This window comes from Phenylobacterium composti DSM 19425 (genome assembly GCF_059568645.1).
Genome location: NZ_JCANTT010000002.1, coordinates 1 through 112189, shown reverse-complemented (window position 1 = coordinate 112189; position 112189 = coordinate 1). Strand labels below are relative to the sequence as shown.

At 69.4% G+C, this 112189-nt stretch carries 101 protein-coding genes and 1 pseudogene (1 of these 102 cut by a window edge); 53 read left to right on the top strand and 49 right to left on the bottom strand.

Annotation, left to right across the window (positions count from 1 at the left end; all coding sequences use genetic code 11):
- Window positions 1–1548, top strand: the 3' portion of a protein-coding gene (locus BO64_RS01075) for a DUF885 domain-containing protein (protein ID WP_496401422.1). The gene continues 288 nt to the left of window position 1, outside the view; 1548 of the gene's 1836 nt are visible here — the last part of the coding sequence; its start codon lies beyond the left edge, outside the window; it ends in the stop codon at window positions 1546–1548.
- Here BO64_RS01075 and mtnN read toward each other — a convergent pair.
- Window positions 1545–2258 (bottom strand): annotated as a pseudogene (gene mtnN, locus BO64_RS01070) (5'-methylthioadenosine/S-adenosylhomocysteine nucleosidase). The gene BO64_RS01075 and the pseudogene mtnN sit on opposite strands and share 4 nt — an antisense overlap.
- Before the next feature lie 272 nt (window positions 2259–2530).
- Here mtnN and BO64_RS01065 point away from each other — a divergent pair.
- Entirely contained in the window at window positions 2531–3238 is a 708-nt protein-coding gene (locus tag BO64_RS01065) for a M23 family metallopeptidase (protein ID WP_496401421.1), read from the top strand.
- Window positions 3239–3585: 347 nt separating this feature from the next.
- Entirely contained in the window at window positions 3586–3882 is a 297-nt protein-coding gene (gene rpmB, locus BO64_RS01060) for a 50S ribosomal protein L28 (RefSeq protein ID WP_496401420.1), read from the top strand.
- 66 nt (window positions 3883–3948) lie between these two features.
- Here rpmB and BO64_RS01055 read toward each other — a convergent pair whose 3' ends face one another.
- The gene (locus BO64_RS01055; RefSeq protein ID WP_496401419.1) at window positions 3949–4944 is read right to left on the bottom strand and encodes an esterase-like activity of phytase family protein; all 996 of its coding nucleotides are present in this window, start codon (window positions 4942–4944) and stop codon (window positions 3949–3951) included.
- A complete protein-coding gene (gene cobT, locus BO64_RS01050; protein WP_496401418.1) occupies window positions 4941–6890 on the bottom strand; it encodes a cobaltochelatase subunit CobT in 1950 nt (649 codons plus the stop codon). Before cobT ends, BO64_RS01055 begins: the two co-directional genes overlap by 4 nt.
- Before the next feature lie 125 nt (window positions 6891–7015).
- On the opposite strand from cobT, the gene BO64_RS01045 reads away from it, so the two are divergent.
- Window positions 7016–7192, top strand: a complete 177-nt coding sequence (locus tag BO64_RS01045; protein ID WP_496401417.1) for a DUF1328 family protein — start codon at window positions 7016–7018, stop codon at window positions 7190–7192.
- Between the two features lie 58 nt (window positions 7193–7250).
- Here the strand turns inward: BO64_RS01045 and BO64_RS01040 are convergent, their stop codons facing one another.
- Window positions 7251–8438: a DUF3089 domain-containing protein gene (locus BO64_RS01040; RefSeq protein WP_496401416.1), complete on the bottom strand. Its 1188-nt coding sequence runs from the start codon at window positions 8436–8438 to the stop codon at window positions 7251–7253.
- 166 nt (window positions 8439–8604) lie between these two features.
- Entirely contained in the window at window positions 8605–9606 is a 1002-nt protein-coding gene (cobS, locus tag BO64_RS01035; RefSeq protein WP_496401415.1) for a cobaltochelatase subunit CobS, read from the bottom strand.
- Window positions 9607–9698: 92 nt separating this feature from the next.
- On the opposite strand from cobS, the gene BO64_RS01030 reads away from it, so the two are divergent.
- The gene (locus tag BO64_RS01030; protein ID WP_496401414.1) at window positions 9699–10571 is read left to right on the top strand and encodes a TauD/TfdA dioxygenase family protein; all 873 of its coding nucleotides are present in this window, start codon (window positions 9699–9701) and stop codon (window positions 10569–10571) included.
- Between the two features lie 44 nt (window positions 10572–10615).
- Here the strand turns inward: BO64_RS01030 and BO64_RS01025 are convergent, their stop codons facing one another.
- A complete protein-coding gene (locus BO64_RS01025) occupies window positions 10616–11878 on the bottom strand; it encodes an MFS transporter (protein ID WP_496401413.1) in 1263 nt (420 codons plus the stop codon).
- A 94-nt stretch (window positions 11879–11972) separates the two neighbouring features.
- Between BO64_RS01025 and BO64_RS01020 the strand changes: the two genes are divergently transcribed.
- Together BO64_RS01020 and BO64_RS01015 are read left to right on the top strand one after the other, a co-directional pair.
- Window positions 11973–13115, top strand: coding sequence for a pyridoxal phosphate-dependent aminotransferase (locus BO64_RS01020; RefSeq protein WP_496401412.1), 1143 nt, complete (start codon window positions 11973–11975; stop codon window positions 13113–13115).
- Between the two features lie 118 nt (window positions 13116–13233).
- On the top strand, window positions 13234–14730 hold the full coding sequence (locus BO64_RS01015) for a globin-coupled sensor protein (protein ID WP_496401411.1): 1497 nt from the start codon (window positions 13234–13236) through the stop codon (window positions 14728–14730).
- On the opposite strand, the gene BO64_RS01010 is transcribed toward BO64_RS01015, so the two are convergent.
- Window positions 14727–15383, bottom strand: coding sequence for a J domain-containing protein (locus BO64_RS01010; protein ID WP_496401410.1), 657 nt, complete (start codon window positions 15381–15383; stop codon window positions 14727–14729). The two genes, BO64_RS01015 and BO64_RS01010, sit on opposite strands and share 4 nt — an antisense overlap.
- Before the next feature lie 52 nt (window positions 15384–15435).
- Here BO64_RS01010 and BO64_RS01005 point away from each other — a divergent pair, with 52 nt between their 5' ends.
- Window positions 15436–15708, top strand: coding sequence for a BolA family protein (locus BO64_RS01005; RefSeq protein WP_496401409.1), 273 nt, complete (start codon window positions 15436–15438; stop codon window positions 15706–15708).
- Between the two features lie 209 nt (window positions 15709–15917).
- Here BO64_RS01005 and BO64_RS01000 read toward each other — a convergent pair whose 3' ends face one another.
- From BO64_RS01000 to BO64_RS00985, 4 genes are all read right to left on the bottom strand, one after another.
- Window positions 15918–16301: a response regulator gene (locus BO64_RS01000; protein WP_496401408.1), complete on the bottom strand. Its 384-nt coding sequence runs from the start codon at window positions 16299–16301 to the stop codon at window positions 15918–15920.
- Between the two features lie 170 nt (window positions 16302–16471).
- Window positions 16472–17761, bottom strand: coding sequence for an HlyC/CorC family transporter (locus tag BO64_RS00995; protein WP_496401407.1), 1290 nt, complete (start codon window positions 17759–17761; stop codon window positions 16472–16474).
- Complete coding sequence (aroB, locus tag BO64_RS00990; protein WP_496401406.1) at window positions 17758–18882, bottom strand: 3-dehydroquinate synthase; 1125 nt, start codon at window positions 18880–18882, stop codon at window positions 17758–17760. Before aroB ends, BO64_RS00995 begins: the two co-directional genes overlap by 4 nt.
- Entirely contained in the window at window positions 18879–19442 is a 564-nt protein-coding gene (locus BO64_RS00985; protein ID WP_496401405.1) for a shikimate kinase, read from the bottom strand. Before BO64_RS00985 ends, aroB begins: the two co-directional genes overlap by 4 nt.
- A gap of 51 nt (window positions 19443–19493) precedes the next feature.
- Between BO64_RS00985 and BO64_RS00980 the strand changes: the two genes are divergently transcribed.
- Both BO64_RS00980 and BO64_RS00975 read left to right on the top strand, forming a co-directional pair.
- Window positions 19494–20684 (top strand): hypothetical protein, encoded by a 1191-nt coding sequence (locus BO64_RS00980; protein ID WP_496401404.1) that lies wholly within the window; start codon window positions 19494–19496, stop codon window positions 20682–20684.
- Window positions 20681–21604, top strand: a complete 924-nt coding sequence (locus BO64_RS00975; RefSeq protein ID WP_496401403.1) for a site-specific tyrosine recombinase XerD — start codon at window positions 20681–20683, stop codon at window positions 21602–21604. Before BO64_RS00980 ends, BO64_RS00975 begins: the two co-directional genes overlap by 4 nt.
- A gap of 42 nt (window positions 21605–21646) precedes the next feature.
- On the opposite strand, the gene BO64_RS00970 is transcribed toward BO64_RS00975, so the two are convergent.
- Window positions 21647–22390 carry a glycine zipper 2TM domain-containing protein gene (locus BO64_RS00970; protein ID WP_496401402.1) on the bottom strand — a complete coding sequence of 248 codons (744 nt, stop codon included), beginning with the start codon at window positions 22388–22390 and terminating at the stop codon, window positions 21647–21649.
- A gap of 171 nt (window positions 22391–22561) precedes the next feature.
- A complete protein-coding gene (locus BO64_RS00965) occupies window positions 22562–23212 on the bottom strand; it encodes a DUF6766 family protein (protein WP_496401401.1) in 651 nt (216 codons plus the stop codon).
- Between the two features lie 120 nt (window positions 23213–23332).
- Here BO64_RS00965 and BO64_RS00960 point away from each other — a divergent pair, with 120 nt between their 5' ends.
- Window positions 23333–24295: an acetyl-CoA carboxylase carboxyltransferase subunit alpha gene (locus BO64_RS00960; RefSeq protein ID WP_496401400.1), complete on the top strand. Its 963-nt coding sequence runs from the start codon at window positions 23333–23335 to the stop codon at window positions 24293–24295.
- A 71-nt stretch (window positions 24296–24366) separates the two neighbouring features.
- On the top strand, window positions 24367–25365 hold the full coding sequence (locus tag BO64_RS00955; RefSeq protein ID WP_496401399.1) for an NAD(P)H-dependent flavin oxidoreductase: 999 nt from the start codon (window positions 24367–24369) through the stop codon (window positions 25363–25365).
- Window positions 25366–25479: 114 nt separating this feature from the next.
- Here the strand turns inward: BO64_RS00955 and BO64_RS00950 are convergent, their stop codons facing one another.
- On the bottom strand, window positions 25480–28566 hold the full coding sequence (locus tag BO64_RS00950; protein ID WP_496401398.1) for a TonB-dependent receptor domain-containing protein: 3087 nt from the start codon (window positions 28564–28566) through the stop codon (window positions 25480–25482).
- Between the two features lie 661 nt (window positions 28567–29227).
- On the opposite strand from BO64_RS00950, the gene BO64_RS00945 reads away from it, so the two are divergent.
- Window positions 29228–32239 carry a TonB-dependent receptor plug domain-containing protein gene (locus BO64_RS00945; protein ID WP_496401397.1) on the top strand — a complete coding sequence of 1004 codons (3012 nt, stop codon included), beginning with the start codon at window positions 29228–29230 and terminating at the stop codon, window positions 32237–32239.
- 82 nt (window positions 32240–32321) lie between these two features.
- On the opposite strand, the gene BO64_RS00940 is transcribed toward BO64_RS00945, so the two are convergent.
- Window positions 32322–33329 carry a beta-eliminating lyase-related protein gene (locus BO64_RS00940; protein WP_496401396.1) on the bottom strand — a complete coding sequence of 336 codons (1008 nt, stop codon included), beginning with the start codon at window positions 33327–33329 and terminating at the stop codon, window positions 32322–32324.
- 113 nt (window positions 33330–33442) lie between these two features.
- On the opposite strand from BO64_RS00940, the gene BO64_RS00935 reads away from it, so the two are divergent.
- Window positions 33443–33916, top strand: a complete 474-nt coding sequence (locus tag BO64_RS00935) for a YbjN domain-containing protein (RefSeq protein WP_496401395.1) — start codon at window positions 33443–33445, stop codon at window positions 33914–33916.
- Between the two features lie 7 nt (window positions 33917–33923).
- On the opposite strand, the gene BO64_RS00930 is transcribed toward BO64_RS00935, so the two are convergent.
- Window positions 33924–35075 (bottom strand): epoxide hydrolase family protein, encoded by a 1152-nt coding sequence (locus BO64_RS00930; RefSeq protein WP_496401394.1) that lies wholly within the window; start codon window positions 35073–35075, stop codon window positions 33924–33926.
- Between the two features lie 80 nt (window positions 35076–35155).
- Here BO64_RS00930 and BO64_RS00925 point away from each other — a divergent pair, with 80 nt between their 5' ends.
- Window positions 35156–35914, top strand: a complete 759-nt coding sequence (locus tag BO64_RS00925; protein ID WP_496401393.1) for an RDD family protein — start codon at window positions 35156–35158, stop codon at window positions 35912–35914.
- Between the two features lie 9 nt (window positions 35915–35923).
- Here the strand turns inward: BO64_RS00925 and BO64_RS00920 are convergent, their stop codons facing one another.
- Window positions 35924–36529, bottom strand: coding sequence for a TetR/AcrR family transcriptional regulator (locus tag BO64_RS00920; protein WP_496401392.1), 606 nt, complete (start codon window positions 36527–36529; stop codon window positions 35924–35926).
- 93 nt (window positions 36530–36622) lie between these two features.
- On the opposite strand from BO64_RS00920, the gene BO64_RS00915 reads away from it, so the two are divergent.
- Complete coding sequence (locus BO64_RS00915; RefSeq protein ID WP_496401391.1) at window positions 36623–38014, top strand: carotenoid oxygenase family protein; 1392 nt, start codon at window positions 36623–36625, stop codon at window positions 38012–38014.
- Between the two features lie 7 nt (window positions 38015–38021).
- Here the strand turns inward: BO64_RS00915 and BO64_RS00910 are convergent, their stop codons facing one another.
- Complete coding sequence (locus BO64_RS00910; protein ID WP_496401390.1) at window positions 38022–39530, bottom strand: serine hydrolase domain-containing protein; 1509 nt, start codon at window positions 39528–39530, stop codon at window positions 38022–38024.
- A 122-nt stretch (window positions 39531–39652) separates the two neighbouring features.
- Between BO64_RS00910 and BO64_RS00905 the strand changes: the two genes are divergently transcribed.
- Window positions 39653–41512: an alkyl/aryl-sulfatase gene (locus BO64_RS00905; RefSeq protein ID WP_496401389.1), complete on the top strand. Its 1860-nt coding sequence runs from the start codon at window positions 39653–39655 to the stop codon at window positions 41510–41512.
- Window positions 41513–41522: 10 nt separating this feature from the next.
- Here BO64_RS00905 and BO64_RS00900 read toward each other — a convergent pair whose 3' ends face one another.
- Entirely contained in the window at window positions 41523–42911 is a 1389-nt protein-coding gene (locus BO64_RS00900; RefSeq protein ID WP_496401388.1) for a flavin-containing monooxygenase, read from the bottom strand.
- Between the two features lie 114 nt (window positions 42912–43025).
- Between BO64_RS00900 and BO64_RS00895 the strand changes: the two genes are divergently transcribed.
- Window positions 43026–44651 carry a GMC family oxidoreductase gene (locus BO64_RS00895; protein WP_496401387.1) on the top strand — a complete coding sequence of 542 codons (1626 nt, stop codon included), beginning with the start codon at window positions 43026–43028 and terminating at the stop codon, window positions 44649–44651.
- Window positions 44652–44709: 58 nt separating this feature from the next.
- Here BO64_RS00895 and secA read toward each other — a convergent pair whose 3' ends face one another.
- Window positions 44710–47469: a preprotein translocase subunit SecA gene (gene secA, locus BO64_RS00890; protein ID WP_496401386.1), complete on the bottom strand. Its 2760-nt coding sequence runs from the start codon at window positions 47467–47469 to the stop codon at window positions 44710–44712.
- Between the two features lie 215 nt (window positions 47470–47684).
- Window positions 47685–48857, bottom strand: a complete 1173-nt coding sequence (locus BO64_RS00885; protein WP_496401385.1) for an acetyl-CoA C-acyltransferase — start codon at window positions 48855–48857, stop codon at window positions 47685–47687.
- A 148-nt stretch (window positions 48858–49005) separates the two neighbouring features.
- Here BO64_RS00885 and BO64_RS00880 point away from each other — a divergent pair, with 148 nt between their 5' ends.
- Entirely contained in the window at window positions 49006–49935 is a 930-nt protein-coding gene (locus BO64_RS00880; protein WP_496401384.1) for a peptidylprolyl isomerase, read from the top strand.
- Window positions 49932–51374 (top strand): bifunctional glutamate N-acetyltransferase/amino-acid acetyltransferase ArgJ, encoded by a 1443-nt coding sequence (argJ, locus tag BO64_RS00875; RefSeq protein WP_496401383.1) that lies wholly within the window; start codon window positions 49932–49934, stop codon window positions 51372–51374. Before BO64_RS00880 ends, argJ begins: the two co-directional genes overlap by 4 nt.
- 94 nt (window positions 51375–51468) lie before the next feature.
- Here argJ and BO64_RS00870 read toward each other — a convergent pair whose 3' ends face one another.
- Window positions 51469–52875 (bottom strand): DEAD/DEAH box helicase, encoded by a 1407-nt coding sequence (locus BO64_RS00870; protein WP_496401382.1) that lies wholly within the window; start codon window positions 52873–52875, stop codon window positions 51469–51471.
- 308 nt (window positions 52876–53183) lie between these two features.
- Between BO64_RS00870 and mutT the strand changes: the two genes are divergently transcribed.
- Both mutT and BO64_RS00860 read left to right on the top strand, forming a co-directional pair.
- The gene (gene mutT, locus BO64_RS00865) at window positions 53184–53588 is read left to right on the top strand and encodes an 8-oxo-dGTP diphosphatase MutT (RefSeq protein WP_496401381.1); all 405 of its coding nucleotides are present in this window, start codon (window positions 53184–53186) and stop codon (window positions 53586–53588) included.
- Entirely contained in the window at window positions 53588–54004 is a 417-nt protein-coding gene (locus BO64_RS00860) for a secondary thiamine-phosphate synthase enzyme YjbQ (protein ID WP_496401380.1), read from the top strand. Before mutT ends, BO64_RS00860 begins: the two co-directional genes overlap by 1 nt.
- A 20-nt stretch (window positions 54005–54024) precedes the next feature.
- On the opposite strand, the gene BO64_RS00855 is transcribed toward BO64_RS00860, so the two are convergent.
- Complete coding sequence (locus BO64_RS00855; RefSeq protein ID WP_496401379.1) at window positions 54025–54933, bottom strand: hypothetical protein; 909 nt, start codon at window positions 54931–54933, stop codon at window positions 54025–54027.
- 107 nt (window positions 54934–55040) lie between these two features.
- Window positions 55041–55874 carry a methyltransferase domain-containing protein gene (locus BO64_RS00850; RefSeq protein WP_496401378.1) on the bottom strand — a complete coding sequence of 278 codons (834 nt, stop codon included), beginning with the start codon at window positions 55872–55874 and terminating at the stop codon, window positions 55041–55043.
- On the opposite strand from BO64_RS00850, the gene BO64_RS00845 reads away from it, so the two are divergent.
- The 4 genes from BO64_RS00845 to BO64_RS00830 are packed head-to-tail and all read left to right on the top strand — an operon-like array spanning window position 55873 to window position 58264.
- Entirely contained in the window at window positions 55873–56652 is a 780-nt protein-coding gene (locus BO64_RS00845) for a ComF family protein (protein ID WP_496401377.1), read from the top strand. The genes BO64_RS00850 and BO64_RS00845 overlap by 2 nt on opposite strands.
- 45 nt (window positions 56653–56697) lie before the next feature.
- Complete coding sequence (gene grxC, locus BO64_RS00840; protein WP_496401376.1) at window positions 56698–56958, top strand: glutaredoxin 3; 261 nt, start codon at window positions 56698–56700, stop codon at window positions 56956–56958.
- Between the two features lie 47 nt (window positions 56959–57005).
- Window positions 57006–57821 carry a carbon-nitrogen hydrolase family protein gene (locus BO64_RS00835; protein WP_496401375.1) on the top strand — a complete coding sequence of 272 codons (816 nt, stop codon included), beginning with the start codon at window positions 57006–57008 and terminating at the stop codon, window positions 57819–57821.
- An 11-nt stretch (window positions 57822–57832) separates the two neighbouring features.
- Window positions 57833–58264, top strand: a complete 432-nt coding sequence (locus tag BO64_RS00830) for a DUF1178 family protein (RefSeq protein ID WP_496401374.1) — start codon at window positions 57833–57835, stop codon at window positions 58262–58264.
- A gap of 7 nt (window positions 58265–58271) precedes the next feature.
- Here the strand turns inward: BO64_RS00830 and BO64_RS00825 are convergent, their stop codons facing one another.
- Window positions 58272–59564, bottom strand: a complete 1293-nt coding sequence (locus tag BO64_RS00825; protein ID WP_496401373.1) for an OmpP1/FadL family transporter — start codon at window positions 59562–59564, stop codon at window positions 58272–58274.
- A 191-nt stretch (window positions 59565–59755) separates the two neighbouring features.
- Between BO64_RS00825 and clpB the strand changes: the two genes are divergently transcribed.
- Window positions 59756–62335 (top strand): ATP-dependent chaperone ClpB, encoded by a 2580-nt coding sequence (clpB, locus tag BO64_RS00820; RefSeq protein WP_496401372.1) that lies wholly within the window; start codon window positions 59756–59758, stop codon window positions 62333–62335.
- 54 nt (window positions 62336–62389) lie between these two features.
- On the opposite strand, the gene BO64_RS00815 is transcribed toward clpB, so the two are convergent.
- Window positions 62390–62932: a hypothetical protein gene (locus BO64_RS00815; RefSeq protein WP_496401371.1), complete on the bottom strand. Its 543-nt coding sequence runs from the start codon at window positions 62930–62932 to the stop codon at window positions 62390–62392.
- Between the two features lie 136 nt (window positions 62933–63068).
- Here BO64_RS00815 and BO64_RS00810 point away from each other — a divergent pair, with 136 nt between their 5' ends.
- Complete coding sequence (locus tag BO64_RS00810) at window positions 63069–63245, top strand: YegP family protein (RefSeq protein WP_496401370.1); 177 nt, start codon at window positions 63069–63071, stop codon at window positions 63243–63245.
- Here the strand turns inward: BO64_RS00810 and arfB (BO64_RS00805) are convergent.
- Window positions 63242–63631 carry an alternative ribosome rescue aminoacyl-tRNA hydrolase ArfB gene (arfB, locus tag BO64_RS00805; RefSeq protein WP_496401369.1) on the bottom strand — a complete coding sequence of 130 codons (390 nt, stop codon included), beginning with the start codon at window positions 63629–63631 and terminating at the stop codon, window positions 63242–63244. The genes BO64_RS00810 and arfB (BO64_RS00805) overlap by 4 nt on opposite strands.
- Window positions 63632–63731: 100 nt before the next feature.
- Between arfB (BO64_RS00805) and BO64_RS00800 the strand changes: the two genes are divergently transcribed.
- Together BO64_RS00800 and BO64_RS00795 are read left to right on the top strand one after the other, a co-directional pair.
- Window positions 63732–64163 (top strand): very short patch repair endonuclease, encoded by a 432-nt coding sequence (locus BO64_RS00800; protein ID WP_496401368.1) that lies wholly within the window; start codon window positions 63732–63734, stop codon window positions 64161–64163.
- Entirely contained in the window at window positions 64160–65635 is a 1476-nt protein-coding gene (locus BO64_RS00795; protein WP_496401367.1) for a DNA cytosine methyltransferase, read from the top strand. The genes BO64_RS00800 and BO64_RS00795 overlap by 4 nt, the downstream gene beginning before the upstream one ends.
- Here BO64_RS00795 and BO64_RS00790 read toward each other — a convergent pair.
- Together BO64_RS00790 and arfB (BO64_RS00785) are read right to left on the bottom strand one after the other, a co-directional pair.
- The gene (locus tag BO64_RS00790; protein WP_496401366.1) at window positions 65632–66756 is read right to left on the bottom strand and encodes a protein NO VEIN domain-containing protein; all 1125 of its coding nucleotides are present in this window, start codon (window positions 66754–66756) and stop codon (window positions 65632–65634) included. The genes BO64_RS00795 and BO64_RS00790 overlap by 4 nt on opposite strands.
- 104 nt (window positions 66757–66860) lie before the next feature.
- Window positions 66861–67277, bottom strand: coding sequence for an alternative ribosome rescue aminoacyl-tRNA hydrolase ArfB (gene arfB / locus BO64_RS00785; RefSeq protein WP_496401365.1), 417 nt, complete (start codon window positions 67275–67277; stop codon window positions 66861–66863).
- A 279-nt stretch (window positions 67278–67556) separates the two neighbouring features.
- On the opposite strand from arfB (BO64_RS00785), the gene ilvC reads away from it, so the two are divergent.
- Complete coding sequence (gene ilvC / locus BO64_RS00780; RefSeq protein ID WP_496401364.1) at window positions 67557–68576, top strand: ketol-acid reductoisomerase; 1020 nt, start codon at window positions 67557–67559, stop codon at window positions 68574–68576.
- Window positions 68577–68668: 92 nt separating this feature from the next.
- On the opposite strand, the gene rsgA is transcribed toward ilvC, so the two are convergent.
- The gene (rsgA, locus tag BO64_RS00775; protein ID WP_496401363.1) at window positions 68669–69745 is read right to left on the bottom strand and encodes a ribosome small subunit-dependent GTPase A; all 1077 of its coding nucleotides are present in this window, start codon (window positions 69743–69745) and stop codon (window positions 68669–68671) included.
- Between the two features lie 104 nt (window positions 69746–69849).
- On the opposite strand from rsgA, the gene BO64_RS00770 reads away from it, so the two are divergent.
- A complete protein-coding gene (locus BO64_RS00770; RefSeq protein WP_496401362.1) occupies window positions 69850–70161 on the top strand; it encodes a GNAT family N-acetyltransferase in 312 nt (103 codons plus the stop codon).
- Window positions 70162–70246: 85 nt separating this feature from the next.
- Here BO64_RS00770 and BO64_RS00765 read toward each other — a convergent pair whose 3' ends face one another.
- On the bottom strand, window positions 70247–71476 hold the full coding sequence (locus tag BO64_RS00765; RefSeq protein ID WP_496401361.1) for a hypothetical protein: 1230 nt from the start codon (window positions 71474–71476) through the stop codon (window positions 70247–70249).
- A 205-nt stretch (window positions 71477–71681) separates the two neighbouring features.
- Window positions 71682–72434: a tRNA1(Val) (adenine(37)-N6)-methyltransferase gene (locus BO64_RS00760; RefSeq protein WP_496401360.1), complete on the bottom strand. Its 753-nt coding sequence runs from the start codon at window positions 72432–72434 to the stop codon at window positions 71682–71684.
- A 137-nt stretch (window positions 72435–72571) separates the two neighbouring features.
- Between BO64_RS00760 and BO64_RS00755 the strand changes: the two genes are divergently transcribed.
- Complete coding sequence (locus BO64_RS00755; RefSeq protein WP_496401359.1) at window positions 72572–73579, top strand: polyprenyl synthetase family protein; 1008 nt, start codon at window positions 72572–72574, stop codon at window positions 73577–73579.
- 99 nt (window positions 73580–73678) lie between these two features.
- Window positions 73679–74611, top strand: coding sequence for an iron-containing redox enzyme family protein (locus BO64_RS00750; RefSeq protein WP_496401358.1), 933 nt, complete (start codon window positions 73679–73681; stop codon window positions 74609–74611).
- A gap of 7 nt (window positions 74612–74618) precedes the next feature.
- Here the strand turns inward: BO64_RS00750 and BO64_RS00745 are convergent, their stop codons facing one another.
- Both BO64_RS00745 and fumC read right to left on the bottom strand, forming a co-directional pair.
- Window positions 74619–75317 carry a VIT1/CCC1 transporter family protein gene (locus tag BO64_RS00745; protein WP_496401357.1) on the bottom strand — a complete coding sequence of 233 codons (699 nt, stop codon included), beginning with the start codon at window positions 75315–75317 and terminating at the stop codon, window positions 74619–74621.
- Between the two features lie 4 nt (window positions 75318–75321).
- Window positions 75322–76713 (bottom strand): class II fumarate hydratase, encoded by a 1392-nt coding sequence (gene fumC, locus BO64_RS00740; RefSeq protein WP_496401356.1) that lies wholly within the window; start codon window positions 76711–76713, stop codon window positions 75322–75324.
- An 82-nt stretch (window positions 76714–76795) separates the two neighbouring features.
- On the opposite strand from fumC, the gene BO64_RS00735 reads away from it, so the two are divergent.
- Entirely contained in the window at window positions 76796–77152 is a 357-nt protein-coding gene (locus tag BO64_RS00735) for a RusA family crossover junction endodeoxyribonuclease (RefSeq protein ID WP_496401355.1), read from the top strand.
- Between the two features lie 44 nt (window positions 77153–77196).
- Here BO64_RS00735 and BO64_RS00730 read toward each other — a convergent pair whose 3' ends face one another.
- The 5 genes from BO64_RS00730 to BO64_RS00710 form a co-directional block, all read right to left on the bottom strand.
- A complete protein-coding gene (locus tag BO64_RS00730; RefSeq protein WP_496401354.1) occupies window positions 77197–77610 on the bottom strand; it encodes a four-helix bundle copper-binding protein in 414 nt (137 codons plus the stop codon).
- A 151-nt stretch (window positions 77611–77761) separates the two neighbouring features.
- Window positions 77762–78052: a CtrA inhibitor SciP gene (gene sciP / locus BO64_RS00725; protein ID WP_496401353.1), complete on the bottom strand. Its 291-nt coding sequence runs from the start codon at window positions 78050–78052 to the stop codon at window positions 77762–77764.
- 167 nt (window positions 78053–78219) lie between these two features.
- On the bottom strand, window positions 78220–79608 hold the full coding sequence (locus BO64_RS00720) for a flagellar hook protein FlgE (protein WP_496401352.1): 1389 nt from the start codon (window positions 79606–79608) through the stop codon (window positions 78220–78222).
- Between the two features lie 96 nt (window positions 79609–79704).
- Window positions 79705–80382 carry a flagellar hook assembly protein FlgD gene (locus BO64_RS00715; protein WP_496401351.1) on the bottom strand — a complete coding sequence of 226 codons (678 nt, stop codon included), beginning with the start codon at window positions 80380–80382 and terminating at the stop codon, window positions 79705–79707.
- A 1-nt stretch (window position 80383) separates the two neighbouring features.
- A complete protein-coding gene (locus BO64_RS00710) occupies window positions 80384–81901 on the bottom strand; it encodes a flagellar hook-length control protein FliK (protein ID WP_496401350.1) in 1518 nt (505 codons plus the stop codon).
- Between the two features lie 377 nt (window positions 81902–82278).
- On the opposite strand from BO64_RS00710, the gene flgK reads away from it, so the two are divergent.
- The 10 genes from flgK to BO64_RS00660 all read left to right on the top strand — a co-directional run bounded on the left by flgK (window position 82279) and on the right by BO64_RS00660 (window position 96270).
- On the top strand, window positions 82279–84378 hold the full coding sequence (gene flgK, locus BO64_RS00705; RefSeq protein WP_496401349.1) for a flagellar hook-associated protein FlgK: 2100 nt from the start codon (window positions 82279–82281) through the stop codon (window positions 84376–84378).
- Window positions 84379–84391: 13 nt separating this feature from the next.
- On the top strand, window positions 84392–85321 hold the full coding sequence (locus BO64_RS00700) for a flagellin (RefSeq protein WP_496401348.1): 930 nt from the start codon (window positions 84392–84394) through the stop codon (window positions 85319–85321).
- A gap of 55 nt (window positions 85322–85376) precedes the next feature.
- Window positions 85377–86570, top strand: a complete 1194-nt coding sequence (gene mnmA / locus BO64_RS00695) for a tRNA 2-thiouridine(34) synthase MnmA (protein WP_496401347.1) — start codon at window positions 85377–85379, stop codon at window positions 86568–86570.
- Between the two features lie 106 nt (window positions 86571–86676).
- The gene (locus tag BO64_RS00690; RefSeq protein ID WP_496401346.1) at window positions 86677–87867 is read left to right on the top strand and encodes an acetyl-CoA C-acyltransferase; all 1191 of its coding nucleotides are present in this window, start codon (window positions 86677–86679) and stop codon (window positions 87865–87867) included.
- A gap of 72 nt (window positions 87868–87939) precedes the next feature.
- On the top strand, window positions 87940–88869 hold the full coding sequence (locus tag BO64_RS00685; RefSeq protein ID WP_496401345.1) for a 2-hydroxyacid dehydrogenase: 930 nt from the start codon (window positions 87940–87942) through the stop codon (window positions 88867–88869).
- Window positions 88870–88924: 55 nt separating this feature from the next.
- Window positions 88925–89896: an ArsR/SmtB family transcription factor gene (locus BO64_RS00680; protein WP_496401344.1), complete on the top strand. Its 972-nt coding sequence runs from the start codon at window positions 88925–88927 to the stop codon at window positions 89894–89896.
- Window positions 89893–90813, top strand: coding sequence for a methylenetetrahydrofolate reductase [NAD(P)H] (metF, locus tag BO64_RS00675; protein WP_496401343.1), 921 nt, complete (start codon window positions 89893–89895; stop codon window positions 90811–90813). The genes BO64_RS00680 and metF overlap by 4 nt, the downstream gene beginning before the upstream one ends.
- Complete coding sequence (locus BO64_RS00670; protein WP_496401342.1) at window positions 90810–91871, top strand: homocysteine S-methyltransferase family protein; 1062 nt, start codon at window positions 90810–90812, stop codon at window positions 91869–91871. Before metF ends, BO64_RS00670 begins: the two co-directional genes overlap by 4 nt.
- Before the next feature lie 165 nt (window positions 91872–92036).
- On the top strand, window positions 92037–94685 hold the full coding sequence (gene metH, locus BO64_RS00665) for a methionine synthase (protein ID WP_496401341.1): 2649 nt from the start codon (window positions 92037–92039) through the stop codon (window positions 94683–94685).
- A gap of 127 nt (window positions 94686–94812) precedes the next feature.
- Window positions 94813–96270 carry an amidohydrolase gene (locus BO64_RS00660; protein WP_496401340.1) on the top strand — a complete coding sequence of 486 codons (1458 nt, stop codon included), beginning with the start codon at window positions 94813–94815 and terminating at the stop codon, window positions 96268–96270.
- Between the two features lie 86 nt (window positions 96271–96356).
- Here the strand turns inward: BO64_RS00660 and BO64_RS00655 are convergent, their stop codons facing one another.
- Both BO64_RS00655 and BO64_RS00650 read right to left on the bottom strand, forming a co-directional pair.
- A complete protein-coding gene (locus BO64_RS00655; protein WP_496401339.1) occupies window positions 96357–97178 on the bottom strand; it encodes a hypothetical protein in 822 nt (273 codons plus the stop codon).
- Between the two features lie 165 nt (window positions 97179–97343).
- Entirely contained in the window at window positions 97344–98549 is a 1206-nt protein-coding gene (locus BO64_RS00650; RefSeq protein WP_496401338.1) for a GAF domain-containing sensor histidine kinase, read from the bottom strand.
- Between the two features lie 73 nt (window positions 98550–98622).
- Here BO64_RS00650 and BO64_RS00645 point away from each other — a divergent pair, with 73 nt between their 5' ends.
- A complete protein-coding gene (locus BO64_RS00645; RefSeq protein ID WP_496401337.1) occupies window positions 98623–98904 on the top strand; it encodes an Hpt domain-containing protein in 282 nt (93 codons plus the stop codon).
- Between the two features lie 136 nt (window positions 98905–99040).
- Complete coding sequence (locus BO64_RS00640; RefSeq protein ID WP_496401336.1) at window positions 99041–100252, top strand: cation:proton antiporter domain-containing protein; 1212 nt, start codon at window positions 99041–99043, stop codon at window positions 100250–100252.
- 68 nt (window positions 100253–100320) lie between these two features.
- On the opposite strand, the gene BO64_RS00635 is transcribed toward BO64_RS00640, so the two are convergent.
- A complete protein-coding gene (locus BO64_RS00635; protein ID WP_496401335.1) occupies window positions 100321–100836 on the bottom strand; it encodes an RcnB family protein in 516 nt (171 codons plus the stop codon).
- A 159-nt stretch (window positions 100837–100995) separates the two neighbouring features.
- Between BO64_RS00635 and BO64_RS00630 the strand changes: the two genes are divergently transcribed.
- The gene (locus BO64_RS00630) at window positions 100996–101775 is read left to right on the top strand and encodes a class I SAM-dependent methyltransferase (protein ID WP_496401334.1); all 780 of its coding nucleotides are present in this window, start codon (window positions 100996–100998) and stop codon (window positions 101773–101775) included.
- A gap of 21 nt (window positions 101776–101796) precedes the next feature.
- Here BO64_RS00630 and BO64_RS00625 read toward each other — a convergent pair whose 3' ends face one another.
- On the bottom strand, window positions 101797–104001 hold the full coding sequence (locus BO64_RS00625; protein ID WP_496401333.1) for a S9 family peptidase: 2205 nt from the start codon (window positions 103999–104001) through the stop codon (window positions 101797–101799).
- A 238-nt stretch (window positions 104002–104239) separates the two neighbouring features.
- Here BO64_RS00625 and BO64_RS00620 point away from each other — a divergent pair, with 238 nt between their 5' ends.
- Complete coding sequence (locus tag BO64_RS00620) at window positions 104240–104761, top strand: hypothetical protein (protein ID WP_496401332.1); 522 nt, start codon at window positions 104240–104242, stop codon at window positions 104759–104761.
- Window positions 104762–104784: 23 nt separating this feature from the next.
- Here BO64_RS00620 and BO64_RS00615 read toward each other — a convergent pair whose 3' ends face one another.
- Window positions 104785–105471 carry a DJ-1/PfpI family protein gene (locus tag BO64_RS00615; RefSeq protein WP_496401331.1) on the bottom strand — a complete coding sequence of 229 codons (687 nt, stop codon included), beginning with the start codon at window positions 105469–105471 and terminating at the stop codon, window positions 104785–104787.
- 92 nt (window positions 105472–105563) lie between these two features.
- Here BO64_RS00615 and BO64_RS00610 point away from each other — a divergent pair, with 92 nt between their 5' ends.
- Window positions 105564–106505 carry a GlxA family transcriptional regulator gene (locus BO64_RS00610; RefSeq protein WP_496401330.1) on the top strand — a complete coding sequence of 314 codons (942 nt, stop codon included), beginning with the start codon at window positions 105564–105566 and terminating at the stop codon, window positions 106503–106505.
- On the opposite strand, the gene BO64_RS00605 is transcribed toward BO64_RS00610, so the two are convergent.
- Together BO64_RS00605 and BO64_RS00600 are read right to left on the bottom strand one after the other, a co-directional pair.
- Complete coding sequence (locus tag BO64_RS00605) at window positions 106502–107059, bottom strand: DUF1003 domain-containing protein (protein WP_496401329.1); 558 nt, start codon at window positions 107057–107059, stop codon at window positions 106502–106504. The genes BO64_RS00610 and BO64_RS00605 overlap by 4 nt on opposite strands.
- A gap of 80 nt (window positions 107060–107139) precedes the next feature.
- A complete protein-coding gene (locus BO64_RS00600; RefSeq protein WP_496401328.1) occupies window positions 107140–108108 on the bottom strand; it encodes a cell wall hydrolase in 969 nt (322 codons plus the stop codon).
- A 475-nt stretch (window positions 108109–108583) separates the two neighbouring features.
- Here BO64_RS00600 and BO64_RS00595 point away from each other — a divergent pair, with 475 nt between their 5' ends.
- Window positions 108584–108769, top strand: a complete 186-nt coding sequence (locus BO64_RS00595; RefSeq protein WP_496401327.1) for a hypothetical protein — start codon at window positions 108584–108586, stop codon at window positions 108767–108769.
- Between the two features lie 77 nt (window positions 108770–108846).
- On the top strand, window positions 108847–109761 hold the full coding sequence (locus BO64_RS00590) for an alpha/beta fold hydrolase (RefSeq protein ID WP_496401326.1): 915 nt from the start codon (window positions 108847–108849) through the stop codon (window positions 109759–109761).
- Window positions 109762–109824: 63 nt separating this feature from the next.
- On the opposite strand, the gene BO64_RS00585 is transcribed toward BO64_RS00590, so the two are convergent.
- Window positions 109825–110460 (bottom strand): beta/gamma crystallin-related protein, encoded by a 636-nt coding sequence (locus BO64_RS00585; protein ID WP_496401325.1) that lies wholly within the window; start codon window positions 110458–110460, stop codon window positions 109825–109827.
- A gap of 211 nt (window positions 110461–110671) precedes the next feature.
- Here BO64_RS00585 and BO64_RS00580 point away from each other — a divergent pair, with 211 nt between their 5' ends.
- Window positions 110672–111370 carry a pirin family protein gene (locus BO64_RS00580; protein ID WP_496401324.1) on the top strand — a complete coding sequence of 233 codons (699 nt, stop codon included), beginning with the start codon at window positions 110672–110674 and terminating at the stop codon, window positions 111368–111370.
- A gap of 66 nt (window positions 111371–111436) precedes the next feature.
- Here BO64_RS00580 and BO64_RS00575 read toward each other — a convergent pair whose 3' ends face one another.
- Together BO64_RS00575 and BO64_RS00570 are read right to left on the bottom strand one after the other, a co-directional pair.
- Complete coding sequence (locus BO64_RS00575) at window positions 111437–111640, bottom strand: hypothetical protein (protein WP_496401323.1); 204 nt, start codon at window positions 111638–111640, stop codon at window positions 111437–111439.
- 259 nt (window positions 111641–111899) lie between these two features.
- A partial coding sequence (locus tag BO64_RS00570; RefSeq protein ID WP_496401322.1) for a transposase occupies window positions 111900–112189 on the bottom strand: 290 nt, incomplete at its 5' end.

The window sequence follows — 112189 nt, the reverse complement described above, 5'->3', positions numbered from 1 at the left end:
CGCCTGCGGGCCATCCCGCGGAGCAGCCTCAAGGGCCGCGACCTGACGCTCTATGACACGGTGCTCTACGCCATGGACCTGGGCGCCGAGGGCGGCCGGTTCGTCTATGGGCAGGACTACGCCAACCCCTATGTCGTCAGCCAGCAGGACGGCTCGGTGGCCAATGTCCCCGAGTTCCTGAACTCGCAACACCCGGTGGAGACCCGCGAGGACGCCGAGGCCTATCTGGCGCGCCTCGACCAACTGGGCGCGGCCATCGACGCCGAGACCGAACGCACCCGCGACGCCGCGGCCCGGGGCGTCGTTCCGCCGGCCTTCATCCTGGCCACGGTGGTCAAGCAGCTCACCGACGCCCGCGCCGTCGACCCGGCCGCCTCGCGCATGGCCACGTCCGTCGCCGAGCGCGCCAGGGCCAAGGGCATCGCCGGCGACTGGCAGGCCCGCGCCGCGGCCATCGTGGCGGAGAAGGTCTATCCGGCCATCGGCCGCCAGCTTGAGGCCATCCAGGCCCTGCAGGCGAGCGCCACCAACGACGCCGGCGTCTGGAAGTTCAAGGACGGCGCCGACTATTACCGCTGGTCCCTGAAGTACAACACGACCACCGATCTCTCGCCCGACGAGATCCACCGGATCGGCCTCGAGCAGGGCCGCGAGATCGACGGGATCATGGATGCGATCCTGAAGTCCCAGGGGATCACCCAGGGCACGGTCGGCGAGCGCATGAGCGCCCTGACCCACGATCCGCGCTTCCTCTATCCCAACACGGACGAAGGCAAGCGGCAGGTCCTGGCCGAGATCGAGAAGGCCGTGGACGGCATCCGGCCGTACATCTCGCAGTTTTCGAAACTGGGCCTGAAGGCGCCGGTGGAGGTGCGGGCTGTGCCGAAGGAGATCGAGGCGGGCGCCGCCCTCGGCTACATGAACTTCGCTTCCCTCGATGGCTCGCGGCCGGCGATCTACTATGTGAACCTGTCCGACACGGCGAACTGGCCGAAATACACCCTGGCCAGCCTCTCCATGCACGAGGCGCTGCCCGGCCACGCCTGGCAGGGGGCGTACCTTGCCGAGCGTAGCAACGAGATCCACACCATCTCCTCGCTGATCGGCTTCGGGGCCTTCGTCGAGGGCTGGGCGCTCTACGCCGAACAGCTGGCCGACGAGGTGGGCTTCTACAAGGACGATCCGTTCGGCCGCCTGGGCTACCTGCAGGCCCTCCGCTTCCGCTGCGCCCGCTTGGTGGTGGACACCGGCCTGCACGAGAAGCGCTGGACCCGGGAAAAGGCGATCCAGGAGCTGGCCGGCGCCACCGGCCGCTCGATCGTCGCGGCCACCAGCGAGGTCGACCGCTACTGCGCCAGCCCCGGCCAGGCCTGCGCCTACAAGGTCGGCCACAACGAGATCGTCCGCCTGCGCGAGAAGGCCAAGACGGCGCTCGGCCCGAAGTTCGACCTGCGCGACTACAACGACCTCGTGGTCACCACGGGCGGCGCGCCCCTGGCGGTCCTGGAGACGGTGGTCGACCGCCACATCGCGGCGGTGAAGGGCTAGGCCAGAAGCTCCAGCAGCGCCTTCACGCAGGCGGCGGAGTTGGCCGCGGCCATGGCCTCCATCTCGGTGAAGGTCACGTGGCTCTCCTCGCCGGCGAGGTCCGAGAGGGTGCGGATGACATAGAGCGGCGCGCCCCAGGCCTCGGCGACCTGGGCCACCGCGCCGCTTTCCATGTCTATGGCGTCGGCGCCGAGGCGGGCGCGCAGCGCGTCGCGGGTGACGCTGCAGTTCAGGAAATAGTCCGCGGTGGTGATCCCGCCGAGGCGGATGGGATGGCCAAGGCTCGGCCCGACCCGGGCCAGCAGCCGCTCGAAGGTCGCCCGGACCTCGGGCGCCACAGGCTCCAGCGCGGCCAGCTCCGGCGCGCCGAACGGGATCTCCCCCGAGCGGGTGGCGGTGAAGCGCCCGGCGGTGACGATGCCGTAGTCGTGGATCCCCAGGGCCCCGGCCAGCAGCACCGAGCCCACCGGCAGTTATGGGTGCAGGCCGCCGGCCACGCCCGAGAAGACCAGGGTGCGTGCCCCGAATCGGTCCAGCAGCAGGGTGGCGGCGGCCGCGGCGTTGACCTTGCCCAGGCCGCTGCGGGCGAGGGCGAGGCCGTGGGCCGTCGAGACCTGCAGCCCGCCGTAGGTTTCAGGAGGCGTGTCGATGCCCAGCGTCGCGCGAAGGGCGGCCAGTTCTTCCGGTGTGGCGCAGAGAATGCCGATCATCCGCGCCTTCTGGCCCATCCCAGGGCGTCCGTCCAAGGCCGTTCCACATGTCGCAAGGCGAGGCGCCGTCTCGGCGTTCGGTGAACCATGGCCGACCGGGGCGGCGTGATGACGCATGCCAATTGCCCACCCGGCGCCCATATTCCGCCCCGGTGAGACGCGAAACGGTGGGAACCATCGCCGTGGAGTGGCGGCGTCTCTAAGCAGAAAGCATCGTCCTGAAGCCCGGCGGCAGTCCGGGCAGGGCGCCATCGGTGAAAAGGGTACAAGGCATGATGGACGGCTGGCGCGCGCGCCTTTCCGAACTGGCGAAGGATCGCCCGCTGCAGGCTGTTACGCTCATCGCCGCCGTAGTGGCTACCGCAGCAGCGGCCGCCCCGGTGCCCACGCCCGCCGGCCCGCGCCCGGCGATCATGACCGCCATGCAGCGCGCCGAGGCGCCGGTCGTCCGGACGGTGCAGATGGAGCTGATCTGGCAGGGCGCGGACCTCGATGGCGACGGCCAGGCCGACTTCGCCAATCCCACCGGCCAGGCGCCGCGGGAACATGACGCCTACGGCTCGGGCAAGTTCGGCGCCTCCCGCGACGGCGGCGTGCGCCGCCACGAAGGAGTCGACTTCGTCGCCGAGGGCGGCCAGGCGGTAGCGGCTCCGATCTCGGGCTATGTCACCAAGATCGGCTACGCCTATGCGGGTGACGCCAATCTGCGGTTCGTGGAGATCAGCAACCCGGCCCTGCAGCTGGAGGCCCGGGCCTTCTACGTCGATCCCGACGTGGAGGTTGGCGATGCGGTGCGGGTCGGCCAGCCGATCGGCAAGGTCCACTCGCTGCAGCGGAAGTATCCGGGGGGCATGACCGACCACGTCCATCTGGAGCTGATCGACAAGCGCGGCCGCCGGATGGACGCCACGCGGATGATCACCGCCCAGTATGTGGCGCGGCCCCTGGCGGCTGGCGCCGGAATCATCGCCGCCGACTGATCGCGGGCGGTTTTCTGAATACGGCGTGGCTGCCGCGCGTGAGGGCGCACGCGCCCGGAGGCCGGCGCCTGACGCAAGGTCAGGCTGTTCTGGAACGGCCGCGGAACGCAGCGTGTCCGAATCGCTGACTCGCCGCGATTCGGCTTTCGTTCCCTACGAGATATGGTGTCCGCAGGCTGGGGCGCCTACAAGGCGCGTCGGCTGAAGGCGACGTAAAGGCCCGCTCCGCACGCTTTCCGGCCGCCTCGCCTTGACGCGCGCAGGCGCCTTCCTCTATATCGCCCGCTCCCCGCGCGGACGGCCGCCGCCCGCGTGTCCTGAAGTTTTTCCGCGAAGGTCCTTTCGCCATGTCGCGTCGCTGCGAACTCACCGGTGTCGGCCCGATGGTCGGCCATAACGTGAGCCACTCGAACATCAAGACCAAGCGTCGGTTCATGCCGAACCTGACCAAGGCGACCGTCGTGTCGGAAGCCCTGGGCCAGAGCGTGACCCTGCGCATCACCAATGCGGCGCTCCGTACGGTGGACAACAAGGGTGGCCTGGACGCCGTCCTGCTCAAGGCCCGTGACGAGGTGCTCTCGCCGCGCGCCCTGAAGATCAAGCGCCAGATCAAGGCCAAGCTCGCCGAGCAGTCGGCGGCCTAAGGCCAGACACAAGCTGTCGTTCCGGAAAGGCCGTCCTTCGGGGCGGCCTTTTCTTTTTGCTTTCGCTCAGGGCCGCCAGTCGAAGGCCAGCAGCAGCGTGCGCTGGCCGGTGGGCAGGCCGTTGTAGAAGCCGAAGTTGTCGTCCGAGACGAGATAGAAGCGCACGCCGCCGTCCGGCGAGGGCGTGGCGGCCAGCCCCTCGAAATTGTCCACTGTCAGCGGGCGGCGGATCTCGAGCGAATCGACAACGCGCCCCTGGCGATCCACGATGCGCAGGCGCACGATATTGCCGGTCAGGGGTGAGAAGCTGCGGAACAGATAGGCGCGGCCGCCGTCGGGCAGGGCGTCCATGGCCACCAGCTCGGAGCCCTCCAGGTCGACCCGGCCGTCGGGCGCGCAAGGGGCGGACAGCCGGCAGAGGAACAGCTCGCCGGTGGCCTCGATCCCCACCCGATAGGCGTCGGGGCCGGCCTCGGGGGCGGCCATGGCCGCCTCCATGCCCTTGTTGCTCACGTAGCGGATGTTCGGGGCGGGCGCCGGCCGGGGCAGGGCGCCGTCCGGCGGATAGGCCAGGATGCGGTCGTGCTGTTCGAAGGCCGCCACCAGGGTTCCGTCGGCGAGCACGGCGAACCCCTCGACGTCGTATTCACTAGGGCCGCCGGCGTGGAGGTCCGCGCCCGTCACGTCCTTGAGGGCCGAGATGCGGGCGTCCGCGAGGCCTGCGAGGCGGCCGGCCGCGTCGAGGACGATCTGCGCCTCGAGGACGTCGGCCTGGTCGCCGATGGAGATCAGCCGCCCGTCCGCCGTGACCTTCAGGTCCGAGAGGCCGCCGAGCCGCGAGGTCTGGGACGAGCTGAGCGCCAGGCCCCCGGCATAGATGAAATTGCCGATCTGCGTGCGGGCGGGGTCCGTGGGATCGAGCGGGACGGGCGCGCCGTCCACGACGATGGCCGCGCCATAGGCGACCGGTTCGGTGGGCAGCCGCGCCGCCGGTCCGTCCAGGCAGCCCGCCAGCAGCAAGGCGGCGGCGAGCGCGCCCAGGCCGCGGCGAGCCGCCGTCAAGCCGTGGCCCTCCGGACTTCCTTGAAGGTGGAGCGGCGGGGGGCGGCCTGCGGGCCTTGGGTGGTGGGCGGCGGCGCAAGCAGGCCCGCCGTCCGGCGGTTCACCGCCCGGGGCTCCTCCTCGAACAGCTCGGCCAGCTGCTCCACCATGGCGCCCGCCAGTTGCTCCACATCGACGATGGTCACGGCGCGGCGATAGTAGCGGGTCACGTCGTGGCCGATGCCGATAGCGATGAGCTGCACCGGGCTCTTGGTCTCGATTTCGGTGATCACCTCGCGCAGGTGGCGCTCCAGGTAATGGCCCGAGTTCACCGAAAGGGTGGAATCGTCCACGGGCGCCCCGTCCGAGATCACCACCAGGATGCGCCGCTGTTCGGGACGGCCGATCAGCCGCTGGTGGGCCCACATCAGGGCCTCGCCGTCGATGTTCTCCTTCAGGAGCCCTTCGCGCATCATCAGGCCGAGGTTGCGGCGGGCCCGGCGCCACGGCGCGTCGGCGGCCTTGTAGATGATGTGGCGCAGGTCGTTCAGCCGGCCGGGCTGCGGCGGCTTGCCGGCCTTCAGCCAGTCTTCGCGGGACGAGCCGCCCTTCCACGCCCGGGTGGTGAAGCCCAGGATCTCGGTCTTCACCCCGCAGCGCTCCAGGGTCCGCGCCAGGATGTCGGCGCAGACCGCGGCCACCATGATCGGACGACCGCGCATGGAGCCGGAATTGTCGATCAGGATGGTGACCACCGTGTCGCGGAACTCGGTGTCCTCCTCTTCCTTGAAGGAGAGCGGGGCGGTGGGGTCGATGATCACCCGGGTAAGGCGCGCGACGTCGAGGACGCCTTCCTCCAGGTCGAAGGTCCAGGAGCGGTTCTGCTGCGCCAGCAGCTTGCGCTGCAGGCGGTTGGCCAGACGCGAGACCACGTTGGAGACCGAGGCCAGCTGCTGGTCGAGATAGGCCCGCAGACGGGCCAGTTCCTCGGGCTCGCACAGCTCCTCGGCGGCGACGATCTCGTCGTGCTCGGTGGTGAAGACCTTGTAGGTGACCGCTCGGTTGTCGCCGGACGGATCGGGGCGGGCGGGCTGGTCGCCCTCGCCCATTTCAGGAGGCTCCTCGGCGTCCTGGCCGTCGGGATCCTCCTGGGCCTCCATCATCTGGCTGTCGTCGGTCTCGGCCTCGCGGGTCTGCGACTCCTCGTCGTCCATGGCCGACTGCTGCGGGCTCTGGCTCTCGCCGTCGCCTTCATCCTCGGTCTCGGACGGCGTGGACTCGCCCTCATCCTCGCCCTGGTCCTCCTCGTCGTCCTGGTCGGGCGTGTCCGCCAGGTCGTCGCCCATCTTCAGGTCGCGAATGATGCTGCGGGCGATCCTGGCGAAGGCCTGCTGATCTTCCAGGGCCTCGGCCAGGCGGTCGAGGTCGGCGCCGGCCTTCTCCTCGATCTCGGCCCGGAACAGGTCCACCAGCGGCTTGGCGGCGGCCGGCGGCGGCTGGCCTGTCAGCCGTTCCCGGGCGATCAGGGCCACCACCTCGCCCATGGGCGGGTTGGCCAGGGCTTCGACCTGATTGACGGTCCGCCGCGCCCAGGCCTGCTCCATCACGGCGGCCAGGTTCTCGCGCACCCCGCCCATGGCGTTGGCGCCGATGGCCTCGATCCGCGCCTGTTCCAGCCCGTCGTAGATCGGCTGGCCCAGCGGCGATTGCGGGCGGCTGCGGGCGTGGGTGGCGGCGTCGTGATGGGCGATCCGCAGGGCCATCTGGTCGGCGAGGCCGCGGATGCGCGCCGCCTCCTGGGGCGTCAGGTCGCGCGGCGGATGAGGCAGGATGGCCCGGTTGCCCTGAAGCTGCGGACCCTCGCCGGAATAGACGATTTCCAGGTCCGGGGTTTCGGCAAGCGAGCGGGCGGCGTGCGCCAGGGCGCGCTTGAACGGCTCCAGGGGGCTTTCCGGGTTCTTCGCCATCGCTTCCGTCTTAGATCAGGGCTGACCCGGCGGGAAACAAGGAAGTATCGGGGAACCTCCACGGCCAAGCCGTGTTCTCAGCGACGGGCCGCGTGGAGCCCATGTTGTCCTGAGGAGAGAGAGCCATGCTTCGTTGGGCTCTGATCTTCGCGATCGTCGCTCTGGTGGCGGCGGCTCTCGGCTTCGGCGGCATCGCCGGCGCTGCGGCCGGCATCGCGAAGTTCCTGTTCTTCCTGTTCGTGGCGGGTTTCGTGATCTTCCTGGTGCTCGGCGTGATGGCCGGGCGCAAGTTGACCCGCTAGCCCCGCGCAACGCGGAAGAAAGACCGCCCGCCTCCGGCCCGGAGGCGGGCGTTTTTCGTTACGGCTTAGCGCGCCAGGCCTTGGACTGCTGGCCCACGATGTCGACCAGGTCGCCCATGGCGAGGTTGACGTCGATCAGGTGCAGGCCCCAGTCCTTCATGATCAGGGCGCCCGTGCCTACGTCGCCGTTGATGTCGTCGGTCCGCGGGTCGGCCGGGTCGGCGTTCACATGGACCTCCAGATAGTTGAAGCCGTCGCGCGAGACGCATTGGCCGGCAAGCAGGCCGGGCGTCGCGACGAACGGAGTGCTCGGGTTCGGCTTGTCCTTCACCCACTGGGGCGTGGGGCCCGAGGCGCTGGCGATGGCCGACTCGTTCGACAGGTAGCTGCGCAGCGGCGCCTTGCCGCCGGCGAGGGCGGCAGGGTTCACGCAGGCCGCTTCCATGCCGGGCGTGGTCACTTTGCCGAAGCGCGAGTTGGCGGGCGGCGGGATGGTGTCGCGGAACGAGACGTAGCTGATGGCGCAGCCGGTCTGGGCAGCCGAGCGGCACAGCGGGATGGTCTTGAAGTGGCCGGTGTCCTTGCCGGCTTCCACCGGCAGGTTCGAGCCCAGGATCAGGGCCGAGATCAGCTGCTTCTGAACCGGCTTGCCCTCGATCTCGGCGGGGATCAGTCGCTGCAGCACGCCCGAGCCCTGCGAGTGGCCGATCAGGACCACGCCGCGGCCCTTGTTCTCGTGCTTCAGATAATAGTTCCAGGCGTCGACCACGTCCTGGAAGCCGGTGTCGCGGGTGGCCGGATCGGTCAGGCCCGCCATGGGCTGGCCGGCCATCAGGGAGCGCAGGGCGGCCAGGGTGACCTGCCGGTACATGGGCGCGAACGGCCGGCAGACGCTGCCGAAGCGGGCGAACTGCTGCTTGACCACGTTCAGCTCCGCCGGGTCCGCCTTCAGGTCGGAGATCACCCCGGGGTCCGTGGACACCGTCGGATAGACGTAAAAGCAGTCGATGGGCGCGTTGGGATCGGCCTTGAACGTCTCGACGCGGGTCGAACCGTCGGCCTCCACCACGGTGGTGGTCAGGTCGACGGCGCAGGCGTCGTCCGCCTTGCCCGGGTAGCAGAGCCAGTTGGCCCTGTCGGCGTAGTCGGTGCGGGCGGCGCCCGCCGGCGCCTGGGCCTCGGCCGCGCCGGCCCCCATCAGGAGCCCAAGGCTCAGGGCGAGCGCGCTCGCATAGGTCTTCATCATGTCCGTATCCTCCCCCAGGACGTATTCGAATATTTAGTATGTTATCGCCCGACCCTGGGCCGCCGTCCAGTCGTTCGATGCGGGCATGCGCAAGTCGCCCGCGGCGGCGGGCATGTCGTCGACAGCGGGGAGATGCGACCGGGGCCCGCGAGCCCCGGCTCTGGTCTTAGGCCACCCGCACCCGGGCGGTGCTTTCCGGCAGGTCCTGGCCGAAGGCGCGCTGGTAGAACTCGGCCACGGTGCCGCGCTCCAGTTCGTCGCACTTGTTCAGGAAGGTCATGCGGAAGGCGAGGCCCACGTCGCCGCCGAAGATCTCGGCGTTCTGGGCCCAGGTGATCACCGTGCGCGGGCTCATGACGGTGGAGATGTCGCCGTTCATGAAGGCGTTGCGGGTCATGTCGGCCACCCGGACCATGGCGGCGATGGTCCGCCGGCCCTCGGGGGTGTCGTACGACGGCGCCTTGGCCAGCACGATGGCCGCCTCCACCTCGTGGCTCAGATAGTTGAGCGTGGTGACGATGGACCAGCGGTCCATCTGGCCTTGGTTGATCTGCTGGGTGCCGTGATAGAGGCCGGTGGTGTCGCCCAGGCCAATGGTGTTGGTGGTGGCGAACAGCCGGAAATAGGGGTTGGGCCGGATGACCCGGTTCTGGTCGAGCAGGGTCAGCTTGCCCTGGGCCTCCAGCACGCGCTGGATCACGAACATCACGTCCGGACGGCCGGCGTCATATTCGTCGAAGACGAGGGCGATCGGCCGCTGGATCGCCCACGGCAGGATGCCTTCCCGGAACTCGGTGACCTGCTTGCCGTCCTTCAGGACGATGGCGTCCTTGCCCACCAGGTCGATCCGCGACACGTGGCTGTCCAGGTTCACCCGGATCAGCGGCCAGTTGAGGCGGGCCGCCACCTGCTCGATGTGGGTCGACTTGCCGGTGCCGTGATAGCCCTGGACCATCACCCGGCGGTCGAAGGCGAAGCCGGCCAGGATCGCCCGGGTGGTCTCGGGATCGAACCGGTAGGCCTCGTCCGTGTCCGGCACGTGGGGATCGCGTTCCGAGAACGCAGGGACCTCCATGTCGAAGTCCACGCCGAACGTCTCGCGGGCGTTCACCGTCTTGTCGGGGACCAGGGAGATCAGCTTGTCTTCGGTGGTGTCGAAAGCGGCCATGAAACGCCGATTACTCGCTTGCCCGGGCGGAAGCAAACGGGTGTTTCTAGGGTGAGCGCGGCCCGCCCGAGAGCCGCGCCGGGGAGGTCGCCATGTTGGACGCTGCCGCGCCGGACTACCGCATCATTTCCGTCAGGCCCCAGCCGTCGGGTTTCGGGGCCGAGATCACCGGGGTCGACCTCTCGCGGTCGCTGGCGTCCGAGGCCCTGGCGGAGGTGAAGGCGGCCTGGGCCCGACATGCGGTGGTGGCTTTTCCGGACCAGCCGCTCAGCCTGGAGGCGCTGGAGGCCTTCACCCTGCAGATCGGTCCCTTCGGCGAGGACCCGTTCATCAGGCCGATGCCCGGCCATCCGAACGTCCTGGAGTTGCGCCGCGAGCCCGACGAGAAGGCCGTCAACTTCGGGGCCGGCTGGCACTCTGACTGGAGTTTCCTGCCCCAGCCGCCGGCGGCGACCATCCTGCGGTCGGAAGTGGTCCCGCCCGTGGGCGGCGATACGCTCTTCTGCGACTGCACCCGGGCCTATGAGGCCCTGTCGCCCACGTTCCAGAAGATGCTGGCCGGCCTGCGGGCCATTCATTCGGCGGGCCGGGCCTATGGGACCAAGGGCGTGTTCGCCCGCGAGACCGAGAAGCGGACCATGGAGATCATCGTCTCCCCCGAGGCGGATCAGAGCCTCGCCCACCCGCTGGTCCGCACCCATCCGGTCACCGGCCGCAAGGCGCTCTACGTCTCGCCGGTCTATACGACCGGGATCGAGGGGCTCTCGGCCGAGGAGGCCGCGGCCGTCCTCAGCTTCCTCTTCCGCCACATGACTCAGCACCAGTTCGTCTATCGCCACCGGTGGCGGCCCGGCATGGTGCTGATGTGGGACAACCGCTGCACCGCCCACTTCGCCGAGGGCGGCTATGACGGGAGCCTGCGGGTCATGCACCGCACGACGGTCGCGGGCGAGGTTCCGGCCTGAGCGTCTGACGGCGCCCGCGCGCGCCGGCCCTGGGCCGGCCGCAGTCAGTCCTCGTGCTGGACCTTGGTGGGCACCAGCCCCACCAGGCTGAGCAGCGCCGCGGCGGCGAGATAGGCCCCCACCAGGCCGAGACCGCCGCGTCCGACGAGGGCCTGGGCGGCGATGGGGGCGAGGCCGCCCCCGATGATGCCGCCGAGGTTGAAGGCGATGGACGCCCCCGTGTAGCGCACCCGGGGCGGGAACAGGCTGGGCAGATAGGCGCCGAGGGGGCCGTAGACGAAGCCCATGGCCAGCAGCGCGAGGGACAGCCAGGCCAGGATCAGCAGCAGCGAGCCCGAGCCCAGCATGGCGCCCAGGGTCGCGCCCACCAGCACGGTGCCGCCGCAGCCGGCGATCAGCACCCGGCGGGGATTGGCCTTGTCCGACCACCAGCCGGCCAGGACGATGCCCAGGGCCAGGAACAGGATCGCGCCCAGCTCCACGGCGAGGAAGGTCTCGCGGCTGTAGCCCAGGGTGGCGGTGCCGTAGCCCAGGGCGAAGGCCGTCGCGATGTAGAAGATGGCGAAACAGGCCACCACCGCGAAGGTGCCGCCCACCAGGGCGCCCGGATGGCGGCGGATGACCTCGGCCATGGGCACGTGCGCGGGGCCGGCCTCGTCGAGCACCTTCTGGAAGGCCGGTGTCTCGGTGAGCTTCAGTCGCACCCACAGACCGAGGATCACCAGGATGGCGCTGAGCAGGAACGGCAGGCGCCAGCCCCAGGCCTGGAAGTCGTCGGCGCTGAGCGTCAGGCCGAGGATCAGGAAAAGGCCGTTGGCGGCGATGAAGCCCACGGGCGCGCCGAGCTGGGGGAACATGCCGAAACGGGCGCGCCAGCCGGGCGGGGCGTTCTCCACCGCCAGCAGGGCCGCGCCGCCCCATTCGCCGCCCAGGCCGAAGCCCTGGCCGAAGCGCAGCAGGCAGAGGAGGGCGGGGGCGATCCAGCCGGCCACGGCGTAGGTCGGCAGGAAGGCGATCAGCAGGGTCGACAGGCCCATGGTCACCAGCGAGGCCACCAGGGTCGACTTGCGCCCGATCCGGTCGCCGAAGTGCCCGAAGAAGGCCGCGCCCACCGGCCGGGCGAAGAAAGCCACGGCGAAGGTGGCGTAGCTGCTCATCAGCTGGGCCGAGGCCGACGCCTCGGGGAAGAACAGGCGCGGGAAGACCAGCGAGGCCGCGGTGGCGTAGATGTAGAAGTCGTAGAACTCCACCGCCGTGCCCACCAGGCTTGCGGTGAGCACGCGAGGCGTCGAGTTGGTGGCCGTCACGGAAAAGCTCCCCCTGATGACCTCCGCTTCGCGCCGCGGGCGCGCGAGGTCAAGCCGCATGGCGTGCGACGAAAATTCCGGTTAGCCAGTCGCCATGAACACGGTCGAACCCTTCTACGCCATCTCGATCAGCGGCCTGGCCCAGCGGCTGAAGGCCGAGGGCCGCTCCGTCATCCACATGGAGTTCGGCCAACCGTCCACCGGCGCGCCCAGGGCGGCCATCGAGCGCGCCCACGCGATCCTCGACACCGAGGCCATGGGCTATTGGGAAAGCGCGCCGCTGAAGGCCCGGATCTGCCGCCACTACGCCGAGACCTATGGCGTGACCGTGGAGCCCTCGCAGATCACCCTCACCTGCGGCGCCTCGCCCGCCCTGGTGCTGGCCATGTCGGCGACCTTCAAGCCGGGCGATGTCATCGCCATGGCCCGGCCGGGCTATGTGGCCTACCGCAACACCGTCCGCGCCCTGCACATGACGGCCCTGGAGATCCCCTGCGGTCCCGAAACCCGGTTCCAGCTCACTGCGGCCCAGCTCGCGGCCCTCGACCCGGCGCCGGCGGGGGTGATCATCGCCAGCCCGGCCAACCCCACCGGCACCGTGATCCCGGGCGAGGAGATGGCGGCCATCGCCAAGGTCTGCCGCGAGCGCGGCATCCGCATCATCTCGGACGAGATCTACCACGGCCTGAGCTACGCCGAGCCGACCCGCACGATGCTGGAGTTTGAGCCCACGGCGATCGTCGTGAACAGCTTCTCCAAGTACTTCAGCATGGCCGGCTGGCGGCTGGGCTGGCTGGTGGCGCCCAAGGCCGAGGCCTCGCGCGCCGTAGCCTACATGGGGGCCCTGTTCCTTACCGCCCCGGCCCTGGCCCAGCATGCCGCCCTGGTGGCCATGGACTGCCGTGACGAGCTGGAAGGCCATGTGGCCACCTACCGTCGCAACCGGGAACTCCTGCTGGCCGCCCTGCCGCAGCTCGGCCTCGACGAGATCGCCCCGCCCGACGGCGCCTTCTACATCTGGGCCGACGTGGGCGCCCTGACCGACGACAGCCTCGCCTTCTGCAAGGAGCTGCTGCAGGACACGGGCGTCGCCACTGCGCCGGGCGTGGACTTCGACCCCGTGGAGGGGCGCCGCTTCATCCGCATGAGCTTCGCGGTCTCCACCCCGGAGATCGAGGAGGCCATCCGCCGGTTGATCCCCTGGTTCGCCGCCCGCCGGGCCGCCGCGGCGGCCTGACGCATCCGCGCATTGACCTGCGTCAAACCGCCGTGCGGCGAAAAGGCGCAGGAACGGGCAAGGTGGCGTTAACGGCTGCAGGGCTCCATGCCGCCATAGGACTGCATGGAGTGGGCGCGTGAGTGACCGTTACGCTGTCAATCAGAGGCTCGAGTTCATCGGCTTGGACGCCGGCTCCCGCGCGGCGCTCGCCCGCCTGAAGCCGTTCCTCGCGGCCCGCATCGATCCGGCGCTGGACGGGTTCTACGCCAGGGTGCGCGAGACGCCCGAGGTGCGGAAGTTCTTCCGCGACGAAAGCCACATCGCCGGCGCCCAGCGGGCCCAGAACGGCCACTGGACGCGCATCGCCGAGGCCGAGTTCGACGAGTCCTACGTGCGCAGCGTCCGGGCGATCGGCGAGACCCATGCCCGCATCGGTCTGGAGCCGCGCTGGTACATCGGCGGCTACGCCCGGATCCTCGAGCGCCTGCTGGAGGACCTGATTCAGGAGCGCTGGGCCAAGCGGAGCCTGTTCGCGGGCCGCAAGGGCGCGGACGAGACCGCCAGGGCCGCGGGAGCGCTGGTGAAGGCGGTCCTGCTCGACATGGACTTCGCGATCTCGATCTACCTGGAGAGCCTCGAGGCCGAGCGCCAGCGGCTGGCCGCCGAGCGTGAGCGGGCCGAGCGGGAGACGGCGGACATGGTGCAGGCCCTCGCCGCCGCCCTGGCGCGGGTGTCCAGCGGCGATCTTCGCGCCCGTATGGACGTGCCCGTGGCGCCCGAGTTCGAGGTGCTCAAGGCCGACTTCAACACCGCCGTGGCGGCCCTGGAGGAGGCGGTGTCCGCCGCCGCCGCCACGGCCGTCGAAGTGTCCGAGCGGGTGGAGGAGATCGGCCAAGCCGCCGACCGGCTGTCCGGCCGCACCGAGCAGCAGGCGGCCAACCTCGAGGAGACCGCCGCCGCCCTGGAGGAGATCACCGTCGCCGTGCGCAAGAGCGCCGACGGGGCCCAGGAGGCCACCCGCTTCGTCGCCGCGGTGAAGGGCGAGGCCGACGCCTCTGCCGAAGTCGTGCGTCAGGCCGTGGGCGCCATGGACGAAATCGACGGCTCCTCGCGCCGCATCGCCCAGATCATCGGCGTCATTGACGAGATCGCCTTCCAGACCAACCTCCTGGCCCTCAACGCCGGGGTCGAGGCCGCCCGGGCGGGCGAGGCCGGCAAGGGCTTCGCCGTCGTCGCTTCGGAAGTGCGGGCCTTGGCTCAGCGTTCGGCGGCCGCCGCCAAGGAGATCGAGGGGCTGATCGCCGAGTCCAACCGTCAGGTGCGGGCGGGCGTCCAGCTGGTCGGCCGCACGGGCGAGGCGCTGAACGTTATCGTCGAGCGCATCGGGGCCATCGACCGCATCGTGGCGGAGCAGGCCGCGTCATCCGATGAACAGTCGCGCGGCCTTGCCGAGGTGAATGTGGCCGTCAACCAGATGGACCAGCTCACCCAGCAGAACGCGGCCATGGTGGATCAGACCTCGGCGGCGACCCGGGCGCTCAACGAGCGGGTGGCCGAACTGGCGCGGCTCATGGCGGCCTTCATGCACAGTTCCGCGCCGTCGGACGACGACGGCCTGCGCGAGGTCGCCTAGACCATCCCGGCCTTGCGCAGGGTCTGGTAGGCCTTGATGACCCGCTGGAGCTTGTGCTCTCCGGACCGGTCGCCGTTGTTGGCGTCGGGGTGCAGGCGGCGAACGAGCTCGGTGTAGCGGCCGCGGATCTTGGCGCTGTCGGCGTCCTCGTCGAGGTCGAGATCGGCCAGGGCGTTGCGCTCGAGCTTGCCCAGATGCCGACCTTCGGGCTCGGGAGCCTGGGCGCGCCGCGCCCGGGAGCCGAAAAGCTCGTGATAGTCGCGATACCCGCCTTCGCCCTGGGCGAACCGGTGCGTGAACGAGGCGGCCTCCCGCGACATGCGGCCGGCCTTCATCTCCCAGGTGGGACGGCCGCCGGTCTTCAGCTCGTCCTCCTGCCGGCGGCGGATTTCCTCCTCGGACAGGCCGGCGAAGAAGTTCCAGTTGCGATTGTATTCGGCCGCGTGCGGCTGGCAGAACCAGTAGTGCTCGTGCAGCAGCTCGCGCGACTTGGGCGCCCGCGCGGTGGCGGCCGCCCGGCAGCCCGGATGGTCGCAGGCCCGCTCGCCGGGCTTCAGCGCATGCACGTCATCGGCCCGCCCGTCTTCTTCGGGCGAGGGCGGGCGAACGCGGATGTCGACGAACTTGGGCTTGTATTGAAACGCGCCGGGCATGGGCCAAGTATGGGGTCCTGCGACATCCCTTCAAGAATTGAACAGCGGGCCGATGGGCGCCATAATCGAAGCCATCCGAAACAAGCTGACCGCCGCCTTCGAGCCGACCCGGCTTGAGATCGAGGACGACTCTGCGCGGCATCACGGCCACGCCGGCGCTCGCCCCGGCGGCGAGAGTCATTTCAACGTCACCATCGAGTCGGCGGCCTTCGCCGGGACGGCCCGCGTCGCGCGTCAGCGGATGGTCTATCGCGCCCTGGCCGAGGAACTGGCCGGGCCGGTCCACGCCCTGTCGGTAAAGGCCCTGGCGCCGGGCGAGGCCTGACGCGGCGTTCCCCCGGATCGGCAGAACCGTTCTGCGAAAAACCCGTCTGGCGGCCGGTCCCCCTGCTCCCCATCTCGTCAACGACGGTCGGAGACGGGATCGTGAAGATGCTGATCGCAGTGCTGGCGCTGGCGGGTTCGGTGGCCGTTCTGGTCCATGACCTGACGGCCCGCGCCATCCACTACCTCTAGCGGACCCCGCCGGCGGGCTCAGGCCCCGGTGGCGGCCTTGCGCAGTTCGCCGAGCACCCGCGCCAGATCACCCTCGCGGAAGGGCTTCTGCAGGACGGGCGTGCCGCGGTCGATGTCCCGCAGCCCAGCGTCGCCATAGCCGGTGGCGAAGGCGAACGGCGCGCCCTTTTCCCGAAGCAGGTCGGCCAGGGGGAAGATCGGCTGGCCGCCGAGGTTCACGTCCAGGACAGCGCAGTCCAACTCGGCCGAACGGACCAGATCCATCGCCTCGTCCAGCCGGGAGGCCGGCCCCACAACGGTGCAGCCCAGGTCCGACAGCATGTCTTCGATGAGCATCGAGACCATCATCTCGTCTTCGACGACGAGAACTCTCAGGCCTTCGAGTCCGGTCACGCTGGTCATGCCTGAAACTCCTGCGCCCACGCGCCGATGATGCGCGCTTTTCCGCTAATCACATGCGGAAGGGCTTGAATAGCGTGTGAACGGCCCGGCGGCCGGTTTTCCGACGTCGTCAAGTCCAAGCCCCCTCGCGGCCATTGCGCAAGGAAACGGCAAGCGGCGCCGTAGGTTCCCTAGTTTTCGTCCGGTTCGGGCTCCGGCGGGGAGATGTGCAGCAGGGTCAGCTGGTTGCCGCGCCGTTCGGCCACCCGGAATTGATGGCGGTGGAAGGCGAAGGTCTCGCCCACCTCGGGAATGCGCTGTGCCTCGTTGATCAGCAGTCCGGCCACGGTCACCGCCTCGTCGTCGGGCAGGCTCCAGTTGAAGGCCCGGTTCAGCTCGCGGATGCTCACCGAGCCCTCGGCGGCGATCCAGCCGTCGTCCAGGGGCGTCACGCCGCGGGCGACCACGTCGTACTCGTCCTCGATCTCGCCGACGATCTCTTCGAGGATGTCCTCGAGGGTGAGCAGCCCCTGCAGTGCGCCGTACTCGTCCACCACCAGGGCGAAGTGGCTCTTGTTCTTCAGGAAGGCGGCCAACTGGTCCTTCAGGCTGGTGGTCTCCGGGGTGAACCAGGGCGTCCGCAGGAGGTCGTCCACGTCGATGGCGTCGAGGTCGCCGTCGGCCTTGGCGATGGCCCGCAGCAGGTCCTTGGTGTGCAGGATGCCGACGATGTTCTCGGGCTCGTCGCGATAGACCGGCAGGCGGCTGTGGCCGCTGTCCAGGGCGGCGGCCAGCACCGCCCGGGGCGGCAGGTCGCCGTCGATCATGATCATCGAGCGGCGGTGGACCATCACCTCGCTCACGTCCATCTCGGAGAGGTCGAGCACTCCGCCCAGCATCCAGCGGTCGCCGCTTTCCACCGTGCCCTCGGCGTGGTGGTACTCCACCGCGCCGCGGATCTCCTCGTGCGCGGCCAGGACGTCGGCCCCGGCGTCGAGGCGGATGCCGAAGGGCTTCAAGGTCGCGCGGACGATCCACTGGGCCCCGTCGGCCAGCGGCCCGAACAGGCGCACAACCCAGTAGGTGGGGATCGACAGGGCCCGGGCGGTGTCGTCGGCGCGGGCGATGGCCACGGTCTTGGGCAGGATCTCAGCGAACACCACCACCAGCAAGGTCATCACGGCCGTGGCGATGGCGGTGCCCAGCCAGCCCGGGAAGGCCGCGCCCAGGACGCGGGTGGTCACCACTGAGGCGAAGATGTTGAGGACGTTGTTCGCGAGCAGGATCGCTCCGATCATCGTCTCCTGGTTGCTGATCAGGCGATTGACCCGGCGGGCGGCCTGATCGCCCTCGCGTTCCAGCTGGTGCAGGCGGCCGCGGCTGGCGGCGGTCATCGAGGTCTCCGCCGCCGAGACCAGCGCCGACATGCTGAGCAGGATGAGCAGCGTTGGGGCGAGGGCGGCGAGGAGGGCCCAGATCACGGGCCGGCTCCCTCACTGATCAGGAAGCGCCGCACTGCGCCGGCGTCCACGTCCTTGGCCACGAACGCCTCGCCCAGCGCCCGGGCGAGGATGAAGGTCAGGCGGCCGCCCTCGGCCTTCTTGTCCTGGGCCATGTGGGAGACCAGCCGCTCGGCGCTGAAGGGATGGCCGGGCACGTCGGCCAGGGTCACCGGCAGGCCCGCGGCGGCGATCCCGCGCACGGCGCGCTCGGCGTCCTGAGCCTCGCAAAGCCCCTGCGCCGCCGAGAAGCGGAAGGCCAGCGCCGTGCCCACGCCCACTGCCTCGCCGTGCAGCAGGGCGGCGCCATAGCCGGTCTCGGCCTCCAGGGCGTGGCCGAAGGTGTGGCCGAGGTTCAGCAGGGCCCGGCGGCCCTGCTCGCGCTCGTCCTCGGCGACGATCCCGGCCTTCATCTCCACCGAGCGGGCCACGGCCTCAGTGAGGGCGGCCGGCTCTCGGCCGAGAACCGCCCCGCCGTTCGCCTCCAGCCATTCGAAGAACCTCCGGTCGCCCAGCAGGCCGTACTTGATCACCTCTGCGTAGCCGGCCCGCATCTCCCGGTCGGGCAGGCTGCCCAGCACCGACAGATCCGCCAGCACCAGCCGCGGCTGGTGGAAGGCTCCCACCAGGTTCTTGCCCCGGGGCGTGTCGATGGCCGTCTTGCCGCCCACCGAGGAGTCCACCTGCGCCAGCAGGGTGGTGGGGATCTGCACGAAGTCGATGCCGCGCTTGTAGATGGCGGCCGCAAAGCCCGCGAGGTCCCCGACCACCCCGCCGCCGAAGGCGGTGATCAGGTCGCCCCGGTCCAGCTCCAGGGCCAGCAGCCGGTCGGAGAGGTCGGCCAGCCCCTCGAAGCTCTTGGTCTGTTCGCCCGGCGGCACGATCACCGGATGGGCCTCGATCCCGGCGTTGGCCAGGGCGGCGGTCAGGCGCTCGCCGTGGAGGCCCCAGACGGTCTCGTCGCTCACCACCGCCGTGCGGCCGCGCTTGAGGAACGGGCGGATGTGCTCGCCGGCGGTGTCCAGCAGTCCGTCGCCCACCCGCACCTCATAGGCCCGATCCCCGAGGCCCACGGGGATGCGGCGAGGCTCGGGACGGCTCACGGGGCAGGCTCCTGCAGATAGTCGGACAGCGCGCGGATGATCTGGTCCACGGCCACGTGGTGGGCGACGTCGCCGGTCTCCACGGTGATGTCGGCCTCGGCGTAGACGGGATAGCGGACCTCGGCCTGGGCCTTCAGCACCTCCAGCGGATCTTTGCCGACCAGCAGCGGGCGGGAGTCCTTGCGGCCCACCCGCCGGGCGAGGATCTCAAGGTCGGTCTTCAGCCAGACCGAGATCGCCCGTTCCTTGATCAGGGCCCGGGTCTCGGCGTTCATGAAGGCCCCGCCGCCGGTGGCCAGCACATGCGGCGGCAGTTCCAGCAGCCGGGAGATCACCCGGCGCTCGCCGTCGCGGAAGGCGGCCTCGCCCAGGTCCGCGAAAATGTCGGAGATCGACCGCCCGGCCGCCGACTCCACCTCGGAATCGGCGTCGCGGAACGGCAGGGACAGCGCGCTGGCGAGCCTGCGCCCCACGCTGGATTTGCCGACGCCCATGAGGCCCACGAGCGCGATGGTGCGGCGGCGAAGCGGTTCGTAGCGGTCCATGGACGGCGGAGGCATACACGAGCGCGCGCCCTCGCGCCAACCGAAGCCCGCATGTAGGCTATGGCCATGCTGCGTTCGTCCCTCATTTCCGCCGCCCTGGGCGCCCTTCTGCTGACCGCCTCCGCCGCCGTGGCCCAGCCTGTGGAGGTCACGCCGCTGGACGCCCCCGACGCCTTCTCGACGCCCGGCCGCGACACCGGCCTGCCCGCCGACCTGTGGCGCGGCGCCTCGGCCGAGACCCTGGACAAGGTGCTGCCCCTGCTGGCGACCAGGCCCCTGTCCCCCGCCGCCGCCCAGCTCGGCCGCCGGGTGCTGGCCACGGGCGCCCCCGGCCCGTCGGGGATTGGCGACAGCCCGGCCCTGATCGGCGCTCGGGCCAATGCGCTCATCGCCCTGGGCGATCCCCAGGCCGCCGCCGCGATCCTGTCCCGGGCGCCGGGCCTGGAGCGCAGCTCGGTGCTGTCCCAGGCCGCCGCCGAGAGCGCCCTCCTGGCCGGAGACGACGCCCGCGCCTGCGCCATCGCCGAGCGGCTGGGCGAGGGCCGGGGCCAGATCTACTGGCTGCGCCTGCGGGCCTACTGCCAGGTCCTCGCCGACGAGACCGCCCAGGCCCAGCTCACCTTCGACCTTGCCCAGTCCCAGGCCCGGGACGCGGTCTATGGCCGGCTGATGGGGGCCAGGCTGTCGGGAACGGCGCCGGGCGCGGCTTCCCTGCGCAACGGCCTCGACTACGCCCTCTCGCGCAGCCTTGGCCTCGACCTGTCCGAGGCCAAGCCCGCCCCCGCGGTGGCGGCGGCCCTGGCGCCCGCGGATCCCGACTGGCGGGTGGCCGAACCCGATCCGAGCGCCTTCGGCTTCGCGCCGGCGCCCGACCAGCAGCCCGGCGTCGCCGCCTGGGCCCGGACGCTGATCTCGGCGGTCCCGTCTTCAGGCAAGGCGCGCCCGCGCACCGAGGCGGCGGCCCTGCTCATGTCGGCCCTGAGCCCCGAGCTGGGCGTCAGCGAGAGCGGCTATCTGGCGGGCTTCACTGTGGCGGCGGGCAAGGCGCCGGCCGGCCGGGTGCTGGCCCTGGCCCGGGCGGCCGAGGCCAAGGCCATGGGCGAGACGGCGCTGCTGGCCCTGTGGACCGCCGCAGAGGCGGGGGCGGACGGCGTCGCCCTGGGGGATCGCATCCTGATCGTCCACGCCCTGCGCCGGGTGGGGCTGACCGACGAGGCCAACGCCTTCGCCGCCGAGGGGCTGGCCGGCCTCAAATGAGCCCGGGGCCGAGACAGGGCGGCGCCTGGACCGAGGCCTTCCTCGAGATGATGGCCGTGGAGCGCGCGGCGGCGAAGAACACGCTGGCCGCCTATGCCCGCGACCTAGCCGACGCCGCCGGCTTCCTGGCTGGGCGCGGCAGGGACCTCGCCGACGCCGGGGCCGAGGATGTGGAGGCCTATTTCGTCGACCTCGGCGTCCGCGGCCTCTCGGCGGCCACGGCGGCGCGGCGGCGGGCCGCGGTCCGGCAGTTCTATCGCTTTGTCCTCGGCGAGGGCTGGCGCGACGATGATCCCTCCCGCCGGGTGGAGGCTCCGAAACAGGGGCGCAGCCTGCCCAAGGTGCTGACCCGCGAGGAGATGGACCGGCTGATCGCCGCCGCCGGCGCCCGCGACGGGGCCCAGGGCCTGCGGCTCGCCTGCATGGTGGAACTGGCCTACGCCTCGGGCCTGCGGATCTCGGAGCTGACCTCGCTCACCCTCGCGGCCTTGGCCCGGGACCCGGCCTATCTCATCATCAAGGGCAAGGGCGGCAAGGAACGGCTGGCCCCCCTCAACGAGGCGGCGCGGGCCGCGGTGAAGGCCTATCTCGAGGTCCGCCCGCGCTTCCTGCGCAAGGGCGACGCCGCCAATCCGTGGCTGTTCCCCTCCCGGGGCAAGGAGGGGCGCCTTACGCCCCGCCGGTTCGCCCAGCTGCTGGACGAGGCCGCCGCAGACGCAGGCATCGATCCGGCCCGGGTCAGCCCCCACGTCCTGCGTCACGCCTTCGCCACCCATCTGCTGGAGGGCGGGGCGGACTTGCGGGTGGTGCAGAAGCTGCTCGGCCACGCCGATGTGGCCACCACCCAGATCTACACCCACGTGGCCAAGGATCACCTCGCCGAGGTGGTCCACAGCAAGCATCCGCTGGCGCGGAAATAGTTCCGCCCAGGCCCTTGGCAGGCCTGGGCGGAGCGGCGTCGGTCAGCCGGTGATGCGGTAGCGGCCGTCGCTGTCGGGACAGACGCGCACATAGCGGTAGTCGGCGCCGCGGGCGTCCACCGGCGCCGGCGCCAGGCGGCAGCGCTGGCGCGTGTAATAGTTAGAGTCATAGGCGCCGTAGCGGTACGACCGGCTTTCCCGGTACGGCACCGTGTCGTTGTAGGTGAAGTAGGGGCCGCGGCTGTCGCACTTGTAGCGGTCGTTGGCGTTGCCGACCGCTGCACCCAGGCCGCCGCCGACCAGGGCGCCGAGCACCGCCCCTTCGGTTCGGGCGTTGCGGGCCGCCACGTTCGAGCCGAGCACGCCGCCCACGATCGCCCCCAGCACCCCGGCGGTCACAGTGGAGTTGTTGTTGCAGCGGACATTCGTCGAGGCGTTGGAGCCGTAGTAGCCGGCGTAGGGCGGGGAGCCCCAGGCGTCGTTCCAGGCCGGGCGGGCGTTACGGCGCTCATACGCGCCATAGCCATAGCGGGCGTCATAGCGGGCGCGGGCCCGTTCCCAGTCGGCCATCCGCCGCTCGTAGTCACGGCGCTGGGCGCTGTAGTCGGCCCGGGCCTCGCGATAGGCATCCCGACTGTCCTGGTACTGGGCGCGCTGCGCCTCGTATTCGGCCTGCGCCCGCTCGTACTCCGGCGTCGGCCGATAGGCCTGGGCCTGGGCGTAGGCGGGGGCGGCGGTGGCGAGGGCGAGCGCCGACGCCATCCCGATCTTCATCATGCTGTTCATAGAAAGCTCCGTTTCTCCTCGAGGCGCGGGATGCGGTGTCAGGGCAGGCCGCGCGTGCGACGAAGACGCGCCGGTCCGCCTCCGGCCCCCGAAACGGATGCAGGCCTGGCTCGACCTCGGGCCTACAAACGGCCAGTCCGGGTGGTGGTTGCAGCGTCGGGCCGCCGGGCCTCAGGCGCCGGTCTGGCCGTGCGGCGCGCCCACGGGTTTGCTCTCGGGCGATCCCCGCTGGCGAAGGACGATGGCCAGCACCACCAGCACGGCGGTGGAGAGGAATTCGCTCTGCCAGTTCTGGAAGCTCTCGAACCAGAAGCCGGGGCCGGCCAGGTGCTCCCAGACCCCCGGCGGCGGCTGGTGGTGCATGCGGGCCTCCTCCGCGGCCAGCCGGGCGCTGTGTTCCGCATGCAGGCCGAACGAGACGACGAACAGGGCCGCCAGGGCCAGGCCCAGGGACTGGGCGTAGAGGCCGCGAATCCAGCCGCCGGCCCTCACCGGCCAGGGCGCCTCCGGCCGGCCTGCGTCGAGCGCAGGGTCGCGATCCTGCGGCGCCCGCTCGTCCGGGTCCTTCGATTCCGGGGAGCCACGCTGGAAGAGGAAGGCCGTCAGGGTGACGTAGGCCCACATCTGCAGAAACTCGCTCTCCCAGTTCTCGAACAGGGTCGAGAGGAACTGGCCCGACCTCAGGAACTGGGCGAGGCCGATCAGGGCCAAGCCGTGGTCCGCCCGTTCCTCGTTCACCAGCCCGAGGCCGGTGAACACTTGGCCCGCGAGGCTCACCAGGAACAGCATCAGGAGGACGAGCGTCAGGCCGTTGTCGCGCAAGAAGCTCCTCATAGGCGGGGAAGCCGCAACCATGGCCCTGGTTCCCGGCTTGTTAGGGCGACGGCTTGCGCCTAGTTTCCGCCGCTTCCGGACGACCCACCTAAGGACGCGATCTTCCGAATGGCCGCCCATTATCTCGAGTTCGAGCGCCCCATCGCCGACCTCGAAGCCAAGATCGAGGAACTCTCCCGGCTGTCGGAGACGGCCAGCCCCGGCTCCCTGGACGAGGAGATCGCCGCGCTGCGGGCTCGCGCCCAGGAGATGCGGCGAGAGGCCTATGAGAATCTCGACGCCTGGCAGAAGACCCAGGTCGCCCGCCATCCCGAGCGGCCCCACTTCGTCGACTACTGCGCCAGCCTGATTGACGACTTTCAGGAGCTGCGCGGCGACCGCGCCTTCGCCGACGACCAGGCGATCATGGGCGGTCTCGGCCGCTTCCGCGGCATGCCCGTGGTGATCATGGGCCATGAGAAGGGCCGCGACACCGTCGGCCGGGTGAAGCACAACTTTGGCTACGCCCGCCCCGAGGGGTACCGGAAGGCGATCCGCCTGATGGAGCTGGCCGAGCGGTTCAACCTGCCGGTCATCACCCTGGTGGACACCGCCGGCGCCTATCCGGGCGTCGCCTCCGAAGAGCGCGGGGTCGCCGAGGCCATCGCCCGCTCCACCGAAAAGTGCCTGATGCTGGAGACGCCCAACGTGGCGGTGATCACCGGCGAGGGCGGCTCGGGCGGCGCCATCGCCATCGCTGCGGCCAGTCGGGTGCTGATCCTGGAGCACGCCATCTATTCGGTGATCGCGCCGGAAGGGGCCAATTCGATCCTCTGGCGCGGCGCGCGCACGGCGGGCGAGGCGGCCAAGGCCATGAAGATCACCGCCCAGGATCTGGAGCGGATGAAGATCGTCGACCGGATCATCCCCGAGCCGGCGGGCGGGGCCCATTCGGACCCCGAGGCGGCCATCAAGGCGGTGGGCGACGCCATCGAGGAAGAGCTGAAGGTCCTGCTCCAGCTCGACGCCGCCACCCTCAAGGCGCAGCGCGCTGAACGCTTCTACGCCATCGGCAAGAGCGGCCTTCAGTAAGCTTCTGGCTTGCGTGACCTAGCGTCCGCGGCTTCAGTGTCGTCCAAACAGATGTTTGGAGGGTTCGCCCCATGGCGCTGAAGACGCGGTTCACCGAGACGTTCGGGGTCGAGCACCCCATCGTGCAGGGCGGGATGCAGTGGGTCGGGCGGGCCGAGCTGGTGGCCGCGGTCGCCAACGCCGGCGGCCTTGGCTTCATCACGGCGCTGACCCAGCCCACGCCCGATGACCTGCGGCGCGAGATCGACCGCTGCCGCAAGCTGACCGACAAGCCGTTCGGGGTGAACCTGACGATCCTGCCGGCGATCAACCCGCCGCCCTACGCCGAGTACCGGCAGGCGATCATCGATTCGGGCGTGAAGATCGTCGAGACCGCCGGCTACAAGCCGCAGGAGCACGTCGACCACTTCAAGGAGCACGGGATCAAGGTGATCCATAAGTGCACCGCGGTCCGCCACGCCCTGTCGGCCGAGCGGATGGGCGTGGACGCCATCTCCATCGACGGCTTCGAATGCGCGGGTCACCCGGGCGAGGATGACATCCCCGGCCTGATCCTGATCCCGGCGGCCGCCGACAAGGTGAAGATCCCGATGATCGCCTCCGGCGGCTTCGGCGACGCCCGCGGGCTGGTGGCGGCCCTGGCCCTCGGCGCTGACGGCGTCAACATGGGCACCCGCTTCATGTGTACGGTCGAAAGCCCCATCCACCAGAAGGTGAAGGAGCAGATCGTCGCCAATGACGAGCGGCAGACCAACCTGATCTTCCGGACCATGCACAACACCGCCCGGGTCGCGAAGAACGCCGTCTCGGACGAGGTGGTGGCCATCGAGCGCCGGGGCGGGGCCAAGTTCGAGGACGTGAAGGACCTGGTGGCCGGCGCCCGCGGGCGTGTGGTCTATGAGCAGGGCGATCCCGACTACGGCATCTGGTCGGCGGGCATGGTCCAGGGCCTGATCCACGACATCCCCACCTGCGCCGAACTCATCAGCCGCATGGTCCGCGAGGCCGAGGAGATCATCCAGGGCCGCCTCGCTGGCGTGGTCGGCCAGCGGACGCTGCAGTCCGCCTGAGCGCCTGCGCAAAGCTGAAAACAAGAGAGCCGCCGGGGCGACCCGGCGGCTCCTTTTTTGCTCTCCATGTCCCTTCCGGGGCCGTCGCAGCCCCGGACGGTGTTGGCCGATGGCCTAGAACCGACCCGTCAGGCCAACCACGAAGTAGCGGCCGATGAAGTCGTAGGTGCCGTACGCATTGGCCGCGTTGGTCGCGTAGATCGGCGGCTCCTCGTCGAAGAGGTTCCGCACCACCAGGCGGGCGCGCAGGCTGTCCAGGCCCAGGCCCCAGCGCTTGGTCACATCGGCCAGGTCGTAGGTGACGCCCAGGTCGTGCAGGAAGTAGTCGTCGACCTTCAGCGGGTAGCGGGTCTCCAGCGTGAAGTCGTTGTTGAACGACGACTCGTCGATCCAGTTCACCGTCCAGTTCACGGACAGCGGGCCGCGGTTGTAGCTGGTCTCGAGCTTCCAGCGCCACTTGGCGTTGCCGATCTCGCCCTGGTCGCGGTTCAGGTCAAAGCCCAGGCCGGTGACCGAGGTCTCCTGACGCTCCACGTGGTAGAGGTCGAAGTTCCAGTCCAGCTGGCCGGGGTTGCCGCCGAACCAGTTGCTGAAGGCGCCGCCCAGCCAGTCGGCCAGGTCGACCCGGTAGTCGATGCCGGCCGTGAAGCCCTCGAAGTTCATGTAGCCGGCGTTGATGTAGCCGGTCATCGGACCCGTGGCGGTCGCGCCCGCGCCGGTCGGCGCGCCGTTGGTCAGGATCTGGCCCTGGCCGGTGACGGGATCGGTGGTCGAGTTGCCCCGCTGGAAGCGGCTGCAGGCGTCGGCCGGCGGGTTCGGCGAGTCGTAGCAGACCTGCAGGATCGAGGTCAGGGTGAAGTTCGAGATCGCCCCTTCCAGCTGGATGTTGGCCCAGTCGAAGCTGATGGCCAGACCCGGCACGAACGAGGGCTGATAGACGAAGCCCAGGGTCCACTGCTTGGCGATCTCGTTCTCCAGCGCCGGGTTGCCGGCGGTGGCGCCCTGCACCGTGGCGGCCTGGACGTTGGACACCAGGTTGAAGTCCGGCGGCAGGCCCAGGGCCTGGAACGCCGCCTGGCAGTTGGCGCGACGGATGGCCGGGCTCGGGCCGGAATTGATGTTCCGGAAGTCGCACGGGTCGGTCGCCGTCATGAAGCTGGTGGCCGTCGGCAGGAACAGCTCGGTGATGGCGGGGGCCCGGAACGAGCGGCTCTTCTGGCCGCGGATCATCAGGTCCGCGATCGGATGCCAGCGGCCGCCGTAGCTCCAGGCGTCGTCCTTGCCGGCCTGGCTGTGGTCCACCTTCCGGTAGGCGCCTTCGAACTCCAGGCGGTGCAGCAGCGGGAAGCTGAAGTCGTTGCCGAACACCGGCACCAGGGTTTCGGCGTACCACTCCTTGGTGTCGAACTTGCCGGTGAGGGCGGTGATGGCGGCCGAGCGGCCGACGCCAAGCTCCTGCGGCTCGTTCGGGTTGAAGTCCGACTTCTCGTAGCGGGCCTCGACGCCGGCCGCGAACGACCAGGCGCCGGCCGGCAATTCGAACAGGTCGCCGCCGAAGTTGGCTTCATAGACGGTCTGCAGGATCTTGTACTTGGACTCGAACTGCACTCCGACCCAGTCGAGGGCCGCCTGGCTGGGCGAGCCGTAGCCGAACAGGTTCAGCGGGACGCAGCCCGCGGCCCGTGCCGCCGGGTCGCGGCAGACGATGGCGCCCGAGCCGTCCCGGGTCACGTCGATCGCCTGGGCGAACCGCGTCTGGACGATGTTCGGGCTGGTGAAGGAGCCGGTGGCCTCGCCCTGGGTGAAGGACGCGCTCCAGAAGAAGTCGCGGTCCAGGAACTGCAGGTCGCCGTCGATCGCCAGCACGCCGCGCCAGGTTTCGCCGTCGGCGGTGGTCTTGTTGGTGCCGATGTCGAGCGAGGCGCGCGACAGGGCGAACAGCCGCTCGCCCGGATTGTTCGGGTCGGCCGGCAGCGGGGTCGGCTGGTTCAGCAGGATGTCGCGCGAGGCGGCCGGCAGGAACGGGTTGGCCGTGGAGAACACCAGGGCCGACGACGTGCCGCCGAACAGGGGGGCGTTGTATATCGGCTGGTTGTAGGGCTCTTCGGCGTCGAACTTGGAATAGTAGAACTCGCCGTTGATCCGGATGTTGCTGGTGACGTCGTAGCGGGCGAAGGCCGTGGCCACGTGACGCTCGACCGGCGACAGCAGCGACGACAGCTCGGCCAGGTTCAGGCCGTCGCCGCCGGAGGCGATCGACGCCTGGTAGAAGTCGCCGAACTCATAGGGCACCAGCGCCCCGCCGGCGCCGAACTGGGCCAGGCGGCCGTCGGGCAGGCGGATGACATTGGCCGCCGAGGTGCCGGCCACGTTGTTGCCCGCGGCGTTGGCCCGGAACGGCAGGCCGCCCAACGTGACCTCAGGGATGCGGCGGTTGAAGATCGGGATGGCGCCCGGGATGCCGTCAGAGCCGCTGGTGTTGAGCGGGTTGTTGGCGAAGGTCAGCTGTTCGCGGGTGCGGGCGCGATCCACGTAACCCAACGCCGAGGTCTCGTTGTACTCGTAGCTGCCCGACAGGCTCAGGCGGTCGTCGAAGAAGCGCTTGCCCACGGTGATCCGGCCGCGCCACTCCTCGGCGTCATTGCGATCCGAAATGCCGTATTGGGCGTCGAGCTCCACGCCCTCGAAGTCGGACCGGGTGATGACGTTGATGACGCCGGCGATGGCGTCCGAGCCGTACACGGCCGAGCCGCCGGCCTGGATGGTCTCGATGCGGTCGATCAGGCCGGTGGGAATCACGTTCAGGTCGACCTGGCCGCCGGCGGCCGCGCCGGTGAAGATCGAGGCGGGGTTGCCGCCCACGAAGCGCCGGCCGTTGACCAGGGTCAGGGTCCGGTTGGTGCCCAGGTTGAAGATGTTGATGAAGTTGCGGCCGACGCCGAACGAGCCCTGGTCGCCCACCGGGCTGATGGGCACGCCCGCGGAGGGCAGGTCGTTGAGGGCGTCCGCGACGTTGGTGAAGCCGCGGTTCTCCATCTTCTGGGTGGTGATCACTTGCAGCGGCTGGACTGAGGTGAGATCCGGACGGCGAATCCGCGAGCCGGTGACCACGACTTCGTCCACCTCCTGCGCCGCAGCGAAGCTGGGCGCGGCGAGCGCCGCGGCCGCAGCCGCCGACGCCAGAAGCGCGGTTCGAAGCAAGTGACTACGATTGAGGTTCATTCTGCAGCCCCGCAAGATGGTTGAGTTGGGGACGGCCCCCTCCGGAGCGTCCCGGGCCGCCTGGGGCGTCGGACCTGCGCAGGCCTGCGCAAATCACCCCGGCGGAGATGTCGGAACGCTGTCATCTGACCGTCGCAGCGACAACCAGAAGTCGCCGCAAATGGCGGCGTGAAACGTCTCATTGTGACGTTTTGTGTGCGAGGTGCGCCAAAGTTGTCACAGTTCGGCGGGCGCCCGTCGAGGTTGATCGCCTGCAAGCTGCGCTTGGGGCTGCGGAATGAGCGCTCTTGCGTCAGCCGGCCTTCCCCACGCGCCGCGGGGGCGGCGAAATCCGCTCAATCATTGAACATCGTAACGTTCATTTGGGCGCAAGCTTGAGCAATCGGGTTTATTGTTCAGGTTGTTCATCAATAGTCGTTGACGATCTGCAAGATGTTCGCCGATTTGCGTTCTCTCAAATTGAGCGCATGTGCGACACTTTTTGGCGTTTCAGCCCCAAAAAGCGTGACTGAAATGTGACATGCGTCGCGTTTCGATGTTCATTCGGCCAGTAACCCATTGGCCGGATTACATCGCCGTTAGGGTCCGCGCCCAAGCGCATGAGGCGTGCGCGAGACCAAAGAAACGGACAGTTCAGAGCATGATCACCGCGCAGAGGTTGCTCCTCTCCACCACGGCGCTCGGGGGAGCCCTGCTCCTCGCCGCCGGCCCCGCCGCGGCCCAGCAGGCCCCCGCTGACCAGGTGGCCACCCTCGTCGCCCAGACCGACAATGGCGGCGCTTCCGCTTCGGACGCGGTCGACGTCGAGGCTCTGGTCGTCACCGGCTCGCGCCTGCGGCGCAACGCCTACACCGCTCCCGACCCCCTGACGGTCATCACCTCGGACGAGATGGCCCTGCAGGGCGTCGCCAGCACGGCCGATGCGCTCCAGCAATCGTCGCTGGCCGCCGGCTCGTTCCAGACCAATGACCAGCTGACCGGCTACGTCACCAACGGCGGCCCTGGCACCCAGACGGTGTCGCTCCGCGGTCTGGGCGACCAGCGCACCCTAGTGATCGTCAACGGCCGCCGCGTCGGCCCGGCCGGCACCCGCGGCACCGTCGGCCCGATGGATCTGAACGTCATCCCGGCGTCGGCCATCGACCGCGTCGAGATCCTGAAGGACGGCGCCTCGTCGATCTACGGCTCGGACGCCGTGGCCGGCGTGGTCAATATCGTCCTGAAGAATCGCACCGACGCGCTCACCCTCGACGCCTACGGCAACAACACCGAGCACGGCGGCGGCGCGAACTACCGGCTGAGCGGCAACTGGGGCAAGACGTTCGAGCGCGGCTACATCAACGTCGCCGGCGAATACTATCGCCAGGAGCCGCTGCGTCGCGCCCAGCGTAACGATACGTCCTGCGCCGCCGACTACCTGTTCTCGGCCGACGGCAAGACCCGTGTCGACTTCACCGACGTGACGGACAACGGCGGGTTCTTCTACAAGTGCTACAACCTGTCGAACAACTACGTCGCCACCAACGCCGGCAGCCTCGTCTACCGGCAGCCGGGCGTCGACTACCCGACTGCTGCCGAGGGCAACAATGTGCCGGCCGCCCTGGCCGACACCTTCGCCCGCATGGCCCGCGCCGGCTTCCCGGCCACCTTCCCGTACGCCAACTACGAGTCGAAGGACTGGCTGAACGCCTCGGTGGTCAGCCCGTCGGAGCGGTTCGCGGTGCTGGCCAACGGCGCCTTCGAACTCAGCGACAATGTCGAAGCCTACGGCCAGGTGCTGTTCAACCGTCGTGAGACCGAACAGTACAGCGCCCGTCAGCTGTTCCCGACCATCGACCCGGCCAACCCGAACGTGGCGCTGCTCGCGGACGCGGGCCAGACCACGATCCAGCCGGTCATCGCCCTGCCGTCGAACCAGGGCCAGGACGTCGACTACTACCACGCGGTGGCGGGCCTGCGCGGCAACGCGGGCGACGTGGGCTTCGTGAAGAACCTCTCGTGGGACATCTACGGGTCGTACAGCCTGTCCGACGCCACCTACTGGCAGGACATCATCTACAACGACCGCGTGGTCGCCACGACGGGCGCGGCCGCCTGTGATCCGAACCCTGCGGGCGGCAACATCTCGGGCTTCACCTGCGCGACCCTGCCGAACGGCATCCCGTGGATCAGCCAGCGGATCCTGGCCGGCGACTTCACCGACGCCGAGCGTGCGTTCCTGTTCGGCCGCGACGGCGGCTCCACCAAGTACGAGCAGTACTATGTGGAGGGCGTCGTCCAGGGCGACATCTTCGAACTGCCGGCCGGTACGGTCACGGCTCTGGCGGGCTTCCACCTCCGCCACGAGAGCATTGACGACAATCCGGGGGTGAACATCGCCAACAGCAACCTTTGGGGCTCGACCTCGTCGGGCCGTACCAAGGGCAGCGACGAAGTCCGCGAAGTGTTCGGCGAACTCAGCGTCCCGCTGCTGAGCGACCTGCCGTTCGTCGACAGCCTGACGTTCGACGGCTCGGCCCGTTACACGGACTACAAGAGCTACGGCGGCAACGAGACCTACAAGGTCGGCCTGAACTGGGCGGTCAACAACGACATCCGGTTCCGCGGCACCTACGGCACCTCGTTCCGGGCCCCGGCCCTGTACGAACTGTATCTGGCCAACCAGACCAGCTACAGCGGCCAGACCGTGGTCGACCCCTGCGTGCGCTGGGAAGACGAGACCAACGCCCAGATCCAGGCGAACTGCGCCTCCCAAGGCATCCCGTCGAACTACACCGGCACCAGCCCGAACTTCGGCGGCGGCAGCGCGCTCATCACCACGGGCGGCGGCAAGGGCATCCTGGAGGCCGAGACCTCCAAGGCGCTCTCGGTCGGCGTGATCCTCACGCCGCAGTTCGTGAAGCCCTGGTTCGACCTGAGCATCGCGGTCGACTACTTCGACCTGAAGATCAACGACGAGGTCCGCCGGTTCGGCGCGGCCAACATCGTGGAGCAGTGCTACAAGGCCGCCGACTTCCCGAACAGCGCCTACTGCGGCCTGTTCAGTCGGGACCTCGACCCGGCCTCCCCGAGCTACCTGAACATCACCGACATCAACAACAGCTACGTCAACGTGGCTGACCAGCGCCACAAGGGCATCGACCTGAACGTCCAGGTGGTGAAGGACTTCGGCGACTACGGTCGCCTGTCGATCGACGGCGAGTTCACCTGGAAGCTGAAGGACGTGACCACCCTGATCGGCGGCACGGAGCCAGAGGACTACAACGGCACCACCTTCAACTACGGCGGTCCGGACTTCTCGGGCGCGATCAACACGCGTTACACCCTGCGCGACTGGTCGGTGAACTGGGGCGTCACGCTGATCGGCAAGGCCTCCGACACCGAGGTGGAGGAAGGCGACGTCTTCTACTCCAGCCGGTACGGCCAGGACGTGTACTACAAGCAGTACGCCGAGTTCACCGCGTACCATAACCTGTCGGTGCGCAAGCGCCTGGAAGAGCAGAACGCGTTCGTCCAGGTCGGCGTCCAGAACGTCTTCGACGAGCGTCCGCCGGCCCAGTCGACCAACCAGTTCCGCGTCGGCACCGCCGCGCTGAACGGCTACGACATGTTGGGTCGCCGGTTCTACGTGAACGTCAGCAAGACCTGGTAAGAGCCGAAAGGTTCAGACCAAGGGAACGGCGGGCCGAAAGGCCCGCCGTTTTCGTATGGGCCCTAGTCAGGCGGGGCCCTGGTCAGGCGATGGCGCGCAGCGCCTCGATCAGTTCTTCCACCGCCGCTTCGGTGGTCGCCCACGAGCACATGAAGCGCACCGACCCGTCGAGGAAGCGGTAGGCGAACCAGTCGGCCGCATGCAGGCGGGCAAGCGTCGCCTCGTCCATCTCGACGAAGACTGCGTTCGCCTCCACCGGATGGACCACCGGGAAAGGCGAGGCCGCCGCGAGCCTTTGCGCCATGGCGTTGGCATGGGCGGCGTGACGCAGGAAGGCGCCGGATCCCAACATTCCGATGAACGGCGCGGCGTAGAACCGGCCCTTGGACGGCAGCTGGCCGGCCTGTTTCAGCCGGGCGTCGAACCGCCGGGCGAGGCTCCGGTCGAAGATCACCACGGCCTCGGTGGGCGGCATGCCGGCCTTGGTCCCCCCGACCACCAGCAGATCGACCCCCAGGGCCTGGATGACCTTGAGGTCGAAGCCAGCCGCGGCGGCATTGGCGAGGCGGGCGCCGTCGAGGTGGACGCCATAGCCCCTGGCCTTCACCGGCTCGATCAGGGCTTTCAGTTCGTCGACGGAATAGACCGTGCCGTATTCGGTGGCGTTGGTCAGGGAGAGCGCCGCGGGCGGTTGGCGATAGGAGACGTCTGCGGCGTCAAGGGGCGCAGCGAGGGACGCGGGGTCGATCTTGCCCGAGGCCCCCGGCAAGCCAACGAGGCCGATCCCGTGGCCGAAGAAGCCCGGCGCGCCGGTTTCGTCCGTGCAGACGTGGGCGTGCTCATGCGCCAGCACCGCCTCGAACGGGCGGGCGAGGGCGGCCAGGGCCACGGCGTTGGCCGCTGTCCCGGAGGCTACGAACCGGACCTCGGCGTCGGCGTCCAGCAACTCGCGGATCAGGTCGGCGGCGCGGGCCGTGACCGCGTCCGTCCCGTAGCCGGACGTAAAGCCGCTGTTGGCGGCGAGAATCGCCTCCATCGCCTCGGGCGCGGCGGGAGCGGTGTTGTCCGAAGCGAAGTCATATCGGGCCATGGAGGACAGGTTCTCCCCGCCGCAGCGCAAAGGATCAACAGCTTTGGCGTCCTGCGCTTGTGGCCCCGGCCTCTGGGTGGTCCACCCGCGCGCATCTGCATTTGAGGGACAGGATGAAACGGTTCTGGGCGGCCGCCGCCGCATGTGTCGCGTTCATGGCCGCAGCGCCGGCGTGGTCCAAGCCGATCCCGGAGGGCGGAGTCACGGTCCAGGAAGTCCGGACCTGGCTCATCGACAATGGTTACAAGGCACAGGTGGAGACGGCCAGCGACGGCGACCAGCACATCCTGTCGGGCGCCGATGGCCTGCGTTTCAGCATCTTCTTCTACGACTGCAGCAAGGGGCGTTGCGCCGGGGTGCAGTTCTACCTCGGCTTCGACAAGGGGCCGAACACGCCGGGCATCGAGGAGGTGAACGCCTGGAACCGGGACAAGCGCTTCCTGAAGGCCTACCTCGATCGGGACGGCGACCTCGCTTTCGAATACGACGCCAATGTCGCGCCCGGCGGGACGTGGGAGGCCCTCGAGGATGACTTCAACGTCTTCCTCTCACTGTTCCCGGCCGCCAAGGCCCTGGCGAACTGGTAGGCCGGCCTCAGGCCAGCTCGCGGGCCCAGGTGCGCACCTCATCGGCGAACAGGTCCGGTTCTTCCATGGCCGCGAAATGGCCGCCGCGCGGCTGTTCGCTCCAGCGGACGATGTTGTAGGCGCGTTCGGCCCAACTGCGGGGCGGGGCGGTGTAGAGCGGCTCGCCGGGGAAGTTGGCAAAGGCCGTGGGCGTTTCGCAACGCACGCCTTCCGGGAGAACCACGCCGCCCTCCTCGACCAGGCCGCGGTAGTACCAGGCTCCCGTCGTGAAGCTGCCGGTCATCACATAGAGCATGATGTTGGTCAGCAGGCGGTCCTTGGAGAAGGCCTCGTCCAGCGTCCTGGCTGACAGATCCGCCCAGTCGTGGAAGCGTTCAGTGATCCAGGCCGCCTGGCCGACCGGATTGCCGGCCGCCATCCAGGCGAGCGACTGGGGCTTGGAAGCCTGAAGCCGGAAGTAGGCGCCCATCACGTCCATCATCGCCGTCTGCCGCTGGATCCAGGCGATCTCCGCCTCGGACTGCGGCGGGCCCGGCGGGCGAAAGCCGATCATGTTGAGGTGGATGGCCCGCACATGGGCGCCGTGGTCATGCCCCAGCCATGAGGTGACCAGTCCGCCCCAGTCGCCGCCCTGGGCGAGGTAGCCGTCATAGCCCAGCACCTGGGTCATCAGGGTGTTGAACAGCCGCGCCGTGGCCCGCTGGCCGATGGGGCGGGCGGGTTTCGAGGAGAAGGCGAAGCCGGGGAGGGAGGGGATGACCAGATCGAAGGCGTCGGCCGGATCGCCGCCGAAGCGGCTCGGGAAGGCCAGCTTTTCCGCCGCTTCCCAGAATTCGTAGTGAGACCCCGGCCAGCCATGGGTGAGCAGCAGGGGGCGTCGACCGCGGGCCTCACCCACCAGATGGACGAAATGCAGGTCGAAGTCCTCGACCCTGGCCTTGAACTGCGGGAAGCGGTTGAGGTCGGCCATCGCGGCCCGCCAGTCGTAGGCGTCCGTCCAGTACTGGCAGAGCTCCCGCAGGTAGCCGCCGTCACAGCCGTAGGCCCAGCCGTCGTCCACTGCTGGGGCCGGCGGCCAGGGATAGGCCCTAACCTGGGCCAGCACGGCGCCGACCTCCTCGGCGCTCCACGCCACCTCGAACGGCTGCGGCTGCGTCATCCGGCTTCCTCCCTGTTTTCAAGGAGGCTCGACGGATGACGCGACGGCGGTCAAGTTCCCCCGCCATGGGGGACCAGGCGATGAGCGACGGGAACACAGCTCCGGTCTGGCGGCGTCTCGCCGCGGCGGTGGTGGATGGAGTCTTCTTCCTGTTCGTCGCCAGCCTGATCTCGGTGTCCCTATACGCCGCCACCGACGGGCGACTGCGCGCCTATGTATTCCAGCCTGCCGAGCGCTGTGCGCCGACGGAGAACCTTGCGCCGGCCGTCGCTGTGGCCGCCCTGGCGGCGGTGCCTGCGGACCAGGCCCGGGTCGTCTCGGCCACGGCCTGCCGCCGGCTGTTCCTCGGCCTGGAGAGCGGGCGTTTCGTTTCAGTCGCTGTCGAGGCCCAGCGGGGCGAGACGCTCATGCGCGCGGCGGTGCTTCAGCCCGTGGACCGGAGCGGCCAGCCGGTGCGGCCGGTTTCGCTGGGCTTCGCCTATCCCCTGGCCTTCGTGCTCTTCATGGCTTTGGCCGAAGGCGTTGTGCTCGCCACTCCCGGCAAGGCGGCCCTGGGGCTGCGTGTCGTCTCCGTGTCCGGCGACCGACTGGGTTTCGCCCGCGCCCTGGGGCGGAACCTGATCGTCTATGGCTGGCTGGTGGCGGGGGCGGTGCTGGTCCTTGTCCTTCCGCAACTCGGGCGACTCGCGCCGGCGCTGCTCGGTTACGCCCGGGCGATATGGATCGGGGAACTCGTGGCGGTCGGGACGCTCGCGCTGATCGCGCTCGCCTGGCTGCTAACGGGGCGGCCAACACCGGCCTATGACCGCTGGACCGGCGCGCGGGTGGTTCGCGCCTGAGCGCGTGCGTCAGGCTACGTCGGGGCGCAGGCCCCGGCTCATGGCCTGGCCCATCGCCCGGTGCAGTTCCTTGGCCGAACCCGGCGGCAGCTTGCCGGCCAGCTCCAGCACGACGCAGCCGTGGGCGGCGGCCCAGAACATCGTTCCCAGCTGCTCGGGATCGCCGGCCAGGACGCCCGCCGCGATCAGATCCTTCACATAGTCGCTCAAGGTCGCCCGAGCCCGGCGGCCTGCCTCCACCAGCTCGGGATAGCGACCCTCGTCCGGCTGGTTCAGGTCGAACATCAGCTTGTAGGTGTGCGGATGCTCCAGGGCGAAGGCCACATAGGCTTCACCCACCGCCGCCCCGCGGTGCCGCGCGTTGCCCGTGTTGGCGGCCCGCGCCTTCTCCAGCGCCTGCGCGAACCGGTTGAAGCCGTTGGCCCGCACCGCCGCGAGGATGTCGTCCTTGTCCTTGAAATAGCGATACGGGGTCATTGGCGAGACGCCCAGCTCGGCGGCGAGCTGGCGCATGGTCACCGCGTCGGGGCCCTTCTCGGCGAACAGCCGCTCGGCCGCCGCGCAAAGTCTTTCGCGGAAGTCGGCGACGTCAGTCTCGGTGAGGACGCGGGGCATGGTGACTCACTGCTCACGAAAGCGCTTGCCAAGGCCTAGACCTTACCGCATAAATTTACAACGTAAGTTGTCGAAGGCTCAGGGAGGAAGGCCATGGACGGCGATGCACGCATCAACCCCTATCTGACGGGTAACTTCGCGCCGATCCGGTCGGAGGATGATTTCGACCTCCCGGTGAAAGGAGAGGTTCCGCGCGAACTGCGCGGCGCGCTGTTCCGGATCGGGCCCAATCCGCAGTTCGAGCCGCGCGATCCCAACCACCACTGGTTCGCTGGGGACGGCATGGTCCATGGCTTCTATGTCGAGGACGGCAAGGTCTCGTACCGCAACCGCTACGTCCGCACGCCCAAATGGCGCGCGGAGAACGAGGCGGGCCGTTCGCTGTTCGGCACGTTCGGCAATCCGGCCACCACCGAGCCTGACCGCATCGGTCAGGACTCAGGCGTCGCCAACACCAACATCGTCTGGCATGCGGGCAAGCTGCTCGCCCTCGAGGAGGGGCACATGCCCACCGAGATGCAGCCTCGGTCGCTGGAAACGGTGGGTTACGCCGAAGCCTATGCGGGGCGCACCACCGCCCACCCGAAGCTGGATCCGGTCAGCGGCGAGATGGTGTGGTTCGCCTATGGCGTCGGCGCCATGCCGTTCTCGCCGGGCATGAGCTACGGCGTCACCGATGCGCAGGGGCGGGTGGTTCGCCGTGACGATTTTCAGGCCCCGTTCGCCTCGATGGTCCACGACTTCATGGTCACCGAGAACCATGTGCTGTTCCCGGTCCTGCCTCTGACCGGGAGCCTGGAGCGGGCCATGAGCGGGCGCGCGCCTTTCGCCTGGGAGCCGGAAAAGGGCAGCCATGTGGGAGTGATGCGCCGGGACGGCTCGGTGGACAGCATCCGCTGGTTCAACACCGAGGCCTGCTACGTCTTCCATCCGCTTAACGCCTGGGAGGAGGACGGCAAGCTCATCGCCGACGTCATGCGTTATGACGCCGCCCCGCTGTTCCCGAGGGCCGACGGCTCGCCGGGTGAGAAGACCGCGGCCCGGCTGGTGCGCTGGACATTCGACCTCGCCGCCCCGAGCAACGCCATCCGCGAGGAGCCCCTGGACGACCTCGACAGCGAGTTCCCGCGCGTCGATCCCCGGGTGGAAACGCGAAAGCACCGGCATGGCTGGTATGCGGCCGATCCGTCCGGCGCCAAGACCATCAAGCAGAGCGCCATCGCCCGGCTCGACCTCCAGACGGGGCGGCGCGAGGTCTATGAACTGCCGGATGGCGACCTCACCTCCGAACCGGTGTTCGTCCCCAGATCGGCCGACGCGCCCGAGGGCGACGGCTGGCTGACGGCGGTGGTGTGGCGCGCGGCCGAGAACCGCTCGGACTTCCTGATCTTCGAGGCGTTGGACCTCGCCAAGGGGCCCATCGCCACCGCCGAAATGCCGCGCCGGGTGCCCTTCGGCTTCCACGGCAACTGGGCGTCCTTCTAGGCTGGGATCAGCTGCGGAAATCGAGCGCCTGAAAGGTAAGGGGCGTGGTGGGCGCGAGGAGGAAACGGACCTCCAGCGTCCCCCGTTCGCACGGAACGCGCAGGATGGCTGAGAGGGCGCTGTCCACGCGCACGGGCTGTAGTTCGCCGCTGCAGTCGCCGAGCTTTTCCTTCACCGGGGCGATCCTGGCGTTTCGGTGGGCGGCGTCCTCGTCCAGCAGGAAGTTGATCGCCAGGGCCTCGCGGGCGGCGAGGACGTCGCCCGCGGCGTAGATCCGCATCGCCGTTTCGGCCATCGCCTTCACGGCGGGGCTCGGGCTCTCGCGCAGCGGGAAGGCGCCGGACCTGACCAGCTGGGTCGCGGCCTGGCGCACCACTACCGACGCAGGGGCGTAGGTGCGGTTGGTGAAGGCGAAGACGCCCAAGCCGCGCTGCGGCAGCATCAGCACGTTCGAGCCGTAGCCGGGCAGGCCGCCCGAATGGCCGAAGTGCAGGCCGAGCACGCAGTCGGTGTACGAGATGGTCCCGAGGCCGTAAGCCGATCCCCGGTCACAGCCATCGGGCTCGGCGCGGCGCTGGACGGTCAGGTAGGTCTGCGGACGGGCGATCTCGCGGATGCTGGCCCGGGCGAGGACGCCGTCCTCCGGTTCGTTCCGCGGCGGCCAGGCGGCGAGCTCCCAGGCCATGTAGCGGGCGTAGTCGTCGGCGCTGGTGAGCAGGCCCCCCATGGCGCCGAAGGCGCCGGGCCCCAGGGCGGGCTCAGGCTTCCACTGGCCGTCCTCCCAGCGATAGCCGCGGGCCAGTCGCGCCGCCGGAACCTTGCCGATGTCGTAGGTGGTGGAGGCCATGCCGAGGGGGGCAAAGAAGCTGGCGGCGATGTAGTCGGCATAGGGCCGGCCAGCGGCGTTCGAGACCACCCGCCCGGCCAGGGCGTAGCCGAAGTTCGAATATTCGAAGCCCGTTCCCGGTGTCCGGGAGAAGGGCGCGCCGGCGGCGACGAAGCGGGAGAAGTCCGCCTCGGGCATGTCCAGCTGACGGTCGCCCCAGGGATCGTCGGTGACGAAGCCGCCAGTGTGGCTAAGCAGGTCCCGGACCGTGATCTTCGGGCTGTCGCTGGTGGGATATCTCAGGCCTTTCAGTTCGGGCACATGGCGCTCGGCCGGGTCGTCCAGCGCCAGGCGACCCTCGTCCCGCAACTTCAGGGCGGCGAGGGCGGTGAAGTTCTTGGACATGGAGGCGATGCGGAACACCGTGTCGGGCGTCACCGGGGCCTTGGTCTCCACATCCTGCACGCCCAGGCTCCGGACATAGGCGAGGCGGCCGTCGGCTACGACGCCATAGACGAGGCCGGGTACGTTCTGTTCGCGCATGAACGTCTCGAACAGCGGGTCGAGCTCGGCGAAGGCCGCCTTCCGCGCCGCATCGAGCTGCTGCGGCGGCGATTGCAGCGCCTGGGCCGCCGCCGGGCTGACGAAGCAGAACGTGGCCAGGGCCGCCAAACAGCTTGCGAACTTCATGTCTCGTCCCCCAATCCGAGGCTGCAGGGCGCCCGATAGCGGCTCGTCCCGTCAAGTTACGTCGAGGCAAGATTGCTTCATCGGCAGGGCGGGCTAATCCGTGGGGCAGGGAGGTGCGCCACATGGGCAAGCTGATGATGGGGGCCGCGCTGGCCCTGTTGGCGGCGGGTATGGCGCAGGCCGCGCCGGACTTCTCCGATCGCCAGGACTTCGATTTCGCAGACCGCGGCTTCGTCGCCACCCGCGAGGATCCGAAGATCATGGCCGCGGACGGGCGGGTGGTGTGGGATCTCTCAGCCTATGACTTCCTCAAGGCCGAGGCGCCGGCCGGCGCCAATCCGAGCCTGTGGCGCCAGTCGCAGCTGCTGGTCCGCCATGGCCTCTACAAGGTGATGGACGGGGTCTGGCAGGTGCGCGGCTTCGACCTCGCCAACGCCACCTTCATCGCCGGCAAGAGCGGCTGGATCGTTATCGATCCGCTGACCTCGGCGGAGACGGCCAGGGCGGCCCTGGAGCTGGTGAACGCCCGGCTGGGCGCGCGGCCCGTGGTGGCCGTGATCTACACCCACAGTCACGTGGACCACTTCGGCGGCGCCCGAGGCGTGGTCGATGCGGAGGCGCTGGCCGCCGGCCGGGTGCAGGTGATCGCCCCCGAGGGCTTCCTGGCCGATGCGGTCTCAGAGAACATCATCGCCGGGCCGGCCATGCAGCGGCGGGCGATCTATCAGTTCGGCAGCTTCCTTCCCAAAGGCCCGACCGGCCAGATCAACGCCGGCATCGGCATGGCGGTGAGCGCCGGAACCCAGACCCTGGCGCCGCCCAATGTGGACATTGTCCGCACCGGCCAGACCCTGGTGGTGGACGGCGTGCGGATGGAGTTCCAGCTGACGCCGGAGACTGAGGCCCCGGCCGAGATGAACATCTATCTGCCGGATCTCAAGGCCCTGTGCCTGGCGGAGAACGCCAACGCCACGCTGCACAATGTGCTCACGCCGCGCGGGGCCCTGGTGCGGGACGCCAAGCAGTGGGCCGACTATCTGACCCAGTCCATCCGGCTCTATGGCGACCGGTCCGAGGTGCTGTTCACCAGCCACGCCTGGCCGCGCTTCGGACGCGAGGTGATCGCCGACTACCTCTCCAAGCACCGGGACGCCTACAAGTACCTGCACGACCAGACCGTGCGGCTGATGAACGACGGACTCACCGGTCCCGAGATCGCCAATCGCCTGCAGCTGCCCGAGGCGCTCGACCGCGAATGGTACAACCGCGGCTATTACGGCACGCTCAGCTTCAACAGTCGGGCGGTCTATCAGCGTTACATGGGCTGGTACGACGCCAATCCCGTGAACCTCGCCCCGCTGGAGCCGGCGGAGGAAAGCGCCCGCTACGTGGCGGCCATGGGCGGGCGGGCCAAGGTCCTGGCGGAAGCAACGAAGGCCCATGAAGCCGGCGATGACCGCTGGGCCGCGACCCTCGCCAATCGTCTGGTGCTGGCCGACGCCGGAAACACCGCGGCTCGAGACCTGCTGGCCCGGGTCTATGAGCGTCTGGGCATGGCGGCGGAGAGCGCCATCTGGCGCAACATGTACCTCTCGGGCGCCCGCGAACTGCGTCAGGGCGTGCCCCCGGGCGGGGGACGCAGCGCGTCCGCCGAACTGATCGCCCACACGCCAACCGGCATGTTGCTGGACCTGCTGTCGGTGCGCCTGGACCCGGCCAAGTCCAAGGGCCAGGCGGCGAGCCTGGATCTGGTGTTCCCTGACCGGCAGGAGCGCTTTCGCGTGTCGGTGCGAAACGACGTGCTGACCTGGGAGCCCGAGCCCGAGGGAGGCGTGGCCGAGGCCGTCGTCACCTTGCCGCGGGCCCAATTTCTGGCGGTGACCCTGGCCGGGGCGCAGGCCCCCGCGGGCGCCGAGCCCCTGGCCAAGCTGGTCAGCTGGCTCTCGGCGCCGCGGACCGACTTTCCGATCGTGACCCGCTAAGGGCGGCGGCTCAGGCGGCCGCCGCGACGTTCCCGGCCTGGGCGGCCTCGGCCCGGGCCGGGACGGGCAGGGCGTTCCCCGCCGCCTTGGCCCGTTTGGCGCCCCGCGCGATCTCCTTCAGGAGGTCGTGAACGTAGATGCCGAAGTCCACCTGAATCGTGTGCCGGGCCGACTTGTAGTAGGGCCCGAGGTGCAGCGCCTCGTCCTTGGCGGTGATGGCCCGCATCTCGTCCGGCGGCGGCGGACGGTACTGGCCCGTCAGATAGGCGCCGGCCAGCTTGGCCTGCTGCTCGGCGAAGTTCACCAGGGTCGGCAGCGGCTGGGCCAGGCCCATGAAGAACAGGTTGGGGATCTCGGGCTTCATCATCCGCTTGAACAGCGGGAAGCGGTGCTCGGCGTCGGGGAGCAGCTCTGGGGCCGAGAAGAACGGGAAGCTGATCTTGTAGCCGGTGGCGTAGATGATGGCGTCCACCTCCTCGACGCTGCCATCCTCGAAGCGGACCTTGCGGCCCATGAGTTCGGCGATGTTCGGCTTGAACTTGACGTCGCCGCAGCCGGCTCGGGTCAGGAACTCGCCCGACACTGAGGGGTGCGCCTCCAGGGGCTCGTGGTCGGGCTTGGGCAGGCCATAGTCCTCCATCCGCCCGATGGCGCGCTTGATCCTCTTGCGGGCCAGGGCCAGGCCCAGCTTCCGCGGGAACCAGGGCGGCAGGGCCGCCTTGTCCGCCGGACGGCCGTCCATGTACTTGGGCAGCACCCAGACGCCCCGGCGGGCCGCCACCCACAGCGTCTTGGCGATCGGCCGCTGGGAGAGCTCGGAGGCGATATCCATCGCCGAATTGCCCATGCCGACGACGACGATGTTCTTGCCCCGCATGTCCACGGGGTCGAACGGGGTGCGATACTCGTGAGCGTGGAAGTGCGGCCCGTCGAAATGGCCCGGATACTCCGGCACCCGGGCGTCCCAGTGATGGCCGTTGCAGACGAACAGGACGTCGTAGAGCCGCGTCTCGCCCGTGGAGAGGCTCACCGCCCATAGGCCATCGGCGGTACGCTCGGCCTTGGTGACCGCCGTATTGAACGTGATCAGCGGCCGCAGACCGAAGTGGTCGACGTAGTCGTGGAAATACTGCAGCAGCTGGGCGTGGTGCGGGAAGTCGGGCCATTCGGCCGGCACCGGAAAGTCCTCGAAGGCCAGGCGCCACTTCGAGGTGTCGATGTGCAGGCTCTCGTAACAGGCCGAAAGGCCGTTCGGGTTGTTGAAGTACCAGTTGCCGCCGATGTCGTCCGACATCTCGAAGCAGTCGAACGGCACGCCAAGGTCCTTGAGCCGCTTGGCGGTGGTGAAGCCGGAGCAGCCCGCGCCGATGATGCAGGCCTTGGGCAGGGGCGCTGCCATGGGTTCCTCCCGTCGTTGCTTGTTTTCCCGGAAGTCTGATCGCCTTACGCGACGGCGGGCAAGTGGCGCTCAGGCCGGTGGCGGCGGAACGCGATTCCGCGCAAGAGGAGGGGCATGACGGCCAAGCTCCTCGACGGCGAATACGACTATATCGTGGTGGGCGCGGGCTCCGCCGGCTGCGTTGTCGCCAACCGGCTGTCGGGGGATCCGAACGCCCGCGTGCTCGTGCTGGAAGCCGGCGGCCGGGACGACTGGATCTGGTTCCACGTGCCGGTGGGCTACCTCTTCGCCATCGGCAATCCGCGATCGGACTGGCTGTTCGAGACCGAACCGGAGCCGGGGCTGAACGGCCGGGCGCTGAAGTACCCACGGGGCAAGGTCATCGGCGGCTCGTCGGCGATCAACGCCATGATCTCCATGCGCGGCCAGGCGGCCGACTACGACCACTGGCGTCAGCTCGGCCTTTCGGGCTGGGGCTGGGAGGACGTGCTGCCCGTGTTCCGGCGGCTGGACGACCATTTCCTGGGCGACAGCGAGCATCACGGCGTGGGCGGCGAATGGCGGGTGGAGCAGCCGCGGGTGCGCTGGACGGTCCTGGACGCCATCGCCCGGGCCGCGGTGCAGATGGGTGTCCCCGCCACCGAGGACTTCAATACGGGCGACAACACCGGCGTCGGCCTTTTCCACGTGAACCAGCGGCGCGGCATGCGGTGGTCGGCTGCGCGCGCCTTTCTCAAGCCCGCCCTGAAGCGGCCGAACCTGCGCCTCGAGACCGGCGTGACCGTGGAGCGGGTGTTGATCGAAAATGGCCGGGCGGTGGGCGTGGCCTTCCGGCGGGGCGGTCAGGTTTTCACGGCGCGGGCCCGGGGCGAGGTGATCCTCTCGGCGGGCGCCATCGGGTCGGCCCAGATCCTTCAGCTCTCGGGCGTGGGACCAGGCGAATGGCTGAGCGAGCTGGGCCTGCCGGTGATCGCTGACCGGCCGGGCGTCGGCCGCAATCTCCAGGATCACCTGCAGCAGCGGGCGATCTACAGGGTCACCGGGGTTCCCACCCTCAACAGCGCCTATCACTCGCTGCTCGGCCGGGCCTGGATGGGGCTGGAATACGCCCTGTTCCGCACCGGGCCGCTCACCATGGCGCCCTCGCAGCTCGGCCTCTTCACCGTCTCCTCGTCGGAGCACGAGCGGCCCAACATCCAGTTCCACGTCCAGCCGCTGTCCCTGGACCGGTTTGGTGAGCCGCTGCACCGCTTCCCGGCGGTCACGGTGGCGGCCTGCAACCTGCGGCCGACCTCGCGCGGGACCGTGCGCCTGCGCTCACCCGATCCGGCGCATGCGCCGCGCATCGCCCCCAACTACCTGGCCACGCCCGAGGACCGCCGGGTGGCGGCCGATGCCATCCGCGTGACCCGCCGGCTGATGGCGCAGCCCGCGCTGCAGCCCTATCAGCCGCAGGAGCATCTGCCGGGGCCGGAGGTGGGCGACGATGACAGCGCCCTCGCCAAGGCCGCCGGCGACATCGGCACGACCATCTTCCATCCCGTGGGCACGGCGAAGATGGGCATGCCGTCCGACCCGGAAGCGGTGGTGGACGCGCGGCTGCGGGTGATGGGGCTGGAGCGCCTGCGGGTGATCGACGCCTCGGTGATGCCGACCATCACCTCGGGCAACACCAACACGCCCACCGTCATGATCGGTGAGCGCGGCGCCCGATTCGTCATCGAGGACGCGCGCGCCTAAGCGTGTCCTCGCCGGTCAGGGATGACGGTCCTCTCCCGCGGCGCGGGAGAGGCGGCGATCACACCAGCGCGCCGTGGCAGTGCTTGAACTTCTTACCCGAGCCGCAGGGGCACGGATGGTTGCGGCCGGTGTTCTCCCAGCCCTCGGGCAGGGCGGTGACCGGCAGCGCCTCGCGCTGCTCCGGAGAAATGTTGTCGGGCGTGAAGCCGGGCGCAGCCTCGTTCTCGCCGGTGAGCGGGTCGAGGTGGACCTCGAACATCTGGGCCGGTTCGGGCGGCGGAGGCTGCTCGAACTGGATCTCGACGTTCATGAGCCAGCGGGTGACGTTCTGGCGCAGGTCCACGAGCAGCTTCTCGAACAGCGAGAAGGCCTCGGTCTTGAACTCGTTCAGCGGATCGCGCTGGCCGTAGCCGCGCAGGCCGATGACGTTGCGCAGGTGGTCGAGGTGCATCAGGTGCTCCCGCCACTGCACGTCGATGACGTTCAGGAGGAAGTTCTTCTCCACCTCCCGCATGCGCTCGGGCGACAGCAGGTGTTCGCGCTCGGCGGCGCGAGCGTCGGCCGCCTGGACGATCCGCTCCTCGATCTCCTCGTTGGCGATGCCTTCCTCGGCCGCCCACTCGGCGATCGGCAGGTCGAGGCCCAGGTAGTCGCGCACGTGCTGGGCCAGGCCCTCCACGTCCCATTGCTCGGCATAGGCCTTGGGCGGCAGGTGGCGCTGAACGAGGTCGGAGATGGTGTCATGCCGGAACTCGACGATGATCTCGGAGAGGTCCGACGACTCCAGGAACTCCTGGCGCTGCTCGAAGACGGCCTTGCGCTGGTCGTTGGTGACGTCGTCGTACTTCAGCAGGTTCTTGCGGATCTCGTAGTTCCGCTGCTCCACGCGCTTCTGGGCGGTGGCGATGGCGCTGTTCAGCCACTTGTGGGTGATCGCCTCGCCTTCCTGGACGCCGAAGGTGCGCATGATGGCGTCCAGCCGGTCGCCGGCGAAGATGCGCAGCAGGTCGTCCTCGCACGAGAGGAAGAACTTCGAGTGGCCCGGGTCGCCCTGACGGCCCGTCCGGCCGCGCAGCTGGTTGTCGATCCGGCGGCTTTCGTGACGCTCGGTGCCCAGCACATAGAGGCCGCCGGCGGCAAGGGCCTGTTCCTTGAGGTCCTTGATCTCGGCCTCGATCAGCGCGCGCTGGGCGAAGGCCTGCTCGGGCGTGGGCTCGATGCCCTGCGCCCGCTGCTCTTCGCGCCACTTGGCCAGCCGCATGTCGACGTTGCCGCCCAGCTGAATGTCGGTGCCGCGACCGGCCATGTTGGTGGCGATGGTCACGGCGCCCGGCACACCGGCGTCGGCCACGATCAGGGCTTCCTGCTCGTGGTAGCGGGCGTTCAGCACGTTGTGCGGGATGCCGACCTGGGGCTTGCCGTCCTTCTCGAACCGGTGCGCCTTCAGGAGTTCCGACAGCTGTTCGGACTTCTCGATGGAGACCGTGCCCACCAGGATCGGCTGGCCGCGCAGGTAGCAGGCCTCGATCTGCTTGACGATCGCGGCGTTCTTCTCGGCGGCGGTGCGGTAGACCTCGTCGTCCTCATCGATCCGCTGGATCGGACGGTTGGTCGGGATCTCCACCACCTCCATCTTGTAGATGTCGGCGAACTCTTGGGCCTCGGTGGCCGCGGTGCCGGTCATGCCCGACAGCTTGGAGTAGAGGCGGAAGTAGTTCTGGATGGTGACCGAGGCCAGGGTCTGGTTCTCGGGCTGGATGACCGCCCCTTCCTTGGCCTCGATGGCCTGGTGCAGGCCTTCCGACAGCCGGCGGCCGTGCATCATCCGGCCGGTGAACTCGTCGATCAGGATCACCTCGCCGGCACGGACGATGTAGTCCTTGTCGCGGGTGTAGAGGACGTTGGCCCGCAGGGCCTGGTTCACGTGGTGGACCACCGAGACGTTGGCCGGGTCGTAGAGGCCGGCGCTGTCCTCGGCCAGGTGGCCGGCGGCCTCGAGCATCTGCTCGATCTTCTCCGAGCCTTCCTCGGTGAGGATGACCTGACGCTGCTTCTCGTCGTGGTCGAAGGTCGACGGGTCCTGGATCAGCTCTTTGATCAGCAGATCGATGGTCTTGTAGAACTCGGAACGGTCCTCGGTGGGGCCCGAGATGATCAGCGGGGTGCGCGCCTCGTCGATCAGGATCGAGTCCACCTCGTCGACGATCGCGAAGTTGTGGCCGCGCTGGACCATCTCGCGCCTGTCGTAGACGAGGTTGTCCCGGAGGTAGTCGAAGCCGAACTCGTTGTTCGTGCCGTAGGTGATGTCGCTGTTGTAGGCGGCTTGGCGCTGGCCCTGGGACAGGCCGTGGACGATCACCCCGGTGGTCAGGCCCAGGAAGCGATAGACCTGACCCATCCAGTCGCTGTCGCGCTGGGCGAGGTAGTCATTGACGGTGATGACGTGGACGCCCTTGCCGGTCAGGGCGTTCAGATAGGTCGGCGCGGTGGCGACCAGGGTCTTGCCTTCGCCGGTCCGCATCTCGGCGATGCCGCCCTGGTGCAGGATCATGCCGCCCACGAGCTGCACGTCGTAGTGCCGCTGGCCGAGCACCCGCTTGGACGCCTCGCGGACCACCGCGAAGGCCTCGTCCAAGATCTGGTCCAGGGTCTCGCCCTTGGCCAGGCGCGCCTTGAACTCGTCGGTCTTGCCCCGGAGTTCGGCGTCCGAGAGCGCCTGGATCTTGGGTTCGAGCGCGTTGATCTTCTGCACGCGCGCCAGCAAGGCCTTGACCTTGCGGTCGTTGGAAGAGCCGAAGAACCGTTGGAAGATGCTCAAGAGAGATGTCCGATCGCCGGCTGCGCCCTAGGCCCTGCGCATGCCGAAAAAGCCGCTCTTTAGGGGCGTGGGTGACTTAAGGACTGCCCCCGCCCAAGTCAACGCAAGCCGCCCTGCGGCCTGATCGCCGACCGGGCATGGCCAACTGATCGCCGATACGAAAAGGCCCTCCCGGCGAGGGGAGGGCCGATCCGGTTCGCCCGATGGGCGAGGGCTTAGAAGACCTCGAACAGGCCCGCGCCGCCCATGCCGCCGCCGATGCACATGGAGACCACCACGTGCTTGGCGCCGCGGCGCTTGCCTTCCTGCAGGATATGGCCCGCCAGACGCGCGCCGGTCATGCCGAACGGGTGGCCGATGGCGATCGAGCCGCCGTTGACGTTGTACTTGGCCGGGTCGATGCCGAGCTTGTCACGGCAGTACAGGCACTGGGACGCGAAGGCCTCGTTCAGCTCCCACAGGTCGATGTCGTCGATCTTCAGGCCATGGCGCTCCAGGAGGCGCGGGATGGCGAAGACCGGGCCGATGCCCATTTCGTCAGGCTCGCAGCCGGCGACGGCCCAGCCCTTGAAGACGCCCAGCGGATTGAGGCCGCGGCGCTCGGCTTCCTTGCTTTCCATCAGCACCACGGCGGCGGCGCCGTCCGAGAGCTGCGAGGCGTTGCCGGCGGTGATGAACTTGCCCTCGCCGCGGACGGGCTGGAGCTTGGCCAGGCCTTCCAGGGTGGTGTCCGGGCGGTTGCACTCGTCCTTGGTGACCACGTAGTCGACGATGGACTCTTCCTTCGTCTCCTTGTTGACCACCTTCATCTTGGTCTTCATCGGGACGATCTCGTCCGCGAACTTGTCCGCCTGCTGGGCGGCGGCCATGCGGCGCTGGCTTTCGAGCGAATATTCGTCCTGGGCCTCACGGCTGACCTTGTAGCGCTCGGCCACGATGTCCGCGGTGTCGATCATCGGCATGAAGATCGCCGGGTACATGCGGGTCAGCTCAGGATCGAAGTTGTCGGCGCTGCCCGGGCCCGGGTTGGGCATGGAGATCGACTCCACGCCGCCGGCCACCACCACGTCGGCGCCGTTGTTGCGGATGTAGTCGGCGCCCATGGCGATGGTCTGCAGGCCCGACGAGCAGAAGCGGTTCACGGTCACGCCCGAGGTCGTGATCGGCAGGCCGGCCAGCAGGCCCGCCTGGCGGCCGAGGTTGCCGCCGCCGTGCGCCACATTGCCCAGGAACACGTCCTCGACCTCGGCGGGCGCGACGCCCGAGCGTTCCACGGCGTGCTTCACCGCGTGGGCGGCCATCGAGACCGTGGGGGTCATGTTGAAGCCGCCGCGGGCGGACTTGGCCAAGCCCGTGCGGGCGTAGGAGACGATCACGGCTTCGCGCATTCTAAATGATCCTTCGCGACAATGATGGCGCTTTTAAACGAGCGTTCTAACGCTTGGGCAACCTTTGCATCCCGCAGCGGAAATGGCTAGGGACGGCCAACGTCCGCCGGACGGCGGCGCCGCTCCGACAAACCGTGGGTGAACTCGCATGGCGGCAAAGCCCCTCCGCACAGCCGGCCTGGTCCTGGCCCTGGGCGCCGCCCTGGCCGCCTGCGGCCGCGGCGGCGACGGCGACCAGCCGCCGGAGCGGGGCGACGTGGCCGTGGCCGGGGTGGACGGGCGCGCCGTCTGGACCTCCGACGTCAAGCGCGAAGCCGTGGCCCAGGGCCTGATCGGCGAGGGCGAGCCGCTGGACCCGTCCTCGGAGCTGTTCCGCCGGGTGCTCGAGGAGGTGATCGACCAGAAGCTGCTCGCGGCCGAGGCGCTGAAGCGCAAGCTGGACGAGAACCCGGTGGCCCAGCGCCGGCTGGAGGCGGCCCGCGACCGCATTCTCGGCGACATGCTGGTGGAGAGCGTCGTCTCCGGCGCGGTCACAGAGAACAACATCCGCGGCCTCTACGAGGAGCAGCAGAAGCTGGCCAAGCGCTCGGAGGAGATCCGCGCCCGGCAGATCGTGCTGGCCACCGAAGCCGACGCCGAGGCGGTGAAGAAGCTGCTGGCGGCCGGCGCCTCGTTCGAGGCCCTGGCCATGGAGCGCTCGCGCGATCCGGCCACCCGCTTCAACGGTGGCGACCTGGGCTATTTCACCACCGACGTCATGCCCGAGGCCTATGATCTGGCCCTGAAGGACGCCAAGCCGGGGCAGGTGGTCGGCCCGTTCGCGGTGGAGAACGGCTTCGCCCTGGTGAAGGTCGAGGACCGCCGCCTGGAGCAGCCCATCACCCTGGAAGCCGCCCGGCCGCAGATCGTGCGCTTCCTGACCTATGACCGCATCCGCGACCTGCTTGAGAAGCTGCGCGGCAAGGCCAAGATCGAAACCCTGGTGAAGCCCGACGCCGACACGCCCCGTGCGCCGCCGCCGGCCGACGCCCCCAGGACCTCTCCGCAATCCGCCCCGACCAAGGGAACGCAGTCATGAGCCGTAAGCCGACCTCCTCGAAGGGCGCCAAAGCCCCCGCCAAGCCGGTGGAGGTGGTAGGCCAGACGCTCGAGCGCGCCTTCGACCCCCTCGCCAGCGCGCTCAAGCGCGCCGCCCTGAAGCGGGCCGACAAGCTGGCCCACGCCTTCGACCGCGAGCCGGCGCCTGCCCCCGCAGCGCAGGCGGCCAAGGTGGACAAGGCCGCCATGCCGGTCTCGCCGCTGGCCGTGCCCTTTCCGAAGATGCCGCCCATCGCCGGCGTGCAACTCGCCGTGGGCCGGGCCGGCTTCTACAAGCATGAGCGGGACGACCTGATGGTCATGGTCTTCCCGGACGGCGCCAGCGCCGCCGGCGTCTTTACCCGCCACGGCGTGGGCTCGGCCCCGGTGGACTGGTGCAAGCGGCATCTGGAAGCCACCAAGGGCGAGGGCGTCCGGGCCCTGGTGGTCAACGCCGGCTGCGCCAACTCCTTTACCGGCAAGCCCGGCGCCGACGCCGTGCGCCGGGTGGCGGCCGGGGTGGCCAAGCGGTTCGACTGCCGTCAGCGGGACGTGATGGTCGCCTCGACGGGCGTCATCGGCGTGCTGCTGGACGACGCCAAGATCACCCAGCGCCTGCCGGACCTGGAGCAGAAGCTGTCGCCCGACAACTGGGCCGCCGCCGCCCGGGCGATCATGACCACCGACACCTTCCCCAAGGGCGCCTACGCCGAGGCCAAGATCGACGGGGTGACGGTGCGGATCGGCGGGATCTGCAAGGGTTCAGGCATGATCGCCCCCGACATGGCCACCATGCTGGCCTTTGTCGTGACGGACGCCGCCATCTCGCCGGCGGCGCTGCAGAACCTCTGCAACCTCTACACCCGCAACACCTTCAACGCGGTGACGGTGGACGGGGACCGCTCCACCAATGACACCCTGCTGCTGTTCGCCACCGGCAAGTCCGGCGCGCCGAAGATCAGTCGCGCGGGCGACAAGCGCCTGGCCGACTTCCGGGACAAGCTGGAAGCGGTGCTGATGGACCTCGCCCACCAGCTGGTCCGTGACGGCGAGGGGGCCACCAAGTTCATCAAGATCACCGTCACCGGCGCCGAGACCCCGGCCTCGGCCCGCAAGATCGCCAAGTCCATCGCCGAAAGCCCCCTGGTGAAGACCGCCTTCGCGGGCGAGGACGCCAACTGGGGCCGCATCGTCATGGCGGTGGGCAAGGCCGACGAGCCGGTGGACCGCGACTCGATCAGCGTGAAGTTCGGCCCCTACTGGGCAGCGCAGGACGGCCTCATCGCGCCCTCGTACGACGAGGCCAAGATGAGCGCCTATATGAAGAAGCAGGAGCTGGAGGTGACGGTGGACGTGGGTGTCGGCCGGGCCAGCTCCACCGTCTGGACCTGCGATCTCACCAAGCGGTACGTCGAGATCAACGGCGACTACCGCTCCTGACGCTGAGGACCAGGCCAGGGCCCTGAAATGACGAGGGGCGCGCCGTCGCCGGCGCGCCCCCTTGTTTTGCCAGGCTGAGGCCTGCCCCTTGCGACTATCGGTTCGACCACACGCCTGAACGCTCTGGGCCGCCCGAGCGGCCGCGTCCGCCGGCGCCGCCGCCTCCGCGACGCGGGCCCTTGAAGGCCGGACGCTCGGCGCCGCCACTCTTGGAGCCTTCGCGCGGCGGGCCGCCTTCGGGACGCCGGCCGGGCTTGGCCTGGCTGTGGTTGCGGTTCGGCTTCTTCGGATGGCCCTGGCGGTGCGGCTGGGCCGGACGTTCGGGCTTGCCGACCTCGGGCATGGCCGCCGTGGCGGCGCCCAGGTGACGGTCGTTGCGCCGGTCGAAGCTGGGGATCCGCTGGCGGGTCACCTTCTCGATGTCCTTCAGCAGGCCCCGTTCGTCGTCGGCGCAGAACGCCACCGCCGAGCCGTCGGCGCCGGCCCGGGCGGTCCGGCCGATCCGGTGGACATAGGCCTCGGGGACGTTGGGCAGCTCGTACTGGACCACGTGGCTGACGGCGTCGATGTCGATGCCGCGGGCGGCGATGTCGGTGGCCACTAGGGCGCGGACCTCGCCCTTTTTGAAGGCGGCCAGGGCTCGCTCGCGCTGCCCCTGGCTCTTGTCGCCATGGATGGCGGCGGCCTCGACGCCCACCTGCTCCAGGGAGCGGGCCACGCGGTCGGCGCCGCGCTTGGTGCGGGTGAAGACGATCACGCGCTTGAAGCTCTGATCGTCAAACAGCTCGGCCAGCAGGGCGCGCTTGCGCTGCTGCTCGACGAACAGGACGCGCTGGTTGATCCGCTCCACCGTGGTGGACGGCGGGGTCACGGTGATCTTCAGCGGGTTCGGATTGAGAATCTCGCCGGTGAGGCTTTCGATCTCGGCCGGCATGGTGGCCGAGAAGAACAGGTTCTGACGCTGCTTGGGCAGGTAGCGGACCACCTTCCGGATCGGGACGATGAAGCCCATGTCCAGCATCTGGTCGGCCTCGTCGAGGACGAAGATCTCGACGCCCTCAAGCGTCATGGTTTTCTCGGCCAGATGGTCCAGCAGGCGGCCGGGGGTGGCCACCAGCACATCGACGCCGCCGGCCATGGCCCGCATCTGCGGCCCGGCCTTCACGCCGCCGAAGATCACCGCCACCGAGACGCCCAGGTGACGGCCGTAGGCCTTGAAGCTCTCGCCGATCTGGGTGGCGAGTTCGCGGGTGGGCGAGAGGACCAGGGCGCGGCAGCTCCGGCGCGGGGCCGGCTTCCGGTTCTCAGTGAGGCGGTGGAGGATCGGCAGGGCGAAGGCGGCGGTCTTGCCGGTGCCGGTCTGGGCGATGCCCAGGAGGTCGCGCCCGCCCATGACGCCCGGGATCGCCTGGGCCTGGATGGGCGTCGGATTGACATAGCCCTCGTCGGCCAGCGCCTTGAGCAGCGGCTTGGCCAGGCCAAGGTCAGTAAACTGGGTCAAACAGATATCTTTCACGTATGCGCCGAGCGCGCCGGCTCGGCCATTCCGAGGGCGCGGACATCGCGGGTCTATGGGGAAGCGCCCCGCGTGATGGGCGAATCTTATGGGATCGGTGGGCTCGACAGGCTGAGCTTCCGTCTGGAAGCCCCACGCGGCTGGAGCGCCGATAGCGCCATCTTTCAAAGCGCACAGCTCAGATCGGCGTTCGGGACGGCAAAGTCAACCCACGATGGACGTTCGGCGCCGGCCTGTGTCTGAAACGCCCAGGCCTCTCGCCTCGCAAAGACGGGGAGGCTATTGGCCAGAGCATGAGCAAATCCATGCTGCTGGTGGCCGCCGCCGCCCTGATCGATGTCGATGGCCGGGTGCTGATCTGCCAGCGGCCGGAGGGCAAGCAACTGGCCGGCCTCTGGGAGTTTCCCGGCGGCAAGGTTGAACCCGGCGAAACGCCCGAGGCCTGCCTGATCCGCGAATTGGACGAGGAACTGGGCGTGCGGGTGTCCAAGGCCTGCCTCGCCCCCTTCGTCTTCGCCAGCCATGAATACGAGACTTTCCACCTTCTGATGCCGCTCTACCTGGTGCGGCGCTGGGAGGGGCAGCCCATGGCCAAGGAGCATCAGGCCCTGAAGTGGGTGAAGCCCGGCAAGCTCGACGACTATCCCATGCCGCCCGCCGACGCCCCGCTGGTGGCCTGGTTGAGGGACCTGATCTGATGCGTCAGGCGGCGCGGACGCTCTCAGTCGCCACGCCCGGCCAGGGGCTGCACGAGATCACCCGGGAGGTCGCGGCTTTCGTGGCCGGCGCCGGCATGACCACGGGCCTGCTCACCGTCTTCTGTCGCCACACCTCGGCCTCGCTGCTGATCCAGGAGAACGCCGACCCCGACGTGTGTCGGGACCTGGAGGACTGGGTGGCGCGGCTGGCGCCCGAGAGTCCCGCCTACCGCCATCAGGACGAGGGCCCGGACGACATGCCGGCTCACCTGCGGACGGCGCTGACCACGGTGCAGCTGTCGATCCCGGTGGTCGGCGGGCGCCTGGCGCTCGGGACCTGGCAAGGGATCTACCTCTTCGAGCACCGCACGCGCCCGCATCGGCGCGAGGTCGTGCTCCACCTGCTGGGTGAGTAGCGGACGCGGCTGCCGGGAGGCTAGCCCACGGCGGCCCGCCGGATCCTCGCCGGCCGCGTCGCCTCCACCACGCACTGGCCGGTCTCGGTCATCGCATGGACGCCCAGGCAGTAGATGTCCTCGTAGTGGGTTCCTGCGCTCGCCAGACACTGGTGGAAGTTCATCTTGGCCCACCTTAGGCAGGCGCCTGTGCGGGGTTCCGAAAGCAGGCTGCGCCCCTGGGCTTCCTGGCCCAGGACCGTGAGGGCCGCGAGGGCGAGCCCGCGGGCGACGACGGGGCTCGCCCCGCCGCGCCGACCGCCCTCGGCCACGGCGGCGGCGACCCGGGCGCGATCCTCGGGGGCGGCGCGGTGGCCGCCGGTGGAGATGCGCTTCACCTGGGCGAGGCGTGCCGGGCCGTTGGTCAGCCGGGCCGTTGACCACTTATGCTTCTGGACGGAATAGGCGGCCTTCCGCACTCGCCCCCCGGCGTCGACCAGGGCCTCGCCCCGGCGGTGGAGAGCTCCGTTGGCCCGCCCCGCCGCGGCGGCGGCCCCCGGCAGGTCGAACGCAGCCTCCGGATTGGCGGCGAGCCGCCGGGCAAGGTCGCGGCCTCCCGCCTTCTTGACCCCGGCTACAAAGGCGGGCTCCTGCAACGCGGCCAGGGCGGCGTAGGCGATCATCCCGGCTTCCAGTTGGCGGGGCTCATAGGCGGCCCCCGCCTGGAGGCCGCGGCTCACGTCCTCCACCCCGGAGAAGGCGGGCGAGATGGCGCCGGCCTTGCGAGTGAAGGCCTCGAAGGCGCCGGCCTGCGCGGCGAGGCCGACGTCGACGTGGGCTTGCGGCGCGGGCGGTCCGGCGGGGCCGCTGGCGGGCGGCGGCATGGCGCAGCTTGCGAGCAGGAGAGCGGCGACCGCAGCGGCGGCGCGCGGGTATGGACGGGCAAACACGTCAGATCTCCCTGACGATGCGCCCCCCGCGGGTCAGGTTCTCGCCAGGGAGGTTAAGGCTTGGTCGCCAAGCTTGGCCTTAAGAGGGCGCCAGTAGGGCGGCGGCGTCAGCCCGGCGGGGCCCAGCCGGTCAGGGTGATGATCTCGAAGGTGGCCGGCACGCGGCCGTCCTCGTCGCGGAAGCGTTCGAAATAGATCTCGAAGGTCCGCTCCAGGAGCGCCCTGGTCAGCTTGCGGGGGTGCCGGTCGGCCAGGACGCTGGTCTCGCCCATCTGGCGCAGGTCGAACAGCAGCTTCAGGGGATGGTCATAGGTGACGGTGACCTTGTCCACATCGGCCACGGGCATGGAAAAGCCCGCCCGCTGCAGCAGGCCCGCGGCGTCCTGGCTGTCGGCGAAGGGCGAGACGCGGCTGCCGGCCCCGCCCAGGATCTCGCTTTCGGCGGCCACCAGCGACTGGCGCAGCTCGGTCAGGGTGACGCCGCCCAGAAGCGCGCCGATGAACAGTCCGTCCGGCTTCAGCGCCCGCCGGGCCTGGATCAGGGCGCCGACCACGTCATTGGTCCAGTGGAGGCCCAGGGTCGAGACGATCAGGTCCAGGCTGGCCTCGGCGAAGGGCAAGCGCTCCTCGTCCAGCACCACCCGCGGCCCGGCCCGGCCGCCCAGCATCCGGGGCGAGAGATCGCTTTCGATGAGCAGACCGACCTGGCGGGCCGCAGCCCCTGCGGCCAGAGCCTCACGGAAGGCGCCGCCCCGCGCCGACAGGTCGACGGCCAGGGGGAAGTGGCGCATGATCGGGATCAGGCGCTCGGCCACATCCTCGGCGGCCCGGCGCTGAAGGAAGTCGGCGTTCGCATAGTCCCGGGCCGCCCGGTCCAGGCGTTTGCGGTGCAGGGCGCGATCGAAGAGCCGGGGCGGGCTCGAGGGGGGCGAAGCGGGCATGGCCGCGGAAGATGGCGATTTCACCCGCCGATGGGAACCGGGCCCGCGCCTGAAAGGCCTCTGGCGCAGCGCCCTGGATCTGGTTTTCCCCCCGCAAACCCTCGACGGCGGGCCCCGTCCGCTGGCCGGCGGCCTCTCGAACGGCGCCTGGAGCCGCATCCATTTCCTGGACGGCCCGGTCTGCGACGGTTGCGGCGTTCCCTTCGACTACGACATTGGCGCCCGCTGCGCGGCGTGCCTGGCGCGGCCTCGGGCCTTCGACCGGGCCCGGGCCGCCTGCCTCTATGATGAGACCTCCCGCGAGCCGATCCTGAAGCTGAAACATGCGGACCGCACGGACCTGGCCCCCCTGATGGCGCGCTGGCTCTCGCGGGCCGCCCGGGACCTGGTGGAGGACGCCGACGCAATTGCGCCGGTGCCGCTGCACCGCCTGCGCCTGCTGCGCCGCCGCTATAATCAGGCCGCAGAGGTCGCCCGGGCGCTCGCCCGGCTCACGGGGACGCCTTACCTGCCCGACGTCCTGATCCGCCGCCGGGCCACCGACAGCCAGGCGGGCAAGTCAGGCTCGGGGCGTCGACGCAACGTGGCGGGAGCTTTCGTCGTACCGCCCGGCCGGCGCGAGCGGGTGGCGGGCCTGCGCATCCTGCTGGTGGACGATGTACTGACCACCGGGGCCACGGCGGAGGCGTGCGCGCGGGCGCTGAAGGCGGCGGGGGCGGCCTGCGTCGATCTCGCCGTAGTGGCCCGGGTTAAGGAAGCCGCCGGACTCACCATATGAGTGTTTCTGTTGAACCTTGAGCGAAGGCTCTCCCGTTAAGGCGCCATGGCAAACGTCACGATCTACACCAAGCCGTTCTGCCCCTACTGCATCCGGGCCGTGAGCCTGCTGGAAGAGAAGGGCGTGGAGTTCACCGAGATCGAGGCCGCCTTCGATCCGGAGAAGAAGGCCGAAATGGTCCAGCGGTCCGGCCGCATGACCTTCCCGCAAATCTTCATCGGCGACCGTCACATTGGCGGCTGCGACGACATGATGGCCCTCGAACGCGAGGGAAAGCTCGACCCGTTGCTGCAGGCCGCGGCCTGACGCCTGTCTCTCCCCAGAGCGGGACGGGACGGCTATAGCTCGGCGCCATGAAGATCGGCCTCGTCCAGACGCGCACGCCCACCAGCCACGCTGCGGCGCTGGCCCACATCGAGCCCCTGGTGCGGGAAGCGGCCGCGGGCGGCGCCCGGCTGGTCGCCACCCCCGAGGGCAGCAATATCCTCGAGAAGGACAAGGCGCGCCTGTTTCCGCAGTTGAAGGCGCTCGCCGAGGATCCGGTGGTGCTGGGCCTGCAACGGCTGGCGCAGGAACTGGACGTCTGGATTCTCTGCGGCTCGGCCCTGGTGCTGCGGGACGACGGCAAGGCGGCCAACCGCCAGGCGCTGATCGCCCCGGACGGCCGGATCATCGCCACCTATGACAAGCTGCACATGTTCGACGTCGACCTGCCGAACGGCGAGACGGCGCGGGAATCGGCCACCTATGAGCCGGGCGAGCGGGCGGTGCTGAGCGCCGTGGACGGCGTCCACCTTGGCCACGCCATCTGCTACGATGTGCGTTTCCCGGCCCTGTTCCGCGCGCTGGCCGTGGCGGGAGCGCAGGTGCTGGCGATCCCGGCGGCCTTCACCCGCCCCACCGGCGAGGCCCACTGGGAGGTGCTGCTGCGGGCCCGGGCCATCGAGACCGGCAGCTATGTCATCGCCCCGGCGCAGGGCGGCTTCCACGAGGACGGGCGCGGCACCTGGGGGCGATCGCTGGTGGTGGGGCCATGGGGCGAGGTGCTGGGCAAGCTTGACCATGACGAACCCGGCGTGCTTCTCGCCGACATCGAGCCGGAGGCCGTGGCCAAGGCGCGTGCGGCCATTCCGGCGCTCGCCAATGCGCGGGCCTTCACGGGTCCCTAAATCCTACGCTGATGATCAAGTACGCCCTTATCTGCGACCGCGAGCACGCCTTCGAAGGCTGGTTCGGCTCGTCGGCGGACTATGACGACCAGCACGCCCGCGGCCTGCTGGAATGCCCCGTCTGCGGCGCCAAGGCCGTGCGCAAGCAGATCATGGCTCCGGCCCTGGCCGGGGTCCGCAAGACCGTCCAGGATGAAGTCGCCGGCCCGCCGCAGGCGATGATGATGGAGGTGATGAGCCGCATCCGCCGCCACGTTGAGGAGAACTTCGACGACGTGGGCGACGCCTTCGCCGAGGAGGCCCGGGCGATCCATGAGGGGCGGGCCGAGCAACGTGGCATCTACGGCCAGGCTACGCCCACGGAAGTGCGCGAGTTGCTGGAGGACGGCGTTCCCGTCGTCCCCCTGCCGCCCGAGCCGCCCAAGAAGACCGAGCTGAACTGAGCCTCGGCTAGAAGCTCATCCTGAGCCCCGCCGACATCAGATAGCCCGTCCCCTGCACGTCGCCGCGCAGGCGCGTGGTCACGGCGGCGGGCGTGCCCGGATAGAACTCGGTGTCATGGAACACCGTGCTGTCCTCGAAATGGATGTAGGCGCCGGCGAGGTCCAGGGTCGTGCGTTCGTTGAGGCGGGCGCTGGCGCCGGCCCCGAAGATCCAGCGGTCGCCGTCCGGCACCCGGGCGGTCCGCTCATCGTCCGGCGTCGGCGTCGGGTCGTACTGCACCCCGGCCCTCAGGGTGAGGCGCTCGTTCACGGCGTAGTCGAGGCCGACGCCGCCCGAGGTCACGTCCTTGTAGTTCTGGGCGAGGGTCTGGACGCCGCCCGCAGTGCGCACCTCGATGGCGTCGAATTCGCCCCAGCCCACGCGCTGGACCTGGCCGTTCAGCGTCAGCTTGTCGGTCACGGCCCAGCGGGCGCCGACGGTGGCGATCCAGGGCGTGGAGAAGTGGGCCTTGCCGGGGAGGTCGGCATTGCCCCCCGCCAGCGGTCCCATGAGGCCGCCCACGAAGACGTCGCCCTTCAGCTTGTGGTCGATGGACGAGCGGTAGCTGGCTCCCAGCGTCACCTTGCCGAGCCGGGCCTGGGCGCCCGCGGACCAGCCGAAGTCCCAGCCATCGCCCGAGAGCTGGGTGACGCCGTCCGGCAGCAGAGGCGAGAGGTTCGGCTGGGCGGTGGAGAGCTTGGCGTCGGCGTACTCGGCGTTGACCCCCAGGCCCACGTCGAGCCAGTCGGTCACCCGCATGGCGCCGGTGAGCTGCAGGTCGGCGCTGTTCAGTCGCGACTCCAGGGCGTCGTAGCGGGCCCAGGCGCCACGGCGGTACTTGGTGGTGAAGTTGTAGGGCGCCGCCATGGAGAGGCCCACGGCGAAGCGGTCGCCCACGGGTGTCGCCACGGCGAGGTTCGGGGCGACCCCGTCGCGGATCGGCTGAAAGGCTCGCGGCTCGCCGCCGACCGGCGTCGTCGTCCCGTCAGGATAGGTGATGGTCGAGCCCCGGTCCGACACTTTCGATTCCAGCAGCACGGCATGGGCGCCCACATAGGCTTCGCGTCCCGAGCGAGCGATGGCGGCCGGGTTCCACCACAGCGAGGCGACGCCGGTGTCGGCGACCTCGCCGGAATAGGCGCGTCCGGCGCCGCGCACCGACTGTTCCTGCAGATAAAAGCCGCTCGCCTGGGCAGAGGTGGCGAGGGCCGTGGCGGAAAGGGCGGAAAGGGCGATGGCGGAGGTCTGAAGGCGGCGCATGGCTGTGTCCCGAACTGAAGTCCTGGCCCCCCAAGCGCAGAGGTAGGCATGGGTTGCGCCGTTCGCTTGCCGACCTGACAGTTTTGCGCTGGCCGACCGCTTGTGTTGCCCCAAGGCCACACTAAATCGGGGCTGTCGGCGACCGTGCTTGGATCAAGGCGGTTGTCGTTATCCGCCTGGATAGGGGACCTATGAACATCGACATCTATTCCGACCGCGCCAAGCAGGCGATCCAGTCGGCCCAAAGCCTGGCGCTTGCTCGCCGCCATCAGCAACTCGCCCCGGAGCACCTCCTGAAGGTGTTGCTGGAGGAAAAGGACGGCCTGTCCCGCGCGCTGATCCAGAGCGCCGGCGGGCGGCCCGACGCCGCCGACCGGGCTGTGGACGCCCTGCTCGCCAAGCTGCCCAAGGTCGAGGGCGGCTCAGGCCAGCTCTACATGAAGGCCGAGAGCGCTCGGGTCTTCGCCGAGGCCGAGGCCGGCGCCAAGGCGGCGGGCGATGCGTTCGTCACGACCGAGCGGCTGCTGATCGCCATCGCCAAGGAAGGCGGCGAGGCGGCCGAGGCCATCCGGCAGGCTGGGGCCACCGCCAAGGGCCTGGAAGAGGCCGCGACCGCCATGCGCAAGGGGCGCACCGCCGACAGCGCCTCGGCCGAGGAGGGCTATGACGCCCTCAAGCGTTACGCCCGCGACCTGACCCAGGCCGCCCGGGACGGCAAGCTGGACCCGGTGATCGGCCGGGACGAGGAAATCCGTCGGACCATCCAGGTCCTGTCGCGCCGGACGAAGAACAATCCGGTCCTCATCGGCGAGCCCGGGGTCGGCAAGACCGCCATCGTCGAAGGGCTGGCCCTGCGCATCGTCAACGGCGACGTGCCGGAGGGCCTCAAGGACAAGCAGCTGCACGCCCTCGATATGGGCGCACTGATCGCCGGAGCGAAGTACCGCGGCGAGTTCGAGGAGCGCCTGAAGGCGGTGCTGAACGAGGTCACCCAGGCCGAGGGCTCGATCATCCTGTTCATCGACGAGATGCACACCCTCGTCGGGGCCGGGAAGACCGACGGGGCCATGGACGCCTCCAACCTGCTCAAGCCCGCCCTGGCGCGGGGCGAACTGCACTGCGTGGGCGCCACGACCCTCGATGAGTACCGCAAGCACGTGGAGAAGGACGCGGCGCTCGCCCGGCGCTTCCAGCCGGTGTTCGTGCAGGAGCCGACGGTTGAGGACACCATCTCGATCCTGCGCGGCCTGAAGGAGAAGTACGAGGTGCACCACGGCGTGCGCATCTCGGACAGCGCCATCGTCGCGGCCGCCACGCTCTCGAACCGCTACATCACCGACCGCTTCCTGCCCGACAAGGCCATCGACCTCGTGGACGAGGCGGCCAGCCGAGTGCGCATGGCGGTGGACAGCAAGCCCGAGGAGCTTGACGAGATCGACCGGCGCATCGTGCAGCTGAAGATCGAGCGCGAAGCCCTGGCCAAGGAGACCGACGCCGCCTCCAAGGCGCGGCTCGAGAAGCTGGAGGAGGAACTCGTCGGCCTGGAGGCCCAGTCGGCCGAGATGACCGCCAAGTGGCGCGCGGAGAAGGAGAAGGTCTCCTCGGCCGCCCAACTGCGGGAAGGCCTGGACCGCCTGCGGGCCGAACTCGCCGCCGCCCAGCGGCGCGGCGACCTGCAGCGCGCCTCCGAGATCGCCTATGGCGAAATTCCGCAGCTTGAGAAGCGCCTGGCCGAGGCCGAGACCGCCGAGGGCGGGGCCATGACTCCCGAGGTGGTGGACGCCGAGCAGATCGCGGCGGTGGTGTCCCGCTGGACGGGGGTGCCGGTCGAGAAGATGCTCGAGGGCGAGCGCGAGAAGCTGCTCAAGATGGAGGACGGCCTGCGCAAGCGCGTGGTCGGCCAGGAGGAGGCCCTGGTGGCCGTCTCGGACGCCGTGCGCCGCGCCCGCGCCGGGCTGAAGGATCCGAACCGGCCCATCGGTTCGTTCCTGTTCCTCGGCCCTACTGGCGTCGGCAAGACCGAACTCACCAAGGCCCTGGCCGAGTTCCTGTTCGACGATGAGTCGGCGGTCACCCGCCTCGATATGAGCGAGTACATGGAGAAGCACGCCGTCAGCCGCATGATCGGCGCGCCTCCCGGCTATGTGGGCTACGACGAGGGCGGGGCGCTCACCGAGAGCGTGCGCCGCCGGCCCTACCAGGTCGTGCTGTTCGACGAGGTGGAGAAGGCCCACCCGGACGTCTTCAACGTCCTGCTTCAGGTGCTGGACGACGGCCGCCTCACCGATGGGCAGGGCCGCACGGTCGACTTCCGCAACACGCTCATCATCATGACCTCCAACCTCGGCTCGGAATTCCTGGCCGGGCTCGAGGATGGCGACGACGTGGAGAAGGCCCGCGGTCCGGTGATGGAGGTGGTCCGGCGCCACTTCCGGCCCGAGTTCCTCAACCGCATCGACGAGGTGATCCTCTTCAAGCGGCTGGGCCGGGCCGAGATGGACGACATCGTCCGCATCCAGTTGCAGCGTGTGGAGAAGCTGCTGGCCGACCGGCGCATGTCCATCACCCTGGACCCGGCGGCCCTGCACTGGCTCGGCGACAAGGGCTACGACCCGGTCTATGGCGCCCGGCCGCTGAAGCGTGTGATCCAAAAGGAGCTGGTGGACCCTATCGCCCGCAAGCTCCTGGCGGGCGAGCTGGAGGACGGGACCGTCATCGACATCCATGCGGGCGAGGACGGCCTGGAGATCGGCCGCGCGAAGGTCCACTGAGTCGGCGACGCCTCCCCATTGCGGGGAGGCGTCCCTCTCTGCCCATCCTGGTCGCTAGAACGCCACCTGGGTCACGCGCCCGCCGCGAGTGGTGACCCGCTTCATCAGGGCCAGGGTTTCGCCTTGCGGCTGACCGGCGGGGCGGGCGATGGTGATCACGTACCAGGCGCCGTTCGGCAGGCCGGAGAAGCTGAAGCGGTCCTGCTGGTCGCAGGTGGTGCGCTTCACATATGGGCCAGCGTCACCGGGCGGGGCCGAAGGCGTGCGCTTGCGAACCTCATCGGCGGGCAGGGCGGCCCGTTCCGTCGACCCGTAGAGGGCGGCCATCCGGCGGCGCGACCACGGAGTCTCGGGGGTCAGGACAACGCCGGCGCCGGCGCAGGTGTAGGCGGTCTGTCCCTGGCGCAGGCTGCCGCGGCCGACGATGCCGTTCGGGCCGGGCGCCGCGGCCCATCCGAAGTCGGCGGGGTTGAACTCGGCGGGCCCCGAGGGGCGCGGGCCGGGACGACCGGGCGGCGGAGGGCCCAGGGTCGGGGCGCAGGCGGCGAGGGTCAGGGCGGCGAGCCCCACGGCGGAGATCGGGCGGAAACGCGTCATCACGGGGCCAGCTTATAGGCGATTGCGGCGAAACCATGCCAGGGGTCGCCGCCGACCTTTGCCTTGCGCGCTTGACGGTGGCGCTTCCCGTCCCGCTATCCTGCCGACCGGGGGGCCGCATCAAGGAGGGACCGACATGGCCCACAAGTTTGAGATCTACAAGGACAAGGCCGGGGAGTTCCGGGTCCGTTTCAAGTACAACAGCGAGACCATCTTCTCGACCGAGGGCTATGCCTCCAAGGCGAGCGCCAAGAACGCTATCGAGAGCATCAAGAAGAACGGGCCGGACGCGCCCGTCGAAGACAACAGCTAGTCGTCGCCGCGCGGGCGCCCGCGCATAACCTTGACGCTGGCGCGCTGGGACTTGGCCTTCAGGCGACGCTCCTTGGCGGCGCGGGTGGGTTTGGTTTTCTTGCGCGGCGGGGGCGGCGGACGGGCCGCCTCCCGCACCAGCTCCACGAGGCGTGCGACCGCCGCCTGCCGGTTCAGCTCCTGCGAGCGGTGCTCCTGGGCGACCAGCACCAGCACCCCGTCCATGGTCAGCCGGCTTCCCGACAGGCGGTAGAGCCTGGCCCGGACCGGTTCAGGCAGGGACGGAGAGGCGCGCACATCGAAGCGTAGCTCTATGGCGGTGGACACCTTGTTTACAGTTTGGCCTCGCCATGGCGGCGTGAGCGACCGGCGAGCCGAGGATCGCAATGGTTAGGCAGCAGGCTCACTCGCGAGTTTGGTTGACGAACCGGCATCCCATGAGAGTTTCGTCGTATGAAAGGCTTTGGCCTGCCAAGATCGGAGTCACATGGATCGGCTCACGCCGGAACGCAGATCGGCAAACATGCGTGCGATCCGGTCGCACGACACGAAACCTGAACTTGTCGTCAGGAAGTCGCTGTTCCGCTTGGGATACCGATTTCGGGTGAACTTTCGGGCTGCGCCGGGCTCGCCGGATATCGCCTTCCCCGGCCGGAAAAAGGCTATTTTCGTCCATGGCTGCTACTGGCACCGACATCCGGGGTGTCCAAAAGCCTACATGCCGAAATCGCGACAGGAGTTCTGGTCCGCGAAGTTCGAACAGAACGTGTCTCGGGACTCGCGCAAGCTCCGACAGCTTATCGACGCAGGGTGGGCGGCGCTGGTTGTGTGGGAGTGCGAAGCAGTCGAGGGTGACTCGCTTCGCCAGCGGCTGACCGATTTTGTCGGCCCGACTCGTATTAGACTGGCTTCATCATGACCGACGCAGCTATCGCCCGGAAACTTGAACGTCTCGCTAGTGGTAAGCCCCTGCGGGTGTTGGACCTGTTCGCTGGCTGCGGAGGTATCTCGCTCGGGTTCAGGCGGGCGGGATTTCAGATCGACGCTGCCGTCGAGTTCGACCCGTTAGCAGCACGTTCACACGCAACGAACTTCCACAAGCATCTGCAAGGCTCGGAGTTCGAGCAGCACGCCGCTGCACGGGACATCACACAAACTGAACCTACCGACCTCGTGCGGGACCTCGGGCTCGATGGCGCCGCTTCGGATGTGTTCGACGTGGTGGTTGGCGGCCCTCCCTGCCAAGCCTATGCCCGTGTTGGCAGAGCGAAGCTGCGCGAGGTTGCGCAGCACCCTGAAGCCTTCCGAGTTGATGCTCGGGGCAACCTCTATCTCCGATATCTGCACTTCGTGCGCGAGACCAAGCCGCTTGCGCTCCTGATGGAGAACGTGCCCGACATCATGAACTACGGCGGGCACAACGTTGTCGGTGAGATCGCGGAAGCGCTCGCGGATATGGGCTACGTCGCTCGTTATACCCTGCTCAATGCTGCGAGGTTTGGCGTTCCGCAGATGCGCGACCGCGTAATCCTCCTCGCTCTACACGAGAGCCTTGAGACCACGCCGACCTTTCCAGAGCCGACACGACACGTCGATCTCCCGCCCGGCTACAGCGGCACGCGTGCGGTGGCGTTTAAGAACATCGACATGCTGGTGGAGCAGTTCTTCGTTGAAGAGCCGATAGGAGCAAAGACCCTTCCCTATGCCGTCACCGCAGAAGAAGCGATTGGGGACCTGCCGCCGATCACGCTGCATCTGGAAGGCAAGCTGAAACGCGGCGCCCGGCGCTTCAACGACATCATACCGTATGAACCGTCTCGAGACTTGTCAGCCTATGCCGCTGACATGCGGGCGTGGCCTGACTTCGAAAACGAAGAGGGCCTGCGGGATCATGTGATCCGCTATCTCCCGCGTGACACGTTCATCTTCAGAGAGATGCCGCACGGTGCTGAGTATCCCGTGGCGCATCAGACGGCCGTCCGACTCTACGAGGAGGAGATTGCTCGGCTGGAGCGACAGAAGGGCCGTCTGCCTCAGTCGGAGCGTGACGCGCTGCACCGGAAAATGGTGCCGCCTTACCCCGTCACCAGCTTTCCCAATCGCTGGTGGAAGCTTCGTCCCGACCAGCCGAGCAGGACATTACTGGCGCATATGGGCAAGGACACCTACTCGCACATCCACTTCGACAGCGCGCAAGCGAGGACGATCAGCGTTCGCGAGGCGGCCCGCTTGCAAAGCTTCCCCGATGGCTTCGTGCTCTGCGGGACCATGAACCCGGCTTACCGCCAGATCGGCAATGCGGTGCCACCGATGCTGGCGTTTGCGCTGGCGAAGCACCTCCGTGCGTCGCTCGAAGAAGCCGTCGCGGCACGGTCTCTCGAAGCCGCCTAGTCCTCTTCGGTCGGTAGCTCCTGCGGGGCACCCCACTTCAAGACATCCGTTCGGACTTCGATATTCGTTGCGCGCACGCCTGTTGGCAACGCTGCAAGCTGCGACAGCAGGGCGGAGGCCAACGTCCCTATCGGGTCGGAAAGCCGCACCTTCGGTCCGGTGCCGTTTTCGAGGTCAAACACACGCGCAATCCGGTAGGCACTTGCTGAGGCCGCCGTCTCAAGCTCAGCCGCAGAGACGTGGATGGTGCCGTCGAATGGGCCGGTGGTGCTCTTTACGTCCACGAGCACGCTGGCTCCGCCGTGTTCAGTGATGGCGAAGTCAAAAGGGCTCGTCGCGTTCTGGTCGGCCGTCCACTCGAACGCCGCGATGCGGCCTGTATCGCGTTCGCGTTCAAGATAAGCGCAGAAGAGCGCTTCCCCAGCGCGGCCGATTTCCTGAGCGCGGAGTTTTGCGGCCGCAAGCTCGGCGGCGCTCACCGGCCGGGCAGAGCCTGATCGTGCCTTCGAGTCGAGCCTGCGCCGCGCCTCTTCATCTCCATCGGAGGCGGCGATCAGATCGGCGGCACGAGAGGGATCAGGCAGAAGGAGCCTGAGCGGATGCCCGGCCGGGGCTGGAACAGCAGCCAAATCGCTTGTGCTGAGATCGACCATTGACCGCGTGCGGGGAGCCAATGCGAAGGTCGTGACCAGGTGGTCATGGAGCGGCTTATCGAGCGGCGAGCCTGCTGACAGCACGACCATGCTGATCGATGTCGGAAGCGGTTCTCCGTCAAACCCAAAGACGGCGAGATCGCCGGGTTGCAGCCCGTTGTAGCGGGTGGGATCGGAGGCGGGTGCTTCGATCAGCTTGCCGTTCAGGCGCCAGTTCTTGCCTGCTTCCGGCTTGATGATCTTTCGTTTCACCCGTAGCAGCGGGGTGCCGTTCGGGCCGTAGATGTCGAGCACGACCGGTTGCTCGAATGTGCCTGTAATGGCGTGCGGCAGACTCGGGAAGAGGCGCCCGGCGAGCACATCGCCGTTGAGGTTAACGCCCTTCTGCTTGCTGGACGAATTGAGCCGAAAGTAAGCCTCAAACAACGTCAGATCGCTGCTCGTAAGCAGCTTCACCGCATAGTGCACGCCCAACCTCCCCGCTCAGGAGGGCATTCGATAGCAGAGGCAAAGCCGCTCCGTCAGCTTGGTTCGGATCGGATGCTCGGCCATGCCCCCGCGCCGATCACAGCTCACTCATGAACGGGCCTACCTCGCAGCGACTTGATGCCGCCCCGTCGCGCCTTTGATTCCAGCCTGCGGAGCTTCGATGCCTTTGTGGGTTTCGTCGGCCTTCGGGTCTTCGGCCGATGAAGAGCCTGCCGGATCAAATCGGCCAATCGTTTCCGGGCTTCCTGCCGGTTCATCTCCAACGAGCGGGAGCCCTGCGAAAACAGGATCAACACATCATCCTGCGACAGTCGACTACCGGCTAGTCGTCTCAGTCGTTCCTTGGCGTCGTCGGGTAGACTGGATGCCCCTACGTCAAAGCGAAGCTCTACAGCATTGCTGGTCTTATTGACGTGCTGGCCGCCGGGGCCGCTCGCCTTCACCATGCGCTCAGAGATTTCGTCATCGCTGAGCGAAAAATTGGGGGTGATTCTCATCATGCCCGCGATTTAGGTCGGACTGTCTTCACTCGCTGGCCACCCGGTCCCGACGCGCGGACGGCGCGCAGTTGCACCTCCTCATCGGCGAGCTGGATGGAGCGCGTGACCTCGATCATTGGGCGCAGGGTTGCCACGGTTTGCGGCGCGGCGCGACGATTTCACCGGGCCGCTCAGATGGGCCTCGCTTGACCTCTGCGCAAAAAACGGCTTGAGAGCCCCGGCTTTGCTGCACCGCCGTTGCGCGGCGGCGGCAAGATTGTCGTATCAGGAGAAACAAACATGCGCGTCTACTACGATCGCGACGCCGACCTGTCCCGGATCCTGGACAAGAAGATCGCCATCGTAGGCTATGGCTCGCAAGGCCGTGCGCATGCGCTGAACCTTACCGACTCGGGCGTGAAGAACGTGGCCGTGGCGCTCCGCCCCGGTTCGGCGACCGCCAAGAAGGTCGAGGCCGACGGCCTGAAGGTGATGACGGTGGCCGAGGCTTCCGCCTGGGCCGACGCGATCATGATCCTGGCTCCCGACGAACTTCAGGCGCAGATCTATCGCGACGAGATCGCCCCCAACATCCGTGACGGCGCGGCCCTGCTGTTCGCCCACGGCCTGAACGTCCACTTCGGCCTCATCGAGCCGAAGAAGACGGTCGACGTTCTGATGGTCGCCCCGAAGGGCCCCGGCCACACCGTCCGCGGCGAGTACCAGAAGGGCGGCGGCGTGCCCTGCCTGATCGCGGTCCACCACGACGCCACGGGCGGCGCCATGGACCTCGGCCTAGCCTACGCCTCGGCCATCGGCGGCGGCCGTTCGGGCATTATCGAGACTAACTTCCGCGAGGAGTGCGAGACCGACCTGTTCGGCGAGCAGGCCGTGCTCTGCGGCGGCCTGGTTGAGCTGATCCGCGCCGGCTTCGAGACCCTGGTCGAGGCGGGCTACGCCCCGGAGATGGCCTATTTCGAGTGCCTGCACGAAGTGAAGCTGATCGTCGACCTCATCTATGAGGGCGGCATCGCCAACATGAACTACTCGATCTCCAACACGGCCGAGTACGGCGAGTACGTCACCGGTCCGCGGATCATCACCGCCGAGACCAAGGCCGAGATGAAGCGCGTGCTGGAGGACATCCAGTCCGGCCGTTTCGTCCGCGACTTCATGCAGGAGAACGCGGTCGGCTCGCCTTTCTTCAAGGCCACCCGCCGTCGCGGCGCCGAGCATCAGATCGAGGAAGTCGGCCAGCGCCTGCGCGCCATGATGCCCTGGATCACCAAGAACAAGCTCGTCGACACCGAGCGGAACTGATCGCCACCGCGCATTCCAGATCAGAAGGCCCCGGAGCGATCCGGGGCCTTTTTGGTTTCAGCCCCTGGCCGACGAGCTCTCCGGTTCGGCGGCTATTCGTCGGGTCCCTTGCGCTTCTGCTTGATCCAGGCCCGCGCCTGCTTGTGCCGACCGGCCCACAGCTTGCGGTTCTCCTGGGCGGCGCGGGGATCCTCCCGGCGGCGCTCATGGGCGAGTTCGGCCTGCAGCTTCTGGAAGCTAGCCCAGCGCTCCGGATCGAGGTCGCCGGCCTCCAGGGCGGCCCGGACGGCGCAACCGGGTTCGGCCCCATGGCCGCAGTCCGTGAACCGGCATTGCGCCACGAGGGCCTCAATGTCGTCGAACACCGCGGCGACCCCAGCGTCCGCCTCCCACAGGCCGAGCTCCCGCATGCCCGGCGTGTCCAGGATCAGGCCGCCTGACGGGAGCAGCACGAGCTCGCGGTGGGTGGTGGTGTGGCGCCCCCGGGCGTCGTCCTCGCGGATGGCGCCGGTGGCCATGACCTCGCTTCCCGCCAGGGCGTTGAGCAAAGTGGACTTGCCCGCGCCGGACATGCCGAGCAGCACTGCTGTCCGGCCTGGCGCCAAGTGGGCGGCCACGGCGTCCAGCCCCTCGCCACGGGGCGCCGAGATCGCCAGGACCGGCGCGGCGCCGGCGATGGCCGTCACCTCGGCGATACGGGCGGGCAGATCCCCGGCCAGGTCCGCCTTGGTCAGCACGATGACCGGCGCCGCGCCGCTCTCATAGGCGGTGGCCAGATAGCGCTCGAGGCGTCGGAGATTCAGGTCCGCGTTCAGCGAGGTGACGAGGAACGCGACGTCCACATTCGCCGCCACCACCTGGGCGTGGGTTCCGCGGCCGGCGGCCTTGCGCACGAAGGCGGTGGCCCGGGGCAGGACATGCTGGACGAACAGGGGCTCGGGCGGTCGGCGCGGCTCGAAGGCCACCCAGTCTCCGGCGACGGGACGGGCCATCTCTTCCCGCGCTTTCATCAGCCGGCCGGCGGCCTTGGCCTCGGCCTCGCCGTCCTCGGTGATCAGGCGATAGCCGCCGCGTTGCTGGACGATGACGCGCCCGGCCTTAAGGCCCCGCGCAGCATGGGGCGTGAAGGCAGCCTCCAGGCGGGCGTCCCAACCGTACCGGGTCAGCAAGGGGTGTGTCGCGACATCGGCAGAGGATCCGCTCGGGAAGGCGCGGACCTTGGCGGGCGTCCCGCTTCGCGTCAAGAAGACGGGAGCAGCGAAGGAGCCCGGCCATGGCCGAAGCCGTGAACGTCGTGATGAACGAGGCGGAACGTCAGTTCCAGGTGAAGATCGGCGATGAGATCGCCTTCGCCGAGTATCGGCTGGTGGATCATGGGATCATCCTGCCGCACACCGTGGTGCCCGAGAGCTTCGAGGGCAAAGGCGTCGGCTCGGCTCTGGCCAAGGCCGCCCTCGGCTACGCCCGCGAGCACGGTCTGCAGGTCATCCCGCTCTGCCCCTTCATGGCTGGCTACATCAGGAAGCATCCCGAGTGGCACGACATCGTCCACGAGACCTACAAGGCCCAGCTCGGCATATCCTGACCTGCGCCATCTAGGCGGAGGCCAGCGCCGCCCCGCCCCGCAAACTTGGCGGATGCGAAGTGCGGGGAAGGGGCGGCCTCGCGCATCACGGCGCTCGATCTTCGCCCACCCGGACGGCTCCCACCGGCGCGGCGATGATCCCGGCGCCCTTGCCGGCGTCCCGGAAGGTCCAGGCGTCGATGATGAACTCCTTGCCTTCCGCCTCGGCCTTCTTGCGAAGCTTCCGCTGGTTGGGAGTCAGGTCTGCGCCGGGCCCCATCTTGGCTTCCAGATAGCCTTCGTCGATCACCTGGTCGGGTTTGCTCGACCGCCCGCCGCCCACCGGAACCGCCTCCTTCTTGACGTTCGGTATCTTTCCCCGGCTGACGGTCTTGCCGTACGAGAGCGCCTCGCCGATGGCGCCCTTTGTCTGGTTGGATCGCAAGGCGGTTCCGTAGGTCCCGGCGACGCCGCCGATGCCGCCCAGAACGGCTCCGCCGTGCGCCGCACTGATCGCTCGCCCTGCGGCTGGCGCCCGCCCCTCGGCGAGGTCGCCGACGATGGACTCCGCCGCTCCGCCGAGCGCGCCGCCGACCATGGGGCCGCGTCCCAGCGTCACCAGACCGCCCGCCGCGCCCCCCAAGGCTGCGCCCACGTATCGGCCCCGACCGCTCAAGCGTCTGGAGGCGAGGTCCTCGGCGCCCTGGACCCCGAGCCCCGCCAGCGCGCCACTGCCGGCGGCGAACTGCGCCAGCCCGCGAGGATCCACGCCGCCCAGCTTGGGAGCCTTGGCGATGGCGTTGGCGAGTTTGAGCCCCTTCGGGACCGTGGTCAGCGCCGTCTTGGCGGCGGCGCCGGCGCCGCCCGTTGCGGCGATGCCCAAAGCCAAGCCCGCAGCCTGACCTGTCAGCCGGGCGGCGCCATAGTTTTGACTGTCGTAGGCGTCCTGGGCGCGCTTTTCCGCCATGTTGGCCTGATACCGGTCGCCGAAGCCCGCCAGTCCGCCGCTTAGCAAGGCGTCGCCTGCCGACAGCACCCGATCGGCTGCGCCGAAGGTGAACTCATCGACGGCGCCGCTGAGGGCGGCCCGCGCCAGTTCTTGCTGCGCTGGCTTGCTCGCCACAGCTGATGGCCTGACGGCCTTGGGCGAGGGTCGTACCTGCGTCGTAGGCCTAGATGCCGAGGCAGGGCCGGGCGTCGATCTGATGGTGCGCGCCAGTTGCTGCACCTGTGACGGCGCCTGACCCAGAACGGTCTGGCCTGTCTGGATCGCCGTCCTTACGAACTCGCGGCCTCGCGTCGTGAGCTCACGCGCGTCATCTCGCAGATCGTTCAACCGCCGCTCGGTCTCGCGCTTCCGCCTCTGCAGTTCCTCAACCCACCTCACGTCTTGGGCGCCTCGTTATGATGTTGATCCTCGGGTACGCGGCACACGCCGGGCGCGATCGTCCCAGCCTCGGCATCCTATGCGCAGCACTCCCCAAAAAGCAAGAACAAAACAAGAACAAATGCCTTGGCGGTCCCCGGCCAAGCGCTGTCGCCTAGCCCCAAATCAGGGCCGCTTCACCTCGGAGGATCGCTTCAGCTTCGGGGGTGTGTTTGGCCCCGCCCCGCTCGTGGAGGACCAGGGCGGGCAGGAGCTTCAAGGGCGCCCGACCGGTCTTGATGGCGCGCACCAGGACACGCTTCGCAGGCTCGTCGGCGAAGGGATGGATGGGGCGGATCTGGAACGACCCGGCCTTGACGCTCAGCAGGTCCAGGAGGTCGGCGAGCCGGTCGGCCCGGTGGATCACGGTGATGGTTCCGCCCTCGCGAACCGCCTTGGTGAGGAACGGCGTCCAGGCGGCGAGGCCGCCCTCGGCCATCCAGGCGTTGGTCTTCTCGGGGGCCGGCGCGCGCAGGGCGGTCGGATCGTCGAAAAAGGGCGGATTGGCGATCACCGCGTCGAAAGGAGAGAGGCCCAGCTTGGCGAAGGGAACGTTCACGTCGCCCGCCCGAACCTCGACCCTGTCCGCCAGGCCGTTCAGCGCCACGTTCCGCTCAGCCAGGGCCCGGGCGGCCGGGTCGCGCTCGACCCCGGTGAAGCGCGTCTCCGGCTTGCGAACAGCCGCCGCCAGAAGCGCGCCGCCCGCGCCGCAACCGGCCTCGATGACCCGCTCGCCGGCTCTCGCGTCGCACGCCGCGGCCAGCAGGGCCGCGTCCAGCCCCGCCCGATAACCCCGCTGGGGTTGCAGCAGGCGCACCCGGCCGCCCAGCAGCCGGTCCTCGGTGGTGGCGTCCCCGGTGGCTTCCATGCGAGGCCCTTGATAGAAGGCTAGCGAGCGCGTGTGTGGGTCGCTTGACCGTGACCTAGCGTGTCACCATTGTCCCGGCAAACGGCGACCGGCTCGGGGGGGCGGCCGCCCACTGTGTGGTTAAGGAAGTCGTCGTCTTGGAAGCCGCTCAGGCCATCGCTCGTCCCGCCCCCTCCATCGCTGCGCTGCTGGAACTGGCCGGGCCGGACATGGCGTCCGTCGACGCCCTGATCCGGGCGCACATGGACAGCCCGGTGCCGGTGATTCCGGCCCTGGCCGATCACCTGATCGCGGGCTCGGCCAAGCGTCTGCGGCCGCTGCTGACGGTGGGCGCCGCCCGCCTTGCTGGGGCGCGGAACGACGCATGCCTGAAGCTGGCCGCCGCCGTCGAGTTCATCCACACGGCCACCCTGCTGCACGACGATGTTGTGGATTCCTCGGAGCTGCGGCGCGGGCGGGTGGCGGCCCACCTGATCTGGGGCGCGCCGTCCAGCGTGCTGGTGGGCGACTTCCTCTTCGCCCGGGCCTTCGAGCTGATGGTCTCGGCCGGATCCATGCCGGCTCTTGAGGTGCTGGCCCGCGCGTCGCGCGTGATCTCCGAGGGAGAGGTGCTGCAGCTCACCCGCAGCCACGACCTCGACCTCACTCAGGAGGTCTATATCGAGATCATCGGCGCCAAGACCGCCGAGCTGTTTGCCGCCGCCGCCGAGGCCGGGGCGATTTCGGCCGGGGCTGAGCCAGAACGCTGCCGGGCCCTGCGCCAGTTCGGCCGCGACCTGGGCCTGGCGTTTCAGCTCGTCGACGACGCCCTCGACTACTCCGGGGACGCCGGCACCCTGGGCAAGAACGCCGGCGACGACTTTCGGGAGGGCAAGGTCACCCTGCCGCTGCTCTACGCCATGGCCCGCACGGGCGCGGCCGAGCGCGACTTCTGGGTCCGCACCGTGGATCGCCGCGAGCAGGTCGAAGGCGACTTCGAACGCGCCCGAGCCCTCATGGCTGAGACCCGGGCGCTCGACGACACCCTGGCCCTGGCCGGCCGCTATGCCGACACGGCCAAGGCCGCCCTGGCGGACTTTCCGTCCAGCAGCTGGCGTCCGGCCCTAGAGGAACTGGCCGACTTCGCGGTCCGCCGGAGGGCCTGAGCGACCGCCTTCTGACCAGATCTTGACCAGTGTCGGCTCGCTGACACTGGAACCAGCCTGCCGTCTGCGCGCTCCCTGCGGTCCAGACGGAGGTTGTATATGTTTCCTGGAACGAGGCTGTCGCGACTGGGTGCGTTCAACCCTGAATTCCCCGACGCCGAAGCCCTGCACCTGGGCCTCGCCCGCTGGAACCGCGAGCGGCTGGCCCCGCGGACGCCCGATTCCGGCTGGCTGGCCGAGCTTAGTCGCGACACCCGGATGCTGCGTCTGGAGGGCGCCTTCATCGAGGCGTTCCGCGCCCATGTGACGGATCTGGTCAACGACGTTCCCGAGGACGCCGACGGCTTCATCGCCTGGTTCGAGGGGCTGAAGGAGAGCGGTCCTGGGCAGTACGACCCGTTGTTCGACTGGCTCGCCACCGAGGCGAGCCTCGACCAGATGCGCTGGTTCCTGACCCAGGAGGCGGCCGGAGAGGCCGGCTTCGACGACCTCGTGGCCTACACCCAGGTGAAGTTGCCCGCCCGGCCCAAGCTGGAGCTGGCCCGAAACTACTGGGACGAGATGGGGCGTGGTTCGGAAGGGGGCATGCACGGCCCCATGCTCGACCGCACCATAGAACTGCTGGAGCTGACCCCGACCATCGAGGGCACCTGCTGGCAGTCTCTGGCTCTGGCCAACACCATGACCGCCCTGGCCACCACCCGGCGTTATGTTTACCAGTCGATCGGCGCTCTTGGAGCGGTGGAGCTGACCGCGCCCACCCGCGTGGCCCTGGTGTCCGAGGGGCTGAAACGGCTGGGCATTTCGCCGGCGGGGCGGAAATATTTCCAGCTCCACGCCCAGCTCGACATCGAGCACTCCAGGGCCTGGAACGCCGAGGCGCTGATTCCGCTGGTCAGCGAGAACCCGGCCTGCGCGCGCCACATCGCGGAGGGGGCGATCATGCGCCTGATCCTTGGGGAACAGTGTTTCGAGAGCTACCGCGCCCATCTCTGGGCCCACCATCATCCGGTGGTCTACGCGGCGGAATAGGGCCAGATCAGGCGGCGACGCCGAACAGCGTCCCCACGGCGGCGGTGACGCCCATGGCCGCCGCCCCCCAGAACGTGACCCGCGCCACGGCCTTCAGCATGGGCGCGCCGCCGGCCTTGGCGCCAACCGCGCCCAGGGTCGCAAGCGCCAGGATCGAGACCCCCGCCGTCGCCGGCGCAAGCGAAGGCCCGGTCGTCAGGAGCGCTGCGAGCAGAGGCACGGCGGCGCCGGCGGAGAACGTCAGTGCGGAGGTCAGCGCCGCCTGTAGCGGCCGCGCCGCGGTGAGGTCGGACAGCCCCAGCTCGTCCCGGGCATGGGCGGTCAGGGCGTCCTTGGCCATGAGCTGATCCGCCACCTGCCGGGCGAGCTCGGGCGTCAGGCCGCGCTGAACGTAGATCTGGGCCAGCTCCTCATGCTCGAAATCGGGCTGGGTGGCGAGCTCCTGCGTCTCCCGCGCAATGTCGGCTCGCTCGGTGTCAGATTGCGAGCTGACCGACACATATTCGCCGGCCGCCATGGACATGGCCCCCGCCACCAGGGCCGCGAGCCCGGCGACCAGAATCTCTCCCCGACCCTGCGCCGCCGCGGCGACGCCAACGATCAGGCTCGCCGTGGAGACGATGCCGTCGTTGGCGCCAAGCACCGCCGCCCGCAGCCAGCCGACGCGGGCGATCTGGTGGCGTTCGAGATGCCGGGCGGTCGCCAACCGATCAACCGGGGCTGATCATCTTTTCCGGACGCACCCACTCGTCGAACTCTTCGTTCGTCAGGTAGCCGCCGCCGACAGCCTCCTCGCGCAGGGTGGTGCCGTTCTTATGCGCCGCCTTGGCGATCTTGGCGCAGGTGTCGTAGCCGAGCTTGCCGTTGAGGGCCGTCACCAGCATCAGCGACCGCTCGAGGTTGGCCTTGATGTTGTCCTCGCGGGCTTTGGTGCCCACCACCATGTTGTCGGTGAAGCTGATCGCCGCGTCGGCCAGCAGGCGGCACGACTGCAGGAAGTTGTAGGCCATCACCGGGTTGTAGACGTTCAGCTCGAAGTGCCCCTGGCTGCCGGCGAAGGCCATGGCCGTCTGGTTGCCCATGATGTGGGCGCAGACCATGGTCAGGGCCTCGGCCTGGGTCGGGTTCACCTTGCCCGGCATGATGGAGGAGCCAGGCTCGTTCTCCGGCAGGGCCAGCTCGCCAAGCCCCGCCCGCGGGCCCGAGCCCAGGAAGCGCAGGTCATTGGCGATCTTGAAGAGCGCGCCGGCCGCGGCGGTCAGGGCCCCGTGGCTGAACACCATGGCGTCGTGAGCGGCCAGGGCCTCGAACTTGTTCGGCGCGGTGACGAACGGCAGCTGGGTGATGTTCGCGATCTTTTCGGCCACCAGCTCGGCGAAGCCCACGGGGGCGTTCAGGCCGGTGCCCACGGCGGTGCCGCCCTGGGCGAGTTCGTAGAGGCCGTAGAGGGTTTCCTTCACCCGGCGCACGCTCATGGCCACCTGATGCGAATAGCCGCCGAACTCCTGGCCCAGGGTCAGGGGCGTGGCGTCCTGGGTGTGGGTGCGCCCGATCTTGATGATGTGGGCGAATTCTTCGGACTTGGCCTTGAGGGCCGCGTGCAGATGCTCCAGCGCCGGCATCACCGAACGGGCCACTTCCTCGGCCGCGGCGATGTGCATGGCCGTCGGATAGGTGTCGTTCGAGGACTGGCTCATGTTGACGTGGTCGTTCGGGTGGACGGGCTTCTTGGAGCCCATCTGCCCGCCCATCATCTCGATGGCCCGGTTCGAGATCACCTCATTGGCGTTCATGTTCGACTGGGTGCCGGACCCGGTCTGCCACACCACCAGCGGGAAGTGGTCGTCGAGCTTGCCGTCGATCACCTCCTGGGCGGCCGCGACGATGAACTTGCCGATCTCGGGGTCGAGCTTGCCGAGCTCCATATTGGCCTCGGCGGCGGCGCGCTTGACGATGCCAAGGGCGCGGATCACCGGCTTGGGCTGCTTTTCCCAGCCGATCTTGAAGTTGCCGAGGCTGCGCTGAGTCTGCGCGCCCCAGTACCGGTCGGCCGGGACTTCGATCGGGCCGAAGGTGTCGGTCTCGGTGCGGGTGGCGCTCACGGCAGGATCTCCAATGGAAACTGGCCGCCGGTTTAGCGAGACGGCGCGAGACTGCAAGGCGCCGGAGCGTTAGTTGAGGCAAATGAGCGACGTCTGGACCCAGCACGGCAAGGTGCGCGCCCGCGAGGCGGAGGGCGTGCTGGAGGTCACGGTCGACGGCCTGACCACCCAGGCCAAGTACTACAAACCCCTGATCTACGAGTTCTTCCGCAAGGCCTGGCGCGGGTCGCGGCCAGCCTGGGGCGAGTTCTCGGTCGAGATCGGCATGGAATATGTGGGCGAACCGCCCTGGCTCGATCTGGACAACCTCGCCAAGGCCCTGCTCGACGCCATCAAGGGCTACACCTTCCACGATGACGCCCAAGTGGCCCGGCTCCTGGTCGAACGCCGCCCTGGTGATCGAGAACGCATCACCATTCTTGTCCGCCGCCTGAGCTGAGCGGATCGGAGCTGAGCTCAGCGGGTCGGTCGGGTTGGGGCGGGCTAGTGCTGCCTGGGCTCCATGGTCGCCCCCGCCTCACGGCAGACCGCGGCGCAGCGACGGCAGGTCTCGGCGCAGATCCGGCAGTGGGCATGCATGTCCGCGTGACGGCCGCATTCCTCCGCGCAGAGACGGCAAGTTTCCTCGCAAGCCTGCAGGATCGTCAGCAGCAGGCCATCGTTGGATCCGGTCCGGCGAGACGCAAGGGTGGCGGTGAGCGCGCAGACGTCCGCGCAGTCCAGGTCGGTGCGGATACATTGGCGCAGGTCCGCGACCATCTCCTCGCCCAGACAGGCGTCGGCGCAGCTGGTGCAGACCTGGGCGCAATCAAGGCACGTCTCAATGCAGCGGGTCAGCGCTTCGTTTGCGTCTCCCCGGACCTGCGGGTGCGCGGAGATCATCTCTTGGGCGTGCATGGGCGCCTCCAGCTCGGGTGAACAGAAGGTCCAACCCGGCTGTCGCGGCGCTGTTCCCATCATCTGGGCGTGAGGCCGAAAGAAAACGGCCGCGCCTCGGAAGGGAGGCGCGGCCGGCGTTTCGCCAACCTTGTCCAGGGGAGGGTTCGGTTCAGCGATACTGTTGCAGGCGGGTGGTCCGCAGGCCGGCCATCCCATGGCGGTCGATCGAGCGCTGCCAGGACTGAAACTCGTCACTGGTCAGCGAGTAGCGCTCAAGGGCGTCCTCAAGGGAGATCAGGCCGCCGCGAACCGCGGCCACCACCTCGGCCTTGCGCCGGATCACCCACCGCCCGGTGTTGGCCGGGGGCAGGTCCTTGATCGTCAGAGGCGCACCGGTCGGGCCGATGACATACGCCTCGCCGCGGCTGTTTGTGCGCAGCTGCTGCGTCTGTTGCAACATGGCTATTCTAGCCTTCCCACCATCACTGTTGATGGGAACCATAGCCAGCGCCCGTTACCGGCCGCTGAATCGCTAAAGTAAAGAAACGCCTAATCACAAAGGCCCCCGTGTACGCTTTGTTACTCTTTCAAAGGTTGGCGGCGGTTAAGCTAAGCTAACGCAAAGTTCTACCGCTTGATGTTGATGAGCTCCTCGAGCATCTGATCCGCGGTCGTGATGATCTTGGACGACGCCGAATAGGCCTTCTGAGTGGCGATCAGGCCGGTGAACTCGGACGACAGGTCCACCGTGGAGGCCTCGAGACTGGACGGCGAGATCGCCCCGGCTCCGCCGACGCCGGGCTCCTTGATCACCATTTCGCCCGCCTGGATCGTCGGCCGGTAGGCGTTGCCGCTGACCGCCTGCAGGGCGTTGGCGTTCGGGAAAGTGGCGATGCCGATCTTGGCGATCTTGCGGATCTGGCTGTTGTCATAGATCGCCGAGACGATCCCCTGCTCGTCCACCTCGATGGCGATCACGTTGCCCACGCCCGCGCCGTCCGACAGGATCGAATTGACGGTGGAGGTGCTCGCGTACTGGGTGATCTTGCTGAGGTCGAGCGCCACATCCTGGGCGCCGAGGCCCAGGCCGCCGGCCCAGCGCAGACCCGTGGCCGCGTCCGAGGCGCCGATCGACAGCATCGGTTCGCTCGGCGTCGGCGTGCCGAAGAGGGTGGTGTTGGGCATGTCGATCGTGCCGTCGGCGTTGAAGGTCACCACGCCGCTGCTGATCAGGCCGTTGGCGCCGCCACCGTCGATGTCGCTGGCCGGCACGGCGTAGATCTCCGCGTGCCAGGTGTTGGCCGGCGTGTCGCTCTTCAGGAACGACATGGCGATCTTCCGCGAGCCGCCCGCGGAGTCGACCACGTTCATCTCGATGACGAAGTCAGGCTTGGTGCCCGTGGCCACGCCGGCGGCATAGGCGGCCATGGAGGCGGTCGCCGAGGGCGCATAGGTCGCCTCCTGGGCCGACACCGTGCCTTCCTTGTTCAGGTTGGCGCTGACGCCCAGGCGGGTGGTGGGCGCCACCGCCGAGCCCAGGTTCTTGACGTTGATCGACGTCATCTTGGTGAGGTCGGAAGGATTGACCGGGAAGGTGCCGTCCGCCTGGATCGGCCAGCCCTGCAGGTACAGGTTGGCGTCGTTCACCAGGTAGCCTTCGCTATCCACGCCGAACGAACCCGACCGGGTGAAGCTGCGGGCGTCGGCGGGGGTGAGGCCCGCACCCTTGTTGGCCACCACGAAGAAGCCGTCGCCCGAGATGGCGAGGTCGGTGGTCGAGCCCGAGGCCTGGATCAGGCCCTGCTGGCTGACGAACTGGCGGGTGACGCTCTGCACCCCGCCGGCGGAGTACTTGCCCTGCACGGCCTGGGCCGTGACCACATTGGCGAAGTTCACCTGGTTGCGCTTGTAGGCGACCGTGTTGACGTTCGCGATGTTGTCCGAGATGGCCGCGAGCGCCGAGGAGTTGGCCACCAACCCCGAGACGCCTGCGAGCATGGCCGAATTGATGCTCATGGCTGACTTCCGTTCTTCTCCTTGAGGCCCGCGTCCTGCGGGGGGCGTCCTTCAGCCGCCGGTGGAGACGACGTTTTGCCGTCCGGGTTGTTGTTCTCAGGCCTCGCCTGCGGGCGGGGCCTGTTTGATGGTGGTGATGTAGTTCCAGAGGACCTGAGACCCGTTCACGGTGATGAGGGTCTCGCCGTTGGACTGTTCGACCCCGCTCACGACCCCTTCGATCGCGACCGTGGCGGGAACCGTGGCGAAGCTGCTGTCGGTGGCCCGGACACGCAGGCTGTAGAGGCCCTCGGGCATCTTCACGCCGTTGGCGTCCTTGCCGTCCCAGGTCACCTTGTGATCGCCGGCCTTGAGGCCGTTCTCCGGCGCCGGCAGGCTCTTCACGGCCTGGCCGGTCCGGATGTCGATGACATCGAGACGAACATCGTGGGCGTCGCGGGGCAGGGTGTAGATCCACTCTGCCTTGTCGTTCTGCAGCTTGGCGTCCGTGGTGATCGCCCGGACCTCCTTGCCGATCAGGCTGACCGCGGTGGAGACGCCGTTGCTGGTGTTGACCACCAGGGTCTTCAGCAGGTCGTTGGTGAGGAGCTGCTGCTCCACGCCCGTCATCTGCACGATCTGCTGGGTGAACTGGGTGGAATCCATCGGCGACAACGGATCCTGGTTCTTCAGCTGCACGGTGAGCAGCGACAGGAACGTGTCGAAGCTCTCGGCCAGCCGGGTGCGGCCGATGCTGCTGGGGTCCTGTCCGTAGCCGGAAACGGCATTGACCATCCTAGATCCTCACGTCCACGCCGCCGATCACGCCCCGGCGCAGCCGAAGCTCCCCCGAGGTTGCGGCCAGGTCGGCCTCGCTCGCCGTATCCAGGGCCTGCTGGAAGGCCCGGCCGCGGGGATGTCCCTGGCTTTCGCTCCAGTCCTGCCGGGCCTGGCCTCGCTCGCCCGCCACGTCGAAGGAAAGGCCGCCCGACAGGTCGAAGCCAGCCTGTTCGAGCGCCCGCTGAAGTTCGCCCGATCGGGCCTTGAGTTCGGCGGCCGCCTGCGGGTTGTCGAAGGCCAGGGCGGCGGCCACCCGGCCCTGGGCGTTGATCTCGACCCGCACATCGACCTTGCCGAGGCCGGCCGGGTCCAGTTCCACGTCGAAACGGGTCGAACGGGCGTCCAGCTTCTTGAGGATGTGAGCCGCCAGGCTGGCCACGGTCTCCGGAGCGCCCCGCACGGCGTGCCCCACAGGCGCGCCGGTGGGCGCTGCGCCCTGGGCTGCACGGGTTTCAGCGGGTTCGGAGCGCAGCTCCAGGGTGTCGGGGCTGTCCATCCGCCGCGCCTCGGGCTCGACCGGGGTCACCTTGGGCGCCTGGGCCGAGGCGGCGGCCTTGCCGCCCGCAGCGCCCGTGGGGGGCGCAGGCGCGGGCGCCCTGGCGGTCTGGGCGGCAGGGGCGGCCTCTGCCTCGTCTCCGCCGAGGGTCTCCACACCACCGGCCGACTTCTTCTCCTTGCGGGAAGGCGGGGTCGGCGGCGCGTCGGCGGCGCGGCTGATCTCTTCGCGAGCGGTGGAGGCGGTCAGGGGCGAAAGGGGCGGCGGCGATACGGCCGGATCGACGGTCGAGGCGTTGGCGGCCGGCTGGACCGCCGAGGGGGCCTGGGCCGGTTCAGTGGGGTCCAGGCTTGCGGGCGCCGGCATCTGCGGCGGCTTGGCGGCTGCGGGCGCGTCTGCCTGAGCTGGAGCGGGCGCCCGCGGGGGCGCGATGAACTCAGCGCCGAGCGGCTTGACGCTGAGCGGCTCGGCCGCGGCTGGCGCTGGGGCTTCGCCCGTCTCGCCCATAGGGGGCGCCATCGACGGGCGAATTGGAGGCGCGGCGACCTGGACGCCGGCGTCGGCCGCAACGGCCTCTGCGCCGCTCCCGCTCGGCGCAGGCGTCACCGTCTGGACGGCCGTCTGGGGCAGGACGAAGGCCAGCAGCAGGGGATCGACGACGTGGGCGTCCGATCCATTCGAGGTCACGTCTTCGCGCGCGACCTCGCCGGTTTCTCTGCCCGGGAGGTCGCCGGGTTCGATCTGCGCGCGGAGCGGAGCTGCGACCGGAGCGGCGCTGTGGAAGACAGGCGTGGCGGCCGGAGCTCCGTCCGTTCCGCCCACGGGCACGCCCGCGATGTCGGTGTCGCCGAACAGGGCGGCCAGCAGAGCCTCGAAGCCGGCCAGGGCGCCCGTCGGGGCGCCAGCCATGCCGGTTCCGCCGCCGCCGGAGGCCAGGCCGGGCGCAGTCATCAGCGGATTGATCGCGGGCGCAGTCATTGCGGGCGGTCGAAACCTTGCAGGTGCGGCGCGTCCTGCGCCGGGTCCATTCGACCGGTCCGCAGCAACCTTCGCGCCAACCTGGCAAGTGGCTGATTTCGCAGCGAAAGGCGGTCGACTGGCGGCGATCTTCGCTCTGCGACCACGGCGGAAATTGCCGAGCGAAGAGGGGGGTGATGGGCGTTCCCTGCCGATCGGCCAAGGCCCATGCGGTTCTGGCGCCAGACTTGCGCTGTGATGGGCAAGTCCACCGGCCCCTGAAGGGACCACCGTTGAAAATGTTAGGTTTTTCCCGGCGCCCTTCGCGCGCGATCACTTTCTTCCCGGCAGAATCCGCCGGGTCGGGGGTGAGCCTTTGCCGGGCGGAGCGTTAAGCGATGTCGCTAAGCGTCACCTTGAAGACCGCCGCCTCGGGCCTCAATGCCGCCCAGGCTTCCCTTCGCGCGGTTTCGGACAACATCGCCAACGTCAATACGCCGGGGTACGTCCGCAAGGCGGTCGACCAGCAGCCCCTGGTCGTGGACGGCGTCGGCATGGGCGTCCGCGTCGACGGCGTGAAGCGGATCACCGACGACTACCTCCAGATGGCCAGCCTCACGGCGGCCTCGGACTCGCAACGCTGGAGCGCCATCTCCCAGTACCTGGACAACGCCCAGAGCCTGTTCGGCAACCCCTCGAGCGACACCTTCTTCTTCAATCGGCTGGACGCCATCTACGGCGCGTTCGCCACAGCCGCCGACGATCCATCGTCGTCGCTGCTGCGGAGCCAGGCCCTCTCCAATGTTCAGGACTTCCTGGCCGAGGCCGCCCGCATCAACGGGCAGCTCGAGGAACTGGGCGCGACCATCGAGACCAAGATCAGCGCCGACGTCGAGCGGGCCAACAGCCTCCTCCAGCAGATCAACCAGCTCAATGTGGAGATCAGCCGCGCCAAGCTGGTCAACGCCGACGCCTCGGGATCGGAAAACATCCAGAGCCAGCTGATCGACGAACTGGCCTCGCTGATGAACGTGCGGGTGCAGCAGCGTGAGGGCGGCGGCGTGACCATCCGGTCCACCGAGGGCGCCCTGCTGGCCGGCGACGGCATGGTGGCCAAGCTCGCCTACAACCGCACCGATTCCACGCCGGGCTACATCACCGCCCAGGTCTCGGGCGGCGCTGCGCCCGTACCGATCCAGATCACCAGCGGCGACCTGCGCGGCCTGATGGACCTGCGCGACGTGGAGCTGCCGCAGCTCTCCGATCAGCTGGGCGAGTTCCTGACCCGGGCCGTGGATCAGCTCAACGCCGCCCACAACGCATCCGTGGCCTATCCGGCGCCGGGGTCGCTCACCGGCCGCAACACCGGCCTCGACCTGCCGACGGCCATCAGCGGCTTCACCGGCTCCACCACCATCGCGGTGATGAACGCCAACGGCGTGCTCGCCCGCCGGGTGGACATCGACTTCACCGCCGGGACCATGAGCGCCGACGGCGGCCCGGCGGTGGCGTTCACCCCCGCCACCTTCCAGGCGACCCTCAACGCCCAGCTGGGCGGGGCGGCCACGGTCGCCTTCAATAACGGAACCATGTCGATCACCGGCGCGGGGACCAACACCCTGGCCGTGGACGAAGGGACCTCCCAGAAGGCCGGCCGGGCCTTCTCGCACTTCTTCGGTCTCAACGACCTGATCCGCACCAACGGCTTCAGCAACTACGACACGGGTCTGAAGGGGACGGACGCCCACGGCTTCACTCCCGGCCAGCAGATCTCGTTCCGCCTCTCCAGCCCTGACGGCCTGCCGATCCGGGATGTCACCGTCACGGTGCCGGCCGGCGGGACCATGAACGACCTGCTGGCGGCGCTGAACAACACCAGCACCGGCGTCGGCCTGTACGGCAGCTTCACCCTGGACGCTTCGGGCAACCTCGCCTTCGACGGCGCGCCGCCGTCCAATGCCCAGCTCTCGGTGATCAGCGATGGCACTTCCCGGGGGGGCGACGGGCCGTCCATGAGCCAGCTGTTCGGCCTCGGCGCCCTGGAGCGTCGCTCCCGCGCCAGCCGCTTTGTGGTGCCGCAGGCTTTCGACAACGATCCCTCGAAGCTCGCCTTCGGCAAGCTGGACTTCACCGGCGCTGCAGGTCAGCCGCTGATCCGTCCCGGCGACGGACGCGGGGCCCTGGCCCTGTCCCAGGCCGGCGACGTGCCGACGGCCTTCCAGGCGGCCGGCGCGCTCGGCGACGTGACCATGACCGTGTCGCGCTACGCCTCCGAGTTCGGGGGCTCGATCGGGCGCAAGGCGGCCGCCGCCGAAACCCGCATGGTCAGCGCCCAGGCGGTGCTGACCGAGGCCACGGCCCGCCGTCAGGCGGTGGAAGGCGTCAACCTCGACGAGGAACTCGTCAACATGACCACCTACCAGCAGGCGTTCAGCGCCTCGGCCCGCATGATCCAGGCGGCCAAGGACCTGTACGACGTGCTTCTGGCCCTGGTGTGAGGAGGATAGGCAGATGGTGACCCGCGTCTCGACCCCCGGAAACTATTCCGCTGTCCTGGCCAACCTCCTGGCCGCCCAGCAGAGCCAGATGGCCGCCGGGACCAAGGTGGCGACCCAGAAGAACGGTTCCGATCTCAAGGACTATGCGCGCGACGCCGAGATGCTCACGGCCATGCGCTCCCTCAAGACGCGGATCGAGGTCTACCAGGACCAGAACACCTTCATCTTCGAGCGGCTGGCCACCCAGGACACCGCCCTCAACCAGGTGACCGAGGCCGCCCTGGGGGCCCGCCAAGCCATCGCCGACGCCCTGGCGTCGGGCCGGGTGGACACTCTGATGGAGGATCTTCAGGCCCAGTTCCGCAACGCCATCGAGGGCCTGAACACCCGCTATGGCGGCAAGTACGTGTTCGCGGGCGGTCAGGTGGACACCCGGCCTCTCACCGCCACCAGCATGGCCGACCTCACCTCGGGACCGCCGATCTCCGCCTGGTTCCAGAACGACCACTACGAGGCCACCGCCAAGGTGGACGAGGCCACCACCGTTCAGGTCGGCCTGCTGGCCAATGTCCTCGGCGAGGACCTGATGGCCGCCTTCCAGGCGATCCAGGCCTTCCAGGAAGGCCCGGACGGTCCCTTCACCGGTGCGATGACCGATGCGCAGCGCACCTTCCTCGAGGGGCAACTGGCCACCTGGGATTCTGTCCGGGAGGACCTCACCAATGCGACGGCCCGTAACGGTCTCGTGCAGAAGCGGGTGGAGAGCGTCCGCGACGACCTGAAGACCCGCTATAACCAGCTCCAGGGCTTGATCGGCGACATCACCGACGCCGACATGGCCGAGGCCGTGGCCCAGCTCGAGCAGGCCCAGCTCGCGGTCCAGGCCGCCGCCCATGTCTTCACCACCCTGCAGGAAAGCTCGCTGCTCAACGTTCTGCGCTAGGGCGAAACGGCGCGCGGCCTCGAAAAGCCGCGGCCCAGCCGCTACATAGGCGGCCATGAGCGTCTGCCGTGTCCCTGTCGCCATCACCGCCGAGCGTCTGTCCGACGGTCTCGTCGAGGCCGCGCGCGCGGCCGTGCGCCTGCCGGCGGGGACGCGGATCGTCGCGGCCATGTCGGGCGGGGTGGATTCCACCGTCACGGCCGCCCTGCTGTCGCGGGCCGGCTATGACGTGGTGGGCGTGACGCTGCAGCTCTACGACCACGGGGCGGCGATCCAGAAGAAGGGCGCCTGCTGCGCGGGCCAGGACATCCACGACGCCCGCACGGCGGCCCAGTCCCTCGGGATTCCGCACTACGTCCTCGACTACGAGAGCCGCTTCAGGCAGCAGGTCATCGACGACTTCGCGGACGCCTATCTGCGCGGCGAGACGCCGATCCCCTGCATCCGCTGCAACCAGACTGTGAAGTTCCGCGACCTGCTGGAGGTGGCGAAGGACCTGGGCGCCGAGGCCATGGCCACGGGTCACTACGTCCGGCGGGAAGAGGGCGCGCACGGGCCTGAGCTGCATCGGGCCTTCGACCCGGCGCGCGACCAGTCCTACTTCCTGTTCGCCACCACGGCCGAGCAGCTGGCCTACCTGCGCTTCCCCCTCGGCGACATGCCCAAGCCGATGGTCCGGGCCGCCGCCGCAGAGCTCGGCCTGGCCGTCGCCGACAAGCCGGACAGCCAGGACATCTGCTTCGTCCCCGAGGGGCGCTACACCACCCTCATCGACAAGCTCCGGCCGCAGGGCGCCGAACCCGGGGAGATCGTCCACCTCGACGGCCGGGTTCTTGGGCGTCACGAGGGCGTCACCCGCTACACCATCGGCCAGCGCCGGGGGCTCAACGTGGCCGTGGGCGATCCGTTGTTCGTGGTGAAGATCGACGCCGATGCGCGGCGCGTGATCGTCGGCCCGCGCGAGGCGCTGCTGACCCGGGCGCTCACGCTCAAGGAAACCAACTGGCTGGGCGATGAGGCTTCGCTGGAGGCCGCCTGCGAGGCCGGCCGTCCGGTGCTGGCCAGGGTTCGCTCGACCCGCGAGCCCGCCGCCGGCCGGCTGGCCCTGGTGGACGGCGCGCCCGGCGTGGTCTTCGACGCCCCGGAAGAAGGCGTGGCCCCCGGCCAGGCTTGCGTGCTCTACGCCCCCGAGGCGGCGACCCGCGTCCTCGGCGGCGGCTTCATCGCCGCCACGGTTCGCGCGGCCTGACCGCTCGGAAGGGTCTCGATCCTACCCTTGCGTAGCAGGCGGCGGTCCCGGGACTTGCCCCTGGGTCACCTTATGTCTCACCGACCGGTGAATTATATCTGAGGTCATGACCCAGACTTCCGATCCCGTCGTCATCGCCTCCTACGCCCGCACGCCCATGGGCGGCTTTCAGGGCGCTCTCTCGGGCGTCAAGGCCACCGAACTCGGCGCTGCGGCGGTGAGGGCTGCGGTCGAACGGGCCAAGGCCGCTCCGGACGCCGTCGAGCAGATCCTGATGGGCTGCGTGCTTCCCGCAGGCCTGGGCCAGGCCCCCGCCCGGCAGGCGGCCCTGGGCGCGGGCCTGCCGAAGTCGGTGGAGGCCACCACGGTCAACAAGATGTGCGGCTCGGGGATGCAGGCCGCCATCCTGGCGCACGACACCCTGGCCGCCGGCGCCGCCGACGTGATCGTTGCCGGCGGCATGGAGAGCATGACCGGCGCGCCCTACCTGATGACCAAGCACCGGGGCGGCGCCCGCATCGGCCACGACGCCATCTACGACCACATGTACCTGGACGGTCTTGAAGACGCCTATGAGCCCGGCCGCCTGATGGGTTCCTTCGCCGAGCAGACCGCCCGCCAGTACCAGTTCACGCGCGAGGCGATGGATGAGTACGCCATTGGCTCGCTGACCAAGGCCAAGGCCGCCGTGGAGTCGGGCGCCTTCGCCCGCGAGATCGTCCCGGTGGAGGTTGTCGGCCGAAAAGGGGCGGTGGTGATCGACACCGACGAGCAGCCCCTCAAGGCCGATCCGGCCAAGATTCCGACCCTCAAGCCGGCCTTCGCCAAGGACGGAGCCATCACCGCCGCCAACGCCTCGTCCATCTCCGACGGCGCTGCGGCCCTGGTCATGACCCGCGAGAGCGTGGCCAAGCGTCTCGGCCTCGCCGTCGTCGCCCGGGTGGCCGGCCATGGCGCGCACGCCCACGAGCCGGGCCTCTTCACCACCGCGCCGGCGCCGGCCATGCGCAAGGCGCTGAACCGCGCCGGCTGGAGTGTGGAGGATGTGGACCTCTTCGAGGTCAACGAGGCGTTCGCGGTGGTGGCCATGATCGCCGAGCGCGAACTCGCCATTCCGCGTGAGAAGCTCAATGTGAACGGCGGCGCCTGCGCCCTCGGCCACCCCATCGGCGCGTCGGGCGCCCGCATCCTGGCCACCTTGCTCAGCGCGCTCGAGGCCCGCGGCAAGAAGAAAGGGCTCGCCAGCCTTTGCATCGGCGGTGGCGAGGCGGTCGCCATGGCTGTGGAGCTCGCCTAACCCCGCGCGAACTCGGGCGAGCTAGGCGCGGGCGGGCCTCTCTGGCATCAGAGACTCCTGACAGGAGGTCCGATGTCCGAGTCCGTGGTGATGCTGTCGCACGAGATGCTGGCCGGCGTACGCCGTCCGCTGGAGGCCGCCGGCTTGCGGGTGGCCGAGCGTTGGACGCTCACCGAGGCCGAGCGGCAGGCCACCCGGGCAATCGTGCACGCGGGGGAAATTCCGCTGACGCCGGACTTCCTCACGAGCTTTCCGCAGTTGGGACTGATCGCCTGCGTAAGCGTGGGCTACGACGGCGTCGACGTGCCCTGGTGCCGGGCGCGCGGCATCGAGGTGACCCACGCCAAGGGGTTGAACGCCGACGACGTGGCCGACCATGCCCTCGGGCTCATGCTGGCGTCCTGGCGCAAGATCGTGGCCGGCGACGCCGTGGTGCGCGAAGGCGGCTGGCGGGATGATCCGCGGTTGCGCCCGCCCCCTGGGCTGAAGGGCCGCCGGCTGGGCGTGATGGGGCTCGGCGCCATCGGCGAGGCGGTGGCGGTGCGCGCCGAGGCCTGCGGCATGCAGGTGGCATGGTGGGGACCGAACCCGAAGCCCGCCCGCTGGCCACGGGCCGAAAGCCTGTTGGCGCTGGCGCAGGACAGCGACGTGCTGGTGGTGGCCTGTCGGGCCGACGCTTCCAATCGCAAGGCCGTTTCGCGGGAGGTCATTGAGGCCGTGGGCCCGAAGGGGCTGATCGTGAATGTGGCGCGCGGCTCGGTCATCGACGAGGACGCCTTGATCGCGGCGTTGAAGGACGGGCGTCTCGGCCGCGCCGCCCTGGACGTCTTTGAGGAAGAGCCGACGCCGGCGGCCCGCTGGGCGGATGTCCCGAACACGGTGCTCACGCCCCACACCGCCGGGGGCACGGTGGACTCCATTCCGCGCATGGTGGCGCAGGCGGTGGAGAACGTGCGACTGTTTCTCTCTGGCCAGCCGGTGGCGAGCCCAGTTGACGCCTAAAACGCGCTGCGGAACGGCTTGACTTAAAGACATAAAGATATCTTTATGTCGCGCCATGGAGCTTTCGGCGGCACAGGCTGTAGATGTGTTGCGCGCGGCGGGCGAGCCGACGCGCCTGCGGATCCTTGCGCTTCTGGCTCGCGAAGAACTGGCGGTGCTCGAGCTGTGCCGGGTGCTCGACCAGAGTCAGCCACGGGTTTCACGTCACCTGAAGCTTCTGGCTGAAGCCGGGCTGGTGGAAAGATTTCCTGACGGAGCGTGGGTGTTCTACCGCCTTGTCCAAGGCGGACATGCCGGGGAACTTGCGACCGAGGTCCTCAGGCGGATCGATCCTGCCGATCCAGCGCTGTTCCGCGACGCCGAACGTCTCTTGGCGGTGCAGGCTGAACGGGCGGCCGAAGCCGACGCCTATTTCGCCCGCAACGCCGCGCGGTGGGACGAGATCCGCTCCCTCTACGTGGCCGAAGCAGACGTGGAGTCGGCGATCCTTCGCGCCGCGGGCCCGGGGCCTTTCCGCCGGCTGGTGGACTTGGGCACCGGGGCGGGCCGTATGCTGACGCTGCTCGGCCCGCGCGCCGATCAGGCCCTGGGGTTGGACCTGTCGCAGCAGATGCTGAACATCGCCCGGGCGCAGGTGAACCAGGCGGGCCTGGAGCGCTGCGAACTGCGGCACGGCGACATTTTCGGCACACGCCTGCCCGACAAGAGCGCCGATCTGGTGGTCGTGCATCAGGTGCTGCATTACCTCGGCGATCCGGCCGCAGCCGTGAAGGAGGCGGCCCGCATCACCGCACCGGGCGGTCGGCTGCTGATCGTCGACTTCGCCCCGCACGCCCTTGAGTTCCTGCGCGAGCAGCATCAGCACCGGCGGCTGGGGTTCTCGGACGCCGAGATGGACCGCTGGCTGGGCGAGGCCGGCCTGGAGCCGGTGGATGTCCATGCCCTGCCGCCCGAGCGTGGCGAAGGCCTTACCGTGAAGATCTGGACCGCCGAGCGGACCGCCGCCCGGCAGAGGAGCGCCGCATGACCGCCCTAGGACCTGTCGCGCGCGCCGGCGTTGGTGGGACGCCGCGCCCGAATGTGTCGTTCGAGTTTTCCCCGCCCAAGACGCCGGAAGCAGAGGCGCGGCTGTGGGAGGCCATCCGTCGCCTGGAGCCGCTCGCCCCGTCGTTCGTCTCGGTGACCTATGGCGCGGGTGGGTCGACGCGTGACCGGACGCACCGCACGGTGCTGCGGATGCTGGCCGAGACCACCCTGAAGCCCGCCGCGCACCTCACCTGTGTTGAGGCCAGCCGGGCCGAGGTGGACGAGGTGATCCGCGACTACTGGGCCTCGGGCATCCGTCATATCGTGGCCCTTCGCGGCGATCCGCCCGGCCAGATCGGCGGCGCCTATACGCCGCGGCCGGATGGCTACCGCAACGCCACGGAACTTACCGCCGGCATCCGGGCGATCGGCGATTTCGAGGTCAGCGTCGGCCTCTATCCGCAGGTCCACCCCGAGAGCAGCGGCGTCGACCACGACATAGATGTTCTGAAGGCCAAGATCGACGCCGGGGCCACCCGGGCCATCACCCAGTTCTTCTTCGACGTGGACGGCTTCCTCCGGTTCATGGACCGGGTGCGCAAGGCGGGGGTGACCATTCCGATCTCGCCCGGGATCATGCCGGTGACCAACTTCGCGGGCCTGAAGAAGATGGCCGGCCCCATTGGCATCGAGCTCCCAGCCTGGTTGGGCAATTTGTTCGAGGGTCTGGACAAGGACCCGGAGACCCGGCGGCTGATCGCCGCCTCGGTGGCCAGCGAGATGTGCGCCCGGCTCGCCGAGGAGGGCTTCAGCGACTTCCACTTCTACACCCTGAACCGCGCCGACCTGACCTACGCCATCTGCCGGGTCCTGGGCGTGCGCGAGACTGGACCCGAGCCCAAGGAAGCGGCGGCATGACAAGGCAGGAGCGTATCGCGGCGTTGAAGGCGGCCACCAAGGAGCGGGTGCTGATCCTGGACGGCTCCTGGGGCGTGATGATCCAGAAGCGCGGCCTGGCCGAGGCGGACTACCGGGGCGAGCGGTTCAGGGACGCGCCTGGCGAGCTGCGGGGCAACAATGACCTGCTGTGTCTCACCCGTCCTGACATCATCTCGGAACTGCACGACGCCTACTACGCGGCCGGTGCGGATATCTCGGAGACCAACACCTTCTCGGCGACGTCCATCGCGCAAGCCGAGTACGGCATGGAAGCGGCGGTCCGCGACATCAACCTTGAAGGCGCGCGGCTGGCTCGGGCCCGGGCCGACGCCTGGACCGCCAAGGAGCCGCACAAGCCGCGGTTCGTGGCCGGGTCCATCGGGCCTTTGCCGGTGATGCTGTCCATGAGCTCGGACGTGAACGACCCCGGCGCGCGAAAGGTCACCTTCGAACAGGTCTATACAGCGTATGCCGAGCAGGTGCGGGCGCTGCACGAGGGCGGGGTGGACCTGTTCCTGGTGGAAACCATCACCGACACCCTGAACTGCAAGGCGGCGATTAAGGCGATCCTGGATCTGGAGGATGAGGGCTACGAACCGCTGCCGATCTGGATTTCAGGGACCATCACTGACCGTTCGGGCCGCACGCTCTCCGGTCAGACCGTCGAGGCTTTCTGGAACTCCGTGCGCCATGCCAAGCCCTTCGCCGTGGGCCTGAACTGCGCCCTCGGCGCCGAACTGATGCGGCCGCATATCGCCGAGCTTGCGCGGATCGCCGACACCCTGGTCAGCGCCTATCCCAACGCCGGCCTGCCTAACGCCATGGGCGAGTACGACGAGCAGCCTCACCAGACGGGCCACATGCTGCATGACTGGGCCAAGGACGGCCTGGTCAACATCCTGGGGGGCTGCTGCGGGACCACGCCCGAACACATCCGGCACGTGGCCGAGGCCGTGAAGGGCGTCAAGCCGAGGCAGGTTCCTGAGCGGCCGAAGGCCATGCGGCTGGCCGGCCTGGAGCCGTTCGAACTGGCCTGACCCCATCCCTGCGCCTTGCCTTCGGTTACAGGCCGGAGGCAGACGCACGCCGCCCCGGGAGATGGCGAGGCGGCGTTTGCAAGTGTCCCACCGCCATCCGGTGTCCCATGGGTTCCTGGCCGCGGCTGCGCCGAGGCTGGACAGCAGTCTGAAGTAGAAGCGGAAATGCGCCCCATCTTCGTGAATGTCGGCGAGCGGACGAACGTCACCGGCTCGGCCAAATTCCGCAAGCTGATCGCCGATGGCGACTACGCCGAGGCGCTATCGGTGGCGCGCCAGCAGGTCGAGGCCGGCGCCCAGGTCATCGACGTGAACATGGACGAGGGCCTGCTGGACTCGGTCGCGGCCATGCGGACGTTCCTCAACCTCCTGGCGGCGGAACCGGACATCGCCCGGGTGCCGGTGATGATCGACAGCTCCAAGTGGGAGGTGATCGAAGCCGGCCTGCAGTGCGTGCAGGGCAAGTCCATCGTCAATTCGATCAGCCTCAAGGAAGGCGAGGCCAAGTTCATCGAACAGGCCCGCGCCTGCCTGCGCTATGGCGCGGCGGTGGTGGTCATGGCCTTCGATGAGGCCGGGCAGGCCGACACTGCCGATCGCAAGGTGGAGATCTGCACCCGGGCTTACCGCATCCTGACCGAGCAGGTGGGCTTTCCGCCCGAGGACATCATCTTCGATCCCAACATCTTCGCCGTGGCGACGGGGATCGAGGAGCACGACAACTACGCCGTCGACTTCATCGAGGCGACGCGCCGGATCAAACAGACCCTGCCGCACGCGCGGGTGTCGGGGGGCGTCTCCAACGTCAGCTTCTCGTTCCGCGGCAACGAGCCGGTGCGGCGGGCGATCCACTCGGTGTTCCTGTACCACGCCATCGCCGCGGGCATGGACATGGGCATCGTCAACGCCGGCGACCTGCCGGTCTATGACGACATCGAGCCCGAGTTGCGGGAGGCGGTCGAGGACGTGATCCTCAACCGCAAGCGCGCGGACGGCCAGTCGCCGACCGAGGTGCTGGTGGAGCTGGCGCCGAAGTACAAGGGCCAGAAGGGGGCGGCGAAGGTCGTCGACCTGGCTTGGCGCGACCAGCCGGTGGAGGCGCGTCTGACGCACGCCCTGGTCCACGGCATCACCGAATTCATTGAGGCCGACACCGAGGAGGCGCGGCAGAGGGCCGAGCGGCCGCTGCAGGTCATCGAAGGGCCGCTGATGGCCGGGATGAATGTGGTGGGCGACCTGTTCGGGGCCGGGAAGATGTTCCTGCCGCAGGTGGTGAAGTCCGCCCGGGTGATGAAGCAGGCCGTGGCCTATCTGATGCCGTTCATGGAGGCCGAGAAGGAGGGCAAGCCGCGGGAGTCCGCGGGCAAGGTCCTGATGGCCACGGTGAAGGGCGATGTGCACGACATCGGAAAAAACATCGTCGGCGTGGTGTTGCAGTGTAACAATTACGAGGTCGTGGACCTCGGGGTCATGGCGCCGGCGGACCGAATCCTGGACGAGGCGGAGGCCTGCGGGGCCGACATCGTGGGCCTGTCGGGCCTGATCACGCCGAGCCTGGACGAGATGGCGTTCGTGGCGTCGGAGATGGAGCGGCGCGGCTTCAAGATCCCGCTGCTGATCGGTGGGGCGACCACGTCCAAGACCCACACGGCGGTGAAGATCGCGCCGCGCTATCCGTCCGGCTCGACCACCTATGTGCTGGACGCCTCCCGGGCGGTGGGGGTGGTCTCGAACCTCCTCTCGCCGACGGAGAAGGCGAAGTTCCTGGCCGAGACGGCGGCGGAGTACGAGCGGGTGCGCGAGCAGTTCGCCCGCGGCCAGGGGACCCGCGCCCGGGCGAGCCTCAAGGAGGCCCGGGACAACGCCTTCAGCCCCGACTGGGGCGCCTATGATCCGCCCAGGCCCAGCTTCCTGGGCGTGCGGACCTTCGCCCCCTACGACCTGCCCGAGCTGCGCCGGCACATCGACTGGACGCCGTTCTTCGCGAGCTGGGAACTGGTGGGCCGCTTCCCGGACATCCTGTCGGACGACGTGGTCGGCAAGGCCGCCACGGACCTCTACAACGACGCCCAGCGGATGCTGGACCGCATCATCCAGGAGGGCCTGCTGGAGGCCCGGGGCGTGGTGGGCTTCTGGCCGGCCAACGCCGACGGCGACGACATCGTCCTCTACACCGACGAGACCCGGACCACGGAACTGGCCCGGCTGCACACCCTGCGCCAGCAGATGATCAAGTCGGGCGATGGGGCCAATGCGGCCCTGGCCGACTTCATCGCCCCGGTGGGGACCAAGCCCGACTATCTGGGGGGCTTTGCGGTGACCGCCGGCCACGGGGAGCTGGCCCAGGCCAAGGCCTTCAAGGACGCCGGCGACGACTATTCGGCCATCCTGTTCACGGCCCTTGCCGACCGCCTGGCGGAGGCCTTCGCCGAGGCCATGCACCGCAAGGTGCGCACCGAGCTGTGGGGCTATGCTCCGGACGAGCCGTTCGACGTGGACGCCCTGATCGCCGAGCAGTACCGCGGCATCCGCCCGGCGCCCGGCTATCCGGCCCAGCCCGACCACACCGAGAAGGCGACGCTGTTCCGGCTGCTCGGCGCCACCGAGGCGGCCGGGATCGAGTTGACCGAGAGCTTCGCCATGACCCCGCCGGCGGCGGTCTCGGGCCTCTACTTCGCCCATCCGGAGAGCCACTATTTCGGCGTCGGCCGGATCGAGCGGGACCAGGTGGAGGACTACGCCCGCCGCAAGGGCTGGGACCTGCGCACGGCGGAGCGCTGGCTGGCCCCGATTCTCAACTACGACCCGGTGTAACGCCCGCGCCTTCCGGCCTTCGGCGCTGCTCAGGCCCTGGGGCGCGGTGTCGCGCCGGACGGGGTTTGGCGTCCGAAAACCGCCTGCTACGACTTACGCCTCTGTTTGCTGATGTTGGGGGTGTTTGATGAAGCGGCTTCTTCTGGCGGCTGTGGCGGCGATGAGCCTGGCGGGGGCGGCGAACGCCGAGCCGCTGTCGGCCGGGGACCGGACGGCGATCAAGGCCAGCGTCGACAAGGCCTCTTCGCGCCTCGGCCAGGTGGCCCTGCAGATCTGGAACTACGCCGAGGTCGGCTACCAGGAACACAAAAGCTCGGCCCTGCTGCAGGCCGAGCTGAAGAAGGCCGGGTTCAAGGTAGAGGCGGGCGTGGCGGGCATGCCCACCGCCTTCGTCGCCAGTTTCAAGACGGGCGAGGGGCCGGTGATCGGCATCCTGGCCGAGTATGACGCCCTGCCGGGCTTGGCCCAGGCGGCGACGCCGGAGCGCAAGCCGGTGGACGGGATCGCCGGCCACGCCTGCGGCCACCACATCTTCGGCGCCGCCTCGGTGCAGGCCGCCATCAGCCTGAAGGAATGGATGGTCGCCAATGGCGTGAAGGGCGAGGTCCGAGTCTATGGTTCGCCCGCCGAGGAGGGCGGCTCGGGCAAGGTCTATCTGGTGCGCGCGGGCCTGTTCAACGACGTGGACGCCACCCTGCACTGGCACGCCGGCGACGCCAATGACGCGAGCCAGGGCGTCAGCCTGGCCAACATCAGCGGCAAGTTCCGCTTCACCGGCGCCTCGGCTCACGCTTCGTCCGCCCCCTGGCGGGGCCGCTCGGCCCTGGACGGGGTGGAGGTGATGAACGACGCCGTGAACATGCTGCGCGAGCACGTGCCGGACGGGACGCGCATTCACTACGTCATCACCGATGGCGGCAGCGCTCCGAACGTCGTGCCCGAGAAGGCCGAGGTCTATTACTACGTCCGGCACCGCGACCCGCAGGTGGTGCGTGACGTGATGGCCCGGGTGAAGAAGGCCGCCGAGGGCGCGGCCATGGCCACCGAGACCAAGGTCACCTTCGAGCAGACGGGCGGCGTCTACAACATGCTGCCCAACGAGACCCTGGCCCGGATCATGGACGAGAACCTGCGCGACGTGGGCGGGGTGGTCTGGAACGCAGAGGAGCGGGCCTTCGCCGAGGCCATGCAGAAGCAGCTCCCGGTCAGCAACGCCCGGCTGGAGAGCGCGGCCGAGGTGCAGCCCATGACCATCGGCGGGGACGGCGGCGGCTCCACTGACGTGGCCGACGTGAGCTGGGTGACGCCCACCGTGGGCATGCGGGCGGCCACCTGGGTGCCCGGCACCCCGGCCCACTCGTGGCAGGCGGTGGCGGCGGGCGGCACGTCCATGGCCATCAAGGGCGGCGTGGTGGCGGCCAAGTCCCTGGCCCTGACCGGCGCGGCCCTGTTTCGCGATCCGGCGGCCATCGAGAAGGCCAAGGCCGAGCTCGCCGCCAAGCGCGGCCCGGACTTCCGCTACGAGGCGATGGTGGGCGACCGCCCGCCGCCGCTGGACTACCGGGCGAAGGCCGGCGGCAAGTAGGCGATCGGGTCAAGACCTTTCGGGAAGGCGCCGCGCGAGCGGCGCCTTCTTCGTTTGTGGGGCGCTCCTCGGTCCGGCTCGGGGGGCTACCAGGGCCGGTAGGGATAGGTGGTCTGCGGATAGGTGGGCTGGGGATAGGTCGGATAGCGCGGCTGGGGCGCGCGGTAGTAGCCGGACTGCTCCTCCTCCCAGGCGCGACGGCGAGCGGCCGCTTCCTCGTCATAGGCGCGCTGGCGAGCCTCGGCGTAGAGCCGTTCGCGCTGTTCGGCCTCCAGGCGGCGCTGGCGCTCCGCTTCCTCCTCCACGCGGCGACGCTGGGCCTCGGCGGCAGCGGCTTGGGCGCGGGCGGCCTCGAGCTGGGCCTCGACGACGGCTTCGCGGCGGGTTTCCTCCTCGGCCCGGGCCTTGGCCTCGGCCTCGGCGGCCGCCCGGGCCCTGGCCTGGGCGGCGATCTGGGCGCCGCAGACCCGCAGGTCGGCGAGCCCCTGATCGGAGCCCGACAGGGAGACGGACACCGGCTCCTCGGCCAGCCAGGCGATGTCGAGGACCGCGCCCTTGCGCAGGGCCGCCTCGGCCTCCTCGGACAGGAACAGTTCGCCGGTGACGCCGTCCGGCTGGCGCAGCACCAGGTTGGAATAGCGGACGCGGTCGATGCGAATGGGCAGGAAGGCGCGTTCGGGCAGGTCGGCCTTGGCGAAGGTCAGGCTGACCACCCGCCCGTCGGAGATCAAGGTGACGGGCGTCACCGCGCCCGACCGTGCGGCCAGTTCAAGCTGGGTGCGGCAGGCTGCATCGGCCGGCTGCACCACCCAGGGCAAGCCAGCCGGGATGGCGGCCTCAAGGGCCGCAGGGGCGCCGCCCGCGGCAAGGGCGGCCGCGGCGGCGAGGTTCCTGGTCACGTGACGCACTTGGCGGGCTCCGGCTGACACGCGGGGGCGTTGCAGGCGGATTTGAGCGCAGGGCGGATGAACGGGGGATGAGCAATGCTCCCCTTTAGGGGAGCTCCCGCAGAGCAGGTGAGGGGGTGGTCGCCGGGAGCCCCCTGGGACGGGTGAGCGGCTCCTACGGCCGGTTCAGGCCGCCGCTTCCACCGGCAGGGAGAGGGTGAAGACGCTGCCGCGGCCAAGCTCGCTCTTCACCGACAGCTTACCGGCCATGCGCTCGGCCAGGCGCCGGGCGATGGTCAGGCCGAGGCCCACGCCGCCGAACCGCTTGGCCACGGTGGAGTCGGCCTGGACGAAACGCTCGAAGACCACATCCAGCCGATCAGCGGCGATGCCGATGCCGGTGTCGGCCACATGGACGGCGAGGCGGCCGTCCACCACCTCGACGCTGACCGCCACATGGCCGGACTCGGTGAACTTCACGGCGTTGGAAAGGAGGTTCAGCAGCACCTGCCGCAGGCGGGGGACAGGGGCGCGGACGTGGGGAAGGCGCGAGGGGGCGTAGAAGCGCAGCTCCAGGCCCTTGGCGCGGGCCTGTTCGGCGACCAGGTCGAGGACCCCACGGGCCACCTCGCCGACATCGGTGGGACCGTGGGGCTCGTCCTCGGGGTCGGAATCGAGCCGCGCGAGGTCGAGGACATCGTTGACCATGGCCAGCAGGGCCTGGCTCGCGCCGTTGATCTTGCCGGCGAACTGGCGCTCGCGCTCGGGAAGGTTGGTCGAGGCGGCGAGAATGCCGGCGTAGCCGATGATGCTGGTGAGCGGGGTGCGCAGCTCGTGGCTCATATTGGCCAGGAACTCGGATCGCGCCTCGGCGAAGGCCTCGGCCTGGCGGCGGGCCAGATCAAGACGGCGGGTGGCCAGGCGCAGGTTCATCTCGCTGACCACGGCGGCGGCGAGCACCGACAGACGATGCTGGTCCTGGGCGCTGGGGGCGGGGCGGGGGCGCTGGTCGAGGACGCAGAGGGCCCCGAGCCGCTGGCCGTCCGGGCTGGTGAGCGGGGCGCCGACGTAGAAGCGGATCTTGGGGTCGGTGGTGACGAGGGCGCTGTCCCGGAAACGCGGGTCCGCGGTGGCGTCGGGCACCACCAGCACCTCGTCGGAGCGGATGGTGTGGTTGCAGAAGGCGTCCTCACGCCGGGTTTCCCGGGGCGTCAGGCCATAGGCGGATTTCATCCACTGGCGCTCGGCGTCGATGAGGGTGACCAAGGCCATGGGCGCGTCGAACAGCTCGGCGGCGAGCTGGGTTATGCGGTCGAAGGCCGCCTCCGACGGGGTGTCGAGCACGTCGTATTCATGCAGCGCCGCCAGGCGTGCGGTCTCGGACGGGCTCAAGGCGGGTTCCTGCATAGGGGCGACGAAGGGGGCGTCATGCTAGACATGACGTGACCCGGCAAGATAGCGCGACATGACGTCCTCCGACTCCTCCGCAAATCCCCTGATGGCGCTGCGCCAGCGCTTCCTTGCCCGCGCAGCGGACGACCTCGCCTGGATTCGCGGCAGCGGCGGGGCGCCGGCCGACGAGCTGCTGGCGCGGGCCCACAAGCTGGCGGGTTCGGGGGGCGTATTCGGCCATCCCGAGGTGACCGAGGCGGCCGCAGCGGTGGAGGACGCTCTGCGGGCGGGCGAAACCCCGGACCTGGCGGCCCTGACGGCCGCCCTCGAGGTCCTGCCGCCGCCGGCGAGTTGAAACCTGGGCGCGGGCTCGCGGCTTACCTTCACCATGACCCGTTTAGGCCTGGTCGGCGGGGGACTTTCCAGAACGCCGCTCTTGACCTGCCGGGCTTCGGCCTGCACCTCCAAGGGACGCACAACAAGGAGAGCCGATGCCGCACGACGACAGCTTGATCCTCATGCTCGTGGGCGGCTTCGTGCTGGCCTTTGTCCTGGGCATGATCGCCCTGCGGTTCAAGCTGTCGCCCCTGGTGGGCTATCTGCTGGCGGGGGTCGTGGTGGGGCCGTTCACCCCCGGCTGGGTGGCGGACACGGGCCTGGCGCAGCAGCTGGCCGAGATCGGCGTCATCCTCCTGATGTTCGGGGTGGGCCTGCACTTCTCGCCCCGGGACCTGCTGGCGGTGCGCAAGATCGCCCTGCCCGGGGCGCTGGTTCAGATCATCGTGGCCACGGTTCTCGGCTGGGGCGTGGGGCGGCTGATGGGCCTGGGCGACGCCGAGGCCGCGCTGATGGGCTTTTCCCTGTCGGTGGCCTCGACGGTGGTGCTGCTGCGGGCCCTGGAGGAGCGCAAGGAGATCAAGACCCAGACTGGCAAGATCGCCGTCGGCTGGCTGATCGTCGAGGACCTGGTGATGGTCATCGCCCTGGTGTTGGTCCCGCTGCTGGCGGTGGCGGGCGCTCAGTCGGGCGGCGCGACCGACTGGGGGCAGGTGGCCATGACCATCGGCGGCACCCTGCTCTCGGTGGTGATCTTCGTGGCCTTCATGCTGGTGGTGGGCGCGCGGGTGCTGCCCTGGGTGCTGGTGCGGATCGCCCACACCCGCTCGCGGGAGCTGTTCACCCTGGGCGTGCTGTCGATCTCGCTGGGCATCGCCTACCTGGCCTATGCGGTGTTCGGCGCCTCGTTCGCGCTGGGCGCCTTCATCGCCGGGGTGGTGCTGAACGGCACGCCGCTGGGCCACAACGCCGCCGAGCGGGCGCTGCCGCTGCGCGACGCCTTCGCGGTGCTGTTCTTCGTCTCGGTGGGGATGCTGTTCGACCCGCGGGTGCTGCTGGAGCAGCCGGCGGCGGTAGTGGCGGTGGTGGCGATCATCGTGGCCGGCAAGTCGGTGGCCGCCCTGGCCATCACCAGCCTCTTCAGGCTCGAGCGCACGCCCAGCCTGCTGATCGCCGCGAGCCTCGCCCAGATCGGCGAATTCTCGTTCATCCTGGCCGGGGTCGGGCTGAAGCTCGACATCATGAGCCGCAGCGTTCACGACCTGATCCTGGCCGGGGCGCTGATTTCGATCGTGGCCAATCCCTTCGTCTTCAAGCTGGCCGACCGGCTGAGCGGCAAGCCGCCGACCGAGCCGCAGCCCGCGTAAGGCCGCAAATAAAGAGCCCCCGGTTTCCCGGGGGCTCTCCAAGACCTGTCGGGAGGTCCTGCCAAGGCTTACCAGCCGTTGGCGATCACCTGGGCGATCAGGCCGGTGGCGACGGCCATCAGCACGAAGTTGCCGTCGGCATAGACCCAGCGGTGGCCGGGCGGCGGGGCGCGCAGGCCGTAGTAGCCGTAGTCCTGCACATAGTAGCTGCGGTAGGCCCGGGGCACGTAGGCGCCCTTACGCCAGGTGTAGCCGCGGGTGTACGGCCTGTAGCCGTAGCCAGGGGCGTACCAGTAGCCCGCCCGGGCGCCGCGATAGTCGCGCCACTCGGGGCGGCCGCGCCAGCTGTCGGCGCGGCGGCGGTCGTAGCGGGCCTGGGCCTGACGCACGTCCTGGCGTTCGCGGGCGATCTGACGGCGCTCGGAGGGGGTCACCACGCCGTCGCGGGCGGCCTTGCGCTCCACCTGACGAACGTCGCGCATCTCCTGACGCACTTCGCGGGGTTGAGCCGCAGCCGTGGTGGCGGTGGCGATGGGGCCGGCGGCGGTCAGGACGGCCGCGGCGACAAGCACATACTTTTTCATACCTTGGTCCTTTCGGTTCAACCCCGAGGAGGACTGCAATGTAGGCCTCCCGACTGAACGCCGCTTGAACCCCCAAGGTCAGGATTGGTTCAGGTTCGAAGCGGGCGAAAACCGGTGTTACGCTGGCGGCTAGCAACCGGCGAAGGGAGGTTCTCGCCCATGGAACGCAGTCTGAAGGCCCGCTGGATCGGAGCCGCCGCAGCGGCGCTGCTGTTGGGCGGCGGGGCCCTGGCGGGAGCGGCGCTGGCCCAGACCCCCGCGACGCCTGCCCACATCGCCGCCGCACTGGCCGATCCGGGACGCCCTGCCGCCGACGTGGCCCGCGACGGCCCCCGCAAGCCCGGCGAACTGCTGGCCTTCGCCGAGGTGAAGCCCGGGCAGCAGGTGGCCGATTTCATCATGGGGGGCGGCTACTTCACCCGCATCCTGTCGGCGGCGGTGGGGCCTGAGGGCCGGGTCCACGCCTATCAGCCGGATGAGTTCATCAAGTTCCAGGCGAGCTATGGTGAGAGCCTGGACCAAGTGGCCGGCTCCTATGGCAACGTCACCGCCAGCCGCGAGAGCCTGGGCGCCCTCGACTTGCCCGACGGGCTGGATCTGGTGCTCACGGTCCAGAACTACCACGACCTGCACCTTTCGGCGTTCCCCAAGGACTGGGCGGGGAAGGTGAACGCCGAGATCTTCAGGTCGCTGAAGCCCGGCGGGCACTATGTGATCGTCGACCATGTGGCCGCGCCGGGGGCGGGGCTGGAGGCGGCCCAGAAGGTGCACCGCATCGAGCCCGCCATCGTTCGGCAGGAGGTGGAGGCGGCGGGCTTCCAGTTCGTCGCCGAAAGCCCGCTGCTGCGCGACGCCGCCGACCCTCACGCCGCCAGCGTCTTCGACCCCTCGATCCGCGGCAAGACCGACCAGTTCGTCATGAAGTTCCGCAGGCCGTAGGGCTCAGCCCCGCCGAGCGGGCTACTTCAGCTTGCGATCGAAGAAGTCGAGGGTCTGCAGGGCGCGGTGGAGACGGTTCATGGGCGTCCAGCCGCCGCGATGGCGCAGGCCCGGATAGACCATGGTCTCGAAGGCCACGCCCCGGGCCTGGAGCTCGAACATCACCCGGGTGGAATGGTCGAAGGTGACGTTGTCGTCGGCCATGCCGTGGACCAGCAGCAGGCTGCCGGGCTGCAGGCGGTCGAGGCGGCGGACCACCTCGGAGGCCTCGTAGCCCCTGGGGTTGTCCCGGGGCGTGCCCATGAAGCGCTCGGTATAGTGGGTGTCGTAGAGCGTCCAGTCAGTGACCGGGGCGCCCGAGCCCCCGGCCTTGAAGGGGCTGTCCGGGGCGGTGAGCAGCAGCAGGGTCATGTAGCCGCCGTAGGACCAGCCGGTGACGCCGATGCGGTCGGCGTCCACATAGGGCAGGCTCTGGAGGAACTTCGCCCCGGCGATCTGGTCGTCCACCTCGAGCTGGCCGAGGCGGCGGTCAATGGCGGTCTTGAAGGCCACCGAGCGGTTCGGCGTGCCGCGGTTGTCGAGCTTGAAGAGGATGTAGCCGGCGTCGAGGAGGATCTGGTCCTCGGGGCTCTGCCAGGTCTTGGAGACTCGGGCGCTGCCGGGGCCGCCATAGACCTGGACGATCACCGGATATTTCTTCGCCGGATCGAAGCCCGGCGGGGTGCGCAGGGAGTACCAGAGCGGGCTGCCGTCGGCGGCGGGGATGGTCCCGTACTCAGGCGTGCGCAGGCGGCCGAGGTAGGGCCAGAACGGATGGCCCTCGGCGAGGCGGTTTTCCTCGATCCAGCGCACCCGGGTCCCGTCGGCGCGGTAGAGGGCGGTCTGGGGCGGGGTCCGGGGATCCTCATAGGTCCCGACGAAGGCGCCGCCGGTGCGGGCCACTTCGGCGCTCCACCAGCCGCCGGCCGGGGTGAGGGCGCGGGGCTCGGCGGGGCGGCGGTAGGAGACCTCGTAGATGCGGCGCTCGACGGGGACGTCCTTGTTGGCGCTGAAAATGGCCACGCCCCGGGCCTCGTCCACGCCCAGGAGCTCGGCCACCGGCCAGTCGCCGCGCGTGAGCTGGCGGATCGCCTTGCCGCTGGCGTCGTGCAGATAAAGGTGGCGGAAGCCGCTCTTCTCTGACGACCAGAGGAAGGTTCCGTCCGACAGGGGGCGGAAGTCGTCAGTGAGGTCCACCCAGTGCGGGCTGGTCTCGGTGAGGATCACCCGACCCTTGCCGGTGGCGGGATCGACGGCGATCAGGTCCAGGCGGCGCTGGTCGCGGCTCTGGCGCTGGACGTAGAGGGTGCGGCCGTCCTTCGACCAGTGGACGCGGCCCAGATAGATGTCGGGATCGGGGCCAAGGTCCACCTTCACCCGGGCGCCCGAGGCCAGGTCTTGGACATAAAGCTCGACCACGGCGTTGGGTCGGCCGACCCGGGGATAGCGCTGGGCCACCACCTTGGCGCCCGTGCCTTCGACCTCGGGGCGGTCCACCACGTCGACGCCGGTCTGGTCCACATGGGCGATGGCGATGCGGGCCTCGTCGGGACTCCACCAATAGCCGGTGTGGCGGTCCATCTCCTCCTGGGCGATGAACTCGGCCGTGCCCCAGCTCTTCAGCTCGGTCCCGCCCTCGGTGAGGGCGCGCTCGGGGCCGCCGTCCACGGGGGTGATGTAGAGGTTGTCGTCGCGGACGTAGGAGACGTAGCGGCCCCGGGGGCTGATGCGCGCGTCAATCTCGTCTCCCGGGGTGCGGGTGAGCTGGCGCACCTGATCGGCGGCGATGTCATAGAGGTAGAGGTCGCCTTCTACCGGGGCGAGGATCAGCTTGCCCTGGTCGTCCCAGGCGTAGTCCACCACCCCGCGGGTGGCGACGCCGGCCCGTTCGCGGCGGGCCTTCTCGGCCTCGGAGAGTTCGCGGGCGTCGGGGGCGAGCTTCTTGCCGTCGATCAGCAGGCGCGGCTCGCCGCCGGCCACGTCCGCCACCCAAAGGTCGGTGACGGTGAGGTCGTCGGCGCGGACCTTGATGTAGGTCACCGAGCGGCCGTCGGGGGACAGCTTCACGCCCCGGGCGCGGGGGCCGTTGAGGTCGGGGCTTTCGAAGATTCTCTTCGGCGGGAGCTGGTCGGCCATGGCGGTCCCGGCGATGGCGGCGGCCGCGAGCGCGGCGAGGATAAGCTTCATCCTGCTGTTGAAGCCGTGAAGCGGCCCGACCGCAACCCGGAACCGGCGCCAGCGCCCTCGCCAACGGCCCCTGCGCGAACGAGGCGAATGGTCGCGGCGGGGACGCGGCTCCGGAAGCGAGTGCGGCGCGCGACGTCTCGCCGCCTTGAGACTGGCCGGGATTCTCCTGATCGGTCAGTCCGCCACCTGTGTCCGCGCCCCTCCGGCGTCAGGGCGTGAGCAAAGGGAGCCGCCGCCCATGAGTGTCAGATCGCATCCCCGGCGGCGACTGTTCGCCGGGCCGGCCCTGGCGGCTTCGATCGCCGTCGCCGCCCCCGCCCTCGCCGACAGCATCCGCGCCAACGCCTCGATCGGCGCGGGGGGCGCAGTGACCAGCATCTCGGGGCCCGCCGACCGGGTCGAGGGCGGCGCGGCGGTCCACGACTTCGGCGCGACGGCGGGCGACCCGACCGCGAACCTGACCGTCAACAGCGTCGCCTCGCGGATGGACTACGCCCTGGCCGGCGACATGGCGGGGACGCTCTCCGACGTGACGCTGAGCCATGTGGTGGGCGCGGCGGGGGCGGCCGGCCGGCTGGCGATCACCCAGAACGGCGGCGTCGTCGATCTCGCCCTGATGGTCAAGGGCGGGACCTTCGCCAGGGGCGGCGCCCGGCCGGGGTCTGCGGGGGTGGTGATCAACCAGGCCAGCACCAACGCCGTGACCGACGTGGCGCATACGGCCGCGGCCAATGGATACGCCATCACGGTCAGCCGGTAGGGTCCTGGTCCTCGACCAGTCCTCTAGGCGGGGGTCAGCCGGGCGGCGGCCTCGGCGGCCTGGCGGGCGCGGTGGTCGGTGTGGGCGGCCATGAGGGCCTTGACCTGGGCCAGCACTTCGGGCCGGGCGAGCTCGGGCCGTCCGGCGACGAACGGCGGGTCGGGGGCGTATTCCAGGCCCAGCTGCACGGCCTCGGCGTAGTCGCGGCCGGCGAGTTCGGCGAGCAGGGTGAAGGCGAAGTCGAGTCCCGCTGTGACCCCTCCGCCGGTGATGACATTGCCGTCGCGCTCGACGCGGGCGTCGGACACGGTCACCCCAAACGGAATCAGCAGGTCGCGCCAGGCCCAATGGCAGGCGGCCCGGCGGCCGGTCAGGAAGCCCGCGGCGGCCAGGATCAGCGAGCCGGTGCAGACGCTGGTGAGATAGCGGGCCTGGCCGCCCAACCGGCGGATCTCGGCCATGAACGCCTCGTCCAGCATGGCCTCGGTGCAGCCGAAGCCGCCCGGAACCAGCAGGACGTCGCAGGCGGGGATGGCGGCGAGGTCGGCGAGCCCCGTGAAGGCGAGGCCGTCGGCGACCATGTCCCGGCCGCCCAGGGACGCGACGATCACCTCCGCGTCGGGCGTGCGGCTGAGGACCTGATGCGGGGCGGTGAAGTCCAGGTGGGTCACCCCGGGATAGAGGGCGATCACGATGCTGAGGCTGGCCATGGAGGGACGCTCCGGTTGGTTGACGCCTGCACCCTAGTCGGGGCACCGTCTGGCAGAAATGCCATTAATCCCACTGATCCGGACATAACCGCATGGGCCGACAGGTCGCCGTCGTGATCTTTCCGGGCTTCCAGATCCTGGACGCCGCCGGCCCTCTGGCGGCGTTCGAGATCGCCGCCCGCCTGCGCCCCGGGGCCTATGAGCTCAGGGTTCTGGCGCCGGGCGGCGGCCTGGTGACCAGCTCGTCGGGCGCGCCCATGGCCGCGGAGGATCTGGACGCGGGGCCGCACGACACCCTGGTGATCTCCGGTGGCGACGGCACCCGGGCCCTGGGCCAGCTGGCCGCCATCGTCGCCTGGCTGAAGGCCGTGGCGCCCCGGGCCCGGCGGGTGACCAGCATCTGTTCGGGGGCCTATCTGCTGGCGGAGGCCGGGCTGCTGAACGGGCGGCGGGCCACCACCCACTGGGGCCGCACCGACGACTTCGCCCGGCGCTATCCGAAGGTGAAGCTGGACGCGGACCGGATCTTCGTGCGCGACGGGAACGTCTGGACCTCGGCGGGGATCACCGCGGGCATAGACCTGGCCCTGGCGGTGATCGAGGAGGACCTGGGGCTGGAGGTCGCCCGGCGCACGGCCCAGCAACTGGTGGTGCATCAGCGCCGGCCGGGCGGTCAGTCGCAGTTCTCGGCGCTCCTCGACCTGGGCGGCCGGACCGGGCGGTTCGCGGAGCTGATGGACTGGATGCGGGCCAACCTCTCCCGGCCCCTGACGGTGGAGGAACTGGCGGACCGGGCGGCCATGAGCCCGCGCAACTTCGCCCGGGCCTTTGCGGCCGAGACCGGGACGACCCCGGCCAAGGCGGTGGAGCGGCTGCGCCTGGAAGCGGCGCGGACCGAGGTGGAGGCCGGGCGGCTGCCCATCGACCGGGTGGCGGAGATATCGGGCTTCGGCGATCCCGAGCGGATGCGCCGGGCCTTCCTGCGGGCCTTCGGCCAGCCGCCCCAGGCCCTCAGGCGCGCGGCGCGGGCCTAGGCCTTTCCCGCGGGCGTTGCGTGCAGCTTGCGCAGAATCCGCAGGGCCTCGTTCTGGCGGCGGACGACCTCGATCAGCTCTTGCCGGCGGAAGGCGTCGAGCTTGTCGTGCAGGTGCATGATCTCAAGCTCGGCCCGGAGGTTGACGATATAGTCCTGCTCGGCGGCCTTGCGGTCGCGCTCGGCCGCCCGGTTCTGGCTCATCATGATGATCGGAGCCTGCACCGCCGCCAGGGTGGACAGCATCAGGTTGAGGAAGATGAAGGGGTAGGGGTCGAAGGCTAGACCCAGCGACTTGCCCCAGGCGTTCCAGCCCATCCAGAGGGCGAGGCAGACGGCGAAGCCGATGATGAAGCCCCAGGAGCCGCCGATGGCGGCCACCCTGTCGGCCAGCTTCTGGCCTGGCGTGCGGGCGTCGAGGTTGAGTTCGGGACTAGCGAAGGTGGGCGCCTCGGTGGCCACCAGGTCGATGACGCTGCGCTGGATCGGGGTGAGCTGCTCGTATTCACAGCCCAGCAGCTCCCGGGCCAGCTGCTGACGGGTATCTTTGGACATGGTCGCCGGCCTCGCGCGGAAAGGGTCGGCGGCAGCATCGGGCGGACTCACGTCCGCCCGCAAGCGTTGGCCGGGAAGCCTCAGGAGGCGGCCGCGGCCGAGGCCGGGGTGGCCTTCAGGACAGCCGAGTCCGCGCCCTTGGCGGAGTGGGTCGGGGCCGGCTTGATATCCACGGCGGGGCGGCCGGCGCCGGCGGCCGCCGGGGCGGCGTGCGGGGCGATATGGGCCGGAGCCGGGTGGAGCGGAGTGGCGTCCGCGGTCTCCTCGCCGGCCTCGATGTTCACGGTCTTGGTCAGCCGGTACTCGATGGGCTTCTCGGGCAGGCCGGCGGTGAGCACCGCGGGGGCGACCTCGGGGGCCTGGATCACGCCCCGGGGGCCGAACTTGTAGAAGACGTGGACGCCCACCTGGGCGACGCGGCGCATCTGGGCGCCCCAGGCCGGGGCGACGCCGGTGGTGTGGAAGTGGGTCGCCGAGCCGATGTCGGCGACGGCGGCGCCCGCGAGCACACGGGAGGCGACCTTGCGGGCCTCGTTCCAGGCCTGGGCCTCGCGGCCCTGGCGCATGGAGCCGTCGCAGGCGAAGCTGAACTGGCAGCCCTTGCGCTTGCCGGCGCCCTGATAGACCACGCCGCAGACCGTCTGCGGGAAGGCCGGGTGCTTCACCCGGTTCATCACCACCTGGGCCACAGCGAACTGGCCCTGACGGCTTTCACCGCGGGCTTCGTAATAGATCGCCTGGGTCAGGCATTCGAGGTCGCGCTGGGCCGAGGCGGGGGCCTGGTCGCCCTTGGCCTGCAGCCGATCGTTGAGGGCGGCGAGCTGCCGCGACGAGCCGGGAACAAAGGCACCGGCCGGTTGTTGGGTGGACTGCTGAGTAAGGCGCAGGGCGGCTTCGTCCTGCAGCACGGCGTCGGAATAGCCGCCCGCGGCGGCCTCGGCGATGCGCGCCACGCGGCTGTGCTCCGCGGCGTGCTGGGCCATGCCCCCGGCAAGATAGGCTGCGCCAAGGCTCAGGCCGACGCCTGAGCCAATCAAGGCGGCGCTCATCAGCACGCGCCAATCGGCGCCTGCCTGCGTTCCAAATTTCAAGACTCTCGGTTCCCTGACCGCGAGGGCGTCTAGAGGCCCCCCGACGTTTGTCGCCGCGGTCGCTCCTGCTCTTGCTGGCAGCGCCCGCCGGCAGGCCTGACCCCGGATCCGCAAGTGGGGCTAGGCGACGGCAAATGGTGAAGGATGTATGAAGGAACTCCGTCGCCCGCGCAAGTCATTTTTGCATCGCAGCATAGGACTGACGGTCGCACCCCGGGCTGTTCCGATATGAACCACTGACGCAAGCTTATGGCAAAGGGCGGGCCACTTGCGGGAACTGGGAATAATCAATGTTCATGACGAGATATACTGCTCCACATTCCCGCCTTATCTATAAATGTGGCCGGACGATCTTTAGCGCCAAGTCTAAGCTTGAGCGGAACCGGTGGGCGGCGAGGGTGTTTCCGGCAACGCACCCCGAAGGAGATCCGCCATGACCAAGATGATTTCGCTGATCGGCGTCGCCGCCGGCGCGGCCCTGATGCTGTCGGCCTGCGGGCACAGCACCGAGCAGAAGGCCGCAACCGGCGCTGTGGCCGGGGCGGTCGTGGGCGGCCCGGTAGGCGCCGCGGCGGGCGCGGCCGTGGGCACGGCGGCCGGCAAAGTCGACGATCGCTAGGCCGCCTCACAGAACGGGGATCGCCCTCGCCGGTCGGCGTGATAGCCTGCGCCGTAAAACAATCCGGGGAGGAGTTGATGATCCGCACGCTGATGGCGCTCGCCGCGGCGCTGACGCTGGGCGCCGCGGCGCCGGCCATGGCCGCGCCGCAGGATCGCACCGCCACGAACGGCGGGGTGAGGCTCCATTATGTTGTAGATGGACCCGCGGCGACGGACGCCCCGCTGGTCGTGCTGCTGCACGGCTTCCCCGACTACTGGGCCACCTGGAAGCCGTTGATGGCCGAGCTGAACGCGGCCGGCTGGCGCACCGCCGCCGTGGACCTGCGGGGCTACAACCTCTCGGACAAGCCCGAGGGCGAGGCCGCCTACGCCATGCCGAACCTGATCGGCGACGTGGCTGCGGTGATCGGCGCCGAGGGCCGCAAGGATGCAGTGGTAGTGGGCCATGACTGGGGCGCGGCCATCGCCTGGCAGGTGGCCATCAACCGGCCGGACCTCGTGCGGCGGCTGGTGATCCTGGGTGTGCCGCATCCGGCGGGCTTCGCCCGGGAGATGGCGACCAACGAGGCCCAGCAGAAGAACAGCCAGTACGCCCGCAACTTCCAGCAGTCGGGCTTCGAGAAAACCCTCACCGCCGAGGGTCTGGCGGGCTGGGTGAAGGATCCGGCGGAAAAGGCCGGCTATGTGGAGGCCTTCCGGCGGTCGGACTTCACCGCCATGCTCAACTACTACCGCGCGAACTATCCCCGGGGGACGGGCGAGGCGGCCGCCCCGCCGGCGCCGGAGGGCCTGCGGGTGAAGGCGCCGACCCTGGTGATCCACGGTATGAAGGACACGGCCCTCAACGCCGCCGGCCACGGCGGGACCTGGGACCATGTGGACGCCGACACCACCCTGGTGATGTTCCCCGCGGCCGCTCACTTCGTGCAGCACGACGCCAGGGATCAGGTGAACCGCGCGATCCGCGACTGGTTGGCGGCGCGGCCCTGAGGGGCAGTCCCAGCGCCGGAAAAGGAAAGGCCCCCGGCGCGCGGGGGCCTTTGGCTTACGAACCTAGCGGCGGGCGCAGAGCAGGTCGCGCAGGACCGTGGAGCGGCCGATGATCTGGCCGTCCGGGGCGATCGCCCGGTTGGCCTTTTCGCTCGAGTCGTACCAGACCGCCGGGCCCAGGCCCTGGCGGCGGCAGTACGCGTCGGCGCCGGTCTTGCCGGCGGCCACGTCGACCCCGCGGACGGCGGGGCGGGCGAAGAAGACCGTGCGGGTCCCGTCCACGCCGCGGGCGTCGCCGCCGGGCGGGCCCCAGTTGTCGCCCGGACGCGGCGGTGCGCCGCCGGGACCGCCGGGGCCGGGCCGGCCGCCGCCCACGGGCTCCAGCGACGAGACCTGGGCCATCAGGCCGTACTGGGTGAGGTCGGGCACGTCGGCGCGGATCTCCTGGCAGCGGCCGCGGAAATCGTCATGCTCGCACAGCCGCCAGGCGCCGCTGATGCGGGCGCTCTGGGCCTTGTCGTTGAAGCGCCAGGCGCCGAGGTCGGGGGTGACGCCGGTGAGGGTGATCGAGCGGCCCTGATAGTTGCGCCCTTCGTACAGTGTGATGGACGGCGCGGAAGGGCCGCGCTGGGCGGTCGCCGTTCCGGCGCAGGCCAGGGCCGCCGCAACGCCCGCGATCAGAGCCATGGTCTTGGTCATGTGAGCCTCCTGAAGCTTGGCCGTAGCAGAGGCGGGCCGGGATGAACACCGGCTGAAGGCGGTCGGGCGACGCGGGCTCCGGCGACTCAAGAATTTCCAGACGGGCAACGATCTTCTCCTCGCGTGCGCATTTGTCGCTGAAATGGATGAACTATCTTGACCTACGACAGCGGCGGCGCGCTCAACCGGCGCCGCCCCAGGAGAGATCACGATGATCGAACGCAGGCCCTTCGCCGCCCTCGGCGGCGCCGACCACGGCTGGCTCAAGGCCCGCCATCACTTTTCGTTCGCCAACTACTACGACCCGGCCCGGATGGGCTGGGGCCCGATCCGCGTGTGGAACGACGACGAGATCGCCCCGCAGTCCGGCTTCCCGCCGCATCCGCACGCCGACATGGAGATCGTCACCTATGTGCGGCAGGGGGCGGTGACCCACCAGGACAGCCTGGGCAACCGGGGGCGCACCGAGGCCGGCGACGTGCAGGTGATGAGCGCCGGCACGGGCATCCGCCATGCGGAATATAACCTCGAACCGGGCGTCACGACGCTGTTCCAGATCTGGATCCTGCCGCGGGCCCGGGGCGGCGAGCCCGCCTGGGGCTCCAGGCCCTTCCCCAAGGGCGACCGGGCCGGGAAGTTCGTCACCCTGGCGAGCGGCCTGGCCGGCGATGAGGAGGCCCTGCCGATCCGCGCCGATGCGCGGGTGGCGGGCGCCACGCTGAAGGCCGGGGAGACGACCCAATACGCCGTGGGCGAGGGGCGGTACGTCTATCTGGTGCCGGCGGTCGGGTCCGTGGAAGTCAACGGCGTCCGACTGGATGCCCGGGACGGGGCCGCGATCCGCGACGAAGCCGTCCTGACGGTCAAGGCGCTGGACGACGCCGAGGTCGTGCTGGTCGAGGCGGCCTGACAAGTTTCGGGCCCGCGGTAGGGCGTGCCGCGGGCCCGATTCCGCACATCCGCCAGTGTTGGGGGGTCAGCGGACGGCGTAGGCCCGGGGGAGGGCAGGCTCGCCCTGGGAGGTGAGGTGGTCGAGGCCTTGCGAGGCGGTGGCCGGGGTGGCCAGGGGGGCGGCCTGAGGCGCGGCCTGGGCGGCGGTGGACAGGGCGGCCATAGGCAGGGCCGCGAGGGCGAGCGTGGCGATGCCGGAGATGCGGCTGGCGAAGGTGGGCTTGTACATGATCGTTCCCTCTTTGCGGTGCGCGGCGGGCGTTGCGTCCGTCGACGAAGGAGCGAATACTTCCGGGGTGGTCAGAACTCCCGTGAATACGAGGTAATGACGCGGATTTAAGAATATTACGGAGTATTAATACTGAAAGCTTCGCCGTGCGTGCCCGAGGTGTTCAGCGCGGGCGCGCGAAACCGACGGGCGTTTCGGCCCGGGCGGCGCGTCGTCAGGGCGGGAGAAGGCCGGGGGCGGGCCGCGCCCCCGCGAGGGCCTAGGTCGTGGACTCATAAGCTCTGAGCCACAGGCGGGTTGAGGCGAGCAGGACGGCGGCGAGGAAGTTCCTGGCGAGCTTGTCGAAGCGCGTTGCGATCCGCCTGAAGTGCTTGAGCTTGCAGAAGAAGCGTTCGACCTGATTGCGCTGGCGGTAGATCGCCGGCTCGACGGAGCGCTGGACCTTGCGATCCTTCTGGGTGGGGATGTGGGCGCAGCCGCCGCGGGCGCGGACGAGGTCGATGACGGCTTGGGCGTCGTAGCCGCGATCGGCCACCAGCGCCTGAGCGG

Bases quoted from the DNA above. Each gene is read 5' to 3' on its own strand.
- BO64_RS00600 (WP_496401328.1), bottom strand. From the start codon at position 108,108: ATGAGCGCCGCCTTGATTGGCTCAGGCGTCGGCCTGAGCCTTGGCGCA.
- BO64_RS00595 (WP_496401327.1), top strand. From the start codon at position 108,584: ATGACCAAGATGATTTCGCTGATCGGCGTCGCCGCCGGCGCGGCCCTG.
- BO64_RS00615 (WP_496401331.1), bottom strand. From the start codon at position 105,471: ATGGCCAGCCTCAGCATCGTGATCGCCCTCTATCCCGGGGTGACCCAC.
- flgK (WP_496401349.1), top strand. From the start codon at position 82,279: ATGTCGCTAAGCGTCACCTTGAAGACCGCCGCCTCGGGCCTCAATGCC.
- BO64_RS00575 (WP_496401323.1), bottom strand. From the start codon at position 111,640: ATGTACAAGCCCACCTTCGCCAGCCGCATCTCCGGCATCGCCACGCTC.
- rpmB (WP_496401420.1), top strand. From the start codon at position 3,586: ATGTCGCGTCGCTGCGAACTCACCGGTGTCGGCCCGATGGTCGGCCAT.
- grxC (WP_496401376.1), top strand. From the start codon at position 56,698: ATGGCAAACGTCACGATCTACACCAAGCCGTTCTGCCCCTACTGCATC.
- clpB (WP_496401372.1), top strand. From the start codon at position 59,756: ATGAACATCGACATCTATTCCGACCGCGCCAAGCAGGCGATCCAGTCG.
- BO64_RS00770 (WP_496401362.1), top strand. From the start codon at position 69,850: ATGGCCGAAGCCGTGAACGTCGTGATGAACGAGGCGGAACGTCAGTTC.
- BO64_RS00730 (WP_496401354.1), bottom strand. From the start codon at position 77,610: ATGCACGCCCAAGAGATGATCTCCGCGCACCCGCAGGTCCGGGGAGAC.
- BO64_RS00845 (WP_496401377.1), top strand. From the start codon at position 55,873: ATGGCCGCGGAAGATGGCGATTTCACCCGCCGATGGGAACCGGGCCCG.
- BO64_RS00635 (WP_496401335.1), bottom strand. From the start codon at position 100,836: ATGAAAAAGTATGTGCTTGTCGCCGCGGCCGTCCTGACCGCCGCCGGC.
- BO64_RS00680 (WP_496401344.1), top strand. From the start codon at position 88,925: ATGGAGCTTTCGGCGGCACAGGCTGTAGATGTGTTGCGCGCGGCGGGC.
- BO64_RS00715 (WP_496401351.1), bottom strand. From the start codon at position 80,382: ATGGTCAATGCCGTTTCCGGCTACGGACAGGACCCCAGCAGCATCGGC.
- BO64_RS00815 (WP_496401371.1), bottom strand. From the start codon at position 62,932: ATGACGCGTTTCCGCCCGATCTCCGCCGTGGGGCTCGCCGCCCTGACC.
- BO64_RS01030 (WP_496401414.1), top strand. From the start codon at position 9,699: ATGTTGGACGCTGCCGCGCCGGACTACCGCATCATTTCCGTCAGGCCC.
- BO64_RS00900 (WP_496401388.1), bottom strand. From the start codon at position 42,911: ATGGCAGCGCCCCTGCCCAAGGCCTGCATCATCGGCGCGGGCTGCTCC.
- BO64_RS00720 (WP_496401352.1), bottom strand. From the start codon at position 79,608: ATGAGCATCAATTCGGCCATGCTCGCAGGCGTCTCGGGGTTGGTGGCC.
- BO64_RS00915 (WP_496401391.1), top strand. From the start codon at position 36,623: ATGGACGGCGATGCACGCATCAACCCCTATCTGACGGGTAACTTCGCG.
- cobT (WP_496401418.1), bottom strand. From the start codon at position 6,890: ATGGCGAAGAACCCGGAAAGCCCCCTGGAGCCGTTCAAGCGCGCCCTG.
- BO64_RS00670 (WP_496401342.1), top strand. From the start codon at position 90,810: ATGACAAGGCAGGAGCGTATCGCGGCGTTGAAGGCGGCCACCAAGGAG.
- BO64_RS00920 (WP_496401392.1), bottom strand. From the start codon at position 36,529: ATGCCCCGCGTCCTCACCGAGACTGACGTCGCCGACTTCCGCGAAAGA.
- BO64_RS00960 (WP_496401400.1), top strand. From the start codon at position 23,333: ATGGCCGCCCATTATCTCGAGTTCGAGCGCCCCATCGCCGACCTCGAA.
- arfB (WP_496401365.1), bottom strand. From the start codon at position 67,277: ATGATGAGAATCACCCCCAATTTTTCGCTCAGCGATGACGAAATCTCT.
- metF (WP_496401343.1), top strand. From the start codon at position 89,893: ATGACCGCCCTAGGACCTGTCGCGCGCGCCGGCGTTGGTGGGACGCCG.
- BO64_RS00625 (WP_496401333.1), bottom strand. From the start codon at position 104,001: ATGAAGCTTATCCTCGCCGCGCTCGCGGCCGCCGCCATCGCCGGGACC.
- BO64_RS01045 (WP_496401417.1), top strand. From the start codon at position 7,016: ATGCTTCGTTGGGCTCTGATCTTCGCGATCGTCGCTCTGGTGGCGGCG.
- BO64_RS00955 (WP_496401399.1), top strand. From the start codon at position 24,367: ATGGCGCTGAAGACGCGGTTCACCGAGACGTTCGGGGTCGAGCACCCC.
- mnmA (WP_496401347.1), top strand. From the start codon at position 85,377: ATGAGCGTCTGCCGTGTCCCTGTCGCCATCACCGCCGAGCGTCTGTCC.
- BO64_RS00850 (WP_496401378.1), bottom strand. From the start codon at position 55,874: ATGCCCGCTTCGCCCCCCTCGAGCCCGCCCCGGCTCTTCGATCGCGCC.
- BO64_RS00735 (WP_496401355.1), top strand. From the start codon at position 76,796: ATGAGCGACGTCTGGACCCAGCACGGCAAGGTGCGCGCCCGCGAGGCG.
- BO64_RS00885 (WP_496401385.1), bottom strand. From the start codon at position 48,857: ATGCGCGAAGCCGTGATCGTCTCCTACGCCCGCACGGGCTTGGCCAAG.
- BO64_RS00660 (WP_496401340.1), top strand. From the start codon at position 94,813: ATGAAGCGGCTTCTTCTGGCGGCTGTGGCGGCGATGAGCCTGGCGGGG.
- BO64_RS00750 (WP_496401358.1), top strand. From the start codon at position 73,679: ATGTTTCCTGGAACGAGGCTGTCGCGACTGGGTGCGTTCAACCCTGAA.
- sciP (WP_496401353.1), bottom strand. From the start codon at position 78,052: ATGTTGCAACAGACGCAGCAGCTGCGCACAAACAGCCGCGGCGAGGCG.
- BO64_RS00880 (WP_496401384.1), top strand. From the start codon at position 49,006: ATGGCGGCAAAGCCCCTCCGCACAGCCGGCCTGGTCCTGGCCCTGGGC.
- BO64_RS00795 (WP_496401367.1), top strand. From the start codon at position 64,160: ATGACCGACGCAGCTATCGCCCGGAAACTTGAACGTCTCGCTAGTGGT.
- BO64_RS00860 (WP_496401380.1), top strand. From the start codon at position 53,588: ATGCGTCAGGCGGCGCGGACGCTCTCAGTCGCCACGCCCGGCCAGGGG.
- BO64_RS00945 (WP_496401397.1), top strand. From the start codon at position 29,228: ATGATCACCGCGCAGAGGTTGCTCCTCTCCACCACGGCGCTCGGGGGA.
- BO64_RS00830 (WP_496401374.1), top strand. From the start codon at position 57,833: ATGATCAAGTACGCCCTTATCTGCGACCGCGAGCACGCCTTCGAAGGC.
- BO64_RS00700 (WP_496401348.1), top strand. From the start codon at position 84,392: ATGGTGACCCGCGTCTCGACCCCCGGAAACTATTCCGCTGTCCTGGCC.
- mutT (WP_496401381.1), top strand. From the start codon at position 53,184: ATGAGCAAATCCATGCTGCTGGTGGCCGCCGCCGCCCTGATCGATGTC.
- BO64_RS00905 (WP_496401389.1), top strand. From the start codon at position 39,653: ATGGGCAAGCTGATGATGGGGGCCGCGCTGGCCCTGTTGGCGGCGGGT.
- BO64_RS00620 (WP_496401332.1), top strand. From the start codon at position 104,240: ATGAGTGTCAGATCGCATCCCCGGCGGCGACTGTTCGCCGGGCCGGCC.
- argJ (WP_496401383.1), top strand. From the start codon at position 49,932: ATGAGCCGTAAGCCGACCTCCTCGAAGGGCGCCAAAGCCCCCGCCAAG.
- BO64_RS00710 (WP_496401350.1), bottom strand. From the start codon at position 81,901: ATGACTGCGCCCGCGATCAATCCGCTGATGACTGCGCCCGGCCTGGCC.
- BO64_RS00975 (WP_496401403.1), top strand. From the start codon at position 20,681: ATGAGCCCGGGGCCGAGACAGGGCGGCGCCTGGACCGAGGCCTTCCTC.
- ilvC (WP_496401364.1), top strand. From the start codon at position 67,557: ATGCGCGTCTACTACGATCGCGACGCCGACCTGTCCCGGATCCTGGAC.
- BO64_RS01005 (WP_496401409.1), top strand. From the start codon at position 15,436: ATGGGCGCCATAATCGAAGCCATCCGAAACAAGCTGACCGCCGCCTTC.
- BO64_RS00800 (WP_496401368.1), top strand. From the start codon at position 63,732: ATGGATCGGCTCACGCCGGAACGCAGATCGGCAAACATGCGTGCGATC.
- BO64_RS00640 (WP_496401336.1), top strand. From the start codon at position 99,041: ATGCCGCACGACGACAGCTTGATCCTCATGCTCGTGGGCGGCTTCGTG.
- BO64_RS00980 (WP_496401404.1), top strand. From the start codon at position 19,494: ATGCTGCGTTCGTCCCTCATTTCCGCCGCCCTGGGCGCCCTTCTGCTG.
- cobS (WP_496401415.1), bottom strand. From the start codon at position 9,606: ATGGCCGCTTTCGACACCACCGAAGACAAGCTGATCTCCCTGGTCCCC.
- BO64_RS00590 (WP_496401326.1), top strand. From the start codon at position 108,847: ATGATCCGCACGCTGATGGCGCTCGCCGCGGCGCTGACGCTGGGCGCC.
- BO64_RS00690 (WP_496401346.1), top strand. From the start codon at position 86,677: ATGACCCAGACTTCCGATCCCGTCGTCATCGCCTCCTACGCCCGCACG.
- BO64_RS00925 (WP_496401393.1), top strand. From the start codon at position 35,156: ATGAGCGACGGGAACACAGCTCCGGTCTGGCGGCGTCTCGCCGCGGCG.
- BO64_RS00910 (WP_496401390.1), bottom strand. From the start codon at position 39,530: ATGAAGTTCGCAAGCTGTTTGGCGGCCCTGGCCACGTTCTGCTTCGTC.
- BO64_RS00930 (WP_496401394.1), bottom strand. From the start codon at position 35,075: ATGACGCAGCCGCAGCCGTTCGAGGTGGCGTGGAGCGCCGAGGAGGTC.
- BO64_RS00585 (WP_496401325.1), bottom strand. From the start codon at position 110,460: ATGACCAAGACCATGGCTCTGATCGCGGGCGTTGCGGCGGCCCTGGCC.
- BO64_RS01040 (WP_496401416.1), bottom strand. From the start codon at position 8,438: ATGATGAAGACCTATGCGAGCGCGCTCGCCCTGAGCCTTGGGCTCCTG.
- BO64_RS00810 (WP_496401370.1), top strand. From the start codon at position 63,069: ATGGCCCACAAGTTTGAGATCTACAAGGACAAGGCCGGGGAGTTCCGG.
- BO64_RS00970 (WP_496401402.1), bottom strand. From the start codon at position 22,390: ATGAACAGCATGATGAAGATCGGGATGGCGTCGGCGCTCGCCCTCGCC.
- BO64_RS00610 (WP_496401330.1), top strand. From the start codon at position 105,564: ATGGGCCGACAGGTCGCCGTCGTGATCTTTCCGGGCTTCCAGATCCTG.
- BO64_RS00985 (WP_496401405.1), bottom strand. From the start codon at position 19,442: ATGCCTCCGCCGTCCATGGACCGCTACGAACCGCTTCGCCGCCGCACC.
- BO64_RS00605 (WP_496401329.1), bottom strand. From the start codon at position 107,059: ATGTCCAAAGATACCCGTCAGCAGCTGGCCCGGGAGCTGCTGGGCTGT.
- BO64_RS00760 (WP_496401360.1), bottom strand. From the start codon at position 72,434: ATGGAAGCCACCGGGGACGCCACCACCGAGGACCGGCTGCTGGGCGGC.
- BO64_RS00630 (WP_496401334.1), top strand. From the start codon at position 100,996: ATGGAACGCAGTCTGAAGGCCCGCTGGATCGGAGCCGCCGCAGCGGCG.
- BO64_RS00645 (WP_496401337.1), top strand. From the start codon at position 98,623: ATGACGTCCTCCGACTCCTCCGCAAATCCCCTGATGGCGCTGCGCCAG.
- BO64_RS00825 (WP_496401373.1), bottom strand. From the start codon at position 59,564: ATGCGCCGCCTTCAGACCTCCGCCATCGCCCTTTCCGCCCTTTCCGCC.
- BO64_RS01065 (WP_496401421.1), top strand. From the start codon at position 2,531: ATGATGGACGGCTGGCGCGCGCGCCTTTCCGAACTGGCGAAGGATCGC.
- BO64_RS00940 (WP_496401396.1), bottom strand. From the start codon at position 33,329: ATGGCCCGATATGACTTCGCTTCGGACAACACCGCTCCCGCCGCGCCC.
- BO64_RS00580 (WP_496401324.1), top strand. From the start codon at position 110,672: ATGATCGAACGCAGGCCCTTCGCCGCCCTCGGCGGCGCCGACCACGGC.
- BO64_RS00685 (WP_496401345.1), top strand. From the start codon at position 87,940: ATGTCCGAGTCCGTGGTGATGCTGTCGCACGAGATGCTGGCCGGCGTA.
- BO64_RS01000 (WP_496401408.1), bottom strand. From the start codon at position 16,301: ATGACCAGCGTGACCGGACTCGAAGGCCTGAGAGTTCTCGTCGTCGAA.
- BO64_RS00935 (WP_496401395.1), top strand. From the start codon at position 33,443: ATGAAACGGTTCTGGGCGGCCGCCGCCGCATGTGTCGCGTTCATGGCC.
- BO64_RS01020 (WP_496401412.1), top strand. From the start codon at position 11,973: ATGAACACGGTCGAACCCTTCTACGCCATCTCGATCAGCGGCCTGGCC.
- metH (WP_496401341.1), top strand. From the start codon at position 92,037: ATGCGCCCCATCTTCGTGAATGTCGGCGAGCGGACGAACGTCACCGGC.
- BO64_RS00835 (WP_496401375.1), top strand. From the start codon at position 57,006: ATGAAGATCGGCCTCGTCCAGACGCGCACGCCCACCAGCCACGCTGCG.
- BO64_RS01010 (WP_496401410.1), bottom strand. From the start codon at position 15,383: ATGCCCGGCGCGTTTCAATACAAGCCCAAGTTCGTCGACATCCGCGTT.
- BO64_RS00895 (WP_496401387.1), top strand. From the start codon at position 43,026: ATGACGGCCAAGCTCCTCGACGGCGAATACGACTATATCGTGGTGGGC.